Source organism: Chroococcidiopsis sp. TS-821 (assembly GCF_002939305.1).
In the GTDB taxonomy this organism is placed as follows: Bacteria; Cyanobacteriota; Cyanobacteriia; order Cyanobacteriales; family Chroococcidiopsidaceae; genus Chroogloeocystis.
In genome coordinates this window covers 346,029-461,371 of sequence record NZ_MVDI01000003.1, presented here as the reverse complement: position 1 = coordinate 461,371, position 115,343 = coordinate 346,029, and the positions used below count along the sequence as shown (strand labels likewise).

105 protein-coding genes and 2 pseudogenes (2 of these 107 cut by a window edge) are annotated in these 115,343 nt (G+C 43.1%); 56 read left to right on the top strand and 51 right to left on the bottom strand.

Going from position 1 to position 115,343, the window contains the following annotated elements:
- The 3 genes from B1A85_RS12445 to arsS all read left to right on the top strand — a co-directional run.
- On the top strand, positions 1-133 hold the final stretch of the coding sequence (locus B1A85_RS12445; protein WP_104547222.1) for a carbohydrate ABC transporter permease. Its footprint begins 773 nt before the window's first position; only the last 133 of its 906 coding nucleotides appear in the window; its start codon lies off the left edge, out of view; it ends in the stop codon at positions 131-133.
- 233 nt (positions 134-366) lie between these two features.
- Positions 367-1,335: an arsenosugar biosynthesis arsenite methyltransferase ArsM gene (gene arsM / locus B1A85_RS12440; protein WP_104547221.1), complete on the top strand. Its 969-nt coding sequence runs from the start codon at positions 367-369 to the stop codon at positions 1,333-1,335.
- A gap of 95 nt (positions 1,336-1,430) precedes the next feature.
- Positions 1,431-2,432 carry an arsenosugar biosynthesis radical SAM (seleno)protein ArsS gene (gene arsS, locus B1A85_RS12435; protein ID WP_104547220.1) on the top strand — a complete coding sequence of 334 codons (1,002 nt, stop codon included), beginning with the start codon at positions 1,431-1,433 and terminating at the stop codon, positions 2,430-2,432.
- Positions 2,433-2,782: 350 nt separating this feature from the next.
- Here arsS and B1A85_RS12430 read toward each other — a convergent pair whose 3' ends face one another.
- On the bottom strand, positions 2,783-5,056 hold the full coding sequence (locus B1A85_RS12430) for an FdhF/YdeP family oxidoreductase (protein ID WP_104547219.1): 2,274 nt from the start codon (positions 5,054-5,056) through the stop codon (positions 2,783-2,785).
- 197 nt (positions 5,057-5,253) lie between these two features.
- Between B1A85_RS12430 and B1A85_RS12425 the strand changes: the two genes are divergently transcribed.
- The 5 genes from B1A85_RS12425 (at position 5,254) to B1A85_RS12405 (ending at position 10,316) form a co-directional block, all read left to right on the top strand.
- Positions 5,254-6,087 (top strand): DUF6544 family protein, encoded by an 834-nt coding sequence (locus B1A85_RS12425; RefSeq protein ID WP_104547218.1) that lies wholly within the window; start codon positions 5,254-5,256, stop codon positions 6,085-6,087.
- A gap of 108 nt (positions 6,088-6,195) precedes the next feature.
- Positions 6,196-6,963 (top strand): SDR family NAD(P)-dependent oxidoreductase, encoded by a 768-nt coding sequence (locus B1A85_RS12420; protein WP_104547217.1) that lies wholly within the window; start codon positions 6,196-6,198, stop codon positions 6,961-6,963.
- 73 nt (positions 6,964-7,036) lie between these two features.
- The gene (gene ilvC / locus B1A85_RS12415; protein ID WP_339376929.1) at positions 7,037-8,062 is read left to right on the top strand and encodes a ketol-acid reductoisomerase; all 1,026 of its coding nucleotides are present in this window, start codon (positions 7,037-7,039) and stop codon (positions 8,060-8,062) included.
- 216 nt (positions 8,063-8,278) lie between these two features.
- Positions 8,279-9,226 carry a prolyl aminopeptidase gene (pip, locus tag B1A85_RS12410; RefSeq protein WP_104547215.1) on the top strand — a complete coding sequence of 316 codons (948 nt, stop codon included), beginning with the start codon at positions 8,279-8,281 and terminating at the stop codon, positions 9,224-9,226.
- 316 nt (positions 9,227-9,542) lie between these two features.
- Positions 9,543-10,316, top strand: a complete 774-nt coding sequence (locus B1A85_RS12405) for an SDR family oxidoreductase (RefSeq protein WP_104547214.1) — start codon at positions 9,543-9,545, stop codon at positions 10,314-10,316.
- A gap of 73 nt (positions 10,317-10,389) precedes the next feature.
- On the opposite strand, the gene B1A85_RS12400 is transcribed toward B1A85_RS12405, so the two are convergent.
- On the bottom strand, positions 10,390-10,653 hold the full coding sequence (locus B1A85_RS12400) for a hypothetical protein (protein WP_146087171.1): 264 nt from the start codon (positions 10,651-10,653) through the stop codon (positions 10,390-10,392).
- 345 nt (positions 10,654-10,998) lie between these two features.
- Between B1A85_RS12400 and B1A85_RS12395 the strand changes: the two genes are divergently transcribed.
- From B1A85_RS12395 to B1A85_RS12355, 9 genes and pseudogenes are all read left to right on the top strand, one after another.
- Positions 10,999-11,862 (top strand): Tab2/Atab2 family RNA-binding protein, encoded by an 864-nt coding sequence (locus B1A85_RS12395; protein WP_104547212.1) that lies wholly within the window; start codon positions 10,999-11,001, stop codon positions 11,860-11,862.
- A gap of 88 nt (positions 11,863-11,950) precedes the next feature.
- On the top strand, positions 11,951-13,261 hold the full coding sequence (locus B1A85_RS12390; protein ID WP_104547211.1) for a TldD/PmbA family protein: 1,311 nt from the start codon (positions 11,951-11,953) through the stop codon (positions 13,259-13,261).
- A 56-nt stretch (positions 13,262-13,317) separates the two neighbouring features.
- Positions 13,318-13,901, top strand: a pseudogene (locus B1A85_RS12385) (GDSL-type esterase/lipase family protein).
- A 28-nt stretch (positions 13,902-13,929) separates the two neighbouring features.
- Positions 13,930-16,608 (top strand): chloride channel protein, encoded by a 2,679-nt coding sequence (locus B1A85_RS12380; protein WP_104547210.1) that lies wholly within the window; start codon positions 13,930-13,932, stop codon positions 16,606-16,608.
- Between the two features lie 288 nt (positions 16,609-16,896).
- A complete protein-coding gene (locus tag B1A85_RS12375; RefSeq protein WP_104547209.1) occupies positions 16,897-17,901 on the top strand; it encodes a dihydroorotate dehydrogenase-like protein in 1,005 nt (334 codons plus the stop codon).
- Between the two features lie 4 nt (positions 17,902-17,905).
- Positions 17,906-18,973 (top strand): ATP-dependent 6-phosphofructokinase, encoded by a 1,068-nt coding sequence (locus B1A85_RS12370; protein WP_104547208.1) that lies wholly within the window; start codon positions 17,906-17,908, stop codon positions 18,971-18,973.
- Between the two features lie 144 nt (positions 18,974-19,117).
- Complete coding sequence (locus B1A85_RS12365; protein ID WP_104547207.1) at positions 19,118-19,912, top strand: MOSC domain-containing protein; 795 nt, start codon at positions 19,118-19,120, stop codon at positions 19,910-19,912.
- A gap of 4 nt (positions 19,913-19,916) precedes the next feature.
- A complete protein-coding gene (locus B1A85_RS26135; RefSeq protein WP_371681660.1) occupies positions 19,917-20,057 on the top strand; it encodes a DUF2887 domain-containing protein in 141 nt (46 codons plus the stop codon).
- Between the two features lie 284 nt (positions 20,058-20,341).
- On the top strand, positions 20,342-21,568 hold the full coding sequence (locus B1A85_RS12355) for an ABC transporter substrate-binding protein (RefSeq protein ID WP_104547206.1): 1,227 nt from the start codon (positions 20,342-20,344) through the stop codon (positions 21,566-21,568).
- An 8-nt stretch (positions 21,569-21,576) separates the two neighbouring features.
- Here B1A85_RS12355 and B1A85_RS12350 read toward each other — a convergent pair whose 3' ends face one another.
- Entirely contained in the window at positions 21,577-22,206 is a 630-nt protein-coding gene (locus B1A85_RS12350; RefSeq protein WP_104547205.1) for a DUF1345 domain-containing protein, read from the bottom strand.
- Positions 22,207-22,347: 141 nt separating this feature from the next.
- Between B1A85_RS12350 and B1A85_RS12345 the strand changes: the two genes are divergently transcribed.
- From B1A85_RS12345 to B1A85_RS12335, 3 genes are all read left to right on the top strand, one after another.
- Positions 22,348-23,298: a branched-chain amino acid ABC transporter permease gene (locus B1A85_RS12345; protein ID WP_104547204.1), complete on the top strand. Its 951-nt coding sequence runs from the start codon at positions 22,348-22,350 to the stop codon at positions 23,296-23,298.
- 115 nt (positions 23,299-23,413) lie between these two features.
- On the top strand, positions 23,414-24,664 hold the full coding sequence (locus tag B1A85_RS12340; protein ID WP_104547203.1) for a sodium:proton antiporter: 1,251 nt from the start codon (positions 23,414-23,416) through the stop codon (positions 24,662-24,664).
- Positions 24,665-25,143: 479 nt separating this feature from the next.
- Entirely contained in the window at positions 25,144-25,590 is a 447-nt protein-coding gene (locus B1A85_RS12335; RefSeq protein WP_104547202.1) for a WGxxGxxG-CTERM domain-containing protein, read from the top strand.
- A 34-nt stretch (positions 25,591-25,624) separates the two neighbouring features.
- On the opposite strand, the gene B1A85_RS12330 is transcribed toward B1A85_RS12335, so the two are convergent.
- From B1A85_RS12330 to cysC, 5 genes are all read right to left on the bottom strand, one after another.
- A complete protein-coding gene (locus B1A85_RS12330; RefSeq protein WP_104547201.1) occupies positions 25,625-26,098 on the bottom strand; it encodes a TspO/MBR family protein in 474 nt (157 codons plus the stop codon).
- Positions 26,099-26,282: 184 nt separating this feature from the next.
- Positions 26,283-26,615 carry a hypothetical protein gene (locus B1A85_RS12325; protein ID WP_146087170.1) on the bottom strand — a complete coding sequence of 111 codons (333 nt, stop codon included), beginning with the start codon at positions 26,613-26,615 and terminating at the stop codon, positions 26,283-26,285.
- A 113-nt stretch (positions 26,616-26,728) separates the two neighbouring features.
- Entirely contained in the window at positions 26,729-27,835 is a 1,107-nt protein-coding gene (locus B1A85_RS12320) for a saccharopine dehydrogenase family protein (RefSeq protein ID WP_104547199.1), read from the bottom strand.
- 233 nt (positions 27,836-28,068) lie between these two features.
- A complete protein-coding gene (gene crtO, locus B1A85_RS12315; protein ID WP_104547198.1) occupies positions 28,069-29,763 on the bottom strand; it encodes a beta-carotene ketolase CrtO in 1,695 nt (564 codons plus the stop codon).
- A gap of 183 nt (positions 29,764-29,946) precedes the next feature.
- Positions 29,947-30,597: an adenylyl-sulfate kinase gene (gene cysC / locus B1A85_RS12310; RefSeq protein WP_246841405.1), complete on the bottom strand. Its 651-nt coding sequence runs from the start codon at positions 30,595-30,597 to the stop codon at positions 29,947-29,949.
- A 212-nt stretch (positions 30,598-30,809) separates the two neighbouring features.
- Here cysC and B1A85_RS12305 point away from each other — a divergent pair, with 212 nt between their 5' ends.
- The gene (locus tag B1A85_RS12305) at positions 30,810-31,610 is read left to right on the top strand and encodes a cAMP-binding protein (RefSeq protein ID WP_104547197.1); all 801 of its coding nucleotides are present in this window, start codon (positions 30,810-30,812) and stop codon (positions 31,608-31,610) included.
- Between the two features lie 108 nt (positions 31,611-31,718).
- Positions 31,719-32,501 (top strand): Uma2 family endonuclease, encoded by a 783-nt coding sequence (locus tag B1A85_RS12300; RefSeq protein WP_104547196.1) that lies wholly within the window; start codon positions 31,719-31,721, stop codon positions 32,499-32,501.
- A 12-nt stretch (positions 32,502-32,513) separates the two neighbouring features.
- Here B1A85_RS12300 and B1A85_RS12295 read toward each other — a convergent pair whose 3' ends face one another.
- Complete coding sequence (locus B1A85_RS12295) at positions 32,514-33,701, bottom strand: RNA-guided endonuclease TnpB family protein (RefSeq protein ID WP_104547195.1); 1,188 nt, start codon at positions 33,699-33,701, stop codon at positions 32,514-32,516.
- A 104-nt stretch (positions 33,702-33,805) separates the two neighbouring features.
- On the opposite strand from B1A85_RS12295, the pseudogene tnpA reads away from it, so the two are divergent.
- Positions 33,806-34,203, top strand: a pseudogene (gene tnpA, locus B1A85_RS12290) (IS200/IS605 family transposase).
- A 43-nt stretch (positions 34,204-34,246) separates the two neighbouring features.
- Here tnpA and B1A85_RS12285 read toward each other — a convergent pair.
- The 3 genes from B1A85_RS12285 to B1A85_RS12275 form a co-directional block, all read right to left on the bottom strand.
- On the bottom strand, positions 34,247-34,990 hold the full coding sequence (locus B1A85_RS12285) for a DUF2993 domain-containing protein (protein WP_104547194.1): 744 nt from the start codon (positions 34,988-34,990) through the stop codon (positions 34,247-34,249).
- 149 nt (positions 34,991-35,139) lie between these two features.
- Positions 35,140-36,501: a cytochrome P450 gene (locus tag B1A85_RS12280; protein ID WP_104547193.1), complete on the bottom strand. Its 1,362-nt coding sequence runs from the start codon at positions 36,499-36,501 to the stop codon at positions 35,140-35,142.
- A gap of 238 nt (positions 36,502-36,739) precedes the next feature.
- On the bottom strand, positions 36,740-37,228 hold the full coding sequence (locus B1A85_RS12275; protein WP_104547192.1) for a YqhA family protein: 489 nt from the start codon (positions 37,226-37,228) through the stop codon (positions 36,740-36,742).
- Between the two features lie 176 nt (positions 37,229-37,404).
- Between B1A85_RS12275 and B1A85_RS12270 the strand changes: the two genes are divergently transcribed.
- On the top strand, positions 37,405-39,618 hold the full coding sequence (locus B1A85_RS12270; RefSeq protein ID WP_104547191.1) for a transketolase: 2,214 nt from the start codon (positions 37,405-37,407) through the stop codon (positions 39,616-39,618).
- A gap of 38 nt (positions 39,619-39,656) precedes the next feature.
- On the opposite strand, the gene B1A85_RS12265 is transcribed toward B1A85_RS12270, so the two are convergent.
- Positions 39,657-41,015, bottom strand: a complete 1,359-nt coding sequence (locus B1A85_RS12265; RefSeq protein ID WP_104547190.1) for a selenium-binding family protein — start codon at positions 41,013-41,015, stop codon at positions 39,657-39,659.
- Between the two features lie 108 nt (positions 41,016-41,123).
- Positions 41,124-41,852: a phosphoadenosine phosphosulfate reductase gene (cysH, locus tag B1A85_RS12260; protein ID WP_104547189.1), complete on the bottom strand. Its 729-nt coding sequence runs from the start codon at positions 41,850-41,852 to the stop codon at positions 41,124-41,126.
- Positions 41,853-42,212: 360 nt separating this feature from the next.
- On the opposite strand from cysH, the gene cysK reads away from it, so the two are divergent.
- Both cysK and B1A85_RS12250 read left to right on the top strand, forming a co-directional pair.
- Positions 42,213-43,190, top strand: coding sequence for a cysteine synthase A (cysK, locus tag B1A85_RS12255; RefSeq protein WP_104547188.1), 978 nt, complete (start codon positions 42,213-42,215; stop codon positions 43,188-43,190).
- A 249-nt stretch (positions 43,191-43,439) separates the two neighbouring features.
- Complete coding sequence (locus B1A85_RS12250) at positions 43,440-45,164, top strand: ATP-binding protein (RefSeq protein WP_168192392.1); 1,725 nt, start codon at positions 43,440-43,442, stop codon at positions 45,162-45,164.
- 3 nt (positions 45,165-45,167) lie between these two features.
- Here the strand turns inward: B1A85_RS12250 and B1A85_RS12245 are convergent, their stop codons facing one another.
- Positions 45,168-45,686, bottom strand: coding sequence for a DUF2243 domain-containing protein (locus tag B1A85_RS12245; protein ID WP_104547339.1), 519 nt, complete (start codon positions 45,684-45,686; stop codon positions 45,168-45,170).
- Positions 45,687-45,813: 127 nt separating this feature from the next.
- Here B1A85_RS12245 and B1A85_RS12240 point away from each other — a divergent pair, with 127 nt between their 5' ends.
- The 4 genes from B1A85_RS12240 to B1A85_RS12225 all read left to right on the top strand — a co-directional run bounded on the left by B1A85_RS12240 (position 45,814) and on the right by B1A85_RS12225 (position 49,217).
- Complete coding sequence (locus B1A85_RS12240) at positions 45,814-46,281, top strand: NADAR family protein (RefSeq protein ID WP_104547186.1); 468 nt, start codon at positions 45,814-45,816, stop codon at positions 46,279-46,281.
- A 497-nt stretch (positions 46,282-46,778) separates the two neighbouring features.
- Complete coding sequence (locus tag B1A85_RS12235) at positions 46,779-47,549, top strand: hypothetical protein (protein WP_104547185.1); 771 nt, start codon at positions 46,779-46,781, stop codon at positions 47,547-47,549.
- Positions 47,550-47,760: 211 nt separating this feature from the next.
- Positions 47,761-48,012 (top strand): hypothetical protein, encoded by a 252-nt coding sequence (locus tag B1A85_RS12230; RefSeq protein ID WP_104547184.1) that lies wholly within the window; start codon positions 47,761-47,763, stop codon positions 48,010-48,012.
- A 14-nt stretch (positions 48,013-48,026) separates the two neighbouring features.
- The gene (locus tag B1A85_RS12225; protein ID WP_104547183.1) at positions 48,027-49,217 is read left to right on the top strand and encodes a murein transglycosylase A; all 1,191 of its coding nucleotides are present in this window, start codon (positions 48,027-48,029) and stop codon (positions 49,215-49,217) included.
- Between the two features lie 44 nt (positions 49,218-49,261).
- On the opposite strand, the gene B1A85_RS12220 is transcribed toward B1A85_RS12225, so the two are convergent.
- From B1A85_RS12220 to B1A85_RS12210, 3 genes are all read right to left on the bottom strand, one after another.
- The gene (locus B1A85_RS12220) at positions 49,262-50,137 is read right to left on the bottom strand and encodes a DUF5895 domain-containing protein (RefSeq protein WP_104547182.1); all 876 of its coding nucleotides are present in this window, start codon (positions 50,135-50,137) and stop codon (positions 49,262-49,264) included.
- 236 nt (positions 50,138-50,373) lie between these two features.
- Positions 50,374-51,123: a pentapeptide repeat-containing protein gene (locus B1A85_RS12215; RefSeq protein WP_104547181.1), complete on the bottom strand. Its 750-nt coding sequence runs from the start codon at positions 51,121-51,123 to the stop codon at positions 50,374-50,376.
- Positions 51,124-51,248: 125 nt separating this feature from the next.
- A complete protein-coding gene (locus tag B1A85_RS12210) occupies positions 51,249-53,174 on the bottom strand; it encodes a pentapeptide repeat-containing protein (RefSeq protein WP_104547180.1) in 1,926 nt (641 codons plus the stop codon).
- 375 nt (positions 53,175-53,549) lie between these two features.
- Between B1A85_RS12210 and atpD the strand changes: the two genes are divergently transcribed.
- On the top strand, positions 53,550-54,998 hold the full coding sequence (gene atpD, locus B1A85_RS12205; RefSeq protein WP_104547179.1) for a F0F1 ATP synthase subunit beta: 1,449 nt from the start codon (positions 53,550-53,552) through the stop codon (positions 54,996-54,998).
- Between the two features lie 97 nt (positions 54,999-55,095).
- Positions 55,096-55,509, top strand: a complete 414-nt coding sequence (gene atpC / locus B1A85_RS12200; protein WP_104547178.1) for an ATP synthase F1 subunit epsilon — start codon at positions 55,096-55,098, stop codon at positions 55,507-55,509.
- Positions 55,510-55,607: 98 nt separating this feature from the next.
- On the opposite strand, the gene B1A85_RS12195 is transcribed toward atpC, so the two are convergent.
- From B1A85_RS12195 to minC, 5 genes are all read right to left on the bottom strand, one after another.
- On the bottom strand, positions 55,608-56,099 hold the full coding sequence (locus B1A85_RS12195; protein ID WP_104547177.1) for a hypothetical protein: 492 nt from the start codon (positions 56,097-56,099) through the stop codon (positions 55,608-55,610).
- A gap of 160 nt (positions 56,100-56,259) precedes the next feature.
- Positions 56,260-57,576 (bottom strand): M28 family peptidase, encoded by a 1,317-nt coding sequence (locus B1A85_RS12190; RefSeq protein WP_246841403.1) that lies wholly within the window; start codon positions 57,574-57,576, stop codon positions 56,260-56,262.
- Positions 57,577-57,956: 380 nt separating this feature from the next.
- Entirely contained in the window at positions 57,957-58,238 is a 282-nt protein-coding gene (gene minE / locus B1A85_RS12185) for a cell division topological specificity factor MinE (RefSeq protein WP_104547176.1), read from the bottom strand.
- 27 nt (positions 58,239-58,265) lie between these two features.
- A complete protein-coding gene (minD, locus tag B1A85_RS12180) occupies positions 58,266-59,069 on the bottom strand; it encodes a septum site-determining protein MinD (protein WP_104547175.1) in 804 nt (267 codons plus the stop codon).
- Positions 59,066-59,860 carry a septum site-determining protein MinC gene (minC, locus tag B1A85_RS12175; RefSeq protein ID WP_210404405.1) on the bottom strand — a complete coding sequence of 265 codons (795 nt, stop codon included), beginning with the start codon at positions 59,858-59,860 and terminating at the stop codon, positions 59,066-59,068. The genes minD and minC overlap by 4 nt, the downstream gene beginning before the upstream one ends.
- Before the next feature lie 446 nt (positions 59,861-60,306).
- Between minC and B1A85_RS12170 the strand changes: the two genes are divergently transcribed.
- A complete protein-coding gene (locus B1A85_RS12170) occupies positions 60,307-61,389 on the top strand; it encodes an AI-2E family transporter (RefSeq protein ID WP_104547174.1) in 1,083 nt (360 codons plus the stop codon).
- 36 nt (positions 61,390-61,425) lie between these two features.
- Here the strand turns inward: B1A85_RS12170 and B1A85_RS12165 are convergent, their stop codons facing one another.
- From B1A85_RS12165 to B1A85_RS12085, 18 genes are all read right to left on the bottom strand, one after another.
- Positions 61,426-62,769 carry a four-carbon acid sugar kinase family protein gene (locus tag B1A85_RS12165; RefSeq protein ID WP_104547173.1) on the bottom strand — a complete coding sequence of 448 codons (1,344 nt, stop codon included), beginning with the start codon at positions 62,767-62,769 and terminating at the stop codon, positions 61,426-61,428.
- Between the two features lie 2 nt (positions 62,770-62,771).
- On the bottom strand, positions 62,772-63,407 hold the full coding sequence (locus tag B1A85_RS12160) for a hypothetical protein (RefSeq protein ID WP_104547172.1): 636 nt from the start codon (positions 63,405-63,407) through the stop codon (positions 62,772-62,774).
- 165 nt (positions 63,408-63,572) lie between these two features.
- Positions 63,573-64,223, bottom strand: coding sequence for a sugar transferase (locus B1A85_RS12155; protein ID WP_104547171.1), 651 nt, complete (start codon positions 64,221-64,223; stop codon positions 63,573-63,575).
- A 173-nt stretch (positions 64,224-64,396) separates the two neighbouring features.
- A complete protein-coding gene (locus B1A85_RS12150; RefSeq protein ID WP_104547170.1) occupies positions 64,397-65,746 on the bottom strand; it encodes a cytochrome P450 in 1,350 nt (449 codons plus the stop codon).
- Between the two features lie 18 nt (positions 65,747-65,764).
- Positions 65,765-66,802, bottom strand: coding sequence for a methyltransferase (locus B1A85_RS12145; protein ID WP_104547169.1), 1,038 nt, complete (start codon positions 66,800-66,802; stop codon positions 65,765-65,767).
- Between the two features lie 9 nt (positions 66,803-66,811).
- On the bottom strand, positions 66,812-67,924 hold the full coding sequence (locus B1A85_RS12140; RefSeq protein WP_104547168.1) for a methyltransferase: 1,113 nt from the start codon (positions 67,922-67,924) through the stop codon (positions 66,812-66,814).
- A 109-nt stretch (positions 67,925-68,033) separates the two neighbouring features.
- Positions 68,034-68,381: an antibiotic biosynthesis monooxygenase gene (locus B1A85_RS12135; protein WP_104547167.1), complete on the bottom strand. Its 348-nt coding sequence runs from the start codon at positions 68,379-68,381 to the stop codon at positions 68,034-68,036.
- An 89-nt stretch (positions 68,382-68,470) separates the two neighbouring features.
- A complete protein-coding gene (locus B1A85_RS12130; protein WP_104547166.1) occupies positions 68,471-69,544 on the bottom strand; it encodes a methyltransferase in 1,074 nt (357 codons plus the stop codon).
- Positions 69,545-69,558: 14 nt separating this feature from the next.
- Entirely contained in the window at positions 69,559-70,095 is a 537-nt protein-coding gene (locus tag B1A85_RS23625; RefSeq protein WP_146087169.1) for a type ISP restriction/modification enzyme, read from the bottom strand.
- A 426-nt stretch (positions 70,096-70,521) separates the two neighbouring features.
- Positions 70,522-71,244 (bottom strand): DevA family ABC transporter ATP-binding protein, encoded by a 723-nt coding sequence (locus B1A85_RS12120; RefSeq protein ID WP_104547165.1) that lies wholly within the window; start codon positions 71,242-71,244, stop codon positions 70,522-70,524.
- Between the two features lie 10 nt (positions 71,245-71,254).
- Positions 71,255-72,421 (bottom strand): ABC transporter permease DevC, encoded by a 1,167-nt coding sequence (devC, locus tag B1A85_RS12115; protein WP_104547164.1) that lies wholly within the window; start codon positions 72,419-72,421, stop codon positions 71,255-71,257.
- A gap of 34 nt (positions 72,422-72,455) precedes the next feature.
- The gene (locus B1A85_RS12110) at positions 72,456-73,655 is read right to left on the bottom strand and encodes an HlyD family efflux transporter periplasmic adaptor subunit (RefSeq protein WP_104547163.1); all 1,200 of its coding nucleotides are present in this window, start codon (positions 73,653-73,655) and stop codon (positions 72,456-72,458) included.
- A 524-nt stretch (positions 73,656-74,179) separates the two neighbouring features.
- Positions 74,180-74,317 carry a hypothetical protein gene (locus B1A85_RS23920; protein ID WP_168192382.1) on the bottom strand — a complete coding sequence of 46 codons (138 nt, stop codon included), beginning with the start codon at positions 74,315-74,317 and terminating at the stop codon, positions 74,180-74,182.
- Between the two features lie 22 nt (positions 74,318-74,339).
- Entirely contained in the window at positions 74,340-75,671 is a 1,332-nt protein-coding gene (locus B1A85_RS12105; protein WP_104547162.1) for a ferric reductase-like transmembrane domain-containing protein, read from the bottom strand.
- A gap of 400 nt (positions 75,672-76,071) precedes the next feature.
- Positions 76,072-77,211, bottom strand: coding sequence for a choice-of-anchor tandem repeat NxxGxxAF-containing protein (locus tag B1A85_RS12100; protein ID WP_104547161.1), 1,140 nt, complete (start codon positions 77,209-77,211; stop codon positions 76,072-76,074).
- Positions 77,212-77,447: 236 nt separating this feature from the next.
- Positions 77,448-78,572, bottom strand: coding sequence for a glycoside hydrolase family 5 protein (locus tag B1A85_RS12095; protein ID WP_104547160.1), 1,125 nt, complete (start codon positions 78,570-78,572; stop codon positions 77,448-77,450).
- 9 nt (positions 78,573-78,581) lie between these two features.
- Complete coding sequence (locus tag B1A85_RS12090; RefSeq protein ID WP_104547159.1) at positions 78,582-79,580, bottom strand: glycosyltransferase family 2 protein; 999 nt, start codon at positions 79,578-79,580, stop codon at positions 78,582-78,584.
- A 9-nt stretch (positions 79,581-79,589) separates the two neighbouring features.
- A complete protein-coding gene (locus B1A85_RS12085; RefSeq protein ID WP_104547158.1) occupies positions 79,590-80,609 on the bottom strand; it encodes a glycosyltransferase family 2 protein in 1,020 nt (339 codons plus the stop codon).
- Between the two features lie 345 nt (positions 80,610-80,954).
- On the opposite strand from B1A85_RS12085, the gene B1A85_RS12080 reads away from it, so the two are divergent.
- Positions 80,955-81,365: a YjdF family protein gene (locus tag B1A85_RS12080; protein WP_104547157.1), complete on the top strand. Its 411-nt coding sequence runs from the start codon at positions 80,955-80,957 to the stop codon at positions 81,363-81,365.
- Between the two features lie 83 nt (positions 81,366-81,448).
- Here B1A85_RS12080 and B1A85_RS12075 read toward each other — a convergent pair whose 3' ends face one another.
- Positions 81,449-82,345 (bottom strand): hypothetical protein, encoded by an 897-nt coding sequence (locus B1A85_RS12075; protein ID WP_104547156.1) that lies wholly within the window; start codon positions 82,343-82,345, stop codon positions 81,449-81,451.
- Positions 82,346-82,368: 23 nt separating this feature from the next.
- Positions 82,369-84,741 carry an NACHT domain-containing NTPase gene (locus B1A85_RS12070; protein WP_104547155.1) on the bottom strand — a complete coding sequence of 791 codons (2,373 nt, stop codon included), beginning with the start codon at positions 84,739-84,741 and terminating at the stop codon, positions 82,369-82,371.
- A gap of 1,034 nt (positions 84,742-85,775) precedes the next feature.
- On the opposite strand from B1A85_RS12070, the gene B1A85_RS12065 reads away from it, so the two are divergent.
- From B1A85_RS12065 to B1A85_RS11960, 22 genes are all read left to right on the top strand, one after another.
- Entirely contained in the window at positions 85,776-86,693 is a 918-nt protein-coding gene (locus B1A85_RS12065) for a methylenetetrahydrofolate reductase (protein WP_104547154.1), read from the top strand.
- Positions 86,694-86,784: 91 nt separating this feature from the next.
- Positions 86,785-88,059: a beta-ketoacyl synthase gene (locus tag B1A85_RS12060; protein WP_104547153.1), complete on the top strand. Its 1,275-nt coding sequence runs from the start codon at positions 86,785-86,787 to the stop codon at positions 88,057-88,059.
- Positions 88,052-89,260 carry a beta-ketoacyl synthase gene (locus B1A85_RS12055; RefSeq protein WP_104547152.1) on the top strand — a complete coding sequence of 403 codons (1,209 nt, stop codon included), beginning with the start codon at positions 88,052-88,054 and terminating at the stop codon, positions 89,258-89,260. The genes B1A85_RS12060 and B1A85_RS12055 overlap by 8 nt, the downstream gene beginning before the upstream one ends.
- Before the next feature lie 62 nt (positions 89,261-89,322).
- Entirely contained in the window at positions 89,323-89,565 is a 243-nt protein-coding gene (locus tag B1A85_RS12050) for an acyl carrier protein (RefSeq protein WP_210404404.1), read from the top strand.
- A 29-nt stretch (positions 89,566-89,594) separates the two neighbouring features.
- A complete protein-coding gene (locus B1A85_RS12045; protein WP_210404403.1) occupies positions 89,595-89,999 on the top strand; it encodes a holo-ACP synthase in 405 nt (134 codons plus the stop codon).
- Positions 90,000-90,001: 2 nt separating this feature from the next.
- On the top strand, positions 90,002-91,549 hold the full coding sequence (locus B1A85_RS12040) for a benzoate-CoA ligase family protein (protein WP_104547149.1): 1,548 nt from the start codon (positions 90,002-90,004) through the stop codon (positions 91,547-91,549).
- Positions 91,550-91,804: 255 nt separating this feature from the next.
- Complete coding sequence (locus B1A85_RS12035; protein ID WP_104547148.1) at positions 91,805-92,203, top strand: cupin domain-containing protein; 399 nt, start codon at positions 91,805-91,807, stop codon at positions 92,201-92,203.
- 1 nt (position 92,204) lies between these two features.
- Positions 92,205-92,531: a carboxymuconolactone decarboxylase family protein gene (locus B1A85_RS12030; protein ID WP_104547147.1), complete on the top strand. Its 327-nt coding sequence runs from the start codon at positions 92,205-92,207 to the stop codon at positions 92,529-92,531.
- Positions 92,515-93,309 (top strand): cyclase family protein, encoded by a 795-nt coding sequence (locus tag B1A85_RS12025; protein WP_104547146.1) that lies wholly within the window; start codon positions 92,515-92,517, stop codon positions 93,307-93,309. The genes B1A85_RS12030 and B1A85_RS12025 overlap by 17 nt, the downstream gene beginning before the upstream one ends.
- A gap of 118 nt (positions 93,310-93,427) precedes the next feature.
- Positions 93,428-93,910, top strand: a complete 483-nt coding sequence (locus B1A85_RS12020) for an SRPBCC family protein (protein ID WP_104547145.1) — start codon at positions 93,428-93,430, stop codon at positions 93,908-93,910.
- 33 nt (positions 93,911-93,943) lie between these two features.
- Positions 93,944-95,266 carry a salicylate synthase gene (locus tag B1A85_RS12015; protein ID WP_104547144.1) on the top strand — a complete coding sequence of 441 codons (1,323 nt, stop codon included), beginning with the start codon at positions 93,944-93,946 and terminating at the stop codon, positions 95,264-95,266.
- A gap of 41 nt (positions 95,267-95,307) precedes the next feature.
- Positions 95,308-96,108: an alpha/beta fold hydrolase gene (locus tag B1A85_RS12010; RefSeq protein ID WP_104547143.1), complete on the top strand. Its 801-nt coding sequence runs from the start codon at positions 95,308-95,310 to the stop codon at positions 96,106-96,108.
- Positions 96,109-96,243: 135 nt separating this feature from the next.
- Positions 96,244-97,233: a putative 2-dehydropantoate 2-reductase gene (locus B1A85_RS12005; protein WP_104547142.1), complete on the top strand. Its 990-nt coding sequence runs from the start codon at positions 96,244-96,246 to the stop codon at positions 97,231-97,233.
- A gap of 165 nt (positions 97,234-97,398) precedes the next feature.
- Positions 97,399-98,367, top strand: coding sequence for a WecB/TagA/CpsF family glycosyltransferase (locus B1A85_RS12000; RefSeq protein WP_104547141.1), 969 nt, complete (start codon positions 97,399-97,401; stop codon positions 98,365-98,367).
- A gap of 26 nt (positions 98,368-98,393) precedes the next feature.
- Complete coding sequence (locus B1A85_RS11995; protein ID WP_104547140.1) at positions 98,394-99,803, top strand: hypothetical protein; 1,410 nt, start codon at positions 98,394-98,396, stop codon at positions 99,801-99,803.
- Positions 99,804-99,829: 26 nt separating this feature from the next.
- A complete protein-coding gene (locus B1A85_RS11990; protein WP_104547139.1) occupies positions 99,830-101,062 on the top strand; it encodes an O-antigen ligase in 1,233 nt (410 codons plus the stop codon).
- A 54-nt stretch (positions 101,063-101,116) separates the two neighbouring features.
- On the top strand, positions 101,117-102,256 hold the full coding sequence (locus B1A85_RS11985) for a glycosyltransferase family 4 protein (protein WP_104547138.1): 1,140 nt from the start codon (positions 101,117-101,119) through the stop codon (positions 102,254-102,256).
- A 50-nt stretch (positions 102,257-102,306) separates the two neighbouring features.
- A complete protein-coding gene (locus tag B1A85_RS11980; RefSeq protein WP_104547137.1) occupies positions 102,307-103,275 on the top strand; it encodes a glycosyltransferase in 969 nt (322 codons plus the stop codon).
- Between the two features lie 15 nt (positions 103,276-103,290).
- On the top strand, positions 103,291-104,517 hold the full coding sequence (locus tag B1A85_RS11975) for a DUF563 domain-containing protein (protein ID WP_246841402.1): 1,227 nt from the start codon (positions 103,291-103,293) through the stop codon (positions 104,515-104,517).
- A gap of 13 nt (positions 104,518-104,530) precedes the next feature.
- Positions 104,531-105,490 (top strand): glycosyltransferase, encoded by a 960-nt coding sequence (locus tag B1A85_RS11970; RefSeq protein WP_104547136.1) that lies wholly within the window; start codon positions 104,531-104,533, stop codon positions 105,488-105,490.
- A gap of 64 nt (positions 105,491-105,554) precedes the next feature.
- On the top strand, positions 105,555-107,048 hold the full coding sequence (locus B1A85_RS11965; protein WP_210404402.1) for a glycosyltransferase family 39 protein: 1,494 nt from the start codon (positions 105,555-105,557) through the stop codon (positions 107,046-107,048).
- Positions 107,048-108,316 carry a lipopolysaccharide biosynthesis protein gene (locus tag B1A85_RS11960; protein ID WP_104547134.1) on the top strand — a complete coding sequence of 423 codons (1,269 nt, stop codon included), beginning with the start codon at positions 107,048-107,050 and terminating at the stop codon, positions 108,314-108,316. Before B1A85_RS11965 ends, B1A85_RS11960 begins: the two co-directional genes overlap by 1 nt.
- Before the next feature lie 7 nt (positions 108,317-108,323).
- On the opposite strand, the gene B1A85_RS11955 is transcribed toward B1A85_RS11960, so the two are convergent.
- The 8 genes from B1A85_RS11955 to B1A85_RS11915 form a co-directional block, all read right to left on the bottom strand.
- Positions 108,324-108,821, bottom strand: a complete 498-nt coding sequence (locus B1A85_RS11955; protein WP_104547133.1) for a 2TM domain-containing protein — start codon at positions 108,819-108,821, stop codon at positions 108,324-108,326.
- A 39-nt stretch (positions 108,822-108,860) separates the two neighbouring features.
- On the bottom strand, positions 108,861-109,682 hold the full coding sequence (locus B1A85_RS11950) for a creatininase family protein (protein WP_104547132.1): 822 nt from the start codon (positions 109,680-109,682) through the stop codon (positions 108,861-108,863).
- Positions 109,683-109,694: 12 nt separating this feature from the next.
- On the bottom strand, positions 109,695-110,213 hold the full coding sequence (locus B1A85_RS11945; RefSeq protein WP_104547131.1) for a 2'-5' RNA ligase family protein: 519 nt from the start codon (positions 110,211-110,213) through the stop codon (positions 109,695-109,697).
- 334 nt (positions 110,214-110,547) lie between these two features.
- Positions 110,548-111,591, bottom strand: a complete 1,044-nt coding sequence (gene rtcA / locus B1A85_RS11935) for an RNA 3'-terminal phosphate cyclase (protein WP_104547129.1) — start codon at positions 111,589-111,591, stop codon at positions 110,548-110,550.
- A 56-nt stretch (positions 111,592-111,647) separates the two neighbouring features.
- Positions 111,648-113,000, bottom strand: a complete 1,353-nt coding sequence (locus B1A85_RS11930; RefSeq protein ID WP_104547128.1) for an FAD-binding oxidoreductase — start codon at positions 112,998-113,000, stop codon at positions 111,648-111,650.
- Positions 113,001-113,025: 25 nt separating this feature from the next.
- Positions 113,026-113,853: an ABC transporter permease gene (locus B1A85_RS11925; protein ID WP_104547127.1), complete on the bottom strand. Its 828-nt coding sequence runs from the start codon at positions 113,851-113,853 to the stop codon at positions 113,026-113,028.
- A gap of 6 nt (positions 113,854-113,859) precedes the next feature.
- Positions 113,860-114,648: an ABC transporter ATP-binding protein gene (locus B1A85_RS11920; RefSeq protein ID WP_104547126.1), complete on the bottom strand. Its 789-nt coding sequence runs from the start codon at positions 114,646-114,648 to the stop codon at positions 113,860-113,862.
- Positions 114,649-114,805: 157 nt separating this feature from the next.
- A protein-coding gene (locus B1A85_RS11915) for an ABC transporter substrate-binding protein (protein WP_104547125.1) crosses the window boundary here: on the bottom strand, positions 114,806-115,343 show its 3' portion. Its footprint extends 515 nt past the window's final position; 538 of the gene's 1,053 nt are visible here — the last part of the coding sequence; its start codon lies beyond the right edge, outside the window — the gene reads right to left on this strand; the stop codon is at positions 114,806-114,808.

The following is a 115,343-nucleotide window of genomic DNA, read 5'->3' as shown; positions in this document are numbered from 1 at the left end:
TTACTATATTTACCAAGAAGCATTTGCGCAATTTGATTTTGGTTACGCTGCTGCTGCGGCTACGGTTCTTCTAGCAGTCGCACTCGTCTTAGTTTATTTACAGTTGCGGACTTGGAGTGAAGATTCAGATTAAGTCAAAGAGCGATCGACAAGGAAGCAGAAGGCAATTATCTCTCCTCACAAATAACAATGTATTTCTAGCGCTGCATATCGCGAAACACATCTTTACTCATTTATTTTTGCTTTTCATCAATATAATTTGGGAATCTGCAAGCACAAAGTCTACCTTCTGCCTTTCTTCAGTAATTATAGATCTCATCTAAGCTGTCCTCGCTAGAATTAAAACGCTGGAACAGTTGAAAGTGAATGAGCTATTTAGAAACCGCTGCACAATTTTACAGTGAAGTTGCCGAAACACCCGAAGTTGGACTTTGTTGCGTTCAAAGCAGTCCTTTGCAATTTCCTGGACTCAAGATTCCCTCACAAATGCAAGAGATGAACTATGGTTGTGGAACTACAGTTCATCCAGCTGAACTCGTCAATCAACCAACGGTACTCTATGTTGGTGTGGGCGGTGGCTTAGAAGCGTTACAGTTTGCTTATTTCTCGCGTCGTCCTGGTGGTGTGATTGCAGTAGAACCTGTTGCAGCGATGCGTTTGGCTGCGGCGCGGAATTTAGAAATTGCTGCACAACAAAACCCTTGGTTTGACCCTAGCTTTGTCGAAATCCGCGAAGGTGATGCGTTTAGCTTACCCGTTGCGGATGCCTCAGTTGATGTCGTTGCCCAAAATTGTTTATTTAATATTTTTGCACCAGACGATCTTTCACAGGCACTCAAAGAAGCCTTCCGAGTGTTAAAACCTGGTGGAAAATTGCAAATGAGTGACCCGATCGCTACTCGTCCTATTCCTGCGCATCTTCAACAAGACGAGCGACTGCGTGCCATGTGCTTATCAGGCGCGCTTACCTACGAACAGTATATCGAAAAAATCGTTGATGCTGGCTTTGGTCAAGTGGAAATTCGGGCGCGTCGTCCTTATCGACTATTAGATTGCGATACTTACAATTTAGAAGCAAATTTACTTCTAGAAAGTCTCGATTCTGTCGCTTTTAAAGTACCAATTCCGGAAGATGGAGCGTGTATTTTTACAGGCAAAACTGCTATATATTACGGCAAAGAAGAATATTTTGATGACGCTAATGGTCATGTTCTCCAACGTGGAGTACCAGCCGTTGTCTGTGATAAAACCGCAGCCAAACTCGGCTTGTTGCTACAACAAGAAGTTATGATTACCGAATCTACTTGGCATTATATTGGCGGTGGCTGCTGTTAACGCAGCTTTTATTGTTATTTAGCCCACGAAGGTGGGCTTAGTTTGTTAAGCTGCGACTTTAGTCGCTAAGCTATTCATAATATTTTCACGCAATCATGACCCATACTCTATCAACAATAACACCTTTCAAATCAAAGCTTTGCTCGCCTTTAACTAAAAGCAAAATCAAAGTTTTACAAATTAATTTAGGTAAGCGATGTAACTTAGCTTGTACGCATTGCCATGTCGAAGCAGGACCAAAACGTACTGAAGAACTTTCTTCTGAAGTGTGCGAACAATTAATTCAAGTTATTCAAAATTTTCCTGAGATTGAAATTGTCGATCTGACTGGTGGCGCACCGGAGATGAATTATGGATTTAAACCGTTAGTGCAAGCTGCAAGAAGCACAGGAAAAGAAGTTATTGTTCGTTCTAATTTAGTGATTTATTTTGAGCCAGGGTTTGCAGATTTACCAGAGTTTTTTGCTCAAAATCAACTTCATGTTGTCGCATCGCTGCCTTGTTATCTATCTGATAATGTTGATAGAATGCGCGGTTCCGGCGTTTTTGATGCCTCAATTCGGGCTTTACAGTGGCTCAATCAATTAGGTTATGGTAAAGAGCCAAATTTCATTTTAGATCTAGTCTTTAATCCTCAATTACCTGCAAGTGAAGAGAAATTTTCTCTCCCTCCAGACCAGGGTAAGCTAGAACAAACTTATAAAATGTTCTTGCAAGAACATTTTGGAATTGTATTTAACCACCTCTTTACGATCGCAAATTTACCTGTAGGAAGAACTGCTGGGTATCTACAACGTCAAAAACTTTACAGCCCTTATTTGAAGTTTTTAGAAAATAATTTTAATGCAAGTACTGTAGAGCATTTAATGTGTCGTAGTGAACTATCAGTAGATTATTTAGGAAATATTTATGATTGTGATTTTAATCAAATGATGAATTTGCCTGCGAAAACTCGTAACGGTGAAGTGCTAAATATTACTAAACTCCTTGAAGCTGGAACTCTGGATGTAATTGATGAAATTCAAACAGCACCTTATTGTTATGGTTGTACAGCAGGATCTGGTTCGAGTTGTGGTGGTGCTTTAGTTGAAGAATAGAAAAAATTTGTGCTTTGGACTAGCTTGGCAATTGAAGTCACAGCTTAATCAACAAAGTCCACTTGCGTGGACTAGACAAACAATATTCTGTAAAAGAAACCTATGAAGTTAGGTTTTATACAGCTATTTACAAAAACACATTAGCTGCAACCCAATACAGCACGAGAAAGGAAATAACACCTATCCACAAGTAAAGTCTGTTATTCAAAAGTTTATTCATACTGCGTTAGATAACCACCAAGCTATAGATGCTACCACTATTACTTCTATCCTAGATTCTTCTGTACGATCGCACATCTATCATTCGGACGAGCAAGGGTTGACAAAGTAGCCAAAATATGTAGGCAGTATTACTTATTTCGCTCCGAATGGGCATAAACAACGACTGGCACTCGCTTGTAAGCAGGTGTACCAGAACGCGTTTCGGTTTTTGCCTTAAAAATAACGTTCACTTCAGGATAAAACATCAATGCAGCGCCTTCTCGAACTGCACCGTAAATGACTTCTATGTTGTCTAATTTACCTGCGTCACCTTGTACAGTAACGCGATCGCCTTGTGCCAAATTTATTTTCTCAGCGTCGATGCGATTCATCAAAATGCAGTAGCGATGAGGCATTCCGCGATAGCGATCGCCAATTTTGTAAACAACGGTATTGTGTTGCGAGTAGCTGCGCCCTGTCATCAACGCGAGAACGAGACAATTATCCGATTCAACGCCAAAATCTTGCGGTTTAGGTAGGGTAAGATGAGGCAGCGGCGTTGCGAACATTTTTGCCTTTCCTGAGGGAGTTTTGAAGCGAGGTTCGGTGACAATCCGCCCGGAAATCGTGAATTCTTCCCTGGTATCATCGATAGTGGCAATTTTTTCGTACCCTGGAATAGTTTTAGCAATGAGTTGCCGTACATAGCGCGTATCTTGCATCTTGCGCCACTCGACAGGGTATTCTCCGAGTAAGCGATGCGCGAGTTCGGTTAAAAACTCTACTTCTGAAATGAGATCGGCATTTTTTAAATGCGTTTTACCTTCGTCGTTGAGTCGTACGAAGTTATTACCTGATTCAACTGTTGTTTTGTGTGGGTTTTCAAAGCGATTGAGAACAGGGATAATAATCGTATTTGTTTTTGCGAGTCCGTGAAAGTGTCCGATATTCGGTTTAGTCGCCAGATAAATTATGGTGTCGATGTTGCCTAACGCGCGTTTTGCTTGTGTCGAGTCAGGATTGGCACCGTAAAGATTCCCGCCAACACAAATGAGACTGTCTACCTTACCTGCGTCTGCGGCTTCGATAAGATCGCGGGTGTGATAGCCTTTTGGTAAATTGAGCGATCGCCCTAAAAGTTGTTCTAACGCCTGCTTAATTTCTTCTTTGAGTTTGACCGTTACACCCATAGAACCAAAGCCCTGCACGTTAGAATGTCCGCGTACAGGCATAACTCCGGCTCCCATTTTGCCAATTTGACCGCTAATTAATGCCGTATTTGCAATGCTATAAACATTATCAACGCCGTTGGTATGTTGCGTAATACCCATTGCCCACCCAAAGACGACATTTTTAGATGTACCAATAATGGTTGCGGCTGTTTCAATTTCTGATTGCGAGACGCCACAGGTAGCAGTAAGAGTTTCCCAAGAAAGCGATCGCGCGTCTTCTACGACGGCTTCCCATCCTTCAGTATGTGCTTGCAAAAACGCTTGGTCAATATATCCTTTTTCAATTAATGCTTTTTGGATACCAATAAACAATGCGACATCACTACCAGGAATTGGCTGGAGATACAGCGAAGCAATTTCCGAACCAGGAATCAACGATTTGACAGGAAATGCTGGCGAACCAAATTTCACTAACCCGATTTCCATCACCGGATTAATGACAATAACTTTACCGCCGCGATCGCGTATCTTGATTAACTCATTCATCAAGCGAGGATGATTATACGCAGAATTCGCACCTGCTAGTACCACACAATCTGCTTGTTTCAAGCTTTCTAAGCTGACAATCGAAGTATTTGTGCCAAACATCGCTTTGAGTGCGGTTGTAGAAGGTGCATGACACAAATCTGAACAATCGGCAAGATTATTAGAACCAAGCGTTCGCAGCATCAGTTGTAGTAAAAATGCTGCTTCATTAGAACCACGTCCCGAACTATAAGATGCAACGCGTTCGGGTGGTTTCTGAAATGCGGTAGTGGCGATTTCATAAATCTCTTCCCAAGAAATGCGATCGTAGTGCGAACTTCCTGCGCGGAGAATCACTGGAAAACTCAATCTCCCTAAGCGATCGGCTTCTAACGAAGATAATTGTTGCAGTTCGGCAATTGAATGCGTTTCAAAGAAATGTTTTGGTACTGGGGGCTGAATTTCGGCGGAGATTGCTTCAACGCTTTTCATGCAACGTTGCAACTTTTCGCCAACCTCGTTCGTAAATCCTCCCTTTTGCCCGCCTGTACCCCAAGAACAAGATAAACAAGCACTATGATGAAATAGCGTTTTCCACAGCTTTGGACCTTCTGGCGATAGCGTATGCTTTGCCCAATACTCAATCACAGGTAGCCCACCACCGATTTCAGGTGTGTCCTCATTAGTTTCATGAAACGGTGGTTGGGATTGGGGGTTAGTATCCATAGAACTACAGCGGCAAAAGTCTTTACCTGTGACCGTAGCGCAAATTCAAGAATGCGAGAACTCATCAATAGATAGATTTTCACAGTCGTTTGTATCTTTGCCTCACAAGTTCCTCACGATGTTTCCCTAACTTGGTAAGTATGCAGAGATGGTGACAAAAACTTTCAAGGACTCAAACCATCAACAAGGCAAGGAAGATGCTAACGACGGTTTTTTTGAGTATTGGTGCATTGGTAGCGATCGCCTTCATTGTTCTCGCAAGTTTACAACAAAGACGACAACAACAGCTAAATTATGCGTGGCGACAGCTAGAAACTCAGCCAGAGAGTGAGTTTACTCAAGATGCGATCGCAACATTACCTGCGCCTGTACAGCGCTACTTTTTACACGCTATAACCCCAGGAACTGCGCTAGCAACTGCGGTGCGTCTAGAAATGAGTGGTAGCTTGAGAATGGGGCAAGATCGACCTTGGCTTCCTATGCGAGCTAGAGAAATTATTTCAGTAAAAGGCTTTATCTGGCAAGCAAAAATAGGTCGCGGTTTAATGCAATTTCAAGGAGCCGATTCTTGTGTTGATGGTACAGGTAAAGTGCAATTTTCGCTGTGGGGACTTTTACCCATAGTCGATGCTAGTAACGCCAACATCACGCGCTCAAGCATCGGGCGATTAGTCGCAGAGTATATCTGGCTACCTTCCGCCTTACTTCCGCAAAATGGTGTAAATTGGCAAGCACTTGACGAAAATACAATTCAAGCGAGTTTAAAAGTAGATGGCGAACCTGTCACGCTCACTCTAACAATCAACGCAGACGGTAAACTCATAAAGCTTTCTTTCCCTCGTTGGAGCGACCTTGCTAAAGAAAAGGATTGGACTTACATTCCTATGGGTGGAGAATTTTTAGCAGAACGCACCTTCAACGGTTATACCATTCCATCACAAGTCATTCTAGGCTACGACTTCAGTACGCAATATTCTGAATTCTTCCAAGCCACACTTGAACAGGCTGAATTTCTAGGAATTTCCAAGTGATGCAACCATCCTACTAAATTGTTTCTAAAATATCTCTCCTAACTCTATTCCTCTGCGTTCTCTGCAAAAAACTCCACTCACAATAGTTCACAATCAGGAGCATCTATCATGAATCGAGTCAAAGACGAAGTTATTATCGTCACTGGTGGCGCAGCCGGTATTGGAAAAGCTACTTGCATTTTGCTAGCAAAAGAAGGTGCCAAAGTTGCAGTCACAGATATCTTAGACAAAGAAGGTAAAACCCTTGTAGAAAACATCACAAACAACGGTGGCGAAGCTGCATATTGGCATCTTGACGTTTCTCAAGAAGCCGAAGTCGAAAAAGTGTTTACGGAAGTTCGCCAAAAATGGGGAAAAATAGATGTTTTAGTGAACAATGCTGGAATTTCGGGAGTCAATAAACCGACGCACGAAATTACAGAAAAAGAATGGAATTCTTTAATGGCGATTAACGTCAATGGCGTATTCTTCTGCACAAAACATGCAATTCCCGCGATGATTGATGCAGGTGGCGGCAGTATTATCAACTTATCTTCAATTTATGGGCTAGTTGGTGCGGCAGATAGTCCACCATACCATGCTTCCAAAGGCGCAGTACGGCTAATGAGTAAAACTGATGCCTTGCTATATGCCAAAAATCACATTCGCGTCAATTCGGTGCATCCTGGTTTTATCTGGACACCAATGGTAGAGTCATTTATTCAGCAACAAGGCGAGCCGGAAGCTGTACGCCAAAAGTTAGACAGTCTGCATCCGATTGGACATATGGGCGATCCCGATGATATTGCTTATGGTATCCTTTACCTAGCTTCGGATGAATCTAAATTTGTCACAGGTGCAGAATTAGTTATTGATGGCGGTTACACTGCGCAGTAGCAAGTCATTTATAGAGTTGTTACCAATCGGAGTTTGGCTGTCAATTTTGGGGTAAGATTAAAAATTTGCAGTAATTAGACACTTGACCGAAGGAGTTGCCCCTATGGCTCGGATGTATTATGACACTGATGCCAATTTAGATCTTTTAGCACAAAAAACAATTGCCATTATCGGCTATGGTTCTCAGGGTCATGCCCATGCCTTAAATTTGAAAGACAGTGGCATGAATGTCATCGTTGGGCTGTATCCAGGTAGCAAGTCAGCAGCAAAAGCCGAAGCCGCAGGGTTGAAAGTTCATTCGGTGAGTGATGCAGCCGCAGCCGCAGACTTTATTATGATTCTGCTACCTGATGAAGTGCAAAAAAGTGTCTACAAAGACGAAATTGAACCAAATCTCAGCGAAGGTAAAGTTCTTGCTTTCGCACACGGATTCAACATTCACTTTGGTCAAGTTGTACCACCCACCAATGTAGATGTGGTGATGATCGCCCCCAAAGGACCAGGACACTTAGTGCGGCGGACATACGAACAAGGACAAGGCGTACCAGCATTATTTGCAGTGTATCAAGATGCAAGTGGTCAAGCACGCGATCGCGCAATGGCATACGCCAAAGGTATCGGTGGAACTCGCGGCGGTATTCTCGAAACAACTTTCCGTGAAGAAACAGAAACCGATTTATTCGGCGAACAAGCGGTTCTTTGTGGTGGCTTGAGTGCCTTAATTAAAGCCGGATTTGAAACCCTAGTTGCAGCAGGATATCAACCTGAACTCGCGTATTTTGAATGTCTGCATGAAGTTAAGTTGATTGTAGACTTAATTGTAGAAGGCGGTTTAGCGAAAATGCGCGATAGCATTTCTAACACTGCTGAATACGGTGACTACACGCGCGGACCTCGGATTGTTACCGAACAAACCAAAGCAGAAATGCGCAAGATTCTCCAGGAAATTCAGTCAGGGCAATTTGCGCGTGAATTTGTGCTAGAAAATCAAGCAGGTAAACCTGGCTTCATCGCAATGCGCCGTCAAGAAGCCGAACACCCCATTGAGGAAGTCGGTAAAGATCTACGTGCTATGTTCAGTTGGATGAAAAAAGACTAAGGCGTATCGTTACTACAACAACTCCTTCGTCCTGTGATGGCATGAATAATTAAGTCTAGCAGTTGAAGTTACGAAAACAAAACCTGTCTTCAGAGGTTTCCACAAGCATAATTGAGTTCGCGCAGGTGGACTTCATTCATGAAGCCGCGACTTTAGTCGCTAGGCTTCTCTTTTTTTAAGATCGATCAATAATGTTTTCATAACTAGTGAATTCTCATGCGAGAACTTTACCCACTCGTTGCACCCTACAACGAAGGAAATTTGCAAGTTTCTGACTTGCATACGATTTACTACGAAGAGTCAGGTAATCCTCAAGGTAAACCCGTTGTTCTACTTCATGGAGGACCTGGAGGCGGGTGTCCGCCATTTTATCGCCAATACTTTCATCCAGAAAAGTGGCGAGTTGTCATGTTCGATCAGCGCGGTTGCGGTAAAAGTACGCCCCATGCAGAACTGCGCGAAAATACAACGTGGGATTTAGTCAGTGATATTGAAAAGTTACGCGAACACTTAAAAATTGAACGCTGGGCAGTTTTTGGTGGTAGCTGGGGAAGTACTTTATCTTTAGCCTATAGTCAAACGCATCCTGAACGTTGTACAGAGCTTATTTTACGGGGAATTTTTTTGCTACGCCAAAAAGAGTTGCACTGGTTTTATCAAGAGGGCGCGAGTAATATTTTTCCTGATGCTTGGGAAGAATTTGTTAAACCAATTCCTGAAGCTGAACGCGATAATCTGCTTGTTGCTTACTACAAACGCTTGACAAGTTCCGATGCACAAACGCGGCTGAAAGCAGCCCGTGCTTGGTCAATTTGGGAAGCAAGTACGAGTAGATTATATCCCGATTTGAATTTGATTCAAACGTTTGGTGAAAGTAATTTTGCTGATGCTTTCGCGCGTATTGAATGCCATTATTTCATTAATAAAGGTTTTTTTGATACTGAAGATCAATTGCTTCTTAATGTCAGTCGAATTCGTCACATTCCGGCTGTGATTATTCAAGGACGCTATGATGTAGTTTGTCCTATGATTTCAGCATGGGAGTTGCACCAGGCTTGGCAAGAAGCAGAATTTATTGTTGTTCCTGATGCAGGACATTCAATGAGCGAACCTGGAATTCGCAGCGCTTTGATTGAAGCAACCGATAAATTTGTAGAAGATTAGTTGAATAACTTTGTCGTTGCCTTAGATAATATTGAGTGAATTTCATTCGGATCAAATCATGTTGAATTCATATTAGTAATAACAAAGCGATCGCACTATGATACGCTTAGTTCTTCATGTTTGTAGTGAGATGTATTAAATAAGGCAAATTTCGTCTACGTCTTGTGTTAGAAAATCAACCATTATATATTCAAGCTTGAGCTATTTCGCGATTTTCTTATTCGTAATGTGTTGGAGTGCAACAGTTGCTATTTTAAAAGCAATTATGCATCAATGTTGTTATAAATTAAACTTAACAAAATCGTCCTGACAAAATATGGCTTCAATTCAAGACCAAATTGTACTGATTACAGGAGCAAGTAGCGGTATTGGAGCAGCTTGTGCTAAGGTATTCGCGCAAGGAAAAGCAAAATTAATCCTCGTAGCCCGTCGTTTAGAACGCTTAGAAGAACTAGCCCAAGAGTTAAAGCAATATGGTACTCAAGTTTATTGCTTGCAATTAGATGTGTGCGATCGCACCTCCGTTGAATCAGCACTGCGATCGCTTCCTGAACCTTGGCAAGGTGTTGATATCTTGATTAACAACGCAGGCTTAAGCCGAGGTTTAGACAAATTCTACGAAGCCGATATTCAAGATTGGGAGGAAATGATCGATACAAACATCAAAGGTTTACTCTACATAAGTCGCTTGCTTGCTCCCAAAATGGTCGAGCGCGGACGCGGACATATTGTTAATATTGGTTCTATTGCAGGACATCAAACTTATCCTGGTGGCAATGTCTACTGTGCAACTAAAGCCGCAGTAAAAGCCCTCTCAGAAGGCATGAAAATGGATTTATTAGGCACTCCTGTGCGCGTGACTTCGGTAGATCCTGGAATGGTAGAAACTGAATTTAGTCAAGTTCGCTTTCATGGAGATGTTGAGCGAGCCAACAAAGTTTATCAAGGAATGACACCTCTAACGGCCGAAGATATTGCAGAGATCGTATATTTCTGCACCACCCGTCCGCCACACGTTAACATTAGTGAATTAATCGTGTTAGCAACAGATCAAGCGAGTGCGACATTGGTTCATCGGTCTACTGAGTAGTAGACGTTGCTTCATAGGGAAAGCCCTAGAAGTTAACATAATGAAGTGTCAAAAGTCCTCGATAGTTGAATCGTTACCCTCCCACCGGAAGACTCTGCTCAATTTGGATAGTTTGACCTGGAAAACCCTTAGCTTGAACCCGTTGAACAGCAATTGAGGCAATTCCACCATAGTTGATGCAACCATTGTTAGAGTTCGCGGTGGTAAAAAACGCAGTTCTCACGCGCAATGGTACTGTTGGAAAGACACAAATTCTCCGGCGAGGAATATTAAATGCTGTCTCGATGGTTTCAAAATTATTACTGCTAAAGGTGTGTGTGGCTGTGATGACTGTCATTTCACAACTCCCAATCTGTACAAAGTGCGTTTCAAATGCGTAAACTTTTTGCAGAATTTGAATTTGTAACTTTGAGCTTCTAACTACTGACAACAATCTCAGACATCTTTTTTTCAAAAAAATGTGGGTTTTTGTAAAAAATATTCATGTAATTGGTAATGCAGTGTAGGCTCAGAGATTAAAAGCAAACAGAAGTCCTGGAACGAACAACGTACCGTTTACTAGCTGGCTATTACTGCACGTGACTGCTGAAAAGTCAGTAAACTCGATTCTGCAATTGCAACTTCGCGATCGCTTCATTACCTTGTACGATCAAATCGTGTAGTCATATCTTGACGGCAAAGCATGGGCAGTATCTGGGAAATTGATTTCTACTCACGTCCAATTTTGGATGAGAACCAAAAAAAAGTTTGGGAAGTTTTAGTATGCGAGAGTCTTACAGATATCCGTGCCAAACCTGATGCGCTATTTCGCTTCGCCAAGTATTGTCCGAGTACGCAGGTAAACTCGGTGTGGTTGCGCACTGCGTTAGAAGAAGCGATCGCCCAAGCAGGGGTAACACCTGTCAAATTCCGCTTCTTTCGCCGTCAGATGAATAATATGATTACGAAAGCTTGCCAAGACTTAGGAATTCCCGCACAACCGAGTCGCCGGACGTTGGCGTTGAATTTGTGGCTGCAACAACGCATGGAGGAAGTTTATCCGCAAGAACCTGGATACCAAGCTGCAACGAATCCTTCAGTACGCATGGAAGTACCGCTACCGCAACGTTTACCTGATGCCTTAATCGGGCAACAATGGGCATTTGTGACGCTAGAAGCGGCTGCATTTGCCGATATGCCAGAGTGGGAAATTGGTTTTGGCGAAGCTTTTCCTCTGGAAATCGCAGGCGTTAAACCTGATACAAAAATTCCTGGAGTAATCGTGTTATCTCCCCGCGCTATGCCTTTAGCAGGGTGGATGTCAGGTTTAGAGTTAGCCAATATCAAGTTTGACAGTAAAGAAACACCACAACTTCTTCTAGAAACTGGCGTGACGGAAAGCTGGATCTTGGCTAGCTTTAAAGATCCTCAGACGATCGCAGAAGCCAAAGGCTTTGAAAATGCTAAACAACAAGCGAATGGAGTTCACTTTTTAGCAGTCCAAGCAAACCCAGAAGTAGAAGCTTTTGCAGGATTTTGGCTATTACAAGAACCCAATCTGCCGTAAATTGGTTGCAGAGCTATAAAAGTACCTGCGATCGCCGATCGTACTTGTGCTTAATGCTTTATTACCACTTCCACACTCAGCATCGCTCATGGGTTCTGAAAACTTATCACAATCGTCACTTGCAGAACAACTACTCGATCTCTCCATAAAAGCAGGGGCTGAGGTAGCTGAGGTGTATCAATCGCGATCGCTTTCTCGACCAGTTTTTTTTGAAGCGAATCGCCTCAAGCAACTAGAAAGTACTCAAGCAGAAGGAACTGCATTGCGACTGTGGCGCAACGGACGTCCAGGACTCGCGGTAGCTTATGGCTCTGTAGAACCCCAAGCGTTGGTAGATCGCGCCATTGCACTGAGTCAACTCAATGAACCCGAAACAATTGAAGTTGAGAGTCATTCGCAATCTCTTTATCCTGACTTAGGGGAAGCGGTAAGCGTAGAACAACTCGTCGAGTGGGGAAAACAAGCGATCGCTTTAATTCGGGATGTTTACCCTGAAGTTTTGATTAGTGCTGAGTGGGATAGTGATGTCGAAACGACGCGATTAGTTAACTCACTCGGTTTAGATTGCTACTACACCGATACGACGTTGGGGTGTTACGTATCCGCTGAGTGGGTACGCGGCGATGATTTTTTGAGTGTCTCTGACGGACAAACCGAACGCGGTAGCTTACAACCAGAAAAAATTGCACAGCAAATTATCCAACGCCTCGACTGGGCGACAGAAAATGTCGCATCCCCCGCAGGGAGAGTTCCTGTTTTATTCACCTCCAAAGCTGCGGATATGCTATGGGGAACTGTGCAAGCAGCGTTAAATGGCAAGCGAGTTATCGAAAAAGCTTCGCCGTGGAGCGATCGCGTCGGTAAACCTGTAATCTCTCCTATACTCACGTTGTATCAAGACCCTGAAGCGGGACCGTATAGTTGTCCGTTTGACGATGAAGGTACGCCTACGCAACGAGTTGTATTTATTCAAAATGGCATCTTACAAAATTTCTACTGCGATCGCACCACCGGACGTCAACTAAATATCAGTAGTACAGGGAACGGCTTTCGCCCTGGGTTAGGAAGCTACCCCACACCAGGAATGTTTAACTTACTGATTCAGCCTGGTTCTGGTTCACTCCTGGATTTGATTCATAAGCTCGATGATGGAATTATTGTCGATCAAATGTTGGGTGGTGGCGGTAGCATCTCTGGTGACTTTTCGATCAATGTTGACTTAGGCTACCGCGTAAAACACGGGCAAGTTTTAGGGCGCGTGAAAGATACAATGGTTGCGGGAAATGTGTACGCAGCACTCAAACAATTAGTGGCACTTGGTGGCGATGCTGAGTGGAACGGGAGTTGTTACACTCCGTCTGTTGTTGTTGAAGGATTATCGACGACAGGAAGAGGTTAATTGATTGATGATTAATTTTTTTCTCGCCGCTAGTCACTAGCCACATTTTTAATATCATGCGCATCTGCTTTTTTGGTGAATCTTGCGTCAACGGTACGGGCGATCCTGAATGTTTGGGTTGGACAGGAAGGATTTGTACTGCGGCTTGCAAACAAGGATACGACATCACTTATTACAATTTAGGAGTCCGCAGGCAAACGAGTACAGAACTCAAAAAGTGCTGGCTAGAGGAAGTAAGTTGTCGCCTGAGTTCAGCATTTGATAGCCGAGTTGTATTTTCGTTTGGTGTGAATGATACGACAGTAGAAAACGGTAAAACTCGCGTAGATTTTTCCACGTCTATTGAGAACTTATATCATATTCTTGGTGTTGCAAAGCAGATGTTTCCTACATTAATGGTAGGATTGCCGCCAACACCAAATTGCGAACAAAACCAAAGAATTGCGCGTTTATCTGCACAATATGCTGAGGCTTGTCAAAACTAGACATTGCATATTTAGATACTTTTACTAAGTTGCAGTCTTCAACAATTTGGTTTCAAGAAGCCGCAGCGAATGACGGCTACCATCCACGTGCAGGTGGTTATACAGAATTGGCAAACATCGTCCAAAACTGGTCTTCTTGGTTATCTTGGTTTTAGTGAGTAGTGTTTATTACATTCACCCTTAATGTCAGTTCAGCCCTTCCGTAAATGGCTTTTACCGCGTCGGCGTTTAGCGATCGCTGAAGCGTGTTTGATCGGATTAGTCGCCGCGTTTTCTGCAATTGTACTGCGTGTCGGAGTTGGTTGGATTGGTGCGTGGCGCGTGCAAGCTGCTAATTTATCTCCACCTTGGCTGATCTTGCCAGGAATTGGATTTGGATTAGGATACGTTGCGGGGTTTCTTTTACAACAGTTAGCACCCGAAGCATCAGGAAGTGGAATTCCGCAGGTGAAAGCAAATCTTGCGGATGCACCTGTTAAGTTGTCGTTGCGCGAAGCTTTAGTTAAACTGATCGCTTCTACAATTGCCCTAGGTTCAGGGTTAACGCTGGGAAGACAAGGACCCACTGTTCATATCGGCGCGGCTTTAGCTGCACAATTTAGCCGGTGGTTTCCCACATCTCCCGAACATCGACGACAAATGATTGCAGCAGGTGCGGGTGCAGGTTTAGCCGCCGCATTCAATGCCCCCATTACAGGGGTATTATTTGTGATTGAGGAGTTACTGCAAGATTTATCAGGTTTAACGCTAGGTACGGCAATTATCGCCTCATTTATCGGTGCGGTTGTCTCGCGCATTCTAGGGGGAAGAACTTTACAACTGAATCTCGTCTTAACGGCTTCCCAAACGAGTTTTTCCCTCACCGAACTACCATTTTTTTTGTTGCTAGGACTCTTAGCTGGAATACTAGGTTCGTTGTTTAACCGAGGTATTATTGCTAGCTCAAAATTTTACAACCGATCGCATTTAGGCTTACCACTGCAAATGGCGATCGCGGGTGGAAGTTCTGGTTTAATCGTCGCGTTTTTACCCGCTGCGTTTCGCGATAATACAGGACTACGCGAGTTTTTAATTACCGGAAATGCGCATTGGTCTTTAGCGGCGATCGCCTTTGTTGCCCAGTTTACGCTAACACTCATTGCCTTTGGTTCGGGCGCGCCTGGAGGATTGTTTGCACCAAGTCTCATTTTAGGTTCGTCGCTGGGCTATCTTGTCGGCGTAACCGAACAAAGTCTATTTGGATTCGGTTCGCCATCTACTTATGCGCTTGCAGGTATGGGAGCGTTTTTTAGCGTCGTTTCCAAGGTTCCCATCACAGCGATCGTCATTGTGTTTGAAATGACCACCGATTTCAACTTGGTGTTACCACTGATGATCGGTTCGGTGACAGCGTACCTCATTGCAGATAAGTTTTTCCCTGGTTCACTATACGACAAACTTCTGGAATTAAAAGGCATTCATCTAGAAAAAGAAGGTCCAACTCAGGGACTTTTAATCGAACTCAAAGCGAAAGACGTGATGCAACCGCGCGTCGAAACTTTAGCCGCACAATTGAGTTTAGATGAAACTGTCCAGGCATTTTCGCGATCGCAACACCGCGGCTTTCCGGTGGTTGATGAGGGTAAGTTAGTCGGAATCGTTACGCAATCGGATTTAGCAAAAGCACGCGAATTAGAACTTCCTGGGGATACGCTTTTAAGCGAAATTATGACACCGCAACCAGTGACAGTGCATCCGTTGCATAGCTTAAGCGAGGTACTGTATCGGTTAGATCGGTTTAATCTCAGTCGTTTACCTGTTGTGGAAAATAAACGATTGATTGGAATTATCACGCGGGCAGATATTATTCGTGCCGAAGCGGATAAACTCAACGGTGAAACGCGCGAAATAGGTCCGCAACCGCAGCCTTCGTATGTTGTGTATCAAACGCGATCGCCAAGTATTGGTAGAGGTCGATTACTCGTTCCTTTGGCAAATCCGCAAACAGCAGTTTCCCTATTGCATTTAGCAACCGCGATCGCCCGCGAACGTCACTACGAACTCGAGTGTCTGCAAATTATTCTCGTTCCCCGTCGCAGTTCTCCCGCCGAAACGGAAGTGAGTACCGCAAAAAGTCGGCGGTTGTTGCGCGAAGCTGAAATCTTAGCACGCAAATGGAATATTCCCATCCATACACAAATCCGCGTTGCGCACGATGTATCGCAAGCAATTTTAGAGACAGTACAAGAACGCCATATCGATTTATTGTTAATGGGTTGGAAAGGAAAAACGATTACTCCAGGTCGAGTTTTTGGTAGTGTAGTCGATACTTTGATTCGCCAAGCAACGTGTGATGTTGTTTTGGTAAGATTTGGGACAGGTGCAAACGGTAAAGAGCGCGAATCAGGTAAAGATTTAGCAACTCAAGAGAAAGATACTGGAACTCTCTTACAAAATACAGAACAAGCTTCTCCCCAATTTAATCGCTGGTTGCTGCCAATGGCAGGCGGTCCAAATGCGAATGCTGCTATCAAACTACTTCCTGGTTTAATTAATATAAGTCACGCACCGTATATTCGCTTGTGTCAGGTTTTTCCACCGTCGGAAACGCAACTAGACATGAAAGTTCTCAAAAGCGGGCTGCAATATTTAATTCGGCGACGCAATTCCGTCGGTGCTGTGGTGGCAACTCCGGTGAAAGCTGCTTCGGTAGTTGAAGGCGTTCTTCACGTCATCGAGAAAGACAAAATCGATGTTGTCATGCTAGGTGCGAGTCGCGAGGGATTACTGCAACAAGCAATGAAAGGCAACATTCCCGCAGAAATCGCTAGCCGTGCTAAATGTACTGTGATGTTAGTACGCGGTTCGCTAAATCAGCAATAATCAATTCTAGATAGCCTACGATTTTCTATTGAGATTATCATAAGTCCACGCAGGTATACTACCCTGTTCGTATAGTGGCGAATTTATTCGCGATTCTCTTCATATAGCTCGTAGTGATGGCTTTGAGGAGAGTTTCATCCTGACCTCTAACCTCTGACCCCTACTGTACACCACGTTTCTTCTTGTAAAACATCACAATTTCCTCACACCAATTTTCTATATAAATAGATGGGTAAATAAGTTGCTAAAACCACAAATCGGTGTCATTAACAAAGCCAATATTACTCTATGAACTTAACAACAACCTATATGGGGTTAACACTGCGATCGCCATTGATCCCAGCAGCATCACCCCTGTCCGAAGATATTGATAACCTCAAACTCATGGAAGATGCAGGCGCAGCTGCAGTTGTTCTGCATTCGCTGTTTGAAGAACAACTGCGATCGCAACGGCAAGAAGCCTACGATCTTGCGCACAGTACAGCAAGTACTGAGAATGCTAGGTTTCGCGTCGGTGCAGAAGAATACCTCAATCATATCCGTCGCGCCAAAGAACACGTAGATATTCCGATTATCGCCAGTCTCAACGGTTCGTCAGTTGGCGGTTGGACGAACTACGCCCGCCAAATTGAGCAAGCCGGTGCAGATGCACTAGAACTCAATATTTACTATGTTCCTACCGACATGGAAGTGACAGGCGAACAGATCGAACAAACTTACATCAATATCTTGCGTGCAGTCAAAGCATCGGTGTCAATTCCCGTAGCGATTAAGCTTAGCCCCTACTTTACTAACATGGCGAATATGGCAAAGCGATGTGACGATGCAGGTGCAGACGCTTTGGTACTGTTTAATCGCTTTTATCAACCCGATATTAATCTCAAAACTCTCACCGTTGAGCCAAACGTGTTATTAAGCACGCCGCAAGCCATGCGCTTACCGCTGCGTTGGATTGCAATTTTGTATGGACGCATTAACGCTAGTTTAGCTGCAACAAGTGGGATTCACACAGGACAAGATGTGGTTAAGCTACTCATGGTGGGCGCTAATGTGACAATGCTGTGTTCTGTACTCTTGCAGCATGGCATTCTCCACCTCCACACGGTCGAACGCGAACTTGTGCAATGGATGACAGAACACGAGTACGAATCGGTACAGCAGTTGCAAGGAATATTAAGTCGTCAAAACTGCCCCGATCGAAGTGCCTTTGAACGCGCGCAATACGTGCGATCGCTCCAAACCTACAAACCAGAATGGGCGCGCATCTACGAGTCATCTTATTACTTCGGTTAAAGTAATGGGACAAAAACGAATTGGCATTCTTACTAGTGGCGGCGATTGTCCTGGACTCAATGCAGTCATCCGCGCGGTTGTGAGTCACGCTCGGCTCACGTACAATTGGGAAGTTCTTGGTATTCCCTACGCAACGCAAGGATTACTAGAACGTCAAGCGATTCCGTTAGACCTGCATTGCTTCGATTTGCGCGGTATCGATCCTTTGCTGAGTATGGGCGGTACGATTTTAGGAACGATCAATAAAGGCGATACTCTCGCGCGGGCAACTGAAATTATCGCTAGTTACCACGCCTTAGCGTTGGATGCACTGATTGCGATCGGCGGTGATGGTAGTTTAGCAATTCTGCATCATTTGGCGCGTTTAGGAAACTGGAATATTGTTGCAATTCCTAAAACAATTGACAATGATGTCGCGCTTACCGAACGGGCAATCGGGTTTGATACGGCGGTTAACACAATTACTGATGCTTTAAATCGTCTCACCTTTACCGCCGCAAGTCACGATCGCGTTATGGTTGTGGAAGTTATGGGGCGCACTGCGGGACATTTGGCACTACACGCGGGAATTGCTGGTGGTGCTGATTGCATTTTGATTCCCGAAATTCCCTATTCGATTGCACAAATCTGCGAGCACATCCAAAACTTGCGCGATCGCGTTCATCGTCGCTTTGCGATCGTTGTTGTTGCTGAAGGCGCCAAACCTGCAACCGAAACGCCCAATTGCGACACTGCAACTTTCAAAGATTGCGGTATGGGTCAATATATTTCGACTCAAATCAGTCATTACTTTGCAGATCGCATTGACATTCGCGCGTCGGTACTCGGACATATCCAACGCGGCGGTATTCCCTCAGCAGCAGATCGACTCATGGCAACAGCTTTTGGTAAGGCTGCTGTTGATTTAGTTGCCCAAGAACATTACGATCGCATGGTTGCTTGGCAAAATGGACAAGTTATCGCTGTACCACTGCAAGATGTGCTTGCACATTGCCCCTTATTTGTCAATCCCCAAAGCTATTTAGTTGAAACTGCGCGCGCTGTAGGTGTTTATATTGGAAATTTTAGCTAACGCCAAAGATCGCGGCGATCGCTTCTTGGAATGTGCGTATTATAAGAGTTGTTGCTGCTTTATATAGCGACGTAGCTAGTCAAGTGAAAAAGGGATGAGCCTCGCCAAAGACGATTTCAGCACCCCAAGGTAGAGGAAGCTAATATGCCTCATCTTGCCCGTATATTGATTTATCCAATTAAATCACTCGATGGTGTTGCCGTTTCTAGTGCAACGGTTTTAGCAAGTGGTGCATTGCAGCACGATCGCGAGTTTGCCATTATTGATGCTCAAGGTAGATTTGTTAATGGTAAGCGCAACGCGCAAGTTCACTTGTTGCGATCGCACTTCTCTCTATCTCGTCGGACTGTTACACTGCAAATACAAGGCGATCCAGCCCAACAAATTTTTCATCTTGATGACCAAAGACAAGCGCTAGAAGCTTGGTTGAGTAGTTTTTTTGGTTTTTCTGTCCAATTAAAACAAAACTTGCATACAGGCTTTCCCGACGACACTGATTCGCCAGGACCCACTGTAATTAGCACCGCAACGCTAATAGAAGTTGCTTCTTGGTTCCCTAATATAAGTCTCGATGAAATGCGCCGTCGCATCCGTGCCAATATCGAAATCGATGGCGTTCCCGCATTTTGGGAAGATCGACTATTTAGCACAACAGGTGATGCTGTTTCTTTTCGAGTAGGAAATGTAGAATTTCAAGGTATCAATCCTTGTCAGCGCTGTGTTGTCCCTACACGCGATTCGCTGACAGCAACACCGTATCCTCATTTTCAAAAAACATTCATCGCCAAGCGCCAAGAAACATTACCCTCCTGGGTAGCAGCATCGCGTTTTAATCACTACTTTCGCTTGAGTGTAAATACAAGAATTCCTAAAACGCAACAAGATAAAAGTATTCACTTAGGCGATACAGTTGAAGTTTATTCCCACCAAAATAATTGATGGCGTGTTCTTTCCGCGAGAGAATGCTCCTACCCAAACAGTGTATTTTGTAGAAATTCAATTTCAAAAAGAGCAGTTACTCTATCATCGACTATTTGCCAAACTCTTCTTATTTCTTAACCAAAATCCTTCGACTCAAGATTGACATACTGTAATTTTGACCCGAAGCGCAGCTGAGAACCTGATGTCTCAAAGCTTTATCAAGTTTTACTAGAAAGTTCGAAAGTGCAGCGGATTTATCTTGATATAGCAGAAGTTAGGCAGACAGCGTAACTGCAATCTTAATACTGATCTGATGGCGTAAACTTTTTTAAAACTGGAGACGACAGCAGCAACAAATAGTAACGAAACAATCACTTACAAATACTTGGCGCGATCGCTTATGCGTGGTCAAATGAAGATCGTCCCATAGATAGTTTTCTCCAGACTATGCACAACTTTACTGCACGCTCTTCTGCCTTATTTGCAACTTTAGCTTTACTACTGTCTGCGTGTGGTGGAGCTAATACAGGTACAAATACAACTAATACTGCAACTAATACAACAGCAACTTCATCTTCTAATCCAGTTCCTATCGGTGTTGCATTAGCGCAAACAAGCAATGTCGCCCTACTAGGTCAAGAACAAGTTGCTGGCGCTAAAATTGCTGAAAAGTATTTTAACGAACAAGGCGGGATCGACGGTACGCCAATTAAACTCGTATTTCAAGATACAGGTGGCGATGAAGCTGGTACAATTAATGCTTTTCAAACTTTAATTAACAACGATCGCGTTGTTGGCATTGTTGGTCCTACCTTATCACAACAAGCGTTTAGTGCCGATCCTATTGCCGAAAGAGCCAAAGTTCCCGTGCTTGGACCATCAAATACTGCTAAAGGTATTCCGCAAATTGGCGATTACATCGCGCGCGTTTCTGCACCAGTATCGGTTGTTGCGCCAAATTCCGTACAAGCTGCATTAAAGAGTAATCCTAATATTAGACGAGTAGCTGTTTTCTACGCACAAAACGATGCTTTTAGCAAGTCAGAAACTGAAATTTTTCAACAAACTGTTAAAGACCAAGGACTCGAATTAGTCACAGTCCAAAAGTTTCAAACAACCGATACAGATTTTCAAACGCAAGCAACGAATGCATTAAACTTAAAACCCGATTTAGTAATTATTTCTGGATTAGCAGCTGATGGTGGTAACTTAGTGCGGCAGTTACGCGAACTTGGGTATCAAGGCACAATTGTTGGCGGTAATGGTTTAAATACATCAAATGTATTTACAGTCTGTAAAGAATTTTGCGATGGCGTATTGATTGCTCAAGCTTACAGTCCCGAACATCCTGGGGAAATGAATGCAGCTTTTCGCAACGCTTATATGAGTCAATACAAAAAAGAACCACCTCAGTTTAGCGCCCAAGCTTTTACCGCCGTACAAGTTTATGTAGAAGCCCTCAGAGCTTTAGATAGCAAAACTGATATTAATACTTTACCATTACCGCAACTACGCAACGAACTGAATAAGCAAATATTAGCAGGAAACTATCAAACTCCATTAGGTGAAATTTCTTTTACTCCTGAAGGCGAGGTCGTGCAAAAAGAATTTTATGTAGCTCAAATTAAGATGAATAATAATGGCAATAGCGGTCAATTTGCGTTTCTAAAATAATCTTATAACTAGATTAATCCAGCAATAATATTGATGCTAAGCGCCAAAATTACCGTATTAAAAAAAAAGGTGATAATGCTATGTACTAGAGTAAGACGTCTCATGATACGTGATGTTATTTGAACGTCAGAGACTTGGCACGTCATACCAATCCCAAAAGAGAAGTATAAAAAATCCCAGTAATCCGGTAGATTTTCACTGGGAAAGTCTAAGCCTCCGTTCGAGCGGTAGTAATAGTGTGCATAATGGAGGGCAAAAATCACATGCATCAGTAACCAAGAGCAAATAACAGTTAAACCCGCAAGCATGACGTGGAGTATCAAAATCACCATAGGTAACCCTTGGTCATCTTTCAGCATGAAGAAAATTGCTAGAAGACTAGCGCAAGCCGTACTGACTATCAAGCTAAGAATTGTCCAATTTCCCTCGTCTTGATGTTGCGTATGAAAGTGCATCTTCTGGGAAGTAGCATTGACAATCAATAACCAAGCCAAACTTAAAAAGGAAATTGTTCCCAAGTTCCAAGCAATGATAACGCGTGCGGCTGGACGTAACCAAGACGGTAGTAGGAGATAGGCTAATCCAGCAACTCCTATGGATACTACTATTCGGGTTCGGGCTTTGAAAATTCTTAGCAACTGAGGGTCACGAACAGGTTGCCTACTTATTTTAGGATGTAAAGTGCAAAAAGCAGTATATCTTAATATCAAATCTAGTTAATTACTGAAGACTAGAGTGAAGAGTGATTATATGAAGTGTGACTGAAAATTATAAATACAATGGGCATAACGCTATTTTTACAACAAGTTCTTAATGGTTTATCAATTGGCAGCGCGTACGCTATTTTCGCTTTAGGATATACTCTGATATTTTCGATTTTAGGTATTATTAATTTTGCCCATGGAGCAATTTTTACCTTAGGTGCTTATTTTACATATGCACTGATGGGTGGTGCGTTTGGGTTTAATGGTTTGCTTGCTAATGCTGTCTTACCGTTTCAGCTACCGTTTGCTGTCGCTTTAATTTTGGGAAGTACCCTTGCTGGTTTAGTCGGCGTCGCAGTTGAACGTATTGCTTTTCGCCCGTTACGTCGTCGTGGTTCCGATCCACTCTTAACGGTTGTTTCGAGTTTGGGTGTCGCGGTAGTCATTGTCAATGTCATTCAATATTTAGTCGGTGCGGAAAGTTATACTTTCCCAGCGGGTACATACGGTAATCTTCCTGCTGCGATTAACTTTGGTACAGCAGAACAACCCGTACCGATTCGCAGCGTACAAGTTGTGATCTTCACGGTATCTGTCGTGATTTTGACAATTTTAACGTTGTTTATCAATCGCACTAAGTACGGTAAAGCTATGCAAGCTGTTGCTGAAGATCCAACGACTGCAAGTTTGCTGGGAATTAATACCGATCGCTATATTGTTTTGACATTTTTTATCAGCAGTTTTCTCGCGGGTTTAGCCGGAACTTTGGTTGCTTCGAGTGTGAGTATTGCAGGACCCTATTTTGGGATTGCTTTCGGTTTAAAAGGTTTAGCAGTAATTGTTCTGGGAGGATTAGGGAGTATTCCTGGCGCGGTATTAGGCGGTTTAATGATTGGTTTGGTGGAAGCGTTCGTCCCCGCCGATTACTCAGCATATAAGGATGCGGTTGCTTTTGGCATCTTATTCATTATGCTGTTAGTCAGACCTCAAGGGTTATTGGGACGTCGGTTTGTACAGAAAGTATAGTTACACTGACCTATTACCATTCACCCATTCATAAATACCACTACAAGCTGATTGAGCACCCAGTGCGATCGCATTAGACTTTTTTAACATCCCTCAATCACATTCGTTCGTGGCAATGGTAGATATTTACATCCTCGACCTACTCGTGATAGGTCTGCTTTTATTGTGTGTCACTCTAGGTTCAGGATGGATTTCCCGTTTACCAATTTCTTTCGCCTTAATTTACTTGGTGGTAGGTATTGTTCTTGGTCCTTATGGGTTGAATATCGTCCAAGTACGTCCTGATGCACAGTTTTTGGAACGCCTCACCGAATTCGTTGTCATTGTTTCGCTGTTCAGTTGTGGCTTGAAGATGAATCGCCCTTTAAATGCAAGTGCGTGGCGTTCGACGATTCGCTTAATCGGCTTTTTGATGCCATTGTCCATTTTTGCGATCGCCGCAGTTGCGCATTGGTTTTTGCGTATGGAGTGGGGACCTGCAATTTTACTGGGAGCCATCTTAGCACCAACTGACCCTGTATTAGCCTCAGAAGTCCAACTAACGCATACCGAGGACCGCGATGAGTTACGCTTTGGTTTAACTTCCGAAGGTGGTTTAAATGATGCTTTAGCCTTTCCCTTCGTCTATTTTGGAATTCATTGGTTTGAAGACGGTAATGACTGGCAAGAGTGGTTTAGGCAATGGGTTGCAGTAGATTTACTTTGGGCAGTGGCAGTCGGTATGGTTGTGGGAATCGTAGTTCCCTGGATTGTGGTGACAATTGACCAGAATATTCAAAAGCATACAAAAGTCGATGACTTGATGGAAGACTTTGTGGCGCTGAGTATTATTCTGCTTACCTACTCTTTAACCGAAGTTGTCAATGGCTATGGGTTTTTAGCTGTTTTTGTTGCTGGAGTCGTCGCACAACGACGTTATGAAGACCCTGAAAAACCTTTCTCTCAAAAAGAATTTACTGAACGCATCGAAAAACTCCTTGAAGTCGGAACAATTTTAATCTTAGGGTCAATGCTACGATTACCCGCGATTCAAGAACACGCGATCGCCGCTTTAATCATCGGAGGTTCTCTATTATTTATCATTCGTCCTCTCGGAACCTGGTTAAGTACAATTGGTGGCGATTATCGTCCAATCACGCGTTGGTTATTCGGCTGGTTTGGCGTGCGTGGTGTTGGTTCTATTTACTATCTTACCTATGCCTTTGGTCATGGGTTAGAAGGTCAATTAGGCGAACAAATTGCTTGGATTACTTACATCACAATTGTGATATCTGTAATCTTGCATGGAATCAGTACGACACCTTTGATGAATGCATACAACCGATACAAAAACAACCGTCAGCGCAAAATCAATGCATCTGTCTAATGTGGTAAATTCTCATCCTCTTTCTAAATCTTTCTCCTGAACTCGGAAGAAGCTAGATGAAGGCGTTGTTGCATTGCATGTTTGTCTTTGCTGTTAGCAAAAACAGGGATTCAGCAGCATTAAATTTAACAATTGTTGTATTGATGAATACTATTTAGCTTAACACTAGCTGATTCCTCTGGTAGAAGTTACATGAAATGGAAAAGGCTAAATTTTATAGGAGCAATATCCGTCAAAACAACAAGCGATGAATAAACAAGGAGGGTGCATGAAAATTGGAATAGCGATTGCATAGACGTCTACCAAAGCAGAATAAAGTTATTTCTTTGCCCTCTCAAAAAGCATTTAAGAGAATTCATTTCTAGGCTTAGAAATGCATAATAAACATCTCAAGTCAGCACAATGATTAATGATTCTGACTTAAGAAGTCACCGTTGAACAATAAACTATAAATTTGGAATCAAGAGGCACAATCGCTAATGAGACGTTTTCATTTAGATAAGCTTATTTTGGCAAGTGTGACTTTTAGTCTAGCTACTTTGCCTTTAACGGTTCCTGCGATCGCACAAACAGCAGGTACTGGCACTGGTACAGTAGAAACTACGACTCCTGGCGGTACAACTGGTACGACTACCGCGCCAGGAACTACCCCTGGTGGTACAGCCCCAGGAACAACAACGACGCCAGATGGCGATACAACAACAGGCGGTACAATTCCTGGAGAGCCTACCTTTGGTGGAACAACTGGAACTACTACTACTGAAACCCAAACAGATAGGGGAGGCGGTGGCGGTTCTTGGGGTTTGTTAGGATTAATTGGTTTACTTGGCTTAGCAAACTTCTTCCGCAAACCTTCTGAACCAGCGTATCGCGACCCTAATACGGTAAACACAGGTACGGGAACGGGAACGACTACTAGATACTAATTTAGAAAAAGGGGTAATGTTCAATTACCCCTAATTACGTAGCTTCTGGATTTAGCTGCATCATTTCCCACGTTGTATAAGTACCAACAGGACTCCAGAGAAGATACGGTAAAAGTAGCAAAGCTGCTAAGCCTGAAATATTCCCCACAATGAGCGTGAGTACGATTCCTAAAACAACTCCAGTAGCGCCTAAGGTCGTACCAATTTTCAGATTTCGCGATCGCAATGTGGCAGGGATATAAGCAACTGTAACAACTTCCAACAACAAGTAAAGCCCCATAAGTAACCACGTTGAGACACTTCCTGGGGCATTTTCCCATACAGTTGCAGCGGATAATGCTCCACCTGTAAAAACTATTGTCCAGATAACAGGAATCAGTGGTTCAAAAACTAACCACTTTGGTCGATTTAAGTTTTTTGCCCATTGTGTATCGCGTGGTCTAAAAAACAGACTAGCTAGGGCAATTAATATTGTTATCCCTCCAATAATCATCCAAGGTTTAAGCATTTTGATTTACCCAAGATTACAGCGATCGCGCTTTGGTGACGTTGATTTAATTTCAATCGTGTCAATTCGCAATTGGAATTTAATCAGCCTTAGGTAAGAAAGCAAAAATCATAGTTGATTATTTGGAGGCTGTCTGTTCAAATTTTAATTTAGGCTGTAATACCGATATTAAATTGAGTTTTTTCTATTCGTTTCCTTTAACTTTTTCTACTATTTCTTTCGCTTTTTCTACTAAACCTTCTTCTTTGGGCGTTGTTACAGTTTTTACATTTACTTTTTTATTTGGCTTTGTTAATGTATTAGCATTTGCTGAAGCTTGCTTTGCTTCTTCAAGCATTCCAGCGCCTTCACCCAATTCGTAGGCGCGTTCAATTTTTTCTTCAGGTGTGAGGAATTTTTCCTGTGGGGGAACTAATTTTTGTTCTGCATACGTAGCAGCATAACCAGGAGCAGCACCCAGAAGAACGAAACAGGGTATTAAGATAACTATTAAACAAACTGCAAACCATAAATTCAAAAGCCGACGCATAAAATTTCCTCGTTAGATAAAGGCTAGTTTGTAAGAATCGCATCCTACTTTGATATATTTATTGCTGCCTTCTCTCTAAAGATAGATTGGAGCTAAAAAAGTTATAGCCATTCTTGATGCAGCTTCATACCTCGGCTGGCGATCGCTTGATGAAACAAATCTGTCGATACGGCTTGTTCGACCGTCCAGACTCCAGGTTTTTTAAGTTTTCCTTCAAGTAAGAATTGCGCAATGCTACCCGTACCGCAACCAGCAGCGATCGCAGTATTCTCATGCACTAACGTAGAACAGTAACGTGCTTGCGTTCCCTGTTTATCGCCGCTTACTTCCGAACGAATCGCCACACCAATACCACTAAAACGATTTGTGACGTCGGTCATCGTGTGGCTGACATGCGCCAAAAACTCGATCGCACTTGGCTGTTGCATTAAAGGCTTGGGAAACCAGTGCGCTGCAATCCACGTGAGATGATTATAAAAATCAGGACGCGAACCAAATTTCGTAATAACGGTTTTAACGCTGGGGAACGCTTCGGGTAGAGTAAAAGTTTCCGGCATATTAAACCAGTAAACGTGCGATCGCCCGTAGGGTTTGGGAAATTCAACCGTTTCGCGATCGCTATACGGGTTTACTTGTTGCCATTTACCATCAATCCAAGCTTCAAAAGGTTTCTGCAATCCTAGAAACGTAGTGCGCATCACGGTAACTCCAGCACCACCTGAACCAGAAACGAGATAACTTAGATGAATGCGTTGGGCTTGGTCAAATTGCTCAACACCCTCGCGTACCATACTATTAGAAATACCAGGGAAAATTCCTGTGTTAATAATTGCGGTAACTCCTGCTTCTGCTGCGGCTGACTGGTATGCTAAAGCTTTACGCGTAAAAGAAGGATGGTCGCTGACATCAAGGTAGTTAACACCTTGCTCGATGCAAATCTTGAGGACGCTAGCATCGCGATAGTGAAAAGGTCCAGCGCTATGAACTACAAGATCCGCTGATGCGATCGCTTTGTTTAGGGCTGCAATATCTGCTAAATCGAGCGATAAAATCTCTACTTGAGAACCCAAACGTTGTTTAACAGCGATCGCTGCGGCTGGTTTTCTAGTTGTGATAATTACTTCTGCTTGAGTATAGGTGGCAATATCTTGGGCAATACTACTGCCAATCCTCCCCCGACCTCCAAGAATGAGAACCCTCGCCGTCATTGGTTAAGATTTGGTCACATCATAATAATCATTGCAGCAGAAGGACTGCCTTAGTGCCTCTGTACGAGGTATTAAAAATTTAGAGGTAGCGGACATCAATCAAGCAGCGGCTTCTAGATTTAAGTCCCCCACGAGTGGGGAGCCAGTACGCCTTTGGGGGAGTGTCCCCCATTGTAGCAACTGGCGTGGATTTAGGGGGTAAGAAGCTTCAAACAAACAGCATCGAAAATAGCTTAGTTAATCTTAAACACTGACTCGACAGTAGATTTAATCGAATCTCTCGCATCACGTAGCGTTTGGGCGATCGGCTGTTGCGTTTGCAGAAATACCCGCGCGCAATTGCGTCCTGGCATTCCCGAAATTGAGCCGCCTGGGTGAGTTCCTGCACCAGTAAGATAGAGATTATCAATAGGCGTGCGGTAGTTTGCGATTTCTGGTAACGGGCGGAAGAACACCATTTGGTCTAACGTCATATCGACGTGGTAATAATTACCTTTGTACGCGCCGAGGCGTTCTCCTAATTCTGCGGGGCTTTCGACTTGTCGGGCAATGATTGCGTTTTTGACATTCGGTGCGTAGTCTGCGAGTTTATCAATTACGCGATCGGCAACTTTATTTTTAAGTTCGTCTGTCCAACCAGTACCGTTTAAGCCTGTACCTTCAGCACCTGCAATTTGATACGGTGCGAAGAATTCGATCCATGCGGTGTGCTTTCCAGGAGGTGCCATTGAAGGATCGCGGACGGTGGGAACTACCAAATACATCGACGGATCGTCATCGGGAATCTTACCCAAAGTACATTCACTATGTGCTTTTTCGACATGACTCACCGAATCGGCAATTAATACCGAACCGATGAGATATTCATCTTTATGGTCAAATCGTTCAAAGCGCGGTACTTCATCTAACGCCAAGTCAATTTTGAGAATTGTTTCGTTGTTATTGACAATTCGGCGTTCTAAACGTTCGCGTAAATTAGGTTCGACTTGATCGATATCACTTTTATCTACTAGTTGCAGAAAGACTCGCTTTGCATCAATATTGGAGATAACACCTTTGTTCGCACGGTATTCTTGACCACCTGCAACGCGAACGCCAACAGCTTTACCATTATCGACTAAAATCTTCTCAACGCGCTGATCGCAAAGAACAACGCCACCCTTGCTTTTGACTAAATTGAGTAACGCTTGTACCAGCGCACCTGTACCGCCACGCGGTCTTGCCATACCAGGATCGTGGCGCATTGCCATCATAATTGCACCAACTGCGATCGTTTTTTGCGAAGGCGGTGCACCGAGTTCAGCAGCGAGTCGGGCTAGTGGTGCTTTGAGAAATTCGGAGTCGAACCACTCGTTGAGTAGATCTTCAGCACTCGTCAACATCGTGCGGATAAAGTCGAGTGTTTTCGATGGTGCGCCAATGACAGAGAATAAGTCTCTAATTTTTTTAATATCGTAGTTACCAAGAATATCAATAACAGATTTTGGTGGGGCGTTGAACATCGGAATCATCGCACCTAGTGCCCGTTGCCAGTAATCGGTATATTCGGCGTATTTTTTCGCGTCACGTTCGCTATATCTTGCAATCTCTGCGCAGGTTTTTTCTAGCGATTTATGACCTAAAAAGTACTTACCGTCTGGATGCGGGCAAAAGACGACAGGATCGCACTCTAGATATTCTAAGCCGTACTTTTCAAGTTCGAGTTCTTCAACAACCGGACCTAAGTGAATAAACTCGTGGTCGATCGCGCACAAGTTAAATTTAAAACCAGGTGCTTCTTGCGGTAACGATTCTTCAGTAGTCGCTGCCCCACCAGGAATAGAACGCTTTTCTAGTAATAAAACACTATAACCAGCTTTAAGTAAATACGCAGCGCATACTAGACCATTATGTCCAGCGCCAATAATCACAACATCATACGCTTGCATGGGTAAACTCCAGCGATCAGGTACCTTCCCGATATCTTAGAAATAAGTTAAATATTACAAAATCATTCGCGAGTTAGAGAGCTTATTCTTGATGGCGATCGCATTCGCTAAAATCGGGAAGAACCTTGCTAGGAGCCAAAAAGCAAGGATGACAATCCTTTTTTATATTAGGCAAACTTAATTTTAAATAAAGAATTCAATCTGTGGTTTGGGTGGAATACAATCGCGTTGTTCGAGTTCTACGAGAATTTTCGCCACGCTTTCTTCTAAGGTTTCTTCGGCGGTGTAGCAAACAATATCTGGGTTTGTCGGTTCCTCGTAAGGATCGTCAATGCCTGTAAAGGCGCGAATTTCACCAGCACGTGCCATGGCGTACAATCCTTTGACGTCGCGTGCTTCGCACACCTCAAGCGGTGCATTGACAAAGACTTCGATAAAGTTTTCCGTTGTAGCGCGTAAGTTTTCTCGCGCCTCTTGGTAAGGACTAATCGCAGCGACAATTGCCGCGACGCCATTGCGACTTAGAAGATTGGCGACAAAACCAATGCGACGGATGTTTGTGTTGCGGTCTTCGCGACTATAACCCAAGCCTTTGGAAAGATTGGTGCGGATAATATCGCCGTCTAGAACTTCGACTAAACAACTGCGTTCTTTAAGTTCCTGTTCGAGTTTTCGAGCAATTGAGCTTTTACCTGAACCACTTAGTCCAGTTAACCAGAGTACAAATCCTTGATTTGCTGGATATTTTCGTTCAGGAAGGAGTTCTTCCTCATCGTCTACAGGCGCATCATCTACGATTTCTGTTCGCAACCACTCTTGCATCTTACGTCCCATAGAAAACCATCACTTTAAGACCTAGTACAGAAACTAGCAACAACTCCTTGAATCATCAATAGAGTAAAAATCAGTTTCTGTTGAAACTCAATCATATCTGTAACTTATTAAAAATGCAATCTAATTGCAAAACATTCAAAATACAAATTTGAGTAAAGGTACAGTTGTATTTCATGTCACAATGAAAAAGGCGCTTGTTTAAAGTCTTTGGCATGGCAACACAGGCTGGGCATCTTACAGAAACTAACATTGTGAAGGTGCTAATTCAAAGCAATTATCTGTTTCGCGGCTTCGATGAAACGTGGCTGAGTCACTACTTGCGTCTTGAAGGCATACCACAGGTTAAGCTATATGCGAGTCGTCCAATTTATACAGCGTTTCAGAAAGGCGAAACTCTAGACGTTTTGTATGCGATCGTGGCTGGGGGACCTGTGGTGATTCGCAGCACTCCTTTAGATCGAGTCATTGGTATTAGCTACCCTGGTAGTTGCTTCGGAATGCAAAGTTTACCTTTTGGCTACGGATTGATCTGTAGGGCGTTTCCTAGCTTGGTAGAAGCTTATAAAACAACGGATGTTGTCAAGATTCCTGTCGAAATGGTACGAGCACTTTACAAAGATAGTGAAGTCTTTCGCCAGCGCTACGATTTGCTATTTGAACTTCAACAAAAGTTTCAATACCATTTACTCAATTGCAGCACTTACCCCCCCCAAGCTGTTGCAGCTTTGCTACGCGCGCTTGTCTATCAAGAACGCGAATTAGGCAATCAACCAGAGACAAACGCAACTTATGTCTTTGACTTACCAATTGACGTGATTGCGCGTGCTAGCCAACTTAACCATCGTACTGTTGAGCAAGTGATTAAAGGAATGCGTCAAGTCAAGTTACTGGCACCAGCAACCTCACGCGATCCCTCTAGTGACACGATTAAAGTTGTTAACGCTGAAGGTTTGAAGGAAACTTACAGCGCGACTAGAGATAAAGTATCGTGGTGGCCCTTGCGAGATAAGTAAGCTTGGCGCGTTAACTTGTTTTTCGGTGATTGTGGTATACAGGTTCATACCTGTCAAACTGACTTAAGATAACCTGTTAAGACGCTTTTCTACATCACAAAAGTTGTTATGTCTTTTGCTAGACACATCGAGCAGACTGATCCGCCGCGTCCTGCCAGAGAAACGCTACCCACGATGTATGATTTACCCAGCGAAGATCCAGAGGAGCCAGGCTTGCCCGATGAGTTTCACGACTTTCAACCTGAGTTATTGCGGATGACATTTCAGCCTCCTGCTTATCCACTGGAGCAGGTGTTTAGTGCTAGTGACATGAATCTTTATTACGATGTCCGTCATCCAAACCGCTACAAGCGTCCGGACTGGTTTGGTGTAGTTGGCGTGTCAAAACTCTATGAAGGTCGAGACTTGCGTCTTAGCTACGTGATTTGGCAAGAGGGTGTAAATCCATTTGTGGTTGTTGAGTTACTTTCACCCGACACAGAAGCTGAAGATTTGGGAAGAACAGAGCAAAAAGATAACCAACCACCAACAAAATGGCAAGTTTACGAACAGATTTTACGAATTCCCTACTATGTGGTTTTCAGTCGATACACTGAACGCCTACAAGTTTTTCGCTTACAGGGCGGACATTATCAAGAACTCGACCTTAGCGAACCTAAAGTTTGGATGCCAGAAATAGCACTCGGTTTAGGTTTATGGCAAGGCGAATTCGCAGGAATTAATCGCCTGTGGTTGCGGTGGTACGATCGCAAAGGAAATTGGGTTTCAACGGAGGCTGAACAAGAACGCCAACGTGCCGAACAAGAACGCCGACGTGCTGAACGATTAGCACAGCAGCTAAGAGCTTTGGGCATTGATCCAGATGACGACCCTCAATCTGACCAGTTTTAGGATTTGACATACTCACTGCCCTTGAAGGGCAGTGATTCTTGACGGCTCACAGCGACTAGCTACGGGAGTAGTCTTATGGTCGCTCCCCGTCCGTTTAAGGTCGTGCCGATGCCCCATGCCGACCATTTCTATATTTCGGGATGCGTTTTCATCCCTTTGTTGCTCAGTACCACAACTCAAACAAAGTACTGAGCGAACAGATAACTCAATCTTGCCCCAACGACACCCACAGCAAGAACAAGTTTGACTAGTAGGTTCCCATCTACTAATCACCCTGAAATCCCGATTAAGTCTTTGAGATTTACCCTCACAAAATACCCGAAATTCTCTCCATCCCTGCAAACTAATTACTCTTGCTAGCTTGCGATTTCTGACCATTCCTGACACATTCAAATCTTCCAAAACAATAGTTTGGTTCTCACTAACTACTTTGGTTGATAGTTTGTGCAAGAAATCTTTACGGGTATCTGCGATTTTATTGTGAAGTTTTGCAATCTTTAATCTGGTGACTTCACGGCGTTTAGAACCTTTCTGCTGTCTTGCTAGCTTACGTTGTAGTTTACGAATTTTTCGGTCTTTCTTGGAGTAATTAGGGCTTACTGCTTTTTCCCCATTACTCATGACCGCAAAAGTTTTGATTCCCAAATCAATACCAATGCTTTGGTTTTTAGCTTCAGATTGAATATGTTCTGTTTCTACAACAAAGCTGAGAAAATAGCGGTTAGCACAGTCTTTGATGACTGTTACGCTGCTTGGTGCCGATGGTAACTGTCTTGACCAAATAGGTTTAACATTACCAATTTTAGCTAGATATACTTCGTCTCCTTTGATTGAGAATCCACCAATTCTAAATCTGGCTGATTGTCGCCCAGTCTTCTTTTTGAACTTAGGACTACCGACCTTTTTACCTTTGCGCTTACCTTTAAGTGAGTCGAAAAAGTTTTTGTAAGCAACTGCCAAATCAGCAACAGATTGTTGTAACGGGATATTTGAAACATCAGACAACCATGAACGCTCCAATGTCTTCTTAGCTTGCGTAATCACTAACTTTTGTAAGTCATTGTTACTAGGAAGCTTCTCGGACTGCTTACAAATAGCCAGTGCATCATTCCAAACTACACGCACACAACCGAACAACTGAGCTAAAAGCTGTTGCTGTTGGTCTGTTGGGTAGACACGGAATTGATACCTGGCTTTCATAGACAGTGTATAATTGGTCTGTAGGAATTTTATACATTGGTGAGCAGCGTGTTGGGCGGGTTCCCCGACTTGTAGCGACTGCTCACCCGAAGGGTCTACAAGAAGTGACAAGCCAGTTTCGCAGAGAAAGACATTCTGTTACAGACTTAAAAATTCATTTGGTCTGCATTACCAATATCGTAGGTCTGTATTCACAAAAGAAAGCCTTGAATTAATTGATAAAACGTTTAGAGAAGTAGCCAATAAAATGGATTTTCAATTACTTGGATTTAACGGCGAGGATAATCATGTTCGCGCACTTATTGAATGTCCACCTAAATTGTCTATCTCTCAAATTGTTAACGCTTTGAAAGAGGTTTCTAGTCGCCGTTATGGGCAAGCTGGATACCCAAAACCCAATAAACAAGCTTTGTGGAGTCCCAGTTATTTTGCTGTATCTGTTGGGGGTGCGCCATTAGAGATCCTAAAGCAGTACATCAGAAATCAAGAAAAGCCATCCTAGAAGGACGGGGCTTGATCCCATTCTTTTGGTCACTTTGAAGATATTATTGTTCCATTGTTGGAAGTTCGCGGATAAACGCTTGAGCTTGCAGTAAGATACCTTCTTGCTGTATTTCCATGTTGCTCACGCGCAGCGCTATTTTATCTAGATCGATGTAAGCTGAGTTGACTAATTCCTTGACTTTTTGTATCAATGCAGCTGTAAATTCCAAGGAAACTCCATCACCTTCAGTACAGTTAAACATTTCTAACATTACAGGTTCAGTTCGCGTACGCGGGCGCGCTGTTGCATGAAATGCGATTTGGCGGGTAGTCCCTTTTTCTTGCAACACAACCTTGCCATCAAACACCATCTTATTGCCACCTGGTAGCGTGAGTTGCATTTGCTGCATTTCCAAGTTGACCTTTTCCCCATCAACATCTAAATCAAATTGCGCTTGGTTAAGAACATAATCGCTATTCAACGCGCGGTTGAGATCTTCTAGGGACATCACAAGACGGGCGTCGGCTTGTACCGGCTGATTAAGTTCGACTTGTCCGAGCAATGCACTGAAAGGATTGATGTCAATTTTATTTGTCGACAGTTCCATGTGCTGGACGCGGATATCTTTTTGCAGAACAACACCTTCACCAGCGATCGCCACTGCGTCTGCTTGTCCTTGTAGAATCTTCCACAGGTCAGTTCTTACCTCAACATTAATTTCCTCTGCTTGCTCGATTCGGCTAGAAAGTCCAATTTCTGCTGCTTTACTGATTGCCTGTTCTTCTAAGCGTGCGTCATCCAACATGATATTTGCGATTTCCTCTAATGCTACTCACTCCAAGCTTGCGTTGTACAAACTCAAGATTTATAAGGCTTCTAACTGTTACTCTAGAAGTTGAAGCAGCAACAGAAATCTATATTACGGAATAAACACTTTGGTAGAAACCACTACCTTTATACCAGCACTTTTGCGGGTTGCTGTGCTTTGACTACCATTTTCATACCGCTTGCTGAAGGAACGATGGTAATCCCGCGACGTACAGGATAAGCTGGACGCGAATCAGCTAAATCTAAGTGAAAGCGCGATAAAATATTTGCCAGCACAAGTTTCATTTCATACATCGAAAACGCTACTCCAATACAACCACGAATTCCACCACCAAAAGGTAAATATTCGTAAGGCGAAAACTTACGCGCTAAAAATCTTTCCGGTAAAAATTGTTCGGGTTGAGCATAAGTTTCTGGGCGACGGTGTGCTAAATAAATGCAAGGAACAACAATAGTCCCTGCCTCAAACTTGTCATCAGCTATTTGTACAGAATCTCTAACCATGCGCGGCGTACAAATTAAGCCAATCGGGTAAATTCTCAGCGTTTCCTGACAAATCGCGGTTAAATAAGGGAGAGCCGCAATTTCTTCTGGATGTTCTGAAGATGCGGCTAATTCTTGTAATAATTTTCCTAAAACTTGTGGTGAAGAGTGAATTAAATAAAACGCCCAACTCAAAGCTGCTGCAGTAGTTTCGTATCCTAATAACAGTAGTGAAACCAATTGATCGCGCAACTCTACATCAGTCAGTGGTTGACCATTTTCATCACGGGCGGCTATTAACATTGAAAGAATATTACTGCGCGTGGTATCGTTTTCTTGCCGACGCTGCGCAACTTCGCTATAAATTAATTCATCAATTGTTTGTCGGCGTCGTAAGAATTTTCCCCAGGGACTCCACGCACCCAAATCCTTTTGTAACGGTGGAAAGAAAAACAAACTAGAGTACAAAGGCTTTGTGACATCATCTAATAGCGAACCGAGTAACGTTTTAATTTTGTCATAGCGCGTTCCTGGACTAATCCCAAAAACAACTTGTAAAATGATTTGTAAAGTAATGTCTGACATTTCGTGCTGAAGCGAAATAACTTTACCTATAGACCACTTGTCAGTGACATTTTTTGTAATTTGCGAGATAATTTCTCCATAAGCCTTCATGCGATCGCCATGAAACGGTGGCATTATTAATTGTTTCTGACGCTGATGGCTACGACCTTCTTGTAAAATAATCGACTTGTCTCCCATCAACGGTTTAAAAACATGAGTTGCCTTCTTAAAATCAAACTTTTCGCCAGGTAAAGCAAAGATTTCCTTAATAGCTTGCGGGCTACTAAAAAACGTAACTGGTGGAGACTTTAGCCCAAGCACTCTAACTGTAAATGGATCTCCATATTGCTGCGCGCAACTTTCTAAAAACTTTGTTGGCTCAGAAATTAATTGCAAAGTTTGTAACAATGCAGGAGTTTGTATTTTCAAATTTACTCGCATATTAACTTCAGCTTTTCCTATAGTTCAGTCGTTACTTTGCTATACAACGGTAGAGCTCGCAATTAAGATATTTCTGTTACTAATAAATCAATATTTATTACTTTTATATGCCTATATTATATCTTTCCGCGCAACTATTTATTCGAAACTTTCTCAAGAATACTAAAAAGTCTCCTCCCTCTCCTTTGTATACTGTGGGTGCTTTGTGGTCTTTCTTCAATAAAAACACCTCATTTTCTCATTGCTGTGACTTTTTCTTCCAACTAGGTACCCAATTAGTAAAAATTGCTAAAGCAACAATGACTAAAGCTACAGAAGCACCAAAAGGTAACAAATTAGGAATATTATTAACAACTGCTCCAAGAAACAGAATTGATATAACAGCAACCACAGTACTAATAAGTTTATCTTTGAGATCGTCAAGATTGCGAATTAATAACCAACCTGGCAAATTAAGCTGACTAATAAAAAGTTCGTATAAACCAAGACCAATTACTAAAATGACAGTTGCCAAAAGCACAATATCAGCTATCTCTAGAAAATTAATAGCAGCATCAAAAACAACACTTTTAGATAAACCATCAGTAAAACTTCGCTGCAGTAAACCAATAACAGCAACAAAGGTTTGTATTGTACTATAAATCATTAAGACTAGTACTGCCATAACATTAGACAAAGCAGGCAAAATCATAATATATTTTGAGGAAGAGAGTAGGCGACGCATCATAAATATTTAAAATGTTGGGTTAGAGAAACGACAAAGGTGTGGCAATTTTCAAAAATTTAGATTACTAGAATTGATTTTTGTGAGAAGTAGAAGTAATAATTTCGGAAATGAGGAAATTGTAAAATCGTTATTAAGTCACATCAACAACAGTACTGTAATTACAGAGGAAATTGAGCATGACGGCATCGACGCAAGCGGCAAAGTTAGCAACTCCAGATTTCTGCGAGGGAATTCAGTATTTTGGAGAAATGCTGCCCGAATTTGAAACTTATGGTAGAGAAGCCGCGATCGCCTCTGGTAATACGTCGATTAGCGATCCTGAAGATCCAGCAGTAGTTTTTCAAACGCTACTTGCTGCTGATGCGCTGCGTTATCTAACGTTACAAATTACAGCAAGCAAAGCTTCAGGACATCCAGGCGGATTTGCCAGTCAAGTCGAAGCGTTTGCCGCACTAGTCATGCTAGGACACAAAAACATTGTCACCGAAGTGGGACATCACGCCCCAGGCTTTTATAGTGCGATGTTCCTCGACCGATCGCTGGAAGATATGGGTATCGAAACAGTACAACAACTGCGCGATCGCTTTCGCGAACATCACGGCTTACTCGGGCACTTATCCGGTTACATTCCAGGAATTCTCTCACCCGCGGGTCCGTTAGGACAAGGGCAACACTTTGCAATGGCAGCTGCGCGACTGCATCCTGACAAACTGTTTCCTGTAACAATTGGCGACGGTGGATTAGGCGAACCTTACATTATGAGCAGTATGGCGCATTTCCATACGGCGTATCCAGGCATGACGAACTTTTTACCCGTGCTGGTGTGGAATGGGTTTAGCCAAGAGCATCATAGTATGGTTTCCACGCAGTCGAACGAGCAAATGATGACTTATTGGCACGGTAACGGCTTTGAAGAAGTTGTGCTAGTCGATGCCAAAGACTTTGACGACCAAGACCAACCAGGAAATTATGTAGATAGTACCGCGTTTTCCTTCAAGCAACGGTTAGCGTTTACCAAAGCAGTGTTAATCGCCGCTGACGAAGCCGCCAAATCGGCATTAAGTGGAACGCGCACAGTACTCATTATCAAACAATTAAAAGGTGCTGGAGTCCACGCACGAGGCGCAAAATCGCACAACCTCTATGCCATGCACACGCTGGATAATCCAGATATTGTCAAGGCGCTGCAAGCCCGCGCCTTAGCCCCAGAAGCTTGGCAACTGGTACGCACCAACTTTGAACGTGCGGGAGGAGGTCCGGCGAGTCGCGTTGTCGTGACAGAATCGGTTTTAGAATTACCAGAAATTAAAGACTTACCCTTAGAAGAATACCCTATAGGCGGCGATCCGAAAGTGGCAACAACCGCGATGGGACGATTGGTAGGGAAAGTCGGCGAATGCGATCGCAACTTCTTGGTGACGAATGCGGATGGTAACGAAGCGTCGGGAATTGCCAATATCAACCAAGCCTTAAAAATCATTCACCCGACCGAAGACCCGCTGTACAATCAAAAACCTGGCGGACAAGTTTACGAACCACTCAGCGAAGATGCTTGCGCAGGTTTAGCCGCAGGTTCTGCACTGATGGGTAGCCGCACGTTGTGGTGTTCCTACGAATCTTTTGCGATCAATGGTTTACCGATTTGGCAAACTGTGACACAAGCAATGGCAGAATTACGTCGCCCCACACCTTCAACAGTAACTTTATTTACGGCTGGCGCATTAGAACAAGGGCGTAACGGTTGGACGCACCAACGCCCAGAAGTGGAAGCATATTTTGCCGCGATGATGCGCAATGGTAATGTCTTTCCCATCTTCCCTCCTGATGCTAACTCTATTCAAGTTGCCTACGAGTGGGCGTTGACAACGAAGAATAAAGGTATTGTCATCACCGCAAGTAAGTCACCCTTACCAATTCGCACCACGTTTGCACAAGGAAGAAAAGCAATAGAAGATGGCGCGATCGCGCTACAAGAAGCCTCTGGAAGTAAAACTGTTGTGTTTGCCGTTGTTGGTGATATGGTATTGCTACCAGTGTTAGAAGCTGCGTCGGCGCTTGCTGTCCAAGAAGTCGGCGTACGAGTTGTATCGGTTGTCAATCCTCGTCGCTTGTATCGTCCGAGTGATGTGGCGTGGGATAGCTGCGCTGAACCTGATGGCGATTTCCTTGATGATGCAGAATTTGAAAAGTTATTCGGTGGCGATGCTTTAATTGGGGTAACGGCAGGTGCGAGCGGAATGCTCGAACCAATCATGCTGCGCAGTACCGCTAAACGCGACACGTTTGCTTGGAAACGCGGAGAAACAACGGCTAGCCCTGCGGAGCTTATGGCACTCAATGGCTTAACTGCGGAGAATTTTGTGAAACGTGCGATGGAATTAGTGAGTTAGCCCCATGAATCCCCCAAATTATTGGGGGACTTTTCATTCTAGATCCAAATATCCGAAGTGCAATCGCCTCCAGGGTAGCGCATCTCGTGCGCGCGTGCGGGACCTGCGGGTTCTTTACCAAAGTCTACATAAAAGTCTTCATTAATTTTTAGACCGCCGTTTTCGGTGTCGCAGTCAATCTGCAACATATACGAACCACTTTTTGCTAAGTCTGGATAAAATTGATTATCCCAGGTGCTAAATAGCGAGTTGGTGACGTAAAGCCGCTTACCGTCAAGACTTAACTGCAGCATTTGCGGTCCACCTTGAAGCTTACGTCCTTGAACTTCACCACCTTTACCCAGCAAGCCACCGCACCAAACTTGTCCTGTCAGTTTGGGGTGTGATGGATCGCTAATGTCATACTGACGAATGTCACCATGCAGCCAGTTGGAGAAATACAAATAGCGATCGCTCATGGAAATGAGAATATCTGTAATCAGCGACGGTACAGGAATTGCCCAACCTTCGATCTCGACCGGCGGAACATCAATCACTTTCTCGACCTGCCATTGTCCGTTTGGTTTGTGCCAATGCCATACATTACTACTGAGTGCTGCGCCGACAAAGCCATGGGTACTATCAGGATCGTGATGAAACCGAACTTCTAACGGAATTAACCCTTCCTGACCTAAATCTACACTTTGGATGATTTTATGCTGCGACCAATCCCAAAAGTGTAGGTGACGACCGTAGTTACCATTGGTGACATCGTCAAGGTCAAAGCCAGGGTAATACGTTTTTGGCGCGCCCCACTCGCTGCTAACCATGACGTTATGGCGCGGTTGATACCAAAAGTCATAGTTGAAGTTCATTCCTGAGGAGAGTTCCCAGCGTCCTGCAATTTCAAAATCCGCGTTGAGTAATAAAAAACCACCAGGCGCATTACCTTCGCTGTCGCCCAACATCGAAATCATCACGTGACCGTCTGCTAAGCAATGTACTGTATGCGGCGCGGTTAGATTCGTCTTTTGGATAATTTCTTCAGGTTCAATGACTTTGTGGATTTTGGGCGATCGCTCCTCGGCAACATCGATAATATAAATTCGACTCGATCTTTGACCAGGAACTACCAAAAAGCGCCGCGATTTACTCGCATCGCCATGACACGAACTGCAAGCATTCCAACCAAAATGATGCAATTCGTCACCAATATACGGCATCGGCAAGCGATGAATCACTTGCGAATAGGTCGGAGAGTTAGGATCGACGTCGATCGTTGCTAAGTAGTCAGGTTCTTCGATTCCTGTCCCTGTGTAGAGCGCGATCGTATAAAGTAATTTTTCGCGTTCGGCTTGGATTGCAGCTGCTGGCGACGCGTAACCTGGTCCGCAACAAGCATGATTGTGATTGCTCATATCTCTTACACCAAAAGCAGTAAGATTTTAGAATCAAAGTTCCCGATTTCCGACCTTTGACCCCTGACTCTATAATTCCAGTTTAGATGGCGTTGTGTCCGAGTGAGGTTACAAATGAATACCGCATTCAGTTTTCCCCATACCTCGCCAGCGCCCTGCGCGTTCGTCTTCACCTGCATTTACTGGCGTTGTTGTTGGTTCGTCGCCAATACTTGGATAGCCGCGATCGTGTAATGGATTGTAAAGCACGTTGTGTCTCATGACATACTTCCACACATCTTGGCGCGTCCAACAGGCTAAGGGGTTAACTTTCAGTCGTCCGTGTTTATCGCGTTCAAAAATTGGAGTATGCGATCGCGTTGACGATTGATCGCGGCGTCTTCCGGTAATCCAAGCTGTTGCACCTAATTCACGCAAGCCCCGCTGAAGTGGCTCAACTTTCGTTAAATAATGGTATTTCTCAAAATCTTTTTCCCACAGCGCTTCTCCGTAGCGCGCCGCGAAGCTTTCCCGCGAATCGACATCAGGAACTCGATACACGTGTAGATCTAACTTGTAAAGCTTTTGGGCGTCGCGGACAAGCTCCAAAGTTTCTGGAAAATGGTGTAGCGTATCTAGAAATAAAACTGGTACTGGAGGATCGGGCTCGATTTGGTACAGCATATGCATAATTGCCATACCATTAACGTTAAAAGCGCTACTTTGAACTAACCCAGGACGCAAATTTTCTAGGCACCACCCCAGGATATTAATTGGATGAACTTCGGCAAAGCGCTGATTCAGTTTGTCTAAATCAAAACTTTGTGTTGTATCTACTGCGACATCTTGAAGGAGCATAAGTTAGCTTTTTTTGATCGTTCGACGGGGCTTTTTCTGACTTCGTGAAAGTACACCCAACAGCTACTCGCGCTTCTGTCACATTGTTACAAGTTTAAGCTTTTCTAGCTATACAGCGGCACGAGCGATCGCTTAGTGCCACTCCTTGTTTCCTTTGACAAATATTGCTAATGCTGGGTATCCTCTCCTATTTTAATCTACGGTAAATTGGTAGGAATATCGTACTTTACTTTCTTGAGCAACTCAAAGTATGACATAGAAAGAAATCCAAAGCAAGTATTAAAATCCTAAAAACCTATCGGGTAACCGTAGTATAATGAAATTACCTGTTAAGCTGTGGCTGGTAGAGCCTGTAAAACGATGCGAATTGCTCAAGATATTACTCAGTTAGTCGGTCGAACACCATTAGTACAACTCAATCGCATTCCACAATCAGAAGGATGTGTGGGACGAATCGTCGTCAAGCTAGAAGGAATGAATCCCGCGGCTTCTGTCAAAGACCGTATCGGTGTCAGTATGGTCGCAGCCGCCGAGGAAGCAGGTTTAATTGAGCCTGGAAAAACTGTCTTAGTCGAGCCGACTTCGGGTAACACAGGTATTGCTTTGGCAATGGTCGCAGCGGCTAAAGGTTATCGGTTAATTGTGACAATGCCGGATACGATGAGCATTGAACGGCAAACGATGCTCAAAGCTTATGGTGTGGAATTGATTCTGACACCTGGTTCGGAAGGAATGCGTGGCGCGATCGCGCGTGCAGAAAAAATTGCGGCAAAAACTCCGCATTCATTTATGCCACAACAGTTTCGCAATCCAGCAAATCCGAAAATTCATCGCGAGACAACCGCTGAAGAGATTTGGGCAGATACGGATGGTGAAGTTGATATTCTCGTCGCTGGCGTCGGCACAGGCGGGACACTTACTGGCGTTGCTGAAGTCATTAAAGCACGTAAACCGAGTTTTCAAGCGATCGCGGTAGAACCTATCGCTAGCCCAGTTCTTTCTGGTGGTAATCCAGGCGGACACAAAATTCAAGGAATCGGTGCAGGATTCATTCCAGAAATTTTACGTACCGACTTAATTGATGAAATCATCACGGTCAAAGATGATGATGCTATGAATTATGGTCGCCGTTTAGCACGCGAAGAAGGATTGCTCTCAGGTATTTCTTCTGGTGCGGCTCTAGCAGCGGCAATTCGAGTTGCAAAACGCCCCGAAAACGAGGGGAAATTGATCGTCATGATTCAACCGAGCTTTGGCGAACGCTATTTGAGTACAGCAATGTTTCGCGAAGATCTTGCAGAAACCCCTGCTTTGGCGGGAATTGGCGCTGATAAATAAGGCTAGAGAATTGGTAATTGGTAATCGGAAAGCATCTAGCGATCAAATAAGAGCCAATAGCTAATGCTGATTGCTATCAATTAGCCAATTACCACTTACCAGTGACCGCTTCCTCAGTCTTTCAGTTAGATTAATTGCCACGCATCTCACATTTAAAATCTCTCAAAGTGCTAACACTGGAGTTTCATAATCTTGTTTACAATAGTTCACAATAAAAAGTGAACATCAATCAAGATACTATTCCAGCCAGTGAACGGAGACGAGTTTATCAAGCAGATTCAGGATATGCACGCGCACCTAACTGAACTGCAACAAAACGCTAGCTTATTGCCCTCACAACAGCAAAGTCAAATAACGATAGCTTTAGAGCAATTAAGTACAGCTTTACGAGAACTACAAGTGACAGAAGAAACGATTCGGTTGTTGCTCTCAGCGGTACAGCAATCGCGCGATTCGATTCTGATCACAACAGAAAAACTCGATCCTCCAGGACCGGAAATCGTCTTTGTGAATCCAGCCTTTAGCCAGATGACAGGTTATGCGATTGAAGAAGTGCTGGGAAAAACGCCGCGTTTACTTCAAGGTGCTAAAACAGACCGTAAAGTTTTGAGGAATTTGCGTCAACATCTTTTAAAGGGCATACCATTTCACGGTGAGGCAATTAACTATCACAAAGACGGCACAGAATTTTTTGTGGAATGGAATATTACCCCAATTCGTAATATTAACCACTCAATTACGCACTTTATTGCGATTCAGCGCGATATCACCGCCCGCAAACTTATGGAGCAAGAGCGCGATCGCCTGCTACAACGCGAACAAGCAATGCGAACTGAAGCCGAAGCTGCGAACCGTGTTAAAGATGAATTTTTAGCGACACTCTCGCACGAACTCAGAACCCCACTAACTCCTATTCTGGGATGGTCAAAACTTTTACAATCAAACAAATTACCTGAAGCTAAGCTGCAAGAAGCCTTAGCCAGTATTGAGCAACACGCCAAACGCCAGGCGCAACTCGTTGACGATCTTCTGGATATATCACGGATTATTCAAGGTAAACTGACGCTTAATTTAACTGCTGTAAGCTTAGTGACTCCAATCTCTGAAGCCTTGGAGACCGTGCGTCTCGCAGCCGAAGCTAAGTCAATTCAAATTAAAACAACGCTGAATGCGACAGTCGGGCAAGTGATGGGCGATGCAGGTAGGCTGCAACAAGTCATTTGGAACTTGCTTTCTAATGCCATTAAGTTTACACCTGAAAGCGGTTTGATTGAGATAGTACTTGAACGCGTAGAACGCTACGCGCAAATTACAATTAGTGATAATGGACAAGGTATTCACCCTGATTTTCTACCTTATGTATTTGACCGTTTCCGGCAAGAAGATAGTTCAATTACACGCCGCTTTGGTGGCTTAGGGTTAGGACTTGCGATCTCGCGACAAATCATTGAAGCACACGGCGGAACGATCGCAGTTCAAAGTCCTGGTGTGGGACAAGGCGCCACCTTTACGATTAAACTACCGCTGATAGCGACTCCGCAAAAGTCACCTGCAAACACTGAACTGCCAAAACCCGACTTAGATTTAAGTCATACTAAAGTTTTAGTAGTAGAGGACGACGCAGGTACGCAAGAGTTTGTCACGTTTGTCCTCGAACAGCATCGCGCTCAAGTGACGCGAGCAAGTACTGCAACTGATGCACTTAATACCCTACCGCGCTTTCAGCCAGATTTACTTATTATTGACATTGGACTACCTCAAATCGATGGCTATACGCTGATGCGGCAAATTCGCAACCTGTCAGCAGAACAAGGCGGACAAATTCCCGCGATCGCTCTCACTGCATATGCTAGCGATCGAGACCGACAGCAGGCTCTTGCAGCAGGTTTTCAAAAGCATCTTCCCAAACCAATTGAACCGTATGATTTAGTTGCCGTTGTGGCTGAACTGACTACTCGTACTGTAACGCCATAGCAATTACTGATTTTCAAATTGGTTAAGCGAGTAAACTTGGCGATCGTCTGAAAGCTTTTCGGCGCGAATCAACAACCATCCGATAGTTGCCAAAATTGCACCGATTGCCAGAAAACTAATGTCCCAAATTAACTCGTTTGCACCTGGTTTGACATGATGAATACCAAGAATTTGATGGTCAATCAAGCCCTCAATTAAATTAAACAGTCCTGCACCGACAAGAATAGAGCCAAAAAAGGTACGCGATGACCAAGGGACATCTTCACGCTTACCAGCACGCCAGAGTAACGCAACTCCGACAATCGTCATAACCCACGTGCCTGCCTCAAATAAACCATCGCCTAGCATATTTAACTCTAATTCGGAGACGGTTGTAGCAGGTCGAATGCTACTCAGCATATGATGCCACTGGAGGATTTGGTGCAGTATAATGCCGTCGAAGAACCCTCCTAAACCTAGACCGAGAAAAACACCAGCAACAATGAGTGGGCTGTAGCGTTGCGTTGCTTTACTCACCACCATAGAAAAACCTTCATCACCTAACGATTGCCTTGCAGTACGTGCTGCCATTTAATTTTAGATGCGAAATTTCAGTGCTTGCTCTATCTACAGGCATGATAGAACTTGGCGTGTCAGAGATTTGCGGAAGATGACGATTTACTTTTATAAAGTGAATGAGCCTTATGGCTGTTTCTCCAACTTTTCACCTCATGGAGTTTTTTTACAAGGTAAGTACTGGCAAACCGTCGAACACTACTACCAAGCACAAAAGTTTGTCGGAACCCCAGAAGCCGCAATTATCCCTGTTATTCATGCTGTAAAAACGCCAGAGGAAGCTGCTGCATTAGGACGCGACTGTAGGCGTCAGGTGCGTTCAGACTGGGAGCAAGTCAAAATTTCTGTCATGCATGAAGCTGTATTACAAAAATTTCTCACCCACAAAGACATTCAAGCAGTCTTACTCGCTACCGGCGACGCTCTGCTTGTGGAGAATTCACCTACTGATTATTACTGGGGTTGTGGCGCCGACAAAACAGGTCAAAACCATCTTGGTGGAATTCTCATGAGCGTACGCGCACAAATTCGTGCAATATCTGCGACCAAAGACTGCTGCTAGGTTGCGATCGCTTTTTTTATGAACGTTAAACCGTTCACATAACTTTATCTTCACTGAGCTTTTACTTGCGTAATTTATGTATTTCATCAATGACTAGTTATTTGCGCCTTGGCTTGAAGTCGCTCGATTATCAATGTCTTAGAACAAGGATTAGGTAAAGTTTGATTGCATTTACTTGCATGTTAAAGATTAAATGTTTAAGTTAAAAATTGAAGCTAATAAAGCTTCCCTGGCAGATACAACAGCCTAAGAAAAAACAAGTTAGTTGAGAGGTAAAAGCGCTGTTTAACTATCATCTGTCTCGTCAAATAAAAAACAACACCCAAGTCGAATGCTAATATTTCCTCGTAATGGTAAAGTGGGGGCGATGTATCTAAATTGATACAACCCTGGGAAGCTAATCTTAAGAGAGGAAGTGCCTTAGTTAGTAGAGTATTGGGTGTTGTTTTGCTTTAGAGTAGAATTGTTAAAACAAAACAGCATAAACAGCGCATAGTATGGCGATTATTGCTCTAAAAGCTTGGTATATTCAAGAATATGAACCGTTAGAAGAATTAGAAAAACGTCCTCACGATCTGCGCCTCAGTAAAAACAGTTTATTAAAGTCTGCACTTAGGGCAGATTTTTTAGAAGATCGCGAGCAAGTCAAACAGACACAATGGTTTCAGCGCTACTTGCAAGGAGAGAACGTCGAATTTTACATCGAAGGCAGCGGCGGTTATACCATTGCGAATATTGACCTGAGTAGCCATGAAATTTATTTTACCAAGCAAACGATCGCGGCATTGCTAGAGCCAACAATCTTTTTTTGTCATCAAACCGAGTATGCACCTGCAACTGAAGCTTTAAGAGAAGAATTACAAAACGCGATTGCTGCCTTAAATAAGCGATCGCGAATCGAGTTATCGTTAATAGAATCACAACGCCACAGTGATAGTGCTATCCGCTTAAATAGCACCGCAATGCGCAAGATTCGTAAAAGTTTATTATTTATTGCCGATACCACACCAATTACAAGTATTGAAAGCCAAGAGAAGCCGCAGTTAATTCCAAGTCCAAACGTCTGTGTCGAAATTGGCTATGCGCTGCAAAGCAAACGAACTGAGCAAATTATTCTCGCGCAGATGCAGAGGAAAGATTTATCCGGACAATTTCCCTTTGATTTGCCCAAGTATCAATTTTTGCAATTTAATAACACCAAAGAACTTGGTAAAATACTGCCTCAAGTCATGGAAACTCAACTTCAGCGATTCAACTTATTTGTGTAATTTGGTTTGCTGAGGAAGCAGAAGGTAGGAGGTAGAGGCTATTAATAGAGCTTTGACTAGCTTTTTACTCCTAGTTCCTAGCTTGTCAAGCGATATATTTTAACCCTGACCCCTGACTTCTGAGCCCTGACCTTTTCTACCACCTCTTCTCAATTGCGAGTCGAGTCAGTTAGAAATGAATGCGATGCATTCGTAGATTCACTTTATTTGTATGCCAAGAACTCCTAACGAATACGTAGTACATCTTCTAATCGAGGGCGGACACAGGGAAGAAGTGCGTTTTCCCACAATCCAAGAATTTCAGAAGTGGTACAGCAATGAATTTACACCAAAGGCAGCTTCAAATGACTTTATTAGCGTACCGATCAAAAATATTCAAGGAGAATACCTGGTAGTGCGTCCCTCGCGGATTATTGCAATTCGGGTGGAACCGATATTTAGCTCTAGTGTGGAAAGATTTTAGTGATGGAGTGAACGATGAGAAAAAAAACTGCTTTGATGACCCTAATAGCCTTTGCTATCTTGACAACAGAAGCTGCGGTGGCGCGGATACCATTGCGACCTGTTTCTGAGGCACAACGCGCTCAAAAGCAAAATACTGATTGCTGTCACGAACCACTAGGGTTCGACGAGCAAATTTTTTGGGGTCAAAGCGGTCAACCTGGAGATAAACACGCCCTACTCACAGCAATCGATCATAGTTTACGTTATATTAAATCCCCAGCAGCCACAGCTGCGTACCGACGCTATCGGGGAACAGCAATCACTCGCGATCGCGTTCAACGTAGTTTAGAGCGTTTTCGGCAATTAGTTGTGCGTTCAAATTCACCCGAAGAACTACAAGCTGCGGTAGCGCGCGAGTTTGTGTTTTACCAGTCTACAGGCATGGATGGCAAAGGTGATGTTCTCTACACTGCCTACTATGAACCAATTTATCAAGCCAGCCGCGTTCCCACCGCAGAATTTCGTTATCCGTTGTATCGACTACCACCGAATTTCAAATCTTGGCGCAAACCGCATCCTACTCGCCAAGAACTCGAAGGTAAAGATGGTTTGTTAGGCGACAAAAGTAGACTCAAGGGGTTAGAAATTGTTTGGCTACGCGATCGCTTGGAGGCATTTTTAGCCCAAATTCAAGGTTCAGCAAGACTGCAACTCACTGATGGAAACATGATTTCGATCGGTTTTGCAGGAAAGACAGACTACCCTTACACCAGCATTGGTAAAGAGTTAGCCAAAGACGGCAAATTACCTCTAGCAGGTTTGACGTTACCTGTAATGATTAACTACTTTATGCAATACCCCGCCGAACTTAATAATTATCTACCGCGTAATCGTGGTTTTGTGTTCTTCCGAGAAACAGGAGGCGCGCCAGCCGTTGGTTCTCTGGGAGTACCCGTCACCGCCGATCGTTCGATCGCAACGGATAAATCGCTAATGCCACCTGGTGCTTTAGCATTAATTCATACGCAACTACCGTTTCCTAACGATTTTACAGGTAGCATGGAATACCGCTTAGTGAGCCGCTATGTTTTAGATCAAGATACGGGTGGGGCGATTAAAGGACCAGGACGCGTGGATTATTTCATGGGAACGGGTAAGCTAGCAGGCGATCGCGCTGGAGTTACTGGCAATCGCGGGCACTTATACTATCTGTTGCTGAAATAGATTCAAGTAGTAGGGGACATCGTGCTTGTCCCCTTGCTATTTACTTAATAAGGCGCAGCATCAAAATCGTATTCATCAAAGCGATCGCTCTCAGCAATCTCCGCTACTTCAGCAGTTTCTAATTTTGGTTGTTCTTTACCAAAATCTTGATAGGCTGCAAATGTCTGACAGATAACAGCAGATTCCTCTGAATTTGTCGGAATTAAATAGTTTACTAAGTTCTCTGCTGTCGGATGCTCGTAGTCTACCGTAACAGCCACTAAAGCTTTGTTAGGTGCTGTTCCTCTTTCTTCAGAGGTAATAATGGGGCAAAAAACGCCGTGCGCGTGAAATAGTCCACTTTTAGCCGCGAAGGGTTGCTGACGAAATGCCGCATAAGCTTTTTCTAGTTCTAACGTAAACCCACTCGTTACTTGACCATTTTTTGAAGTACGAAATGCTGTACTAAAACTTGCTCCAGCAGCACCACTCACTGTCAGGCGTAATGGAGAATGATGCAGCAGCTTTTGATTTTTTCCTACTAAGAAAACGAGATAGCGCGTAAACGTTTTAAATTTTGGCTTCTCGTTGGTAAAAGTTTCGTAATGATCTACAAGACGACCTAAAGTTGTATTTGTCGTGCGATCTTTGATACAAACAGGTCCGCGATGCAAAACTAATATTCGCGGAGTCTTTGCGATCGACAACTGAACTATTTCGCCTGAAGCAAAAGTATATTCTACCTGCTGCCAATTTTCATCAGGTGTAAAACCAACAAGTTTTGCATTCTCCTGCGTAATCGCCAATCCATACGGCTTTAATCCATTTTCACCCCATTGCGGGTTAATCATTTGACACCAAGGTAGTATCTCCGAAGCAGGTGCTTTAAATTTATCATCATCAAAATCAAAGCTGGGAATATGCGTCACTGATGAAATCATTGCAATATATAAAATAAGGTTGACAAGAAGATATTTGTCATCAAGAGTTCCCAGTTTCTACAACAACGACTCCCGTAAAAATACGGTTATTTTTTAGGTATTGCTGAATTAAGGTACGAATTGTTAAGTAGCTGTACCACCCCGGCTCCCTTAATCCCCCAACTTTGGGAGACTTTAAATCTGCTTGGTTGCTTCAGGATTGGAAGGTAAATAAGACTTCAAAATCTTTGAGCGATTTACTCGTGGGTGCTACCATCAGGCATGGTTGCTCCGCTTAGATTTGTTTGACTCAAGTCAACCTCTGTAAGGTTCACACTAGTCAAAACAGCTTTACTGAGGTTTGCGCCTTCTAAGTTAACTTCGGTTAAATTGACACCACTCAACACAGCACCACTCAGATTTGCTCCTTGCAATACTGCTAGAGTCAGAATTGCTCGACTGAGAATTGCATCACTTAAATTAGCATCACTCAAAATCGCACCACTCAACGTCGCACCACTCAGATCTGCGCCACTTAAATCAGCTTCCGTTAAATCTGCTTTACTCAAGTTTGCCTCGGTTAGGTTGACTCCTTTCAAGTTTGCTTGAGCTAAGTTTGCGCCACTCAAATTCACGCCACTCAGATTTCCCTGACTTAGGTTAGCTCCACCCAAGTTACCTTCTGTTACATTCGCTCCTGTCAAGTTCACACCCAGCATAAAAGCATCGTATAAATTAACTCGGCTAAGTTCTGCTTCGGTTAAAATTGCACCAGTTAGCTTAGCTCCGGCTAACACAGCTTCGGTTAAGTCTGCTTTTGTCAAAATTGTGCGGCTAAGGTTTGCTTCACTTAATTCGGCTTGAGTTAAAATGGCGTCACTTAATATCGCTTCACTGAAGTCGGCGGCGTTGAGTGTTGCGCGAGTTAAATCAGCAGAGCGCAAGTTTTCGCCACTAAAGTTTCTTTCCCCGGCTGCGTACTTTGTGAGAAGTTCGTCGGTATCCATTGCGGTTACTTCTTAAGTCAAATTTGATCGTCGAGGATACTCAACGCGGATGCCATCTTCCGTGCGACTGAGGAAAGCTGCTAGAAACTCGATTCGTCAAGATGCGATCGCATATCTGAATTTACTCAGCACAAAATCAATAATTTTGCAACTGCTGGCAATAATTTATTACACGCTTCAACAAAAGCAGTCGCACTTGGTAGACTAGCCGCAGTACCTTTAAGGATCTTGATTGCAGTTTTTGCAGCATTTTGCATTCCTGCTTGTGGTTGTTGTCCTGTCTCTGCTAAAACTTTTACCTGTTCTAGTGCCTCAGTTTTGTCCTCAGAGTTTAAATTGTCCTCATCGTCAATTGCTGCTTTTAACTGCGCAAGTAACTTCGCCAGTTGTTCTGCTTCAGGAGTATCAGCATTTTGCAGTTGGCTAATCGTATTTGTGACAGCACCGCTAATTTGACCGATCGCGACTCCTGTCATATTTTGGTTTTGACCCGCTGCTGCAACACCGCTAACGCCACCTTGAACGCCACTGATATTGACACTACCTTGATTATCAGACATGGTATCTCCAAAGTTATAGTAAGTTTCTGCGTAAAATTTATTGCTTTGAATCGCGGTCACAACCATATTTTCTAAGCTGCGAATGCGTTGATCTTTCTCGGCAATTCCTGCAAGTAATGCTTGCATATCCTTGTAGGGTAAAGCTTTAATTTCGCTGTAGTTAGCGAAGTATTCTGCACTTAGTTGGGCGCGATCGCTATTTTCTGCCACTTTCGCTTGTAAGCGAATTTTGTCGTGTCCGCGTCCTTCTAGGGCTACGACTTCCAACCCAGCATGAGGATGATTCTCGGCTAACTGCTGTAGCGCAATCGCAGCTGCACCAGGATCGATTCCTTGATGATGGTATAAGTCAAGCGTTTTGAACGTAACAGCACGCGGATCGACATTTTGATGGCGATACAGATCGAGGGTTTTGATGATAGGTGCAATAAAATCAGAAAAGTCTCCAGGCTTAAAGTTTTCCGATTTATTATCTGGTTTACGACAAGGATCGGGGTCGTCTTTTGTCGGCAATCTCGTATAGATGTATTCGCACTCAACTTGCTCTAGTTTGGTATCAGTAGCGATCGCCCAATCTTGAATATAAGCACCAGTTAAACAAGCCGAGGTCAAGTTGGCATGGTAAAGTTGGGTGCGTACCAGCTTGGCTCGGCAGAGATTTGCTTTTTGTAAAGTCGCTTCAGTGAGATCCGCCCCAATAAAGCTTGCGTCTTCTAAATTCGCACCTTGTAAATTGATACCTTGTAGCGCCAGGCGATCGTAGTTTTGATTGCTACCATCTTTAGAAACGACTAACTGTCGGACTTTTGGCGTTGCGAGATAAGTTCCTACGACATCAGCAAAGTCAAGCTTCCTTGCTTGAAACCAAGACGTACGCGTTAAGACGGCGCGGTTTAACCGTACAGCTTTCAGCGTGGCTTTCGTAAAGTTCGCATCGGTTAAATTAGCACCGCAAAATCGAGTCCCACCGATCGCTGCAATAGTAACAGCTACTTGACGAACCAAGTTATATTGTTGCGCATTATTCAAAGCCTGCCAACTAACGTATGCGCTTAAAAATATCACAGCCCAAGCGGTCCAAACAGTCCACCAAGGTTCGCTATTCGTGACCAAAATGAACGTACCAACTAAAACAGCAACAACGATATGCAGGATTACGGCGACTGAACCAGCAATAATGATTGAGGCGGCGATCGCCACAGCAACTGCGATCGCTCCATTAATCGCACCAATCAAAGGCCATAACCGAAATTGTAGTCCTGCTTTGATGTTGAGAAGCAAAACAACCGCAAACACTAATGAAAGAACAACTAAACCTATAACCCAGTAGCTTTGTAATCCTGCGAAAGCATAGCTAAAGTTAGCTTCTTTAAGGATGGCATTTGTGAAGTTTGTTCCCCGAATATCTGCACGGCTGAAATTAGCACCTGTTAAATCTTGTCCCTTAAACGAGTGTCCTTGAAGGTTTTGACCAGAGAAGTCCTGGGGCATAAATACACTGCAAAGAAGGAATTATGCTCTATCTACAAATGCCATCGTGGGGTTTCCGGAATAAATGAGAAGGTAGAAGGCAACAGAGGAATTTGAACAAGGGTTGAAGAATACTCGCATAGTACCAAATCGGCATACTTAATTAGTGGCAAACTCAAATGCTTGCTTGCAGTTGCCCAAACTTCTACCTTACTTGTTGAATAATTCGCACTCAGTTCAAAGCTCAATCTGCATTTCTCCACCCGAAATGAACCATAATAGATTTTGCAGGAATACCACTGAAAGTGCAGTTCGCTACCTATTCAGTGATAATCTTAAAAACAGTCTATTGAACTGTATCTCCCAGATAGCTGAATTACACTCCGAGGCGAGAGAATGGTCACTACCGCAGAAAAAGCAAATATTGGCTACATTACGCAAATTATTGGTCCTGTTGTAGACGTTAAATTTCCCGAAGGCAAAATGCCGCAAATCTACAACGCTTTGATCGTCAAAGGAACCAACGAATCGGGACAAGAAGTTTCCGTGACCTGCGAAGTGCAGCAGTTGCTGGGCGATAACCAGGTACGTGCCGTTTCGATGAGTTCTACTGATGGTTTAGTTCGCGGTATGGAAGTGAGCGATACAGGCGCTCCTATTAGCGTACCTGTTGGTAAAGCTACCTTGGGACGAATTTTTAACGTACTCGGCGAGCCCGTTGATAACATGGGACCCGTAAATACGGAAGAAAGATTCCCAATTCACCGCCCTGCACCGAGCCTCACTGAGTTGGAAACAAAACCCTCAGTGTTTGAAACTGGTATCAAAGTGGTAGACTTACTAGCGCCTTATCGTCGTGGCGGTAAAGTTGGCTTGTTTGGTGGCGCTGGCGTTGGTAAAACTGTCATTATTCAAGAGTTGATCAACAACATCGCAAAAGAGCATGGCGGCGTATCTGTGTTCGGTGGTGTAGGCGAGCGCACGCGTGAAGGTAACGACCTTTACAATGAATTTAAAGAATCTGGGGTAATTAACGAAGAAAACCTCAATGATTCTAAGGTGGCGCTGGTTTACGGTCAGATGAATGAACCACCAGGAGCAAGAATGCGCGTTGGTCTTGCAGCTCTAACAATGGCTGAGTACTTCCGCGATGTTAGTAAGCAAGACGTGCTTCTATTTATTGATAATATCTTCCGGTTTGTGCAAGCAGGTTCGGAAGTATCAGCACTTCTCGGACGGATGCCATCAGCGGTAGGATATCAACCAACACTCGCAACCGAAATGGGCGCGCTGCAAGAGCGAATCACTTCAACGAATGAAGGCTCGATTACCTCAATTCAGGCAGTATACGTCCCTGCAGACGACTTAACCGACCCTGCACCTGCTACAACGTTTGCGCACTTGGATGCAACCACTGTACTATCGCGTGGTTTAGCGGCTAAAGGAATTTACCCGGCGGTAGATCCCCTCGGTTCGACTTCAACAATGTTGCAGCCTAGCGTTGTTGGTGAAGAACACTATACCACTGCCCGCGCAGTTCAAGCAACGCTACAGCGTTATAAGGAACTTCAAGATATTATCGCGATTCTTGGTTTGGATGAACTATCCGAAGACGATCGCCTAACTGTAGCACGCGCCCGTAAAATTGAGCGCTTCTTGTCGCAGCCATTCTTTGTTGCAGAAGTCTTTACAGGTTCTCCTGGTAAGTACGTGAAACTTGAAGAAACGATCAAAGGCTTCCAGCGGATTCTTTCTGGCGAACTCGACGACCTACCTGAGCAAGCATTCTACATGGTGGGCAATATCGATGAAGCGATCGCTAAAGCAGAAAAGATGAAAAGCTAAGAGGTAATCGGTAATCGGTAATTGGCATAAATCTATTACCAGTTACCTATTACCATTTGACCTTGATTATTGTTTACTGTATTTCCTATTTGCAAATATGGCTTTAACTGTTCGTGTCATCTCACCTGATAAAACTATTTGGGATGCAACTGCGCAAGAAGTAATTTTACCAAGTACTACCGGTCAGTTGGGTATTCTCAGCGGTCACGCACCACTGTTAACCGCGCTGGATACAGGCGTTATGCGAGTTCGCCCTAGCTCGAATGAAAATTGGGTAGCGATCGCACTCATGGGTGGATTTGCTGAAGTTGAAAGTGATGAAGTTACCATTCTTGTAAATGGTGCAGAACGGGGCGACACGATTGATTTAGAAGCTGCTCGTGCTGCTTACAATCAAGCCGAAGCTAAAGTAAATCAAATTCAAAACGCCTCGCGTCAAGAGCAAATTCAAGCTAGGCAAGCACTTAAAAGAGCGCGCGCCCGCTTTCAAGCTGCTGGTGGAATGTTGTAAAGGAGGGGTGAGGAGTGAGGGGTTGGTGACTAGTTATTATTAGCTAGTGATGAATTATTCAGTATTCTCCTCTGCTTCCTCTATCCCTCTGCTCTTAATCATCTACCTCCGCGATCGCGTTCTAGGTCGTAAATTGCCTTCTCAATCGCCCAGTTTGTCGATTGGTGCGGGTGATTGAGTTTGATGTTCGTTATCAAACGATTAGCTGCTGCTTGGTCATTGTGTAGCAGTGTCATCAATCGCTTCTGGAGTTTAGGACTTGCTTTGTCGAAACTACCCTGCTTAGTCGTCGTACCTGTGGGGAGTTTGTTTTTTGTACTACTAGCGATCGCCACCGCAGCTGTAGCGCCAATCGCACCTAAGACGACGAATGTCCCAATTTGACCAGAGTCGTCGGTTTGTTGAGGTGGGCGATAACGCGTTTGCGCGATTGTGTTAGGTAGAGTACTAGCTACTATTGGTTCTGGTTTGACCAATGCTGCTGTTGTACTCGTGTTTTTCTGTGCGGTGTTTGCTGCTGATGGTAGTATTTCAGGCTGAGCAGTAATAATAGTAGCTAGGGCAGCACCTATAGGTAACAATTTCAGCATGGCTTTGCAAGGATATCTACAATCTAAGGAATCGATAAACGTTTTAACTGCCCCTCACATCTCGAATTAACACATTAATTAACACTCATATAAATCATACTCGTTACGACTTTATATTTCTAGCGTTTTCGAGTACGGATCGCCGCATACTTCAAGGTAGTTACAACAAGCTTTTTCTGAGGGAGATACGATTGTTGGTATCCGAACCGAGCAATTGCTTGAGGACATTGAGCCCCACTTGAGTTGTTTCATCAAGTAGCCGTGGATCGACAGATTTATCGTTGGGAGTGTGATAATTTGGTTCTTGTCCTCGATAGAAGAAGAGTACGGGAACGCCGACTCTAGCGAAAGGAGCGTGATCGCTACCACCTTGACCGCCAAACGTCGAAATATCAGATTGTGTTGCTTGCACTAGTTTAGTGAGTGATTGCGTTCCACCCACAAGTAACTGCTCGTTGACACCGACCATATCGAAATTAAGCATGGCATCAAGACTTTGCAACCAGTCGGGTTGAGCTTGACTTACGAAGGCTCTAGAACCGTGTAAACCATCTTCCTCGCCGTCAAAAGCAACAAACCAAGCTTCGCGGGCTAATGGTGTTTGCGCCACGTTACGGGCAATATCCAAAACAACAGCAGTACCCGATGCATTATCATTCGCGCCTGGTGAACCTGGAACCGAGTCATAATGGGCGCCGACAACAACGCGCGGTTGCGTCACATCAGGAAGATGCGCGATGACATTTGTTCCCATGACTGTGCGCTGGCGAGTATTGACTGCAAGTGTTGCGTGCGATCGCTGCGACTCAAATAGAGAGTTACCTGCTTTTCCAGATAATGCGAGTACTGGAATTTGTACTTCATCACCGAGCGTGCCGTACAATTCACCAGGTTCATTATTCACAATAACGACACCTACTGCACCTGCCTCAACTGCATTTTGGGCTTTTTGCAAAAAAGGAATTTCACCGCGTCGAACGAGTGCGATCACACCTCGGACATCAACCGTAGCAAAATCCGAGCGCTGTCCGACATTTGGAACGACAACAAGCCGCGCGCTAGGTTTTCCCGCTGTTGAACCATTGAGGGCGCGTCCATTGAGGATTTGACCATTGACTGTAATATGCGAACCAAGATCCTCAAATTTTGGGTACGTAAACGTTTGAGTTCGTGTTTCGTAGCCCGCACGAGTGTACTGTTCAATCAGATAAGCTCTTGCTTGCTCCATGACGGGTGTTCCCGTCACTCTAGGACCTAATTTCACTAAAGCTTGGACATCGGCGAGCGCAGTTCTAGATGCGACGGTATCAGTTTGGCTAAGTAGCCTACCGCGATCGGCTTGTACTTCAACAACAGGAGTACACCCGACAATTCCAACACTAGCAACGCTTGCACCTGCGAGCAGTAGCCCAATAATCCGTTGTTGCGGTCTTGGGGAGCGGGAAGCAGGAGATAGGGGGTTGTGTAGTTTATTCAAGTGGAAAGCTGTAAGTAACTACGTATTGTGTAAGTTATCAGCGATCGCGTTTCTATTAGATTTGCGATATCTAGTCAAGACTGCTGAAAGATTCACAACCCCAATAGACTTACTATAGCGGCAGGATAACTATATTATTTAATTTTGTGGGATAGATATGACGCTGATATGACGTAAATATGTCAGACAAATACTAGTTTAAATAGTCAATAATTTTCGCATAATTTCTGAACTCAAATAGCTCGAAATATTGTTTGTTAATGAGATATCTTTGATGATTACTTTATGTTAGTTTTCTTATTTTTCGCTTCTTACAGATAAACGCAGACGAGCGCGTAACAATTTAATTTGCTCAAGCAATTACTCAGTATCCCGCTAGTTTACTGAACCTCGACATCTTTAACGCGCCGGATCGGTAGATTAGCAATCAGTGCGGTAGTGCGTTGGTTATTTTCTAAACAGAACTCTAATCCCTCCGGTTCGAGTTCGACGTATCGCGAGACGACTTCTAAAATTTCCTGTTGCATTTTTTCAAGTGCCTGGGGGCTAAGATCGGCGCGATCGTGGGCAATTACTAGTTGCAGTCGCTGCTTAACTGCATCACGGCTTGTGTTTTCATTGCGCGACACCGGAAAGAATCTATCGAGGAATTCGGTAATCATGACAGTGAATGCAGGGGTAGAAATCGTCTAGATAATAGAAAACAGCAGCTTACGTAGGCGAGTAAAGAAGTTGTCTTGGACAGGTTCCAAATCAAGAAATTCTACTTTTTCGCCTTCTAATCTACGGGCAATATGCTCAAACGCCATTCCTGCAAGCGAAGCCGTTTCGGATAGCACTAGCGGTTCGCCTCGGTTCGTCGAAACAATAACGCGTTCATCTTCTGGAACAACGCCAATCAGCGGAATTGAGAGGATTTCTTGGACATCTTGCACCGACATCATGTCGTTTGCTTGTACCATCGCGGGGCGCAGGCGGTTCAGAACCAAATGGATATTTTTGATTCCTTGGGCTTCGAGTAAGCCAATAACGCGATCTGCGTCGCGCACTGCTGCAATTTCTGGTGTTGTCACAATTAATGCTTCTTTTGCACCAGCGATCGCATTTTTGAAGCCCATTTCGATTCCCGCAGGGCAATCTATGACGACATAGTCGTACATTTCTGTCAAAGAATCGACTAATTGTTTCATTTGTTCGGAGGAGATCGCTTCTTTATTGCGGTTTTGGGCGGCGGGAAGCAAAACCAAGCCTGATTCGCGTTTATCTCTTACTAAAGCTTGCTCTAAACGACACTCGCCCGATACTACTTCCATTGCGGTGTAGACGATGCGATTTTCCAATCCCAGGAGCAAGTCTAAGTTTCTTAGACCAAAATCGGCATCGACTAAAACGACTTTCCGCCCCAAGCGGGCTAGTGCCATACCCAAATTGGCTGTGACTGTGGTTTTACCTACTCCTCCTTTACCAGAGGTAGTGACAATGATACGCTTCATGACGGTAAAGAAAATTGGGATTTAGAAAAATCAGCAGCTTTGGCGATCCGAATGCCTTCAGGCGCGACGTAAGCTACCTCAGGATAAAACTGAGATGGAATGTTCGTCGGTGCCCTAGCGACAAACTCTGCAATCCGTAACTGCGTTGGTTCCATTTGCAGTGCCATGATCAGACACTTGGAATTACCGGCTGCACCTGCATGGGCAACTCCGCGCAAACGACCCCAAACTAGAATATCGCCATTTGCTACTACAGTACCACCTGGATTAAGGTCTCCTAACACAATGACTGAGCCTGCATGACGAATTTCGATGCCAGAGCGCACAGTCATTTGTAGATATAGCGGCTCAGCAAGAGGCGTAGGAGCAGTATTGGCAGTTTGGTGCAGTCTTGTAATCGGTGCTTGTTGTTCTACACTGTAACCCGCAGTTGCAGCAGCAACAGCAGTTTGGCGGCGGCTGGTGAAAACATGAGTTAACTGAAGTTGTGCTTCGGTTAAGGCATCTGCGATCGCTTGTAGTTGTCGAGTATCCAACAATCGATCTGTTGCCATGAGATGGACGACAGTGTTAGGTTGCCAAAAGCGATCGCCACCATTCAGCCGCTGCTTCAATTGTTGCCAAAGATCCGACCAAGTTGTAGCCGTAGCAGAAGATTCTACTTCTGTCGGCAAAATCAATAACAGATGTTCTCCCTCACCCTTGAGGCGAACTTGTAAGTTATTGTTCGCGATGTTAGTGGAAGGAGGGGTAAGAGTTGTCTCTATTTCTGGCAGGGCAGAATCAGTCATGCAATACTGGTTTAAGCAGCGAACCAACTTTATATCATCTTAGATTAGTTCTGGTCTAGAACTGTATATTCTTAAGTTAAGCAATTAGTCGTAAGCCGTTGGCGAGTAGCTCATACCATGTCACTAGCTGAGAACTACAATTAAAGTTCTCCTGAAGCTGCCTGTTTGTAGAAACATTTCCAGTGAAAAGGGTATAACTGCCAAGTCTTAGGGAGGACGACACTGGAGATTTCTACAGATTACAGTGACCAAAGAAGGGGTTAAACGAGGTCAAAACTAGCCCGGTCAGCTAGTTAAAAGTCGCAAACTTCAGTCATATAGAAATAAAGAAGGATTTGTGTCGAGACTGCTTGAGACATAGACACAATCCGTATCAAAGTAAATTCCCATACCCTCTGATCCCTCTGAAAGCACAATCCTGTGTAGCCAAGAATGGAGGCAATACTGTGAAGTTCGGGCAATGGCTTGGTTTACTCATCTTCGCGATCGCGCTTTATATTCTATGGCAAATTCGGCAAGTCGTTTTGCTGATATTTGCTTCTGTTGTTCTCGCAACAGTTTTAAATCGCGTTGTGCGCAGTATCCAGCGCTATCGCATCAATCGAGGTATAGCTATTGCCATGACCATGACGGTCTTGTTGGCTTTGATTGCTGGCTTTTTTGCGGTGATCGTGCCAAGGATCATTGACCAATTAAAAGAACTCGTAGCACTCGTACCAGCAATCTCTGACCGAATCAGAATATGGTACAACTGGCTGCAAACTGTCGTTCCTGGGCAAGTGTTCGAGGAAGTCAATTTACTTAATAACCTTGCAGGACAACTGCAAACCTTACTAGCTCAAATCCTCGGCAATGTTTTGCTCTTAGTCAACATTTCACTGACGGCTATTTTAAGCTTTTTGCTGTTTTTCGTTGTCACGATCATGTTGCTTGCCGATCCTGCACCGTATCGCCGCATTTTGATTTTGACTTTTCCAGCGTTTTATCGGCGGCGCGTCGATCAAATTCTGCGCGAGTGTGAAGCTGCACTCATAGGCTGGATCAGAGGGACTTTAATTACAATGTGCTTTGTAGCTTTATTCAGCTTTGTGGGATTATCAGTGCTTAGAGTACCGCTGCCACTCGTCAATGCGGCTTTAGCAGGCATACTTGAATTTATTCCTAATATTGGACCTACTCTGAGCGTCTTTCCACCAGCTTTACTTGCCTTACTCGATGCGCCTTGGAAAGCAGTTGCTGTGATTGGCTTGTATGTTGTTATTCAACAGGTTGAAAGTTTGATTCTCGTGCCGCTGATTATGCAGCAAGAAGTTTCGCTACTGCCAGTGTTTACAATTTTAGCAGTGGTAGTTTTTGCCGGTTTTTTTGGTTTTTTAGGTTTATTTCTGGCAATTCCGCTGTTGATTGTGACGCAAATTTGGCTCAAAGAAGTTTTGGTAAAAGATGTATTGGATCAATGGCGAGGTAAAGCGCCCAGCGATCGCAAAGCGTATTTGTCGAGTGTCGATGATACTAAGCTTGACGTATGAAGTAGGGGTCAGAGTTAAAGTAGTTTCATCGCTTTGTTAGTTTTTGAGTCTTCGGTAAATTGTTGTTAAGGCATTGGCATCACCAACGTTACCAGGAAACAACACGACGGGTAAGTTGGGAAACTGCGGGTGATCGGATGGAGTACGTACGATCGAACATCCCGCTAAAATTTGACCTAAAAGACGTGCCGTTGTTAAAGCTAAACCTGTACTCAAGACATCGTTCGAGGTTATACCTCCTTTGCTAATTAAAAACCCAATATCGCGAGGTAAGCCGCGCACAATGTCCATTAGTAGCGAAGAGACAGATATACCAAACTGCAATCGTGTCTGAACATCGGCAAAAACGAGTTCTTGGCGGCTTGTATAGACTACGGGAGTTTTACCATTTTCGCGCGCCGCGTAGACTTTTTCTAGTGTTGTTGTAAGTAACTGATGCGGTTGTTCTAGCGAGTCGTCTAACAACTGCGCGACATCGACTTCGATTCCTACGACGTCGGGTTCTTGCAAGAGGTTTTCTAATTGTTCGGTTGTCTTTTTGACGTGCGAACCAACCAGTACGACACCTAGTTTACCCTCGCGTACGTATTGCGACATTTCCTCTGGCGGTACGGGTTGCGGTGGTAACTGCGCTAAAGCTGTGAGTAAACTCGCGGCGCTACGGAATAAAAAGCGTTTACCTTGACTTGCTGCTGTGAGAACATCTTGCGCAAAGCGATTGAGATCGTCTTGCGTTTCAGCATCAACTGCAACGCATTGATTGTCTGTTAAGTTTTGTAGTCTTTCGAGGGTAGAAAGTTTACCTGTAACATCTGTACCGCGACGAATGTCGTTTAATAAAAATCGCTCAACTTGCTCTGCGCGGATGCGTCCTTGGTTTTTTTCGGCAACGTAGTCGGGTAAGTAGCTGTAGGTGTAACTAAAAACCGAATCGCGGGCAAATTCTGTTTCGTGTACGGGAATTGGAATACCATCCACAATTAAGTAATGGATGCTATCGCGGGTAATGCGTCCGCCTTCTATAAAGGCTGGTACGAGAAAATGTGCATCAAATGGACCAAGTTCTGCGGCAATGACATCAGTTTCGATGGGGTAATGTCCGCGTAGTGTAGAATCAGAGCGACTAACGATGAGAAAATCGGTAATTCCGGTGGCGGCGATCGCAGCTTTGAGGTTGTGACAGACTTCTTTTGTAACCTTGGCGGCTCGATCGGGAGGTAGCGATCGCGTATTTGTCAGCACAAAGAATATCGGCGATTCATCGGTTAACCCTAGTCGCAGTGTTTCTTCATCCCAGCGTGTCAAAAGGAGACAACTGTGAACCGTTTGCGAACCTGTAGGGTCATCATCGAGGACAATAATTTTGGGTTGAGTTGCCATCTTTAATTCAGAAGCTGCGCTTGTAATTTTCGCACTTCTGCTTGCACGCTGCTGCTAATTTGCAACAGAGTATTTACAATTGGCGCGTACTCCTGAGTTTGAATATGCGTGAGTTTTGGCGGTGAGAGTACAATTGGCGTGTCGGTTGGTTTTGATTGCCTTAAGCTTCTTTCGATTTGTAAAGCTTGAACTAAGTCGGCTCTCAAGTGGTGTAAAGCTTGTAAAAGTGCATTGCGTTCTACTTCATCAGTACTCGCTGCGGTTTCATCGAGCGTAGCGATTTCTTGTAAAACGCGATGGTAGCGATCGACATTGTTTAAGAGATTTTTGAGCGGTTGCGGGTAAATTCTTTGCTGCCAAATCCAACGTCCGAGGGCGATGAGAATGAATGTAATAATAAAAAGTGCGATCGCTCCTGCAATTGTTGTCCCGACTATTGTTCTAATGACGAATGCATAAAGTAGACCAACAAGAATAACGGTTGGTACAAAAACTTTGACAAACTCGTTTGATAAAAAACTGAAGCGTTTTTCTCGGTTTTGCCGAATTGAGCGGCGCCATACATTATCTGGATTGACTCCAGTTAATCGCTTCAATTCTCCCTTGGTAAATTCTAAGCCTATTAAATCAGGCTGCACTGCACGTCGTATGTATCTACTGAGTCTATCTTATGATATTTTGAACTGCGTGCATGAATTGGATGTTACTTTGACAATTGGGAGCCTAGCAATAAAAATCGCGGCTCAATAAACCCTATCCACCTGCGTGAACTTAGCAACTAGCAACTAACTACTAGTATTGATTTAGTAAGCGCCTTTGCCTGTCATGACGACAATCAAGGTTTGCCAAATGATCCAAAGGTCGAGCCATAAAGACCAGCGATCGCGATAAATTGCATCTAGGTGCAGCATATAGTCAAAACTCACCTCGCTACGTCCGCTAATTTGCCACAAGCCTGTTACACCAGGTAGGAGTTCTAAACGTTTGGTGAAAGCATTTTGATACTCCGCGATCGCTAAAGTGCAGTCGCGTAATTGTAGAGGACGCGGACCCACCAAACTCATATGACCTTGAATAATGTTAAATAACTGTGGTAGCTCGTCTAAACTTGTGCGGCGCAAGAATTTACCTACGCGTGTAACGCGGGGATCGTCTTTCATTTTAAAGAGGATTCCGCCGTCGGATTCGTTCAAGTGTTCGAGGTCTTGCAAAAGTTGCTCGGCATTGACTACCATAGTGCGGAATTTCCAAATTAAGAAAGGCTTACCACCGCGCCCTAAACGTTCTTGACGAAAAAAGACAGGACCAGGAGAGTCTAGAAAAATTACAAGCGCGATCGCCAGCATCAGAGGGCTAAGCAGAAGTATTCCAATACCAGCGCCTAAGATATCAATAGTGCGTTTACCGACAAATTGCAGCCTGTAACGTGGTTGACTGACAAAACTAAGTTGCATAGCAGAGGTCAGGGTCAGAGGTCAGAGATCGGGGTTAAAATAGCTTCTATTGCCGTGGAGTAAACCCTCAAAAGTCTAATTAACAAAGCTCAGCAAGTGAGTAAAACAAATTTAATATTGAGGTTGGTAATTGGTAAGAATATTTATTTCCATTACCCATTACCCGTTACCTATTACCCATTTATTTGTGCTTGAAGACTATCTTGAAACTTAGAAGGCTGACGTACTGGGAAAACGGCACTTGGTTCAGGAGATATACTCCAGTCGTAGCGCAATAGCTTAGAGAGGATAATTTTCATTTCCATTTGGGCAAATTGCCAGCCTAAGCAGCTGTGCGGACCACTACCAAAGCCAACTAAGGCGAAGGGGTGCTTTTTATCTTCTTCGCGTGGTGGCGCAAAGCGATCGGGGTCGAAGCAATCGGGATCGGTGTAAATTTCTGGAAGACGATGCGTTAGCAGTGGGGAAATATCCACGTACCAGCCTGCGGGAATGCAGTAACCTGCATAATGAATATCTTTGACAACGCCACGCGAGATATTTTGTACAGGAGGATACAGGCGTTCTACCTCTTTTAGCGCGTAACTCGTTTGAGAAAGTTGTTTGAGATGCGATAAGTTGAGGGGTTCATTTCCGACAACTTGGGCGTATTCGTTGCGGAGGCGATCGCGCCACTCTGGATGCGCTACTAATTCAAACATTAACCACGAAAGAAGTACCGCCGGATTTTCATGTCCGGCAAAGAGTACCATCAGCAGTTGGTCGATGATATCTGATTCACTTAAAGAGTTGCCATTTTCATCAACAGCCGCGAGTAGCAATCCTAAAAAGTCGCGGGACTCTTGTAGCGCTCCTTGTTGCTTGCGTTGGGCAATTTTGCGCCGTAAAAAAGCTTGTAAGTTGCGTCTTGCTTGCTGCGATCGCCCGTATACAGTTTGCGGAATATCAAGTTTGAGCTTTGCGCGTCGCCCCGTGAGCATTGCTAAAAAATACTGCATCGCTTCAGTAAATTCGCTATCAGTTTCTGTTCCCAATATCAAGCGAATTGCAATTGTTGTTGAAAGATTGGTAAACTCTTCAATAAGGGAAATTGTCTTTCCTGGTGTCCAATCTGCAAAAAATTCATCGACAATTTCTTGGATTGTGTTGAAGTAATTCGCAAGCGATCGCCCGTGCATTGCAGGGTACATTAAGCGGCGCGTTGCTTGGTGTTCGGCACCATCTTGCAACAGTAAACCTTTACCAAAAATAGGTTCTAAAAAAATCCAACCTAACCGTGCAGAAAGACAATCGGCTTTTTCTGCTAATACTAAGCGATTAGCATCAGGACCAATCAAAAAGGCGAAATTTTTGCCAAAGATGCGCGATTTAAAAATTGAACCATAACGCTGAAAGTGTTCCCAGTAAAACAGTTCTTCGTCTCTAAATAGCTCTTTTGTCTCACCTCCAAATAGCTTACCAAAGCTACCAGGCATCTCCTCTGCCGATTGAAATTGTGATGCTGGTTTTGTTTGAACAACCATTAAAAATAGCTCCTTGATTCAAGCGCGTACAGCTTCGATGATGCTATTGGCGGTTTGTGTAGGGATAATGCGCGTTACTTTAAATCCAGCGGCTTCTAAAAGCGATCGGTATTGCGCTTCGGTGCGTTCGTAACCGCCAGGCGTTGTGAGTAACGATTCTAAGTCGATTAACTTGCCCACAAATGGCGCATTACCAGGAGGCATAATCATTTCTACGATGAGCAGTTTACCGTCAGCTGTCATCGCCTCGCGACAGTTTTTTAGCAGTTGCACTGCGCGATCGTCGTCCCAGTTGTGAACGACAAACATCAAAATGTAGGCATCACCACCACTCGGTACTGCATCTAGACAGTTACCTCCAACAAGTTGAGCGCGATCGCCGATTTGGGCGGATTCAATTGCTGGCGTCGCCGCCGCGATCGCCGAGGGAAAATCAAAAAGTACCCCTTGCAATGTAGGATTTGCTTGCAAAAGTGCAACAATTGTGCTAGCACTTGCATAAATTCCAATATCCACTACCTTGTGCATCGACGAAAAGTCGTAATTTGCTAGGAGTGACTGCGCTGCACGTTGTGAAATACTTGCTTTAGACTCGCTAGAAACGCGCGCGACTTCAGGATCTTGGTAATATTCAAATAATCCTTGTTTGTAGAGATGCTCAAATGCGGGTTTGCCTGTTTGAACGCTGTAGTGCAGATTTTCCCAAACATTCCAGTGCCAATCTTGACCAAAAAACTTGACCGCAGCGCGAACAGAATCAGGTGTATCACTTTGAAGAAACTCAGCCAAAGGCGTTAAGCTAAAGCAGCGCTCGTACTCAGAAAAAATGCCTACACTAGCAAGCGATCGCATTAATCGATACAGTGATGGCGCATGAGTATCAGTTGCTTGCGCTAATTCATCGATGCTTTTGGAACCATCAGCTAGCAAGTCAGCAATTCCCAATTCAGCAGCGGCGTAGATCAATCGCGCTACCCGCAAACCCCCTAACATTTGCATCATTGCCACTTGTGGAGGTAAATCTGGTGGCATAGCGGTATTTGTTGTCGTTGTCATTTTTGTTTCCTAGCTAACACCAACACCCTCAATTACTTTCCAGGGGGATGCTGTGGCAAAAACTTTTGTGAGTTTGAAACCTGCGGCGTCAAAAAGCGTGCGATATTCTGCTTCGGTACGTTCGCGTCCGCCAGAGGTGGTGAGCATTTCTAAGTCTAGAAGTTTGCCGAAATACGGCGTGTTTCCTGGGGGAAGAACGGCTTCTACTAGCAATAGCTTGCTGTGTTCTGCCATGGCGCGGCGACAGTTTTTGAGAATGGCGATCGCTTGGGGTTCATCCCAGTCGTGGATTACGGTTTTGAGTAGGTAAGCATCACCGCCAGATGGTACTGATTGGAAAAAGTCACCTGCAACTAATTCGCAACGATCTGCAAGTCCATTGACTTCGATAAACTCTTTCGCACCTGTAATTACAGAGGGTTGATCGAATAAAACGCCTTTGATTGCGGGATAAGCTTTGAGAATTGTTGACAAATGACTGCCGTAACCGCCGCCGATATCAACTAATTTAGAAATTCCTGAAAAATCGTATCCTGTGGCGATCGCACTATTATTCATTGAGGCTAAATTAGTCATTGCCTCGTCAAAGTTATTGCCCGCTTGCGGATTTTGGACAAAATACTCGAATATATTCGGTTTGCCAAAGGTATGTTCAACGGCTGTTTTACCTGTTTTGACGCTTTCGATTAAGTTTCCCCACAAATCCCAGTGCCATTTTTCACCAGACATAATTGCCCAAGCACGTACCGAGTTGGGGGTGTCAGTTTGTAACGTTGCGGCTAGTGGTGTTAAATTGAAGCGCCCATCTTCGTCTTCAGCAAAGATGCCAAAACTGGCAAGCGATCGCAACAAGCGATAAAGTGATGGTTCGTGCATACCAGTTAGCTGGGCTAGTTCGCTGCTGTTTTTAGCTCGATCTTTTAATAAGTCAGCAATTCCTAGTTTGGCTGCAACGTGTATTGCTTGCGATACTTGGTATGCGTTGATCATTTCTACCATTGCCACTTGTGGTGGCATCATTTTGGCTCTGAAATTCTGCAATGAACTGGTAATATTCATCATTGCTTGAATCAGGGCTATGGGAGGTTTTTTGGGTTTTGTTTTGAGATTGACTTGAGACATGACATCCCTCTTTGTTAGTGTGGAATTCTGCCTCCTAAATGAGGACTTTTGAGCTACTTTGAGGGGCATTAACACATTCTCTTCAGGGTGTTGACCGTTTTAAATACTGCTAAGACTTTTTGATGTAGCAAATTTCGTAAAGTGTAGGATCGGATTGGGCGATTTTGCCGATCGCGGGCATATGTGATACGGCTTCGGGATTATTAAAAATGCCGCGAAAGTCTTCTACACTTCTCCATTGCGCGTAGTTTGTGACTCGTTTGCCGTCTAAGCTTTTGTGGATGTTGGCTGAGATGAAGCCAGGAAGTTTGCACATGACTTCTTCTGTTGCTTTTACTAATAAATCGACGAGTAATTGTTGGTTTTCTGGTTCGACGATGAAGACGTTGATGAGAGTGACAAGATCGGCGTCTTGGGAAATTGTTGTGATTGTTTGGTTGTTGGTGAGTGTAGTCATGTTGGTTTATTGGTGAGTTTTAGATTGTGGTTTCAAAGAGTGAACGAACCACATTGGCGTAGCCTTCCCGCAGGGTAGATAAAGAGAGGTTATGTTGGTATCGACTCGATGATGCTCATGGGAGAGCGCGATGAGATAATGTTGGTGAGTTGAAAACCGGCGGCGGCGAGAAGTTGTTGATATTGTTCTTGGGTGCGTTCAATGGCACCTCTACTCATGAGGAGTGCTTCTACGTCTAGGATTTTGCCTAGGGATGGTTCGTTACCTGGCGGGATAACCATCTCGATGAGTAACAGTTTGCCATGTGTGGCGATCGCTTGGCGGCAGTTTTTGAGAATAGCGATCGCGCGATCGTCGTCGTAGTCGTGAATCAGGTTTTTGATGATGTAAAGATCGCCATCAGGGGGAAATGATTGAAAAACATCTCCGGTGACAAGTTGAGTGCGATCGCTTAATTCTGTTACTTCAATCAGCCGTTTTACTTGTTCGATACGTGTTGGAGTGTCGAAGTAAACTCCTTGTTGTGATGGATTGTTTTTCAATATCGAAGCAATGAGTTTGCCGTCGCCTTGACTTCCTGTGCCAATATCTACAACGCGCTCGAATGCTGTGAAGTCATAATTAGCTAAAATGGCAACATCGGTCATTGCTAGGGCGCTGACCATCGCTCCATCAAAGTTTTTGGCAACTTCAGGATTTTGCTGGTAGTATTCTTGAAACTCCATCCCGAAAAGATGGTCAAAAGCAGGTTCGCCGGTTTTAATACTGTGCAGAATACCTCCCCACATCCGCCAGTGCCACTTTTCACCAACGACAATCGCATAGTCTCGTAGCGAATTGGAAATGTTGCTTTGCAGTAATGCACCTCTGGGTGTCAGGTGAAATAAGCCGTTTGCGTCTTCGGTGAAGATATCAAAACTAGCAAGTACTCTTAACAACCGATACAGTGACTGTTCGTGCGTTGCAGTTGCTTGGGCTAACGCTGTGATACTCTGCGGTTGTGTCAATAAATCTGCAATACCCAACTTCGCTGCTACAGAAATTGACTGCGCAAGTCGATAGGCATTCATCATTTGCAGAATTTTGACCTGCGGTGGTACGCCTTGAGCAACTGGCGGACGAGGTATTGTCACATCTGAAGTTTTGTGTTGCGATGAAACCATGCTTTAGCCTTGCCTTATTGATGAGCGGCGATAAATAATTGTTCTTTTTTTGAGCCAGGCTGAAATACTGCCTCAATTCCTGCCATTAGCTCGATCATTTCGTTCAATGCAGTTATAATCCGCTGATATTGGCGAATGTCTTTACTGCTGAGATAACACCCTTCGCGATCTTTGAGCCATTTTTGACAAATTTGATAGTTGCCAACACTGTAGTTCCAAACTTGTGATGGTACGTTTTTAAAATATTGCTTTTTGTTAATCCAAACTAGCCCTTTATCGTCACTTTGCTTTGGCTCAACGTAGCGTACCGCTTCAACAATGTTACTACCAATAACAGGGTAATCAGCAATTATTGGTGTTAGCTGTTCGTCATTTCGTTTTTGTGAATATATACGTAAAATTCCCCGAATTTGAACATCGGCGACTAACCTTCCTTGGCGCGTTGAATGAACTTCATGCCCAGCTGATTTTCGCAGTGCAGGATAAAGCTTATTCTCTGGTTTACTAGGTAGGTGACGATGCCGAGGATGATCTATTAAGACTGTATTCATGATTTTTAAACTGGTAAAGACTTTACAGCATATTGAGAAGGTAAAATAGTTGGTTGCCAATGCCAAATATTAATTTATTCTTAAGCGGTTGATACGTACGGTATTCGCAAGTAACGTTATTTCTAATTTAGATAGTGAAATAATTTTGAATTAGCTAGTAAGACCTTTTTTTTAAAGAAACTGTATTAAATACTACGAAATCAAGATCTTCTAAGCTTTGAAGTGAAAATTTAGAGAAAATCTTTCAAAAGGCACTACCTTTTAAATCTTTGTAGATAGTTTCTCACATAAATACAAAGAACAAGTTTTTAAAAAGGGTAATTAGTGTATAGGTTATGTGTAACTTCTTGGTTATTGTAGGGGTGAGTATAATTGCAAGTCGCACCTTTTTAGATGAACGTTTGGTTGAAAGAGGGGCTTTTGTCTTTATGAATCAAAATGAATTAATTGGTGCGTATCTGATGTGAAGCGATTATTGTCGCTTAAGCGACCATCTTCCATATGAATAATCCGGTCAGCCACGTCTAAAATGCGATTATCGTGTGTCACCATGACAATCGTACAGCTTTGTTCTTGAGCAAGATGCTGCATCAATTCAACAACAGCGCGACCAGATTTGCTATCTAAAGATGCTGTCGGTTCGTCAGCTAAGACAAGTTTAGGTTGGTTGACTAAAGCCCTAGCGATCGCAACGCGTTGTTTTTGTCCGCCAGAGAGATTTTCGGGGTAGTAATTGAGGCGATCGCCTAATCCGACGGCTTGGAGAATGGTTTGCGATCGCGATCGCGCTGTTTGCATCGAAATGTTGTTGACTTGCGCAGCCATTTGTACATTTTGCTGTGCTGTGAGAAACCCTAGTAAGTTGTGTGCTTGAAAGATATAACCGATTTGGCGTCGCAGTTGTGCTAGCTTTTGCTGACTCGCACCAGACAATTCTTGACCGAGAAACTGAATACTTCCAGATTGTACAGAACGCAAACCACCAATCAAACTAAGTAATGTGGTTTTTCCCGATCCTGATTGTCCTGTAATAATCGCAAACTCTCCTGCACCAATTTCTAAATTAATATCAAATAACGTTTGCTTTTGCAAAACGCCTTTACCGTAGTAGTGATTGAGAGATTGAATTTTCAGAACTGGGTATTGCATAGATTACCGACTAGCTAAAAATATCTGCTGGATCAGCCGCCCGCAATTTACGGATAGCGATTACTCCCGATACGCAGCACATCACAACTGTCAAAAATAGGACTAATAAGGCTCGGCTAACGGTCATTGCGATTGGTAGAAGCGTTTCTTTTTGTACTATGTTGTACTGAAACATTGCAAAGGCAAATCCAGGTAAATAACCTAAAGCTGCTAGAATTAAAGCTTGTTGAAAAACAACAATTAATAAGTAAAAATGCGTATATCCTATGGCTTTAAGCGTTGCGTATTCGGGTAAGTGATCGGCGATTTCACTGTACAATATTTGATAAACAATCACAGTTCCAACGACAAACGCCATGATTGTGCCTAAAGTAAAGATAAAGCCGATTGCTGTACTACTTGCCCAATAAGATTTTTCAAAATCGATAAATTCTTGCTTAGACAGTATTCTGATATCTTTTTGCGTTATAGAACTACGCAGCTTTTCAAGCACAACTTCAGTGTTTGTTCCTGGTTTGAGTTTGACTAAACCTAGGTCAATAAGTCCGAGGTTTCGTCCGTCTTGATTAAATAAACGGAAAAAATTTAAATCGCTGGTGATTAAATTACCATCAGCACCGAATGATGTTCCTAGCTGAAACAGTCCGCCGATCCTGATTGTGCGTCCTCCTACTTCTGTGGCGATCGCCTTTCCTTGCGAAAAATCAGCAGCGATCGTCCCAAACTCTTGACGCGAGCCTTGGTCGAATAAAAAAACATCGGGTTGCTTAATTTTATCGAGGTTTTGTTGAACTCCTGGTAAGTTGACGATCGAAGCATCTGGATTAAATCCAATAACTTGAATACTACGCAGCTTCCGCGTTTGAGGATTTCTCCAAGAAGTAAAACCTATATAAATAGGATGAACGGATTCCACTTCCTCAAGTGCTAAAATTTGATACAAGCGCCGCTGCGAAAAAGTTTTTAGAGAAAGTAACGCATCCGATTGAGGATTGATGACAACAATCTCGCCATTCAAGCTTTGGTGAAATTGAACATTACCATCAAACAGTGCTTCTCGAAAACCCAATTGCATAAACATTAAAATATTGGCAAAAGCAATGCCAGCCAATGCCACAATTAATCGTGTTTTTTCACGCGTAAGTTGTAACCATGCCAAAGGAATTTTACGATTCATTTTCTTGGCATTAATTTAGTATGGTTTATCAAAGTTAAACGCTAATTTCTACAATCACTCTGGCGTAAGTCAAACCAGAAACTAGCTCGCTTGCATCTGGAGGTAAACTAATGCGAACTTCGACAACTCTGGCGTCAACGTCAGCTGCGGGATCGCTATCTAAAATGTTTTGTTTGCCGATTTTTCTACCTACTTGTGTCACAGTTCCTTGAATTTTTTGAGCAAAAGCTCGATTTTCGCTGGTAATACTCGCTGTTTGACCAGCGCGCACTTTGCTAATATCTTCTTCAAGGACTTCTGCAACAACGACCATTTGATTGGTACGCGCGAGTTCCGCAATTCCGTTGGAGCTAATTGTTTCTCCAGAACGCGTATGAATTTTAATGATTTCTCCATCAATGGGAGCTTTAATGTAGCTTAATGCTAGATCGGCTTGAGTTAATTTAACAGCAGCAAGCATCCGATCTACTTGGGCTTGGGCTTCGCGCACGTCGGTTGGGCGTACTTCGGTAATGCGGTTGAGATTAGCTCGCGCTTCCTCGATTTGGCGTTGTAGAGTTGCAATTGTTTCGTTACGAGTTGCTTGGCTTTCATTAACTTGCTGTTGTGCAGTTTCTGCATTTAGGCGTTTCGTTTCGAGTTCTTGCACAGAAATTGCACCTTCTTGGTAAAGTCGTTGATAGCGTTCGTAGTCACTTTGAGCATTGCGCTGTGCTGCTACTTGACGCGCTACGGTTGCTTGGAGCGTTTCTTGTTGTCCTGCAAGTTCGGCTTCCAGACGGGCGATCGCAGCTTTTTGAGCTTCGATTTCTCCGGTTTGCGCCCCTGCTTGGATTTTGGCGAGTGCAGCACGCGCAACTTGGACATCGGCTTGAGCGCTTTCTAGCGCAGCTTGTAGACGGGTATGCGTATCTAGAATTGCTACTGTTTCACCTGCTTTCACCCAGTCGCCTTCTTTTACCAAGATTTGCTCAACTCTTGCGCCTTGGGCTGAACTGGGTGGTGACAGAGCGACGACTTCCCCTTGTGGTTCTAAGCGCCCTAAAGCAACAACATTGCGAATCACTGGCTTTGGGCTAGTAACTGTTGTCGGAGGTGGTTGAGTTGTCTGATGAAATCGAATGAAAGCAACGGTACCAACAACAATAGTCGTCGCCAGAACGAAAGGAATGCGCCACTTGTTGGGCTTGAAACGTGACTGTTTTGACCTTGGCTTCTCTGTGACAATTGACATAGTAGCTGGTTTATAGATCTGAATGTTACTGCTGCGATATCAAGTCACAACTTATGTTTGATGCAGCAGTTTGGTATGACGCTCTCTGAGGAGTTTTAGCGATGCGGTATTTACCCCCTAAATCCCCCATGTGTGGAGACTTCAAATTTAGGATGCTCTCGAATGGGAAGTTTATTCTTTTTTAGACGCCCTTTGAAAGTTGATCTTAAGCTGCTTGTTGCAACAATACTGGTATTAACCTGTCAAAAATATTCTAATTTATACAAGTTCTCTAAATAAGAACTACAATTAACTTCTCCTTTGCGTCCTCTGCGTCCTCTGCCCCTCTGCCCCTCTGCGGTCTATTTGTAGAAACTTTAAAGCGAAACGGTATTAGTTCAATATGACACGTTTTACCTTTAATCTAGTGGCGATAAAGGTGCACAAATGTGTAACTTGTGTTGCTTTTGTGTTTACACAATCTGAAGCTTGTTGATAACTACGTTGGGTATGTCTATCGCTGTGATTGGCGTGGAGGATGTTAATTACTTGGTAGGCGCAACCAAACCAGAATCAATACTTGGCTTGACTGGACGTCTTTGGATGTAGGCGAATAAAGCTGATGTCAGCACGAGAACAACAGAGACAAACACGACTACTTCAATCATGATGTTAAAACGCATAATTCTCTTGTTTTCATCTCCATCAAACGAGATTAAAGTGTTCTATGTGAATATATTTGGCAGGAACTTCCAACTCGTGTAAGGCTTTTTCGACTGCATCTAAAAAGCGGGGAGAACCGCACAGAAAATAACGCCAACCTTCGCGATCGCGCGGAAGATGTCGTGCTAGTAACTCCTGATTGACATAGCCTGATTCTCCTTTCCAATTTTCAGGCGGTTGTTTGAGCACATGAGTGACACTTAAGTTATCTAATTGCTTATTGAGATCTTCTAGGTCTTCGCGAAAAGCAACATCTTCCCATGAACGATTGGCGTAAATTAAGCGAATAGGTCGGCGATCGCCACGTTCAGCAAATGTAATAAGAATGCTAAACATCGGGGTGACACCGACACCATTGGCGATGAGAACTAAACCAGTAAAATCGAATGGGTCGGGAGTAAAAGCACCGTGGGGACCATCGATAAAAGCTTTTGTCCCTGGCTGAATATCTTTAATTGTGTTTGTGAAGTCACCAACGGCTTTGATCGTCAATGCTAATTCATCGCTGCGATCGCCATTAGAAGAAAACGAAAATGGATGCTCTTGAATATGATAGGGAGAGCGGTCGAGCGTTAACCAAGCAAATTGTCCTGGAGAAAAACGAATACCTTCATGTCCTTGCGGACGCAGTACTAGTGTCCAAGCATTACCTCGTTGTGGGACAACAGTTTCCACCCGATAGGGTTTTTGCATCATTAACCACGGCTTGATGAGGCGCACATAAATCAATGAAGCAAAAGCAACAAACGCTAACAGCGTCCACAGTAAAGCTTTCCAAGGAAGTACAAGGTAGTATTTTACGCCAACAGCATGAGCTAACCCTAACCCCACCGCAGTCACAGCGAAAATTCCATGGCTTGCTCGCCACACTTCATAGTTGATCTTGAGCTTCTGTCGCCACACTGAGGTCACAACAAGTAAGATTAACGCGATTGTCGAAATTACTGCAAATCTCGCCCGCCAAGGAGCCGCAAACAGATTGAGTGCTTGTAGATATTTACTATCCTGAAAAAATAAGATGATGGGGTGGGCAAGGATTAAGGCAAATGCTACTTGTGTAATATAGCGATGATATTGCAGCACAATATCGATACCATAAGGAGCCGCGATCGCATCAAACCGTGCGGTTAATGCAAACTGCAGCATCATCATTGCCAAGCCGACATATCCAAAAGCCGCAGACAACTCAATCCAAAATCCTCTCCCACTTGGTGCTGGTTGAATCAACAGAATTAATAATGGAGAAAGGGTTAACAACAAATGTACGGCTATCCAAAAAGTGCCTACAACCCAGAAGTTTTTTCTTTTAAACATCTTCTTTTTCCACTTATTTTGAGAGTGGCGCGGTCAATCCATTATTGGATATTTAATCCAAATTTGTAGAGATTAACATTATTCCAATAGCTAAGCTATACCGTTCTTATTAGCGTTAAAAACAATGTATTCTTTGCCTCGAATGCTTGTTTTTTAGCTGTCTTTGTAGATGTTTTTATTCAATTTTCTGGGCAGTTATTAGAGCTATGGTTATGTTTTGTTTTGGTAGAGAATTTACGTAGACTCTTTGGCTAACTTTTCTGTAATTTTAAGGGTGAAAATTTCGAACTTAGCTTGTTTCTTTACTGTCTATTTTGTTAGGTTTTATTTGGCAAACATTGATAGCGTGATGTCATATCAATGCTATTTGATTTGTCGCCAATAAAACTTCCTATGTGCACTACTTTCGCCTATACCAACACAAACCTAATAAAGCAAACATACTGAAAGTCAAAAGTGAGATTCCCTCGATATGAGCATGAGTAACAGGATCGGCGCGGAAGACCGCAGTTTGACCATTTTCTAAAAGTGCTTCAAACGTCACTTGACCAGCGTTATTCAATCCGTGTCCTGCAATCACCAAGTCTACTACCCTAGAACCAGCCAGAGGATCGCCAGCAGCAATAACTTTGTTAGTGACAGGGTTTTTTCCAGTGTAAATACCGCTACCACCTCCTGCATAGAGATAAGCTAAGAAAGCAATTTGACCTTGGTCGTTGAGTGCAGGATCAGATTGAAAAAAGCTAAAAGGACCACTATCGTCTACAAATGTCTCAATTTCTTGACCGCGCTTCTTTTTATATATACCGTGTCTGCCATTATCTAGCTGAGCTAAAAAGGCAACAGTTCCATTGTTGTTGATTGCTGGCGCACTAAAAGAGTTAAATTTACCAGTATTATCAGCAATCTTTACGGTTCCTTTACCTCTACCAATAAAGATTCCTGTTGCTCCTGTATCTAAAGTAGCGTGAAAGGCGACTGTACCTGCATCATTGATAGATGGAATGGTAAAAGCACTAGGCGGACCATTACCACCTACGGTATCAAAGCCTGAATTGAAGTTGCTAAAGCGATCGTTAGTGTCAGCAATTTTTGTAATTTCACCATTTTTACTCACAAAAATTCCTGATTCTCCGGTATCTAAAGTAGCATTAAACACTATTGTGTTCTTATTATTGATTGTGGCAGAGCTAAAGTAACTAAATTTACCATTACTATCAGCAATCGTAGTAATTTGTCCATTTTTTTTATTGAAAACACCACTGTAAGATTGCGCAAAGTCTGGACTGTAAAAAGTCCCTATAAATGACTTTATGTTGTTGTTATTGATAGTAGGACTGTAGAAAATATGCGTAAAAGGACTACCATCAACAACTGTTATATTTTTCCCTCCAGACCCCGTAAAAATACCACTAGGAGGAGAAGCAGCATTAACGAACCCTTCAAAAACTACGGTTCCTTTGTCGTTGATAGCCGAACCTCTAAATACACTATGGGAAGCACTACTTCGACTGATTTGGGTAAACTTGTAGCGAGACATTTTGTTGTTTATGTAGTTAAAAGTTTAGAATTGTCTGCGGCTTTCCGCAGAAAGTTAGAGCTATTTGACATGAATGAAATACTTAGTAAAATTAAGTAGCTGCACCCAAAAACTACTTGTTGAGTTACTTAAATTTTTCCATAAATTACCTGAAAATACATCTAAATCACCGAGCAGATGTGTAGATTTTGTGTATGATATACGTGTAACTTTAAAATAATATTTATTGTGAAAATTTAATTACGAATTGGCTTTAACCCGAGTGCTTGCATGACTTCTACATCACGCACATCTAGCTCAAACCATTGTCCCCATCCGATCCCAAAAGATTCCAATACTTGTCGAACATCTTGGAGATAGCGTAGTAGCGAACTACGAGGCGCTGTCCACGGAATTGCCCCAAACTCATTACATGAAACTGGCACGTTGTTAGTTTTTGCCCAATGTGCAATTGGTGACAAGAGAGTTATGAGTTTATCTCGATTCCACTGTTGTTGAGCATAATGCTCGACTGCTTTTTTCGCCTCAGGATCTTGAATCGCGTTGAGTAGAGGAGTCACTGTTGCAAGAGTTGCAGGGTAGGGAATATTCTTCATAAATTGTGTCGCCCGCCATCCCCAGGAAGCGCCTTGGTGAGTGAAAACAAATGGTTCGTAGAAATGGAAGTTATATACAACATTTTTATCTGCAACAATGCGAGTCATTGGTAGCGATCGCGCGTTGTTCCAATCGTTTGCAGTCGCACTGACATTAGAACTGGCAATAATTGTGTGGTGGGGTGCGCCTAAGCGAATTGCTTTGATTAACTCAACTTGTACGCGATCCCACGCTTGCGGTGTTTCTGCATTCGGTTCATTCATCACTTCCAAAAATACTTTTTCGGGATCGGTAGCGCGCATATGCGTTGCAAAAGCTTTGAAGAACGCAACAAACTTCGCGAGGACAGCAGGATCAAAGTACAGCGAGCTGGGATGATTAAATGGCGATAAGATGATTCCTAACCCTACTTGAGCGTGAAGACGCACGATCGCATCAAGAGCAGCTAGCGAATCAGTTTTTAAAACACCAGGATTCTTGTTATCGAAAAATGTTGATAAAACAATGGGTAGGCGCGTGTAAGTTAATCCTAAGCGCTTGTACTGCTGCAATGTTGCTAATGTATAGTATCCATCAGTGAGGCTGTGTCGTTGCCAGTGTCCGAGGTTAAAACCTTTGGATAAAGTTTGTAATCTGCTGGGTTTAACTGTAGTAGGTGATGCAGCTTCGAGGCGATCGCGCGCGATCGCTGTTAGCACCGAAGCCATCGCTAGTAGCCCAAAGCGGATAAACTGAGAGCGAGAGCAAGGACGAGTATATTGCATAGAATTTATTTATACAGATTGTCTCGCGTGCCGAATGCGGTATTTTTGGATAACTCCAATCGTTCTTTGCGCAATAGTTTCAATTTGGTGATAAAAAGATTGCGGTAGAGACCACAGCAAATACGCAGCAACTAAAGTCATCAATGTACGACGAGGTTCCTTCCAAATACTCCAGTGAGTCGCCAAAGCTTGATGCATCAACTTTACCGCAACTGTTCCCGACTGCATCCGAATCGCACTTCGCGCCAGCGACTTGAGTTGATAAGCCTTGGCTGGGCGTTCCCACTGAGTCACGAGTTCAGGAGCATAGGTACGTGTCTTTGCAAGAACCTTTTCTAAAGACTCAAACTGCTTGTATAAATTTTGCGAAGCTCCTTGAGGATGAACTCGATACAATGTAAGCGCTTCCGGAATTCCCTCTATTTGCCAAGAAGTCTGAATTGCAATGCGCAACCAGTATTCTAAATCCTCAGCATGATGCAGTTGCTCATCAAAATAACAACCTTGCATCGCACTATCTTCTATCACTTCTCGCCGCATAACAGCCGCCGAACCGTTCCCAGCGACACTATCAAGCAAGAGATACGACGGAGTAATATTTTTGAGTTTGGGCATCATAAACGTACCGAGGAGATTACTCGATTCATCAATAAAAGCGGAACGGCTAAAGCTCACACCCACGCTGGGGGAAGATTCCAGATGTACCAGATGTTTTTCGAGCTTTTGTGGTAACCACAGATCGTCGCCATCTAAAAACGCGATGACTTCACCTTGTGCGTGACGAATACCTGTGTTGCGCGCGGCGGAAACACCACGATTGGCTTGGCGAATAATCTTGATTCTTGGATCGTCAAACTGCTGGCAAATTGCCACACTCGCATCCGGCGAACCATCATCGACAATCAACAACTCCCAATTAGGATACGTTTGGGCAATTACTGATGCTACTGCGCTACCAATATACTTTTCGACTTTGTACGCCGGAATAATTACTGTTACTTTTTTCATTTTGAGATACTATGCTAATTGTCTAGATTGCTCTTGATAAATGCGGCGCTTTTGACTGTTTCCCGTTATTTTTAGAACCATATTTTCTATTTTTTTATGGATAGACTGAGGAAGAAACCATAGCGAGTAAGCAGCAGCTAAAGTCATCAGTGTGCGGCGTGGTTCCTCCAATAAGATTCGCCAATGAATTGCTATCGCTTGATGCACAAGTTGTATCGCTTTGGAAGTGGCTTGTTCGCGAATGGCTCTACGAGCTAAAAATCTCAACTGATAAGCCTTTGCAGGGCGTTCCCACAGTGCAATAAATTTAGGGACGTAAGTGCGAGTTTTTGCTAGTACTTTTTCTAAAGACTCCAACTGTTGCACCTCGTTTGTGGAGGCTCCCTGAGAATTGACGCGATACAGTGTGAGTGCTTCCGGAATTCCCTCAATTTGCCACGATGTTTGCAGTGCAATGCGCAGCCAACATTCAATATCTTCGATATGATGCAGTTGCTCGTCAAAATAGCAGTCACGTTGAGCATCTGAATATCTAATTGCTTCTAATACCTCACGGCGAATAACTGGAGACGAACCGTTACCGATGGGATTGCGGTAAAGTATGTATGATGGTGCGATCGCATTGAGCTTCGATAGCTGATAAATTCCTAATTGCTCTCCCGATTCATCAATAAAAGCGGAACGGCTAAAGCTCACACCCACGCTGGGGGAAGATTCGAGATGTGCTAGATGTTTTTCGAGCTTTTGTGGTAACCACAGATCGTCGCCATCTAAAAACGCGATGACTTCACCTTGTGCGTGACGAATACCTGTGTTGCGCGCGGCGGAAACACCACGATTGGCTTGGCGAATAATCTTGATTCTTGGATCGTCAAACTGCTGGCAAACTGCTACACTCGCATCCGGCGAACCATCATCGACAATCAACAACTCCCAATTAGGATACGTTTGGGCAATTACTGATGCTACTGCGCTACCAATATACTTTTCGACTTTGTACGCCGGAATAATTACTGTTACTTTTTTCATTTTTTAGCGTGCTTTCTAAGATGTACAAATCCTGCAATTAAAGGATGAAATAAGCTTAATTTTGAAAATTTTTCATATCAATAAAATTTTTGATATGTAGAAAGATAGGAAACTAAATTCTTGCTTTAATTCAAAAAATGATACTATCAATTATCAAAAATATGTCTTTTTATATGTTTTTTCTGGGTTATTTATGTGTTATTATGGCTTGTACTGATTAATTTATGTAAAACAAATATTTGATAATCTTGAAGAGTTTCCAGAAATTTTAATACATGTTGGATTATACTTATTTATTTCAATTCAAGCCTTGTAAATTTAAAAAATTGACGATCGGAGTAAAAATTGAAACTAACAATTTTATTTAACGGTCAATTTTGGGAAGGCGTCGTTGAAATCAACGACGAAGGTTATTTTAAAGCAGGAAGACATATATTTGGTTCAGAACCTAAAGATCCCGAAGTTTTGCAATTTGTGATTCATTCAGCATTTAAAATACTAGAAAACACTACTTCTGTAATAGAAGTGGATGTAACTGAAGAAAAAAAGGTTAATCCTAAGCGCCTTGCAAGAGAAGTTGCCAAAGAGTCGGTTAGAGGCGTATCGACAATGGCACAAGAAGTAATTCAACGCGAGTTAGAAAATCGAAAAAAAGAAAAGAAGGTGGTTACTAAAGAGCAAAAAGAAGCTGAAAAAACGCAAAAACGCTTAATTGCGCGGCAAAAAGCCAAAGCAAGACATCGTGGTAAAGGTTGAAAGATTCACTTCTACACTCGACTTACTTAAAATCCTTGCTTACATTGAACGCATCTTTATACAAAACCGAGGCTACTTATACATTAAACTAATAATGCGTTAATTAAACGCTTCCACTCTACGAGATTGCCATTCTTAGATGCCAGTAGCTCGGTTAAATCGTCAAAATCTCGATGAATTCCATCTTTATACTTTTTGACTTTCTCTTCATAGAGTTTGATCCTTTCACTATTCGTTTTACCCTGGAGCAAGAAATAGCAAAAATAGTCAAATAGATCGATGAGTATTTGGAATGGTAAAACTAATTCGTCACAACCTAAGCTTTGAGAATACTCGTCATATTCTTCTAGCATATCTTGGATGATGAGATATTCTAGATAGTTGAGTTTGACAAAAGGATTGTGAGGAAATTTCTGCAAAGCATCTTGCATAACCCGCACAGAGCGATTAGAGTCATTTTGCTTCAGTAAAAAAATTGCATATCTTTTTACTGCCCAAGTGTATGCAGGATTTTTAGTCAAAACATCGTTGTAAACTTGTTCTGCTGCTTCTAGACGGTTGTACTTTTCTAAAAAATAAGCATAGTGTGAGAGTGTCCACAAGTCATTATCGTAGCCATTTTGTAAAGCTTTTTGATACCACTCATCAGCGCGCTCCATCAAAAAGTTGCGCTCTAGAATATAGGCATAGTAGTTCGCGCCTTCGCTTCTATTTGTACTAAATGCTTGTTCAAGGTGGTGCAGCGCAGTTGTATAGTCGTAAGTTTTACCGTAGCATTGACCGATTCCATAGTGAAAGTCTGGTGTGTCCTGGTGCTTCAACAAGTGTTGATATAGTAGGGTAGTTACTTTATAGACATCTTTTGTACGTAAGAAGTCTGCAACTTCAGCAATTGACGCGATCGCATATCCTTGATATTCATTAATAATCTTTTCATACTCTTGATTTCGAGCAAGATTCATCAACTCGTTTTCTAGCATGATTTCTACCTATTCAATATTGTTTAACTTGCTTGAAAAGCAGTTTTGTACCAAAGTGACAATGCTTTGATTTCGGAAAGTGGTAGTAACAAATTGTCTTGTATTTCTTGCCGCACTCGATTACTGACACAGCAGCTATTATTCAGGCAATCTATCAATAATTGGTTAGCATCGTAATATTGTTTCAGTGTTTCCATCTGCTGACTACTAAATTGCCAATCGTAGCCAAAATCGCGGTAGGAAATCGAGACTACCTTTAATTGTTCCATCCAAGCATCGCCGTTGGCTTCCCACCACAGGTCAAATTCACTCTCTTGCAGTGAGTCGAATACTTGTGCTTTGAGTTTTTCTAATTCGTGCTCTAGCTTGGGATCGACAATACTAGCACGGTTGATTGCTCGCTCCAGAACGCGCTTAAAAGTCAAAATTCGCTTGGGAGTATTTTTAATCACATAGTTAAGTGCCAGCATGCGATCGAGGGCAAGATCGAGCGCAAGCTCGTCATTTATTTTCCGAGTCATTGCTGGCTCTAGCGCCCGCGACAACTCTAAAGTACTACTTAATAAATTAGAAGTTCGTGCTAAGTCGAGGTCAAAATAGAAAGCTCGTACAAGCACCGACTTGTGCAAACACATACTGCGAGCTTTTTGGCTAACCCAAGCGAGAAACGCTTGTAACTGCTCGTCTGCTGCTATTAATTGATCGACGTATTGCTTCATCAACAGCAGTAGATAGTCAGCATTTCGTAACATACTCACGCTGAATAAAAAGACTTCCCGCCAGCGCTTCTCTGTAACATGACTGACGAGTTGTCGTAAGCCTCGCTCTAAAGCTTCAGGATCGGAATTATTCACAATTGTCCGCGCCGTGAAATATTCATGAAATGTCAAGTGCGAAAACGAATAAATTCCCCTAGCGCGTTCTACTAACAACCCATGTTGAGCTTCGATTGATTTAAGAATCACCTCGGTATCGAGTTGCAACGACTGGGTTGCTGTCACGCTACTTGGTAAGCTATGGATATAATCAGCAATGTACTGTTCTAGCTCTTGCTGCCGAAAGAAGTACTCACCTTGTTCAAACGTTTGGTAAGCGATTTGGCTAAGCAGATCTTCCTTATGCTTCACTGACAAATTCTTATAAACCTGCTCGCGCTCTATATTACGTTTGGCATCCCATTTTTTGAGCAATAAATTAATACCCTCTTTGTAAAACTGCGTGCGATTGCTAGGAAAACTCGCCGTTTCTACAAATACTAGACAGATTAGTGTTAGGAGTAATGGATTCGTTGCTAGTTCGCAAATCGTAGCGTTTTCTTGGAGTTTCTGGAGAAAATTGTCACTTTCCGCTGGTGAAGCAAACCAGTTGCGAGCAAAACTAGCAACTTGCTCTGCATCAAAATCCGCAATTTCTACTTCAGTAAACTCCTCAAAGGTGTATTCGCGGGTTGCAATTCGACAAGTTAGCACAAAATGGCAATGAAGAAACTGCGCTGCAAAATTGCGGATCTCTTGAACAACACGATAACAGTCTTTCTCCTGCACCTCGTCGAGTCCATCGAGTAAGACGAGCGCCCTACCATGATTTAATATCTGAGTTGTGATGGTGCTCTCTGTGATGCCGCAGGTAGTAAACTGCTGTGCTATGTACTCTTGTAAGCTTGGTTGTTCGGGTATTTCTGCAAAGTCTTTGAGCGCGATTAGAATGGGGACTCGGTTAGTTTGTAGCTTTCCGTTGATGCATTGCAAGGCAATATGTTTCAAAAAAGTTGTTTTGCCTGCACCTGGTTTACCCAATATGACTAACTTAGGATACTCTTGCAGTGCTTCTAAACCAGAAATTGAGCTTTGAGTAACTTCTCCTAAGTTTGGACGGTCAAATTCGTCTATAGCGCAGACTTTGAGCAAATCGGCGAGTTCGATTCGGCGTCGCCCCGTAATTTTTTTGAGGATGTTGACTTTGGTATATATATTGTTTAACTCAACAGGCTGTGACATATCTAATACCCGCATTAGCCCGCATCTTTGTTGAATCGCGGTATGTACTTTATCGCGTACCTCGCGTACTAATACGTCTATGTCACATTGGCTACTATACTTTGTTAAGTTTGTTAGCGCAAGTTGAGTAAATTCAACTTCTTCTCCTAACTCAGTGGTTTCCTCCTCCCAATTTTCTAGTTCAGCAACCTCTTGCCAAGGTAATTCCAACCTTTGACAGATTTTATGAAAGTTTTCTCGCCCGACTGGCTTACCAGCAAAGAACTTTTGCACTGTCGAGCGGGAGACTTCTAACTCATCTGCCAAGTCAAGTTTGGTTGCAAACATCAACATAGCCCGATTGGCTCGGTTGAGTCCTTCCGGTGATGCTTTTAGCGATCGCCCTGCTTGTACTTTCATATTTACAATGAGTAAAACCCTACTGATGATATTTAGAGTTAGCCTAAAAGTCTCGAAAACCAGCTTGGAAAGAACTCTCAAGTAAGCTAGTTTTTTCTACTATATAATAAAAGTCTTATTCAGTTTGTATTCACTACAACAATCAATAGCTTTTAATGCTTATCCAAGTCTCCATATTTACCAAAATATCGTGACATTATTAAGCCTGTCTCATAAGCAAAGTTATTTGTTACCTATTATTTCTACGTCTTTGCTTGGTATTTATTTACACTGGACGTCCGTCATTCGTTATTCCTTAAAGTCCTTATAGTACTCGACTAATTATTGTTTGCCTCAAAGTAGGAGAGCAAAATTATACTTATCCTTCCTGCTTTAATATTTTTTTTCCTCTTCCTTAAGGGAGATTAGAACGTAAATATTGCTTGTTAAGGAAAAAACAAGTTGTAAAGCTTAAGAAAAACTAAAATTTCCTGGGAAACCACAACTTATTAGAAAAATGCCACAAAATTCATGATATACACAAAAACAACATAAAATACACATCTTTAAACCTCAATGGGGCTTGATTAATTTGGGAGATATGCAAAACTATAAGTCATCTCGTAAATGATGCTCTGACATCAGATTCGATAGTAATTCTAAGTAAATAGAGTCTTTTGATGACTTACTAAAAAGCAGATAAATTTCTGCTGGCGTACAACTCAAGCTTTGAGTACATATTTTTTTGTAAAATTTTAGCCCCATTCTAAGTTCAATCAAAAGAATCTCTAGACTATTCTCTAAACTTTCTAAAATATAAAGTAGTAAATAGGAGTAATTGACATTTTTAGTTGAATTATCATTCCAGGCAATGATAATTAGAGATTGGTACTAATAGCAACGCGCAACAACAAGACTAACTACTGCAAAACATTTCATTATTAAGGTGATTTGAGCAAGCAAAGTTAGTTGATGTAGAAATAAATAAATGGATATGCGTTGAATAGGCGAATAACTCGCAGGGCATGTTGGGATTTAAGCATTAAATTTAACCAATGATTGCTGTAAATAAGTTTCAAACATTGTTAAATGCTGGTCATTTTGTTGTGTCAGCTGAACTAACGCCACCGCGACACTACAAGATAAAGCCATTGATTAGCAAAGCAGAAAAGATTGCTGCTCATGTAGATGTAGTGCATTTAAATGACAACGCGCTTTCGCAAGCACGGTTATCTAATGTTGTAGCAGCACATTTAATTCAACAACTAGGAATTGAACCTGTTGTGCAACTCACACTACGTCACAAAAACCGAATTGCTTTGCAAAGTGACTTATTAGGGCTAGCAGCATTGGGAATTCGCAATGTGATGATTTTAGGAGGCTATCCCTGCTCGATTGGTAGCGATCCGGATGCGAAGGAGGTCAATGATATTTCTGCAATTGAGGCGATCGCCGCCATCCACAACTTCACAACTCATGGCAAGATGTTCAATGGGGACGCGATCGCGCCAGCACCTGACTTTTATATAGGCACTATTGCGGTTCCCTGCACCGCGCCAGATAAATTAGAGGAGAGCATGGCGCTTTTGGAAGCGAAAATTGCACGTGGTGCGCGTTACATTCAACTACAAGCAACTTTCGATTTAGCTTCCATGCAGCAATGGATGGCAGAAGTTGTCAAACGAGGATTACATAAACGAGTTCACTTTATAGGAGCAGTCTTTCCTTTTAGTAGCTGGAAAGGACTTGAGTTTTTACAGAAGATACCAGGATTTTATATACCCAATGAAGTAGTAGAGCGTATTCGCAACAGCGATCCTAAGTCAGAAAGTCTGCGAGTTACGATAGAGCTTATTCAAGGGATGCAAGCTATAGAAGGCATTCGCGGTATTCATCTACGACTCATGGGGTCTAGCAACTGCGCTGAAATTGTCGAGTTAGCAGGATTACGGCAACTTGCCCAGTGCCGCTAAACTGTGCGATATCTGCATTGTGGTATCCGAACAAAAATTAGCTCGACAAAACTAAATAATATTGAGAACTTTTCTTACTAAGAATCAAAGAATGAAACGAGTCGTCATTACAGGTATTGGTGTTGTTGCTCCTTTAGGAATCGGTAAGGAGCAGTTTTGGAAAAATGCAATTCGCGGACAATCGTATTTGCAAGCCGATCCAGAAATGGAGGCGATGGGAATTAAAAGTAAAGTGCTGTGTCGAGTTGCTGATTTCGATCTTTCTGATTACTGTTCGGGAGCCGAGTTCGACCACTTGGTGGAACAAGATCGAGTCGTGCAATTTGGCGTTGTCTCTGGTACAGCAGCGATCGCCGATTCAGGTTTAGACTTAAGTCAAGAAGATCCCGAATCATTGGGAATTATCTTTTCGTCAGCGATCGGTGGTACGCCAACGATTCAAAAAATCTTTGAACGGTGTAGCGAAAAAGGTAGCCAGCCGTTAAAACACATCGCCACAGGTGAGAATTTTTACAACGCGGGGATGTTCAACTATCCTGCGGCGTTACTCGCACGCAAGCATGGATTTCAAGGACCGTGTACTTCACTATCAACAGGTTGCACGGCGGGGTTAGACGCATTGGGCTTGAGTTTTGAACTGATTCGCTCTGGAGAATGCAAAGTTATGCTTGCAGGAGCCTCCGAAGCGCCACTGACGAGCTTAACGTATGCAACGCTTGACGTAATTGGTTCGCTTTCGGTAACAGATTGCGAACCAGAAAAAGCATCGCGTCCTTTTGATGCTAAACGCGGTGGATTTGTGATTAGCGAAGCTGCTGCGGTACTCGTGCTAGAAGAACTCGAACACGCGCTAAATCGCAACGCGCACATTTATGCCGAAGTTGTGAGTTACTACAGCGTCAGCAATGCCTTTCACATGACGGATCTTCCCGATCATGGAGTTCCAATGGCAGCAGTGATGGAACGGACGCTTCATCTTGGCAATGTTGAACCAGAAGAACTTGATTATATCAATGCGCACGGTAGTTCCACACCGCAAAACGATTTATTTGAGACGAATGCTTATAAGCAAGTACTAGGCGATAAAGCCTACCGCTTACCGATTAGCTCAACCAAGTCGATGATTGGTCATTCGCTCTCTTCTGCAAGTTTAGTGGGAGTTGTAGCCACTTTAGGCGCAATTGAACTTTCGGTTGTTCATCCAACTGCAAATTACGAGTTTCCCGATCCTAATTGTGACCTTGATTACGTACCAAATGAAGCGCGTTCTACCGAGGTCAATACGGCGCTACTAACGGCAAGTGGTTTCGGCGGTATTCATTCGGCAGCAATTTTCAAAAAGTATCAGGAGTCGTTAGGTGAGTAAACACGATGTGGTAATTACTGGTATTGGGATTATCAACCCTGCTGGTATTGGCAAAGATGAATTTTGGCAGAATGTGAGTACAGGTAAATCGGCAATTCGCGAGATTAGCCGCTTTGATTCGACAGACTTTCCAACTAAAGTTGCGGGCGAGATTGCGGAGTTTGAGCCAGCTGATTATATCCCGCGTCGCTTTATTGTCAAAACAGATCGATTTACGCACTACGCCTTGGCTGCAACCGAATTTGCCTTGCAAGATGCGGCGCTTGATTTAACTCAGGAAGATTCGTATCGCGTTGGCGTTTGGTTTGGGAATAATGCTGGTGGTTGGGATATCTGCGAACGCGGATTTTACGAACTGTATAACGATGGCGCAACGATGGTAAATCCTTGGCAAGCCACCGCGTGGTTTCCGACCGCCGCCCAAGGATATGTAACGATTCGCTATGGAATTCGCGGGTATAGTAAGAGTTTTGTTTGCGATCGCGCCAGTGGCGCAAGTGGACTGTACTTTGGCGTCAAATCAATCCAAGAAGGATTTAACGATGTCGTCATCGCTGGCGGTTCAGAAGCACCGATCACGCGATTTGGAATGACGTGTTACTACGAAACCGGAGAAGTCAGCGCCGCAACTGATCCCGAAAAAGCTTATTTACCGTTTGACCGCAATCGCACAGGGTTAGTATTAGGTGAAGGAAGTACCGTTTTAGTGCTAGAGTCGGAAGAACACGCACGCAATCGAGGTGCGAAGATTTACGGTAAAGTCGTCTCAGGTTGCATGACGACAGATACCGATCCCACCAGTGGCGTTCACTTCGAGCGCTGCATGACACGCGCGATTCAATCTGCACAACTTCAGCCTAAAGATATAGATGTGATTCTAGCCGAGGGCTGCGGAACGCAACAAAGCGATCGCATCGAAGGCGAAGCTATTTCTTCAGTGTTTGCGCAAGCACCAGATGTTGCAGTTTCTGTTCCCAAAGCACTTTACGGTCATCTTTATGGTGCAAGTTGCGTTACGGAGGTTGCTTGTAGCCTCTTGGCAATGGAAACCGAACAATTACCAACAATGAGCCAAACTGAACCCGATCCCGATTGTCGGCTCAACTTTGTGACGCAACCGCAAAGTCGCACAGTACGTTATGCACTCGTCAATTCCCGTGCCCGCGAAGGAGTGAATGCATCGTTTGTGATTGGTAAGTAACACCGCCAATCTTTTCACTAAACCAATGACCGCCACAATCAAAATAACTGAGGTATCTACCTATGACCATGGATGCGCTAAAAGACATATTAGTTGACTTAGGAATTCCCGAACACGAGATTACAGAAACAGCCCTGCTGCGCAAAGACTTGCAACTCGACTCGACAGAAACCGTTGATATTTCCCTGGGACTTAAACGGCGTTTTGGTGTCAATGTCAAACTAGAATCGCGCAAAGACATGACATTAAAAGACGTATGCGAGATGGTTGAGCAAGCGATCGCGACTACGGCTACAGCGACATGATGCCCACTGGAAGAGGAATACAAGGTTTCATGTATCTACAAGTTGCCCAACCAAGACTCGCCGAAATTAAAGGCATTGGAATTGATATCGCACCAATTAGCAAAATTGCCTCTTTAGTCAATCGCTACAACAGCGAGCTTACTTTGCTATTTACTCCTGGCGAAATCGAACAGTGTCAATCTGCACCCTATCCTAGTCGGTATTACGCCGTATGTTTTGCTGCTAAAGAAGCGGTAGGAAAAGCTTTAGGAACGGGATTAGTTGATATCAACTGGAACGAGATTGAATCGACAATCTCTCAATCAGAGTTAACAATCGAGCTACGCGGTGCAGCCCGACAAAAAGCATTGCACTCTGGAGTAAAAGCATGGCTGGCGACTTGGTGCTACTGGGATGACTATGTGATGGTTCACGTTCTTTCAAAGGGCGAATAAACATGAATCAGTACGAACAATTGCCAGATATTTTCAATGTAGCAGCCTACTTTATCAAAGGTAATTTGCACAAAGGCTATGGCGAACGAATTGCCTTATATCATCAGGATGAAATCTACACTTATCGCAAAGTCAGTAACGAAGTTTGTGCTGCTGCTGGATTACTTGCGGAGTTAGGTTTAGAACGCGAAAACCGGTTCGCCATTCTCTTACCCGATAGTCCAGATTTTGTCTTTGCCTTTTGGGGGGCAATTTGGTTAGGGGCTGTGCCAGTACCAATCAATACTGCGTGTAGCCTTGATGATATTGAGTATATTCTGCAAGATTGCCGCGCTAAAATCTTACTGACAACTCAAGAGTGGCAAGAAAAACTTTCGCCCATTCAATCTCCGTTTTTACGGAATATTCTCCTCATCGATGGAGATAACTCCTTTAAGACACTTGCAAGCTCATTTCCTCAAGAACTACCACCCGCACAAACCTCCCCCGACGAACCAGCGTTTTGGCTTTATACTTCTGGTAGTACAGGTAGACCAAAAGGCGCGATTCATCTTCATCGCAGTATGGTCGTTTGTGCCGAACAGTACGGGAAAGCAACGCTTGGTTTGCATCAAGACGACATCACGTATTCGATCGCCAAGATGCCGTTTGCTTACGGGTTAGGTAACTCCTTGTATATGCCGATGGCGGTGGGCGCAGCATCTATTTTGTCAGATGCAAATAATGCGTTTGACATCATTGCTGATATTCATCGCTATCGACCGACAATTTTGTTTGCGATTCCTGCTACCTATGCTAGTATTCTAGCAGTGCAAGATATTGCGCCTTTAAATGCTTCCACATTGCGCTTGTGCGTATCGGCAGCAGAGCAACTACCAAAAAGTATTTGGCAAAAATGGCGTAGTACTTACGGTATAGAAATCTGCGAAGGCATTGGCACAACGGAATTTTTACACATCTTTCTTTCCAATCGTTTAGGCGAGTGTCGTCCTGGTAGTTCGGGTAAACCGGTTGTTGGTTACGATGTTCGCATCATTGATGAGAATGGCGTACCGATGCCTACTGGCGAAATTGGTAACTTGCAAGTCGGTGGCGATAGTTTAATGCTGCGGTATTGGAACCGTCATCAAGAAACGCGCCAAGCCATTTATGGTAACACAATGCGTACCGGAGACAAATATCTCTGCGACGAAGATGGCTATTTCTGGTTTATGGGACGCAAAGACGACCTGTTTAAGGTTAACGGACAATGGGTATCGCCATTTGAAATCGAAGATGTGTTACTGCAACACGAGAGCGTGCTTGATGTTGCAGTCGTACCAGAATCTGAAAGTGGTGAAAATTTAACGCAAGTTGTGGCGTACATCAGCCTGAAAGCTGGGTTCTCTGAGTCAGTGGAACTCGAAGAAAGCATTCGCAGATTTGCCAAAATGCAACTACCGCGATTTAAAGCGCCGAAAAAAATTCAATTTTTAGAACGCTTACCGCGTACCTCAACAGGAAAAATTCACCGCAAAGCATTACTCAAAGCCAGTCAACTGGTTCAGTAGCAGTTCTGAAGGATCGTCTAGTGGAACCGTAAAACTATTACTCAAAGGTAGAAGGCAGAAGGAAAGAGATATTAATAAAAATTTCCGTTGTGGATAATCAAGCCTACTTCTAAAAAAGAACAAACAGGATGCCAAAGTACGGTATAAGTCGTTGTTCCAATTTCACTTTTTAAGGATTGATTTCTCCTTGTTCTTGTCTTCGACCTCTTACTTCCTAAATTACTACGTAATAACTAAAAGAAGGAAATTAACTTAATGGTTACACAGCAAACAAGACGCTTGGTGATGGGACCAAGTGACGTACCAACAATTGATGACCGAGGTGGCGAAATTCATGTTTTGATTTCTCCCACCAGCGTACAGTCCACCAAGTTGATTATGGGGACAGCAACTGTACCAGTGGGTGGCAGAGTATTATGTCACGCGCATCCGCACGGTGAAGAGTGCTTTTACGTATTGCAAGGGCAAGGCGAAATTGAGATTGCAGATGTGGGTGTTGTTCCGTTTCAAGCCGGACAAGCGGTGCTGACTCCCCAAGGTGCAGCGCATTCGATTGTCAATGTAGGTAATGAAGAAATTCGCGTTGTCTTCGCCTCAGCCCCTTTAGCACCTTCCCCCAAAGACGGACACATTATTCTTGAAGGAGAACATTAAAATGAAGAACATGATGCAAGAAGCACCGGAAGTTGCCCAGAGTTTCTTCGATCTGGCGAAGTCGGTGAAGCAGTATTCTCCGCTTGATGAAAAGATCAATGAATTAATTATTATCGGGATCTTCAGCGCGCATCGGGGTTTACGAGGCATTAATACTCATGTAGAGCGCGCTATGGCAGCAGGTGCGACTAAAGAAGAAGTGATCGCCGCGATTCTTTTAGCATTACCGATTGTGGGTATTACCGATGTCAATATGGCGTTGGATCAGGCAATGGAGACGATCGCAATGACCCAGAAGAAGGAGGTTGCAGGTGCGGCGGCTGGTTGATTTGAGCGTATTGGTCGAAAACTCGGCGTCAGAACCAATGGAAATTCGCGTTGAGAGACTCGATCATATCGATGGTGCCAAGCATTTTTGCGCGGAAGTGGCAACCCGAAATGCTGCTAGGTCTGATTCTCGCCGTCTCGAACCTGAAGATTTTCCTGATGGTGCGTTTATTACTTTAGATACTGTCACCTTACCCACACACATGGGAACGCACATTGACGCACCGATTCATTACGGTTTGGATTGTGAAGGTTCGCCAGCGCGTTCGGTCGATGAGTTACCGCTAGAGTGGTTCTATAGTGATGGTGTCCGCCTCGACTTACGCCACAAACAGCCACAAGACTTTATTACGATTGCAGATATCAAAATTGCCCTAGATGCAACGCAACATCAACTCAAACCACTGGATATTGTTTTAATTTGGACAGGAACCGATAAACTGTGGGGCAAGCGCGAGTATTTTTCCCACGCACCAGGGATGAGTCGCGAAGCTACCGAGTGGTTAGTAGAACAAGGAATTAAAGTTATTGGGATTGACACTTACGGTTTTGACCGTCCGTTTGTGACGATGCTAGAAGACTTTTGGCGGACAGGCGATCGCAGTTATCTTTGGCCTGCACACTTCTACGGACGCGAACGCGAATACATTCAAATCGAACGTCTTGCCAATCTCGAACAGCTACCCGATACAGGATTTCAAGTTGCTTGTTTTCCCCTACGCGTTAAAGGTTTAGATGCTAGTTGGGTACGGGCAGTAGGGTTAGTGAATGAGTTGTAGGAAATGGGTAACGGGTAATAGGTAATGGAGAATCAAAACATTTACCGATTACCACTGACCAATTACCAAATCCTTACTTAAAAGTCGATCGCAAATTCCAGAATTTAGGAGTACAAAAATGACAGGTTACACCGAAAACAATATTGTTATCTTGCGAGATTTTGATACTGTTTTTGACTTGACAAATGATATTGAACTTTGGCCGCAATTGTTTACCGAGTACGAAAAAGCCGAAGTGCTAGAGCGTAATGGTAACGAAGTTTTATTTAGCTTGACGACTTATCCTGAAGGCGATCGCCCTTCACGAACTTGGGTTTCGCGACGACTCATTGACAAACCTGGCAAACAAGCTACCGCTGAACGTGTCGAAAAAGCCTTTCCGTTCAAGGACATGAAAATCCACTGGACGTATGAAGAGTTACCGCAAGGCGTAGGTGTGGTAATGACTTGGATGCAAAAGTTTGAAATCCACGATGATTGCAAGTGGACAACTGAGCAAATGGAATCATTTCTCAACCGCAATACCCGCGTTCAGATGCGAGCGATTAAAGAAAAAGTTGAAGCTTGGCCTACCAAAACTCTCACAACAACTGCCGTCTGATTATTACCGCCTCATCCCTAAGGAGCCATATCGATGTATCAGCTAGCAACTGATTTTTTAACCTATCACGAAATGTTTGTTCCAGGTCAGAAAGACCCAATTGTTATCTTGCAAACTTTATTGCAAACGGGAATTTTTTCTGAATATGTGATGTATGAAAGCGAGAGCGAGGTACGGATTGCGGGTAATGCTTTAGCTGAAGTGACAGTCAGTACTGAAGCTGTTTCTAGCCGATTTATGAGCCAGAAGCATTCAGAAAGTTGTACCGATCCGCTTAAGCAAGTTGAGGCAATTTTTGCTTCTTTACCAATAGAAAACTGGACAGCTTATGGTTACGTTGGCTTTGATATTGCCCGATTTTATTACTCGTATTCCAAAGCAATAGACCAGCCATTACTGTACTTTTTAGTTCCCGAAACGGAACTTTATATCACTACCAAAGGCGTACATATTAGAAGTATCAAATCACCTGCCAAAGTTTTAGAAGTCTTATCTGCTGATAGTAAATTAGCAGAATACGTGCCGACACCTCCAAAGGTGGCTGCAACAGAAAATCAACAGTATGAAAAACAAGTCGCAACTTTAATCGATGCGATTCAAAATGGCGAGTTGCATAAAGCGATTATCTCGCGGTCGGTGAAGGTAAAAGGGAATATGGATGTTCTTGGTACTTATGTATTAGGAGCCAAGAGTAACAACGCGGCGCGATCGTATTGTTTGAGTGTGGGAGATGTCTGCGCTGTCGGCTTTAGTCCTGAGATTTTGATGGAAGTTAGCACCGATGGGTTTGTTGTTACCAATCCGCTAGCCGGAACGCGTCCGCGTAGTTCTAATTCAGAAGAAGATACGCGCTTGAGCGATGAATTATTCATTGATGCAAAAGAAGTTAAAGAACACGCGCTTTCAGTTTGGTTAGCACAAAGCGAAATTAGTGCAGTTTGTTCGCCGGAAACTGTGCAGATTTTTGACTTTATGCAAGTTAAGCAATATCGTTGCGTGCAACACTTATCGTCGCGAGTTGGCGGACAACTCAAACCAGGAAAAACGCTGTGGGATGCCTTGAAAGTTTTATTCCCTGGAATTACGGTATCTGGAATTAATAAACACGAAGCTTTAGCATGGATTGACCGCTTGGAAGAAGAACCAAGAGGCATTTATGCAGGTGGTATTGGTTGGATCGATAGCAGCGGTACAGCGGATTTAGCGATCGCAATTCGCTCGGTTTATCAATACGGTGACTCGGTTTATCTCAATGCAGGTGCAGGTATCGTTGCTGAATCAGTTCCCCAAAACGAATTTGTCGAGTCAGTTAACAAGATGAATACGATGCTCACCAATTTAGTAATGGAGTCTTGATTAGTCATCCCATTACCCATTACCAATTACCCATTGCAAGTATGTCTTTTATTCAGGTTGCAAATCGCAAAGTTTATTATCGCGCACCTTTTGGGTTGCCGTCACAAGGCGATCGCACACTACAGTTGCTAGTACACGGGGCGGGAGGTAGCAGCCGTCATTGGGAACCGATGCTTGCCCAACTCGACGCCGCAGAATGCTTTCCTGTCGCGATCGATTTACCAGGACATGGGGCTTCGGAGGGGTATGTCCCTGATTCGATTGACGCTGTGGCTGAGTTCCTCAATGCCTTTTTGGATCGCTTGGGAATTGAGCATCCGATTTGTTACGTGGGACAGTCGATGGGCGGCTTGATCGGATTGCAATTTGCGCTGGCTTACCCAGACCGCGTTGCGCAGTTGGTGTTGATGGCAACATCGGCACGCATTCAACTTCATCCTGATTTTCTTCAGCAGGCAATAACTGGACAATGGAACCGCGAAACATTGTGGCAAAGCTTTGCACCTGAAGTTCCCGAAAATGTCAAAGAACTTGTTTTGAATGAGTTTCAATATACTCGTCTGCAAGCTAATGCCTCAGATTTTATGGGGGTAAGTGCTGTCGATCTTAGTAGCGCTGTATCAGCTTTACGGCTACCGACTTTGATTCTCACCGGCGATGATGACGTGATTATCTCGCCGCGCAAATCTAAGATGTTGCACTGGCAAATTGAAAACTCTCGCTTAGTCACTGTACCTGGTGCAGGTCACTATTTGCACGTCGAACAGCCCGCAAAAGTTGCAGCAGAAATTTTGCATTTTGTCAAGAGCGATCGCTTTGTTTCTGCGTCCACTAATTCATAGTGAATTCTTCTATGTCTTCTTGAGCTTCTATAGCAATTCTAATTCGTTTGTGAAAGCCTCTTTATCTGTTTGCTTTGCGTATGTATCTAGTAAGGTTCGTTAAACACAACTTCACAAATTAAATAGGGTTACTATATGCTATCGTTGCAGCGATCGCTGAATGACAACCGCAGCTATGCGATTCTTGGTACTGGCGCATTGGGTGGCTTTTATGGTGCGCGACTACAACAGGCTGGAATCGACGTTCACTTTTTGCTCCGCAGTGATTATAAGTACGTCAAGCAGCATGGTTTATTTATCGAGTCTCCAGATGGTAACTTTCGTCTCTCGCACGTGAATGCTTACCATAATGTGCATCATATGCCTCGTTGTGATGTCATTGTCGTTGCTTTAAAGACAACGCAGAACTATTTACTGGGGCAAATGCTACCGCGTCTAGTCAAAGACAACAGTGTTGTCTTGGTGTTGCAAAATGGTTTGGGTGTAGAAGAAGAAGTAGCTGCGATCGTTGGATCAGATCGCGTCATGGGTGGATTGTGCTTTACGTGCAACGATAAAGTTGCTCCAGGTCACTTCCGTCATCTTCATTATGGTGTGATTACGCTTGCGGAATACGCTTGCAACTATCTCACGTGTGGAATTACCAAACGAATGCTTCAAGTCAAAAGTGACTTTGAACGTGCTGGTATTCTCATTCAATTAGCGGAAGATCTGCTTTTAGCACGCTGGAAGAAACTTATCTGCAATATTCCCTTCAATGGTCTAACGGTTGTCCTCAATGCAACTATCAAAGACTTGATCGGTGACGTGCATACGCGGATGTTGGTTGAGGAAATGATGCAGGAGATGGTAACAGTTGCAGCGGCTTATCATCGCGCGATCGCAGACGACTACATCGAAAAACGACTTAGATATATTGCCAAAATGGGACCTTACCGCACGAGTACAAAAATTGACTTTGACCAAAGGCGATCGCTAGAGGTTGAGGCAATTTTTGGCAACCCACTGCGTGCGGCGCAACAAGCTGGTATCGACACTCCCCAACTTGCCATGCTTTACCGACAGCTAAAGTTTTTAGATACGTATTACTGCACAAATAAAGCAATCGCGGTTTTATCTCACTAAGTTTCAAGAATTTCAAATAAGGTATTGATGCAGTTTACCCAAGTAATAACTGCTTAGCATTTTTTGGATTGATTTGTCGACAGAAGTTGGCCAAACGCATACAACTGTTCAAATCCTCTAGCAATAAACTTGAGGATTTTGAATCATAGCTTCGGAGGAATGACAATGGAAAAGGTAAATTTGTTAAACGTTGAGATTGATAACTTACCAACATTAGACTTATTAAAAAACTTGAGGAGAGGTGTCGTTTTTACAACTAATGTAGACCATCTTATTAAATTGCAAAAAGATCCAGATTTTGCGGCAGCTTATCAGATAGCAGATTATAAAGTTTGTGATAGCCAAATTCTCTTGTATGCTTCTAAATTTTTAGGGACTCCAATTCAAGAAAAAATATCAGGATCGGATTTTTTTCCTAAATTTTACAGTTTTCACAAAAATAATGAAAATATCAAAATATTTCTTTTAGGAGCAGGGAAAAATGTAGCTAAAAAAGCTCAAGAGAATATTAACAAAAAAATTGGCAGAAATATTATTGTAGGCGCGTATTCTCCATCTTTTGGCTTTGAAAGCAATGAACAAGAATGCCAAGAAATTATAAAAATGATTAATCAGACCAATGCAACTGTATTAGCAGTAGGATTAGGTGCGCCAAAACAAGAAAAATGGATTTATAAATATAAACACAAATTATCAAATATCAAAATTTTTTTGGCTTTGGGTGCTACCATCGATTTTGAAGCAGGTAAATTAAAACGCTCTCCTAAATGGATGAGTAATCTTGGTTTAGAATGGTTTCATCGATTATTGTGCGAACCACAAAGACTTTGGCAGCGATACTTAATAGATGATTTACCCTTTTTCTGGTTACTATTAAAACAAAAGTTTTTGGTGAATCAGAATCCGCAAGCTCTCCTTATTAATAAGCAAGAAAGACTTCATGTTTTACCCGTTAATTCTCCTCAAGGAAAGCCGCAAGAACTTCACAATTTAAAGCGAACTGAATTAAAACGTTCAGCCACTTGGCTAAAACCAACTTCAGCGATTAGTTTAGGTACAAATTTTAGGCGATCGCCACAATACAAAATAGAGAGAAATCAACCTCAAATCACTCATAAATTCTCTTACCGTTAGTAGCCATATTTTAGAGAGGTTTTTTCATGGCTGGTTCTGTAATCATCCCCAAATCTTTTCCAAAATCAACCCTCAAACAAAACTTTTGGCAACGTTATATCCTTTTAGGGTTATTAGCCAACGCTGCATTTGGCATTGTAGCTTTGCTTTATTTGAAGCTTGTACCACCAACTTATACAAGTCACTCTGCAATTACTTTACCAGAAGCCGGATCGGCAGCAAATGTCAACTTACCAAATATTGGACAAGCTTCTTATGAAAATTCATCACCCTATGCAAGTTCAACTCGAGATCCAAGAGAGAATTACAAATTTATTGCCCAAAGTGAACCTGTTCTAAGTGCAGCAGCTAAACAGCTAAATATGCCTTTAGCAAAGTTTGGCACACCGCGGATTAGAATAATCGATGGCACAACTATAATGACAGTCGATTTTAGAGGTGCAACTCCTGAAGAAGCACAGAATAAATCTTTAGCTTTTTATCGCGCTTTTGAAGTTAAACTTAACGAGTTAAGAAGTGAAGAGGCATTGCACAGAGAAGCAGGTTTTCAAACTGCGTTGAGTGACTCGTGGAAAAAATTAGAAACTGCGCAGCAGCGACTTTCGAGTTATAAAGCTGATTCAGGTTTAAACTCTAACGATCAACTCAAAGACCTTTCTAATAATATCGAACAGTTGCGCAAACAAAGAGTGGAAATTTTAGCTCAACAACAGCAAGCTAATGCTCGTTTAAGTCAACTTTCAGCAAGTTTAAACTTATCAGATTTAGAAGCTGTCGATGCCTTCACCTTACAAACAGATCAAATCTTTCAGCAAAACTTAAAAGACTATAGCGAAGCGAGTGCCAACTTAAGCGTTTTGGAAGCAAAATTCTTACCAGATAACCCCCAGTTAGTCACAGAGAAGGCTAAAAAAGACGCTGCGCAAACAGCTTTACTCGATCGCAGTCGCTATCTTTTAGGAAAACCTGTCAGCCAAGCAGTTTTACATCAACTGAGTCTTAATAGTACTAATTCTGATTCTGCCCGCGAAAGTCTTTTTCAACAATTAGTCACCACTCAAGCAGAACAAAAAGGATTTCAGGCGCAAGCACAAGCAACCGAGCAACAGATTGCTCAACTCCAAGATAGACTTAACCAATTAGCACAAAAAGAAGCTGTTTTAGATGCTCTCAAGCGGGATTTACAAGTTAGTGAGGCAGTGTTTTCCTCCACGTTAACCCGCTTAGATATAGGTAAATCGAATGCTTTTGGCTCATATCCACTTGTGCAGGTTATTACGCCTCCTAAATTACCAGAAAATGCTAGTTGGCCTAAAAAAGAGTTTGTTTTACTTGGTGCAACCTTAGGCTCTGTTTTTGCAACTACAGGAGTAGCATTACTTGGACTACACCAACATCGGAAAATAGCGAATAAAGCTAAAAAGTCTGAGGCTTAAGTTTGGGAAATTTATGAAAATTTAATATGAAACCACAAAATTTTGTAGAGCAAGTAATCTGGTATTCTGCAATCGGAACTTATGGGCTTTACTTTCTAGGGGCGCAGTATATCTTTATTCCTGCGATCGCTTGGCTTTTAACACTTTATCTATGCAAGCAAATTTGGCAGCAAGCACAAAATTCATCAGCTAACAAAATTACAATTCCTTTGTCAATCTGGGTATGGATTGCTTCGATGTTGCTCTTAGAGCTTGCTTTAATTATGGGTCATATAGACTTTGACCTCGGACTCACAAAAACTATCTTCTCGTCAATTAACAATTGGGCTAGACAATATGCACTTTTAGCTTTGTTTCCCTTGATTGGCTGTCTCAATATCCGACCTCAAATTCTTTATCGCGCCGCCTGTATTATTTGCTTACAAAGTTTAGTCTTTGCCGCGATTTCTTGTTTAATTGTCATATTGCAATTACCTCATATTGAGTATATTTCTCCTCTAGCAATTCTAGGAGGTGGATCGGATGAACTTTATTCTGTAGACTTTTATGAAATTGAATATGGAACTAATCTACTGCGATTAAAATTGTTTGCGCCTTGGTGTCCTGAATTAGGAATGATCGCTAATGTTTATTTTTTTCTTACGCTTCAAGAGCAAAACTCTAAATGGAAAATTCTTGGCGTAGCTGGTGCGATCGCTATGATTATTGGCTCATTTTCCCGCGCGGCTATATTATGTTTACCTGTTGTAATCGCACTTGTTTGGTTTTTAGGAAAGCTGGCTCAACCAATTACATACATTATCTTAGCAATAGCAAGTTTCGTTACAAGTATTTTTACTCCTCAACTAGTTAATTCGATTCAAACTTCTCGGGAACAGTTTGATAGCTTTCGCGCTAGTTCCTCAGAAGTAAGAGGTCTTTTAGTCAATTTAGCATTAGATCGTTGGTATGAAGCTCCTATTTGGGGTCATGGTGTTGTCACTCCTTGGCTAAATACTCCAGGAATTGGCACTCATCATACATGGGTTGGTCTTTTATTTATTCGTGGAATAGTTGGTTTCTTGGCTTTCGCCGTTCCTTTGTTTTGCAGTTTTCTTGACTTGCTTTTTAAGGTTCAAAAAAGTAATACTGCCAAAGTTGGCATGAGTATAATCTTAGTTTTATTTATTTTTAGCTCTGTTATTGATATCTCATATATCGTTCATCTTTATTGGTTGGGTTTAGTCATGTTAGGTATTGCTTTTAAAGAATATATTTGAACTTTTTTAAAAAATATTGAGCAAAGATTTTAGAAAAAAATTGAGGCTTACTGTATGCACGTTATTGTTTTAGAAAATCAACCATCTTCACAACGGGGCGGACAAGAGTTAATTTTATTAGATGTTTGCCGAGGTCTGGCGGCGCGCGGACATGAAATTAGCTTACTGTATTTAGAAGAAGGTAATTTAATTAAGCAGTACCAAGAATTTTGCAGCCATTTAATTAAAGTTAATAGTTTTCTTCTTGACCGCAGTACTATTAAATATAGTTTGAAGTTTTTTAGCGATATTTTTAAAGTACCAATCCGTAAAAATAGCGTAATTTACAGCAATCGCTATCATGATGTTGTTTTTGGTTATTTATTGTCTTTGGTTAAACAAATTCCTTTTGTTTGTTACTTGCAACTACCACCACATACAATAAACTTTGGTCGTCCGCACGCACTGAGCTTAAAAGGTGTTAATAAGTTTATTGCACTTTCACAGCAAACAAAGTTAGATTGGCTGGCTACTGGTTTGCAGGAGGAGAAAATTGATATTGTTCATGTAGGTATTAATCGCGAAACCTATCAACCTTCTAAAAATTTTTCGGCGATTAGACAGCAGTGGAATATTTCTGAGGATACTAGGGTTATTTCCTATGTGGGCAGACTTGATAAAGAAAAGGGAATAGAAATATTAATCAAGGCTTTTGCTTTACTTGTAAAAAAGGGAGTGAAATCTAAACTATTAATTGCTGGAAAACCTGTAGCACACGCTAGCATTGAAGCGGGTGAAGAGTATCAAAAATCTTTAGAACAACTTTCAATCGACTTAGGCGTAGCAAGTGACGTAAATTTTCTTGGTCATGTAACGAATACTACTGCTGTTTATCAAGTTAGCGATGTTACAGTCGTACCTAGTTTGTGGTCTGAACCGTTTGGAAGAGTCATCATCGAGTCAATGGCTTGTGGAACTCCTGTCGTCGCTAGCCGCACTGGAGGAATCCCTGAAATTTTAACCGCAGAGTTTGAGAAAGAACTTTTTGCGCCAGGAGATGAACAAGCTTTATTAGAAACTCTAACTCAAATAATTGATTGGCGCGATCGCGATCCTGCGTTTGGTGAAAGGTGTCGTCAACACATTTTATCTCATTTTAGTTTAGACAACATGATTAATGGAATTGAAAAGTCATTATTGAGTGTTGCACATTAAAAGTTTGTTTAAGGCATTAACTCAATCACTCTACATTTATAACAGTTAAAATGCCAAAAGTAACAGTAATAATACCAGCATACAATGCAGAGCGCACAATCGTCGCGGCGATCGCTAGCGTCCAACAACAAAGTTTTGGTGACTGGGAACTAATCGTCATCGATGACGGGAGTTGCGATCGCACAGTGGAATTACTCAGCCGAGTCCAAGAACCACGAATGCAAGTGTATCGCTACGCCAACGCCGGAGTTTCCGTAGCGCGCAATCGCGGTATCGCCCGCGCCCAAGGCGAGTACATTGCCTTTTTAGACGCAGATGACTTGTGGCGTCAAGACAAACTTGAGTGTCAAGTTGCAGCGTTAGAACAACACGCCAATGCCGCAGTGGCGTATAGTTGGACGTGTGTGATGAATGAGTCGGCGACGATGATTCATCCCGCATCACCAGTGTGGTACGAAGGTAATGTGTATTCGCAATTGCTAGTGCGCAATTTCTTGTTGTGCGGTTCTAACCCACTGGTGCGTCGTCATGCGTTGGAACGGGTTGGTGGCTTTGACGCAACGCTAACGCATGGTGAAGATTGGGAGTTGTTTGTGCGTTTGGCGAAGCTGGTCGAGTTTGTCGTGGTTCCGGCGGCGCAAGTGTTCTATCGTCAGTCACCGACTTCCGCCTCCGCGCAGGTTGCATTGATGGAAACGCGTCTTTTAGCTGTGATTGATTCGGTTTTTGCGGCGGCGCCACCCCACTTGCAATCGTTAAAGAACCAAAATTTAGCTCATCTTTATCAATATTTGACAGGGTTATATCTAAAGCATGCTGCTAATCACAATGATGTCAAGCAAGCGCGACAAATGCTGTGTCAAGCCATTCGTATCTATCCAAAAACATTGTTAGGTAACCGAACGCAAATTTTAGTATTCAAGCTACTCTTGGTGAAGTGCTTTTCATACAAACTGGCTAATTATCTTTTAATTTCTATTAGCGAAAAACGTGGCAATAAAGTATCTTTTAATTACTAATTAATTTTACTATCAATGCTATTTTTCATCTCATTCCAACTACAATTAAATAAGGTCATAAACCGCCTTAAGATACTTTATCGAATTCAGATAAAGTCTTTCCTGCGCAAACCGATATTTTATATTTATCAAAAACTCGGTTTGACTCTTGTTACGAGAGAAACCTTATTCAGTAGTCCAGAAAAATATCATTTATCGCATTTTAGTCATCAAGAAATAGTGATTGCTGATGAGCCAAAAACCTTAGAAAGAATGGCAACTATTAACAATCAAATTCAGCCATTCATTATTAAAATTGAACCGCCTTTTGTATGTGAAATTAATGATGCCTACTTAGCTGGACCAGCTGCCGTCGGCTTTGATGTAAATCAAAATATCATTCTAGAAACAACAACTCCATATCATTGCCAGGAAAGCCATTTAGAGGGTAGTGTGGCTATACGGGCTTTAGTTATAAAAAGTTTCTTAGCTGAGAATACTCCAGAAATAGATACTGCTTGTTCATTAATAAACGCTTGGAGCCAAAATTATTGGCACTGGATTATAGATTGTTTAACGCGCTTAGAAGGAATTGAGTTTTATCAGCAACAAACAGGCATAAAGCCTAAGTTAATTATTGATGCTCATCCTACTGCATGGCAAATAGATTCACTCAAGCTTCTAGGATATCAACCAGAAGACTGCATTCAATGGAATAAATCAAGGTTGCGAGTTAAAAAATTAATTATTTCCTCATTTCGACGGCATTATGACAAAGTATATAGCGTTGAAGCACCTTCAGCTAGTCGTTGGCTTCGCGAACGGATGCTGAGTAACCTTACTAAAACGAATCGGCATTTTTCATCTAGAATATTCATCTCTCGTCGTCAGGCGCAAGGAAGACGAATTATTAATGAAGATGATGTTATTGCAACGTTGGCAAATTTTGGTTTTGTTGCCTACGTTCTTGAAGAAATGAACTTCGATGACGAAGTAAGATTATTTGCACAAGCAACAATGGTTGTGGCTCCGCATGGTGCAGGTATAACAAACATTATTTTTGCACAAAACCTGACTTTAATTGAACTATTTGGTGTATCTGTATCGCCGTGTTTTGCTAACTTAGCACGGGGTTTAGGTTTTCAGTACGGATACCTTCAATGTTACTCGCCTTACACCGCACTTCGTTATCACGATAGCGACATGGTAGTAAACACAATGCAATTAAAAAAGCTTTTAGTTCAAATGCTCGCTTCTAGCTAATTGCTACTTATTTATGCCAAAAGTAACAGTAATAGTACCAGCATACAATGCAGAGCGCACAATCGTCGCGGCGATCGCTAGCGTCCAACAACAAAGCTTTGGCGACTGGGAACTAATCGTCATCGATGACGGGAGTTGCGATCGCACAGTGGAATTACTCAGCCGAGTCCAAGAACCACGAATGCAAGTGTATCGCTACGCCAACGCCGGAGTTTCCGTAGCGCGCAATCGCGGTATCGCCCGCGCCCAAGGCGAGTACATTGCCTTTTTAGACGCAGATGACTTGTGGCGTCAAGACAAACTTGAGTGTCAAGTTGCAGCGTTAGAACAACACGCCAATGCCGCAGTGGCGTATAGTTGGACGTGTGTGATGAATGAGTCGGCGACGATGATTCATCCCGCATCACCAGTGTGGTACGAAGGTAATGTGTATTCGCAATTGCTAGTGCGCAATTTCTTGTTGTGCGGTTCTAACCCACTGGTGCGTCGTCATGCGTTGGAACGGGTTGGTGGCTTTGACGCAACGCTAACGCATGGTGAAGATTGGGAGTTGTTTGTGCGTTTGGCGAAGCTGGTCGAGTTTGTCGTGGTTCCGGCGGCGCAAGTGTTCTATCGTCAGTCACCGACTTCCGCCTCCGCGCAGGTTGCATTGATGGAAACGCGTCTTTTAGCTGTGATTGATTCGGTTTTTGCGGCGGCGCCACCCCACTTGCAATCGTTAAAGAACCAAAATTTAGCTCATCTTTATCAATATTTGACAGGGTTACGTTTAACTCAAGTTACCAGTGCTGAAGATATCAAACAGATTGGACAAAATCTACAGCTAGCAGTACGCTTACACCCCAAAATTTTACTTAGTAGAACAACGCAACGCTACTTTGCAAAATGGTTTTTGATGCAACTTTTTTCGCCTGATATTACCAAAAAATTTACTCAACTTGGTGCTACTTATGCTATTCGTCCTCAAGGTTAAAAGAGGTATAAACTTATATATTAATAAAACTTTGATATACAATTGGGTTTCTTATGGAATTGTAGTGTTATTCTTAATAGGCTTATTTTTTAGATTTACTAATCTCGATCAAAAAATTTACTGGTACGATGAAACGATTACATCGTTACGAGTTTCAGGATACAGACAGTCTGAAGTCGTGCAACAGGTATTTAATGATCGGGAAATTAGCATTCAAGAACTACAGAAATATCAACAAATTAATTCAGAAAAAAGCTTACTAAATACAGCATATTCGTTAGCAACTGAAGCTCCACAGCATCCACCTTTATATTTCTTCATTGCTCGCTTTTGGATGCAAAGATTAGGTCAGTCAGTAGCAATAATAAGAAGTTTATCAGCTTTTATTAGCCTACTTATTTTTCCTTGTCTTTATTGGTTATGCCTAGAATTATTTAAAACGCCCATGGTTGGTTGGGTAGCTATTGTATTAATGGCAGTTTCGCCATTTCACGTACTGTATGCCCAAGAAGCACGAGAATATAGCTTATGGACGGTTACAATTTTGCTTTCTAGTGCTACTTTACTGCGTGCAATACGGCTAAAATCCAAGTTAAGTTGGAAAATGTATGCATTAACAGTAATTACTGGTCTTTATTCATTTACATTTTCTATCTTTATCATGCTTGGGCATGGCATATACGTATTAGCTAATGAGAAGTTTAAACTCACTAGAGTTTTTAGAGATTATTTATTTTCCTGCTTTCTAGGATTTGTAGCTTTTTCTCCTTGGATGTTAATTATTATTATTCACTTACTAGCAGTAGGCAACATAGCAAGTTGGACAGCAATTGATTTATCATTGCCAGCTTTGATACAACAGTGGATGGTAAATTTTAGTTCGATTTTTTTAGATTTAAACTTTAGTTATCATCCGAATACAATTTATTTAACTTTACCTGTTTTAGTTTTAGAACTATATTCAATTTATTTCATCTGCAAGCGATCGCCACAACAAATTTGGCTATTCGTTTTGACGTTAGTCGGAGTCACTGCATTAGCCTTAGTTTTACCCGATTTACTTTGGGGAGGACGGCGATCGAGTGTTAGTCGATATCTCATACCTTGCTACTTAGGTATTCATCTAGCGGTTGCTTTTGCGATCGCAACTCAAATCATCTCTGCTAATTCGGTACGACGCCAGCTATGGCGAATCATTACGGTTGTACTGATATCAGGTGGAATTGTATCTTGCGTTGCTAGTTCTCAAGCAGTGGCTTGGTGGAATAAATACGATAGCTACGATAATCCACAAATAGCCCGCATCATTAATCAAGCGCATCGTCCACTTGTCATCAGCGATCCTGGGGTAAGTTTCGGTTATGTATTATCGCTTAGCTATATGTTAAATCCCGATGTGCGGTTGCATTTACTAACACAAAGTATCTCAGAAATTTCGACCGACGCTACCGATATCTTTTTATACAGACCTTCCCAGGAATTACGAAATCAATTGCAAAAAAACTACACAATATTACCGATTCAAGATTCTCATAATTTCTGGAGGTTAGAAAGCTAGTGAGTTTTATTGAACAACCTATTAATAAGTTAAGACAAAAGCTGTCTAACCAGTTTATTTCTAATCTAGGCTGGCTAAGTAGTGCAGAAATAATTACGCGAGTTTTTCGGATAGGTATCACAGCGATCGCGGCGCGCTTTTTAACACCTTATGACTACGGTTTAATCGCAATTGTTACAACAATTAATGAATTTGCACGAATACTAATGGAAGTAGGAATCGGTGCAAAAATTATTCAATCTGATACAGATATCAAGCAGTTATGTAATTCGGCATATTGGTTAAATTGGATTATTTATATAAGTATCTTTATTCTTCAGTGTTTCGCTGCTTTTCCTATTGCTTGGTTTTACAATGAAACTCGATTAATTCTTCCAATCTGTGTAGCAGCAGTTCCTTATTTGCTTTGGCCCATAGCCGCAATTCAATGTATTCTGATCCAAAAAGAAAATAAACTGAAAGTCTGTGCCATTAACAACACACTTAAAAACTTTTCTAGCTATAGCCTACTGGGCATTTTTGCCGTTTTAGGTATGGGAGTGTGGTCGTTTGTATTATCTTGGGTTTTCGTTGCACCTATTGACATTTTTATTTACCACCATTATCATTCATGGCGTCCAACAAAAAATATGACAACCAAATATTGGAAAGAGTTCTTTGTTTTTGGTAAAAATATTTTCGGTACGCACTTACTCAAAACACTCAGAAATAACTTAGATTATTTAATAGTTGGTCGTTTTTTAGGAATCAAAGAATTAGGATTATATTTCTTTGGATTCAATGCAGGATTAGGAATTAGTTTGAGCTTTATTACTGTTCTAAATACAGCTTTATTTCCCCATTTATGTGCTGCAAGAGCGAATCAGTTAGAACTTAAAAAACACTATGCGCATAGCCGCAAAGCGATCGCCTCAATTATTATCCCTTTAGTTCTTCTACAAACAAGCTTAGCTCCCTTGTATGTGCCGATTGTTTTTGGTCAGCAATGGGTAGTAGCAATTCCTATTTTAATGCTAATTTGTTTATCTGCTATTCCCCGCGCGTTTGCTGATGCTGCTTCGCTATTACTCGTCGCTGTAGGCAAACCTAATTTGGATTTATACTGGAATATCTTATTTACAACTATCTTTAGCGTAGCATTGCTGATTGGAATTCACGGGCAAGCTTTGGGAGTAGCTACGAGTGTTTTATTAGTTCACGCGATCGCTATCCCTTTATTTATTTATTGGACAACAAGCTATGTTTTTCATAAACTAAAGAATGCTTAGCGTTTCCTCATTTTTGCCAAGCTTTAAGGCAGCGATCGAGTAAGGAATTTACAGATTGTTTGATTTGGCGGCTGCGATACCAACGGCGATAAGCTTTTTCGTATTCTTCGCCTTGAGTTTGGTAAGTGTTCCAGGCGTTCAATGCAAGCCATGCACCCCAAAATAAAGCAATATATAACGACCAAGAAAGTTCGCCTGCACTGATAAAATTCAGAAGTAAGAAAAAAGAATTAATAATAGCATAATTACCAAAGCTCTTTTGTAATTTACGGCGACGATGCGTATTGAAAGCTTGGCGCTTTTGTGCCTCAGTTTGCTGTAATAACCACTCTTTTTCTGCTGCTTGCAAACACTCTGGCGTAATTTCCAATTCAGCTGCAATTTCTATTAACTGTTCGCGTGTAAATTCGCCTTCGTGCGCTTGGCGAGAAATCGCGATTTGTAAAATCTGCTGAATATCTTCCTGGTGATATACACGAGTTATTTGATTATCTGCTAACTTCATGTCAATCTTTTTGTAATATAAATACAACAAAAAACCCGATTAAAGGTTACTGTTTCTATTATGCCAAGCTTGTGGCTGACGAAACTTATAGATGTCTGCGATCGCTTTTACCCAACCATCCGAGACAGATTCCAAGATGCGATCGCCTTTTTCCTTCGTCGCAACTGTCGGATCGCCTAATACACCACTCTGACTCAAATCGCGAGTTGTCCACGCAAAAGGTAACTTACCTTCCATTGAAAGTAAACTATCTTCTGGCAATTCTGGGTATTCTGCAACTGCGGCTTGCATCTTCACCTGTTCGGGCAAAATTGATAGCATCAAACTTGTTTCTGCATCGCCTGCATGAATTCCTAATTGCTGTTCTTTAGGCGAAAGTAATTCGTTAACAGCGTGCGGAACGCGCCAGGTAAATAGCGGAAATACTAAAAAATCTTCATACTTGACGTGCAAATCGCGGGCGACAATTTCCATAACTTGCGGTTGTCCGCCGTGCGAGTTCATCAAGACAAGTTTGCGAAATCCTGCCCGATAAAGGCTTTCGGCAATTTCAATTAATGTTGATATTAACGTTTGGGCGCTGAGGGCGATCGTTCCAGGAAAATGCCAATGTTCGTTTGATTTACCGTAGTACAATGTCGGTAACGCATATGCGGGAATACTCGCATCGAGTTTTTCCAAGGCTTTTCCGAGAACTGCTACGCCAATTGCAGCATCGACAATTAATGGTAAATGCGGACCATGTTGTTCAATAGCGCCGACAGGTTGAATTAAGACGACATCCTGTTTATTTGGCATTGCTTGAATGTCAGTCCAAGTCAGATAAGGAAAAAATCGTTGTGGTGGAATGAAACTGTGCATCATTTCTACAATTTAAGCGATCGCATCGCGTTCAAAGTTAAATTCACCTGCTAACTCCCAAGGTCCACCTTTGTAATACCAGAGTAACAGCCCCTCTCCATATCCGTTAAGAGAGTCCCAACTACTGACAAGCTGGTTATAAAGTTGACGCGCTTCTTCTGATGTCACTTTATTTTGAATTGTGACGTGCGGTTGATATCGCTGTTGATCTTGCTTGCTTAACCACATATTCCAAGTTGCAGCAAGCTGTTGACGCAGTTGAACCAACTCAGAACATTGCGCTTCTACAGCGACACCTTTACCCAAAAAGCGCGGCTGTGAGAAAAGTAGAGGTAATGGTGGAGTCTCCAGAGAGAGGTTTTGTAAAGTCTGCTGAATTGATAGTTCTGCTTCACCTGGAAGTGCATGAAATAGCGTGATGTGTGCGGGAAGGAAGTTTCTTTCTGGTGGAAAGTGCTGCTGGCGCAATTCATTGAAAAATTCAAAGGTTATGCGATCGAGTTTGAGTGTCAAAATAAGTGGTGGTGACATATGGTTGGTAACAGGTAATTGGTTATTGGTAATGAGTAGCTATTGGCGATTAGTAAACTTTGATTAGCTTTCTAAATTACCCATTATTCAGATCTTGCACCATTTTCATCTGTTACCCGATTGCTCGCCCTGCAAAGTCTGATTTATCAGACTGAAAAGCTGATTCAGTCCACTTTGAGTGGGCTTGATCTATCAGCTAAAGATATTGATTCTCAGGCGGGCTGTATGGCTAAACTGAGAATGCTGCAAGATTTCAGATTACCTAATCAAAAAAATATACTTTCTTCTCGAGCCAAATTTGAAATTTGGGCTTATACGATTTCAAAATAGGAATTTAAGGTGAAGGTGCGATCGCAACTACCTTCTCACTTGTATCAATATGCACTCGCGCTACACCAAATTGTTCAATTACCCATGCATTCGTCGTCAAATGAGTGCTAATTTCTGCAACTCGATATTGACTTGGTTGCATAGCTAACGCTGCGGGTAACAGTAACTGATCTGCTAAGTGAACATCAACAGGTGCGCCTGTGTCGTGGAAATTCAATAACTCTGCACACGCCATTTCTGCAACTTTCTCAGCTGCTAAACCTACACGCCCTAATGCACTGAATCCAGCACGAGTATTTGCATACTCAGCAGTCAGAAAAATCCCTGCACCAGGGGCAATTCCCTTTTCGCGCGACGGTGTTACAGTCGCTTTTAGATGCGCTTGACGCAACAGATTTTCAGCGCGACTTGCCATGCGTTGCGGAATGTGTGAAGGTAATTCGGTGACTACCGCTAATCCACGTACATGCTGCAATTCGCCTCTTTCTAGTAAATTAATTTCACGCAGTTGACTGTTACCGCGAACTAGTAATTGCACCTCACCTCCACCTTGGGGATACCAACCCCAGGCGTTGAGTTTTACCTCTGCTGCTATTCCCAGTTGATGCAATAGCGGTAAGTAAACCTGTTCAATATATGTGAAAGGTGGGCTAAAAGGAACATGAGTTCCGCCGCGTAGCGTTACCGAAGAATCACCTGGTGCGATCGCTAATGGTAAAAGAATTGTTTGCAATATCAAAGTCACCGCACCTGCGGAACCACCTGCTTGTGCTGCGGTAACATCAAAGTGATATTGACCAGCTTGTACAGCACTCTGAGGAATAAACTCTAGTGACATTGAACCCAATGTGTCACCTGTTAACTTTGCATGACAAAGTGCTGCAACTGCGCGCACCGCAGTCAAATGCTGAGCCGCCAATCCAGGTTTTTGACGTCTCGCCCGAATGTGCTCAATGCGGACTGCTTGACCAGTAATTGCAGCTAAACTCAGTGAAGTCCGTAGAACTTGTCCGCCGCCTTCTCCATGAGAACCATCAATGTCAATCACAGCTGTATCAGAATGTTACGCACGCGAGTGAGATAAAGCCTTCCATGACTAACGACTTAACTCGCCATCAAAGCTTTGATCTTACCAGGATTCATCAATCCATAAGGATCGACCATTTGTTTAAACTTTAGCTGTTCGGGGTCCATTTGTTTGCGTCCGCCATCTTCAATAATATATGTATGCGGATTGGCAATAAACACGCCGTTAGCTTCGTGATAGCGAATAATCTCATTTAACCGTTCTTCGGTTGTGTAGCGCACAAGTTGCAACGCCGCAGGAACAACGACACCATTAGCTCGAATAAATTCTAAATGCATCATTACCTCATCGCCGAAATAACGATACATCTGCTCGACAGTTTGTAATGATTTATCTGCGGGAAACAAACTTTGTAAATACGTAATTGATGAATCGACGCTACGCGCGTGTAGTGTTGTGTGATTCCAAGTAAATTCTCCTAAGTTCACACCCTTACCAGCATCCTGCGCTGACTTTTGATAAGTCAATTTTCCGCCATATTCTTGAATCAACCCTGGCAGTACTTCTAAACTTGATTCAGCAACGATCAAAAAAGCTGCGTGAGCTTCCTCAGAAATGTATTGACGCAATGCTGCAAAGTAACTAGGAATTGGCGATGCAAAAACTGTAATTAATTTCTTAACCATTCCATCCGCATCACCCAAAGCTTGTCCAAAATGGGCAGCAGTCATAAAATCATCAAACGTGACAATCAATTCCACCCAAGGATAAGCAGGCGCCAGCGGAATTTCTAACTCAGTAATAATGCCATTCACACCCCAAGCGTGATTCACTTTTTGTACGTCATCACCGCGCAACTCGATCGCGCGAGGTTCATCTTCTAGCGTCACCACTTTTAGCGCCAAAAGATTACCGCGATCGCGCAACTGTCCATACGTAATCGAACCAATTCCCCCACTACCACCTGCAACGAATCCGCCAATCGTAGCCGTACGATACGTAGAAGGTGCCATGCGAATTTCCCAACCGCTTTCCCGCGCTGTTTTATCCAACGCCGCCAACTTCACCCCCGCTTCCACCCGTACCACACCCTTCTCAATCCAGAGAATTCGCTGCATCCGCGACATATCTAAAATTACACCACCATGCAACGGTACGCATTGCCCATAATTACCTGTTCCCGCACCTCGTACCGTCACCGGAACGCGATACTGCGCGCACGCCGCCGCCACCCGCAATACCTCCGCCTCCGTAGCAGGGCGCACCACAATATCCCCTACCTTCCCCGCCAGCTGATGCTGCAAAATTGGACTAAAAGTATGATAATCCTGCGATAACTTCGCCACCTGCGCCGCATCAGTAATCACCTCAACTCCCGCCAACGCAGCAACAAAAACTTCCCAATCAACCTTAACCGCCGTACTCGTCATTCCCAATTACCTCTTTGCATCAACCCTAATTCTCATGCTTCACCGCACTTTCATGCCATTTCCCCAACACCCACTCTGACAAAGCTGTCAACCCCACAAAAATCGCCACCCCTAACCCCGTCGTCAACAACAACGCCGCAAACATACGCGGAATCTGCAAATTGTAACTCGATATCAAAATGCGATATGCAATTCCCGATCGCGCCCCACCTGTTCCCGCGACAAACTCCGCCACCACCGCACCAATCAACGCCAAACCGCCACTAATGCGCAACCCGCCCAAAAAATACGGCATAGCACTCGGTAAACGCAAATACAGCAACGTTTGCCATTTGGAAGCTTTATACAGTTGAAACAAATTCACCAAATTGCGATCGACACTATTTAGCCCCAGCGTCGTGTTAGAAACAATCGGAAAAAACGCCACAATCCACGCACAAACAACTAACGCTGCAAACGTGTTGTTTCTTAACCAAATAATAATTAAAGGTGCGATCGCCACGATCGGAGTTGTTTGCAAAATCACCGCATACGGAAACAAACTTTTCTCAATCCACTTACTCTGCGTAAACAAAATCGAAATCAACAATCCTGACACTGCTGCGGCGACAAACGCAACAACAGTAATTTGCAACGTAACTAACAACGAAGCAAACAGTTCATGCCAATCATTAATTAATGTTTGCAATACTAATATGGGTCCAGGCAGTAAATACGGTGGTAAACCTGTGACGCGCACAACAATTTCCCACCCCACCAACGCTAGAATTCCCACTACAATTGGCGCGACAACATCAATCGATATGCCCTGCGCGTTAACTGAAGAGGATTGGCGGCGACGGAGAATAGTCATTGTCTACTATATTGGTTGGGCGATTGCACTGCGATCGCGTTGTAACGGCGATTCATTCATGGCTGCTTCCAGGCATTGCGAAACTTCGCGACAGTATTCGTTATACAGCAAAGACGTGCGAAATTCTTCACTACGCGGATACGGTGCTTTAATGCTAATATCTGCAACAACACGCCCAGGGCGCGCCGCCATTACAATGACGCGATTAGAAAGATAAACCGCTTCATAAATATTGTGCGTTACAAAAACCACCGTCCAACGGTGCTGACTCCACAAATCGAGTACGTCGCGATTCAGCTTACTCCGCGTAATTTCATCAAGCGCCCCAAAAGGTTCATCCATCAATAACACATTTGGTTTTGTGACTAAAGCACGCGCGATCGACACCCGCATTTTCATCCCACCCGATAACTCGCGAGGATAGCTGCGTTCAAATCCACTCAATCCCACCCGTTGAATTGCTTGCTGTACTAAGACTTCTCTATACTTTTTAGGCGTCCCAGCTAATTTTAACGGCAAATGCACGTTTTCTTGCACCGTTGCCCAGGGCATTAATGCGGCTTCTTGAAAGACATACGCCAGTTTGCGATCGCTAATCCCCCACTCGATGCTGCCAGAATTCATTTGTCCCAAGCCAGCGATAATCCGCAATACGGTACTTTTACCACAACCAGATGGACCGACTAAACTGACAAATTCAGCATCCTGAATTGCTAAATTCATGTTTTGCAAAGCTATGGTACCGTTACCATAAACCTTACTGATCTGATTTAGCCGAATTGCGGGAAGAGTCATTGGCTATCAATTGATCGATAATTACCAACCATATTCTATCCGGCGTCACTCTACCGTAAGCAGGAATACCAAATTATCGTTAGTTAAATCAAAGGCAAAATATGCCTTACCTATTAAGTTTTAAACTAACGGAATTTTCTTAAATTCCCTTACCCTTCTAACTGCGATAAGCCTGCACGCCTTTATTGACAAATTGCAAGGTAAATGCTCGTTCGTATGCGATATTCGGTTTAAAAACACCTGCTTGTGTCATACTTTCAAAAAAGGATTGCCATCGCTCCTCAGTCATCGACCCAATTCCCAGCTGCTCTGCTTCGCCAGACTTAATAATGCCGTATTCTTGCATTTTTTGAATTCCGTAAGCAATTTGCTCGTCGGTCATTTCTGGGTTAGCTTGTTTAATTAATTCGTTTCCTGGTGCTGGGTTTTCTAAATAGCTATACCACCCTTTAATCGATGCATCGACAAAGCGTTGAACTAGATCAGGATTATTTTCGACTAATTCGCGCTTCGTTTCAATAGTTGTTGAATAAGGAATATAACCATAATCTGCTAATAAAAAGACAACAGGTGTAAATCCCCCTTGTTGCTCAATAGCAAAAGGTTCAGACGTGATATATCCTTGCTGTGCCGATTGTTTATCTGCCAGAAATGGACCAGGATTAAAGTTATAGGGACGCTTTTGATCGTCGGTA

What these genes read in the sequence shown, in the direction of transcription:
- B1A85_RS12330 (WP_104547201.1), bottom strand. Translation starts at nt 26,098, where the DNA reads ATGCTTAAACCTTGGATGATTATTGGAGGGATAACAATATTAATTGCC.
- B1A85_RS12220 (WP_104547182.1), bottom strand. Translation starts at nt 50,137, where the DNA reads ATGATTTCATCAGTGACGCATATTCCCAGCTTTGATTTTGATGATGAT.
- B1A85_RS12015 (WP_104547144.1), top strand. Translation starts at nt 93,944, where the DNA reads ATGTATCAGCTAGCAACTGATTTTTTAACCTATCACGAAATGTTTGTT.
- minE (WP_104547176.1), bottom strand. Translation starts at nt 58,238, where the DNA reads ATGATTACCGAATTCCTCGATAGATTCTTTCCGGTGTCGCGCAATGAA.
- B1A85_RS11945 (WP_104547131.1), bottom strand. Translation starts at nt 110,213, where the DNA reads ATGTCACCACCACTTATTTTGACACTCAAACTCGATCGCATAACCTTT.
- B1A85_RS12050 (WP_210404404.1), top strand. Translation starts at nt 89,323, where the DNA reads ATGACCATGGATGCGCTAAAAGACATATTAGTTGACTTAGGAATTCCC.
- arsS (WP_104547220.1), top strand. Translation starts at nt 1,431, where the DNA reads ATGACCCATACTCTATCAACAATAACACCTTTCAAATCAAAGCTTTGC.
- B1A85_RS12275 (WP_104547192.1), bottom strand. Translation starts at nt 37,228, where the DNA reads ATGATGCGTCGCCTACTCTCTTCCTCAAAATATATTATGATTTTGCCT.
- B1A85_RS12045 (WP_210404403.1), top strand. Translation starts at nt 89,595, where the DNA reads ATGTATCTACAAGTTGCCCAACCAAGACTCGCCGAAATTAAAGGCATT.
- B1A85_RS11970 (WP_104547136.1), top strand. Translation starts at nt 104,531, where the DNA reads ATGCCAAAAGTAACAGTAATAGTACCAGCATACAATGCAGAGCGCACA.
- B1A85_RS12060 (WP_104547153.1), top strand. Translation starts at nt 86,785, where the DNA reads ATGAAACGAGTCGTCATTACAGGTATTGGTGTTGTTGCTCCTTTAGGA.
- B1A85_RS12395 (WP_104547212.1), top strand. Translation starts at nt 10,999, where the DNA reads ATGGGCAGTATCTGGGAAATTGATTTCTACTCACGTCCAATTTTGGAT.
- B1A85_RS12235 (WP_104547185.1), top strand. Translation starts at nt 46,779, where the DNA reads ATGGCGATTATTGCTCTAAAAGCTTGGTATATTCAAGAATATGAACCG.
- B1A85_RS12405 (WP_104547214.1), top strand. Translation starts at nt 9,543, where the DNA reads ATGGCTTCAATTCAAGACCAAATTGTACTGATTACAGGAGCAAGTAGC.
- B1A85_RS12320 (WP_104547199.1), bottom strand. Translation starts at nt 27,835, where the DNA reads ATGACGGCGAGGGTTCTCATTCTTGGAGGTCGGGGGAGGATTGGCAGT.
- B1A85_RS12380 (WP_104547210.1), top strand. Translation starts at nt 13,930, where the DNA reads ATGTCAGTTCAGCCCTTCCGTAAATGGCTTTTACCGCGTCGGCGTTTA.
- B1A85_RS12000 (WP_104547141.1), top strand. Translation starts at nt 97,399, where the DNA reads ATGGAAAAGGTAAATTTGTTAAACGTTGAGATTGATAACTTACCAACA.
- B1A85_RS12365 (WP_104547207.1), top strand. Translation starts at nt 19,118, where the DNA reads ATGCCTCATCTTGCCCGTATATTGATTTATCCAATTAAATCACTCGAT.
- B1A85_RS12065 (WP_104547154.1), top strand. Translation starts at nt 85,776, where the DNA reads ATGATTGCTGTAAATAAGTTTCAAACATTGTTAAATGCTGGTCATTTT.
- B1A85_RS12390 (WP_104547211.1), top strand. Translation starts at nt 11,951, where the DNA reads ATGGGTTCTGAAAACTTATCACAATCGTCACTTGCAGAACAACTACTC.
- atpC (WP_104547178.1), top strand. Translation starts at nt 55,096, where the DNA reads ATGGCTTTAACTGTTCGTGTCATCTCACCTGATAAAACTATTTGGGAT.
- B1A85_RS12135 (WP_104547167.1), bottom strand. Translation starts at nt 68,381, where the DNA reads ATGACTACACTCACCAACAACCAAACAATCACAACAATTTCCCAAGAC.
- B1A85_RS12370 (WP_104547208.1), top strand. Translation starts at nt 17,906, where the DNA reads ATGGGACAAAAACGAATTGGCATTCTTACTAGTGGCGGCGATTGTCCT.
- B1A85_RS12245 (WP_104547339.1), bottom strand. Translation starts at nt 45,686, where the DNA reads ATGGTGGTGAGTAAAGCAACGCAACGCTACAGCCCACTCATTGTTGCT.
- B1A85_RS11950 (WP_104547132.1), bottom strand. Translation starts at nt 109,682, where the DNA reads ATGCACAGTTTCATTCCACCACAACGATTTTTTCCTTATCTGACTTGG.
- arsM (WP_104547221.1), top strand. Translation starts at nt 367, where the DNA reads ATGAGCTATTTAGAAACCGCTGCACAATTTTACAGTGAAGTTGCCGAA.
- B1A85_RS12020 (WP_104547145.1), top strand. Translation starts at nt 93,428, where the DNA reads ATGACAGGTTACACCGAAAACAATATTGTTATCTTGCGAGATTTTGAT.
- B1A85_RS12110 (WP_104547163.1), bottom strand. Translation starts at nt 73,655, where the DNA reads ATGTCAATTGTCACAGAGAAGCCAAGGTCAAAACAGTCACGTTTCAAG.
- B1A85_RS12375 (WP_104547209.1), top strand. Translation starts at nt 16,897, where the DNA reads ATGAACTTAACAACAACCTATATGGGGTTAACACTGCGATCGCCATTG.
- B1A85_RS23920 (WP_168192382.1), bottom strand. Translation starts at nt 74,317, where the DNA reads ATGCGTTTTAACATCATGATTGAAGTAGTCGTGTTTGTCTCTGTTGTT.
- B1A85_RS11955 (WP_104547133.1), bottom strand. Translation starts at nt 108,821, where the DNA reads ATGAAGTTAGCAGATAATCAAATAACTCGTGTATATCACCAGGAAGAT.
- B1A85_RS12195 (WP_104547177.1), bottom strand. Translation starts at nt 56,099, where the DNA reads ATGCTGAAATTGTTACCTATAGGTGCTGCCCTAGCTACTATTATTACT.
- B1A85_RS12335 (WP_104547202.1), top strand. Translation starts at nt 25,144, where the DNA reads ATGAGACGTTTTCATTTAGATAAGCTTATTTTGGCAAGTGTGACTTTT.
- B1A85_RS12085 (WP_104547158.1), bottom strand. Translation starts at nt 80,609, where the DNA reads ATGAAAAAAGTAACAGTAATTATTCCGGCGTACAAAGTCGAAAAGTAT.
- B1A85_RS12425 (WP_104547218.1), top strand. Translation starts at nt 5,254, where the DNA reads ATGCTAACGACGGTTTTTTTGAGTATTGGTGCATTGGTAGCGATCGCC.
- B1A85_RS12355 (WP_104547206.1), top strand. Translation starts at nt 20,342, where the DNA reads ATGCACAACTTTACTGCACGCTCTTCTGCCTTATTTGCAACTTTAGCT.
- minC (WP_210404405.1), bottom strand. Translation starts at nt 59,860, where the DNA reads ATGACTGATTCTGCCCTGCCAGAAATAGAGACAACTCTTACCCCTCCT.
- B1A85_RS12150 (WP_104547170.1), bottom strand. Translation starts at nt 65,746, where the DNA reads ATGGTTGTTCAAACAAAACCAGCATCACAATTTCAATCGGCAGAGGAG.
- cysC (WP_246841405.1), bottom strand. Translation starts at nt 30,597, where the DNA reads ATGGGACGTAAGATGCAAGAGTGGTTGCGAACAGAAATCGTAGATGAT.
- B1A85_RS12215 (WP_104547181.1), bottom strand. Translation starts at nt 51,123, where the DNA reads ATGGATACCGACGAACTTCTCACAAAGTACGCAGCCGGGGAAAGAAAC.
- B1A85_RS12270 (WP_104547191.1), top strand. Translation starts at nt 37,405, where the DNA reads ATGACGGCATCGACGCAAGCGGCAAAGTTAGCAACTCCAGATTTCTGC.
- B1A85_RS11980 (WP_104547137.1), top strand. Translation starts at nt 102,307, where the DNA reads ATGCCAAAAGTAACAGTAATAATACCAGCATACAATGCAGAGCGCACA.
- B1A85_RS12035 (WP_104547148.1), top strand. Translation starts at nt 91,805, where the DNA reads ATGGTTACACAGCAAACAAGACGCTTGGTGATGGGACCAAGTGACGTA.
- B1A85_RS11930 (WP_104547128.1), bottom strand. Translation starts at nt 113,000, where the DNA reads ATGACGAGTACGGCGGTTAAGGTTGATTGGGAAGTTTTTGTTGCTGCG.
- B1A85_RS12100 (WP_104547161.1), bottom strand. Translation starts at nt 77,211, where the DNA reads ATGTCTCGCTACAAGTTTACCCAAATCAGTCGAAGTAGTGCTTCCCAT.
- devC (WP_104547164.1), bottom strand. Translation starts at nt 72,421, where the DNA reads ATGAATCGTAAAATTCCTTTGGCATGGTTACAACTTACGCGTGAAAAA.
- B1A85_RS12225 (WP_104547183.1), top strand. Translation starts at nt 48,027, where the DNA reads ATGAGAAAAAAAACTGCTTTGATGACCCTAATAGCCTTTGCTATCTTG.
- B1A85_RS12095 (WP_104547160.1), bottom strand. Translation starts at nt 78,572, where the DNA reads ATGCAATATACTCGTCCTTGCTCTCGCTCTCAGTTTATCCGCTTTGGG.
- B1A85_RS12430 (WP_104547219.1), bottom strand. Translation starts at nt 5,056, where the DNA reads ATGGATACTAACCCCCAATCCCAACCACCGTTTCATGAAACTAATGAG.
- B1A85_RS12280 (WP_104547193.1), bottom strand. Translation starts at nt 36,501, where the DNA reads ATGCGAGTAAATTTGAAAATACAAACTCCTGCATTGTTACAAACTTTG.
- B1A85_RS12285 (WP_104547194.1), bottom strand. Translation starts at nt 34,990, where the DNA reads ATGTTGGATGACGCACGCTTAGAAGAACAGGCAATCAGTAAAGCAGCA.
- B1A85_RS12340 (WP_104547203.1), top strand. Translation starts at nt 23,414, where the DNA reads ATGGTAGATATTTACATCCTCGACCTACTCGTGATAGGTCTGCTTTTA.
- minD (WP_104547175.1), bottom strand. Translation starts at nt 59,069, where the DNA reads ATGAAGCGTATCATTGTCACTACCTCTGGTAAAGGAGGAGTAGGTAAA.
- B1A85_RS12265 (WP_104547190.1), bottom strand. Translation starts at nt 41,015, where the DNA reads ATGAGCAATCACAATCATGCTTGTTGCGGACCAGGTTACGCGTCGCCA.
- B1A85_RS12075 (WP_104547156.1), bottom strand. Translation starts at nt 82,345, where the DNA reads ATGCTAGAAAACGAGTTGATGAATCTTGCTCGAAATCAAGAGTATGAA.
- B1A85_RS12295 (WP_104547195.1), bottom strand. Translation starts at nt 33,701, where the DNA reads ATGAAAGCCAGGTATCAATTCCGTGTCTACCCAACAGACCAACAGCAA.
- B1A85_RS12420 (WP_104547217.1), top strand. Translation starts at nt 6,196, where the DNA reads ATGAATCGAGTCAAAGACGAAGTTATTATCGTCACTGGTGGCGCAGCC.
- B1A85_RS12400 (WP_146087171.1), bottom strand. Translation starts at nt 10,653, where the DNA reads ATGACAGTCATCACAGCCACACACACCTTTAGCAGTAATAATTTTGAA.
- B1A85_RS12040 (WP_104547149.1), top strand. Translation starts at nt 90,002, where the DNA reads ATGAATCAGTACGAACAATTGCCAGATATTTTCAATGTAGCAGCCTAC.
- cysK (WP_104547188.1), top strand. Translation starts at nt 42,213, where the DNA reads ATGCGAATTGCTCAAGATATTACTCAGTTAGTCGGTCGAACACCATTA.
- cysH (WP_104547189.1), bottom strand. Translation starts at nt 41,852, where the DNA reads ATGCTCCTTCAAGATGTCGCAGTAGATACAACACAAAGTTTTGATTTA.
- B1A85_RS12145 (WP_104547169.1), bottom strand. Translation starts at nt 66,802, where the DNA reads ATGACAACGACAACAAATACCGCTATGCCACCAGATTTACCTCCACAA.
- B1A85_RS12240 (WP_104547186.1), top strand. Translation starts at nt 45,814, where the DNA reads ATGACGATTTACTTTTATAAAGTGAATGAGCCTTATGGCTGTTTCTCC.
- B1A85_RS23625 (WP_146087169.1), bottom strand. Translation starts at nt 70,095, where the DNA reads ATGAATACAGTCTTAATAGATCATCCTCGGCATCGTCACCTACCTAGT.
- B1A85_RS11975 (WP_246841402.1), top strand. Translation starts at nt 103,291, where the DNA reads ATGCTATTTTTCATCTCATTCCAACTACAATTAAATAAGGTCATAAAC.
- pip (WP_104547215.1), top strand. Translation starts at nt 8,279, where the DNA reads ATGCGAGAACTTTACCCACTCGTTGCACCCTACAACGAAGGAAATTTG.
- B1A85_RS12300 (WP_104547196.1), top strand. Translation starts at nt 31,719, where the DNA reads ATGTCTTTTGCTAGACACATCGAGCAGACTGATCCGCCGCGTCCTGCC.
- B1A85_RS11995 (WP_104547140.1), top strand. Translation starts at nt 98,394, where the DNA reads ATGGCTGGTTCTGTAATCATCCCCAAATCTTTTCCAAAATCAACCCTC.
- B1A85_RS11990 (WP_104547139.1), top strand. Translation starts at nt 99,830, where the DNA reads ATGAAACCACAAAATTTTGTAGAGCAAGTAATCTGGTATTCTGCAATC.
- B1A85_RS12305 (WP_104547197.1), top strand. Translation starts at nt 30,810, where the DNA reads ATGGCAACACAGGCTGGGCATCTTACAGAAACTAACATTGTGAAGGTG.
- B1A85_RS11925 (WP_104547127.1), bottom strand. Translation starts at nt 113,853, where the DNA reads ATGACTATTCTCCGTCGCCGCCAATCCTCTTCAGTTAACGCGCAGGGC.
- atpD (WP_104547179.1), top strand. Translation starts at nt 53,550, where the DNA reads ATGGTCACTACCGCAGAAAAAGCAAATATTGGCTACATTACGCAAATT.
- B1A85_RS12090 (WP_104547159.1), bottom strand. Translation starts at nt 79,580, where the DNA reads ATGAAAAAAGTAACAGTAATTATTCCGGCGTACAAAGTCGAAAAGTAT.
- B1A85_RS12010 (WP_104547143.1), top strand. Translation starts at nt 95,308, where the DNA reads ATGTCTTTTATTCAGGTTGCAAATCGCAAAGTTTATTATCGCGCACCT.
- B1A85_RS12140 (WP_104547168.1), bottom strand. Translation starts at nt 67,924, where the DNA reads ATGTCTCAAGTCAATCTCAAAACAAAACCCAAAAAACCTCCCATAGCC.
- B1A85_RS12230 (WP_104547184.1), top strand. Translation starts at nt 47,761, where the DNA reads ATGCCAAGAACTCCTAACGAATACGTAGTACATCTTCTAATCGAGGGC.
- B1A85_RS12105 (WP_104547162.1), bottom strand. Translation starts at nt 75,671, where the DNA reads ATGTTTAAAAGAAAAAACTTCTGGGTTGTAGGCACTTTTTGGATAGCC.
- B1A85_RS12345 (WP_104547204.1), top strand. Translation starts at nt 22,348, where the DNA reads ATGGGCATAACGCTATTTTTACAACAAGTTCTTAATGGTTTATCAATT.
- B1A85_RS12005 (WP_104547142.1), top strand. Translation starts at nt 96,244, where the DNA reads ATGCTATCGTTGCAGCGATCGCTGAATGACAACCGCAGCTATGCGATT.
- B1A85_RS12165 (WP_104547173.1), bottom strand. Translation starts at nt 62,769, where the DNA reads ATGGCAACTCAACCCAAAATTATTGTCCTCGATGATGACCCTACAGGT.
- B1A85_RS12155 (WP_104547171.1), bottom strand. Translation starts at nt 64,223, where the DNA reads ATGCAACTTAGTTTTGTCAGTCAACCACGTTACAGGCTGCAATTTGTC.
- B1A85_RS11985 (WP_104547138.1), top strand. Translation starts at nt 101,117, where the DNA reads ATGCACGTTATTGTTTTAGAAAATCAACCATCTTCACAACGGGGCGGA.
- crtO (WP_104547198.1), bottom strand. Translation starts at nt 29,763, where the DNA reads ATGCAAGCGTATGATGTTGTGATTATTGGCGCTGGACATAATGGTCTA.
- B1A85_RS12030 (WP_104547147.1), top strand. Translation starts at nt 92,205, where the DNA reads ATGAAGAACATGATGCAAGAAGCACCGGAAGTTGCCCAGAGTTTCTTC.
- B1A85_RS12210 (WP_104547180.1), bottom strand. Translation starts at nt 53,174, where the DNA reads ATGCCCCAGGACTTCTCTGGTCAAAACCTTCAAGGACACTCGTTTAAG.
- B1A85_RS12130 (WP_104547166.1), bottom strand. Translation starts at nt 69,544, where the DNA reads ATGGTTTCATCGCAACACAAAACTTCAGATGTGACAATACCTCGTCCG.
- B1A85_RS12120 (WP_104547165.1), bottom strand. Translation starts at nt 71,244, where the DNA reads ATGCAATACCCAGTTCTGAAAATTCAATCTCTCAATCACTACTACGGT.
- B1A85_RS11920 (WP_104547126.1), bottom strand. Translation starts at nt 114,648, where the DNA reads ATGACTCTTCCCGCAATTCGGCTAAATCAGATCAGTAAGGTTTATGGT.
- B1A85_RS12070 (WP_104547155.1), bottom strand. Translation starts at nt 84,741, where the DNA reads ATGAAAGTACAAGCAGGGCGATCGCTAAAAGCATCACCGGAAGGACTC.